The organism is Streptomyces sp. NPDC021622, from assembly GCF_040640795.1.
Lineage (GTDB): Bacteria > Actinomycetota > Actinomycetes > Streptomycetales > Streptomycetaceae > Streptomyces.
In genome coordinates, this window is record NZ_JBFACK010000016.1 from 1 (window position 1) to 115,343 (window position 115,343).

89 protein-coding genes and 6 pseudogenes (1 of these 95 running past the window's edge) are annotated in these 115,343 nt (G+C 69.8%); 55 read left to right on the plus strand and 40 right to left on the minus strand.

What is annotated here, in order from left to right:
- A partial coding sequence (locus tag AB0G47_RS28655) for a MarR family transcriptional regulator (RefSeq protein ID WP_360775754.1) occupies positions 1-240 on the plus strand: 240 nt, incomplete at its 5' end.
- 4 nt (positions 241-244) lie between these two features.
- Here the strand turns inward: AB0G47_RS28655 and AB0G47_RS28660 are convergent.
- The 3 genes and pseudogenes from AB0G47_RS28660 to AB0G47_RS28670 form a co-directional block, all read right to left on the minus strand.
- Positions 245-451: pseudogene (locus AB0G47_RS28660) on the minus strand (NUDIX hydrolase); the annotation flags it as partial.
- 17 nt (positions 452-468) lie between these two features.
- Positions 469-948: a DUF1801 domain-containing protein gene (locus tag AB0G47_RS28665; RefSeq protein ID WP_360775756.1), complete on the minus strand. Its 480-nt coding sequence runs from the start codon at positions 946-948 to the stop codon at positions 469-471.
- Between the two features lie 119 nt (positions 949-1,067).
- A complete protein-coding gene (locus AB0G47_RS28670; protein WP_360776253.1) occupies positions 1,068-1,523 on the minus strand; it encodes a carboxymuconolactone decarboxylase family protein in 456 nt (151 codons plus the stop codon).
- A 177-nt stretch (positions 1,524-1,700) separates the two neighbouring features.
- On the opposite strand from AB0G47_RS28670, the gene AB0G47_RS28675 reads away from it, so the two are divergent.
- A complete protein-coding gene (locus AB0G47_RS28675) occupies positions 1,701-4,145 on the plus strand; it encodes a tetratricopeptide repeat protein (protein ID WP_360775759.1) in 2,445 nt (814 codons plus the stop codon).
- A 123-nt stretch (positions 4,146-4,268) separates the two neighbouring features.
- Here AB0G47_RS28675 and AB0G47_RS28680 read toward each other — a convergent pair whose 3' ends face one another.
- A complete protein-coding gene (locus AB0G47_RS28680; RefSeq protein ID WP_360776256.1) occupies positions 4,269-5,633 on the minus strand; it encodes a hypothetical protein in 1,365 nt (454 codons plus the stop codon).
- Positions 5,634-6,020: 387 nt separating this feature from the next.
- On the opposite strand from AB0G47_RS28680, the gene AB0G47_RS28685 reads away from it, so the two are divergent.
- Positions 6,021-6,617, plus strand: coding sequence for a TetR/AcrR family transcriptional regulator (locus AB0G47_RS28685; protein WP_360775762.1), 597 nt, complete (start codon positions 6,021-6,023; stop codon positions 6,615-6,617).
- 5 nt (positions 6,618-6,622) lie between these two features.
- Here the strand turns inward: AB0G47_RS28685 and AB0G47_RS28690 are convergent, their stop codons facing one another.
- Complete coding sequence (locus AB0G47_RS28690) at positions 6,623-8,668, minus strand: discoidin domain-containing protein (protein WP_360775764.1); 2,046 nt, start codon at positions 8,666-8,668, stop codon at positions 6,623-6,625.
- Between the two features lie 168 nt (positions 8,669-8,836).
- Positions 8,837-9,265: a YjbQ family protein gene (locus AB0G47_RS28695; RefSeq protein ID WP_360775767.1), complete on the minus strand. Its 429-nt coding sequence runs from the start codon at positions 9,263-9,265 to the stop codon at positions 8,837-8,839.
- A gap of 101 nt (positions 9,266-9,366) precedes the next feature.
- Here AB0G47_RS28695 and AB0G47_RS28700 point away from each other — a divergent pair, with 101 nt between their 5' ends.
- The 6 genes from AB0G47_RS28700 to AB0G47_RS28725 all read left to right on the plus strand — a co-directional run bounded on the left by AB0G47_RS28700 (position 9,367) and on the right by AB0G47_RS28725 (position 14,747).
- Positions 9,367-9,450 carry a putative leader peptide gene (locus AB0G47_RS28700; protein WP_353962314.1) on the plus strand — a complete coding sequence of 28 codons (84 nt, stop codon included), beginning with the start codon at positions 9,367-9,369 and terminating at the stop codon, positions 9,448-9,450.
- A gap of 161 nt (positions 9,451-9,611) precedes the next feature.
- Positions 9,612-10,499 carry an ABC transporter permease gene (locus AB0G47_RS28705; protein ID WP_360775769.1) on the plus strand — a complete coding sequence of 296 codons (888 nt, stop codon included), beginning with the start codon at positions 9,612-9,614 and terminating at the stop codon, positions 10,497-10,499.
- Complete coding sequence (locus AB0G47_RS28710) at positions 10,472-11,266, plus strand: ABC transporter ATP-binding protein (protein WP_360775772.1); 795 nt, start codon at positions 10,472-10,474, stop codon at positions 11,264-11,266. The genes AB0G47_RS28705 and AB0G47_RS28710 overlap by 28 nt, the downstream gene beginning before the upstream one ends.
- A gap of 62 nt (positions 11,267-11,328) precedes the next feature.
- Positions 11,329-12,372, plus strand: a complete 1,044-nt coding sequence (locus tag AB0G47_RS28715) for an ABC transporter substrate-binding protein (RefSeq protein WP_360775775.1) — start codon at positions 11,329-11,331, stop codon at positions 12,370-12,372.
- A 2-nt stretch (positions 12,373-12,374) separates the two neighbouring features.
- Positions 12,375-13,583, plus strand: a complete 1,209-nt coding sequence (locus tag AB0G47_RS28720) for an LLM class flavin-dependent oxidoreductase (protein ID WP_360775777.1) — start codon at positions 12,375-12,377, stop codon at positions 13,581-13,583.
- A 54-nt stretch (positions 13,584-13,637) separates the two neighbouring features.
- A complete protein-coding gene (locus tag AB0G47_RS28725) occupies positions 13,638-14,747 on the plus strand; it encodes an NAD(P)-binding domain-containing protein (protein ID WP_360775780.1) in 1,110 nt (369 codons plus the stop codon).
- 76 nt (positions 14,748-14,823) lie between these two features.
- Here the strand turns inward: AB0G47_RS28725 and AB0G47_RS28730 are convergent, their stop codons facing one another.
- The 3 genes from AB0G47_RS28730 to AB0G47_RS28740 all read right to left on the minus strand — a co-directional run bounded on the left by AB0G47_RS28730 (position 14,824) and on the right by AB0G47_RS28740 (position 18,360).
- A complete protein-coding gene (locus AB0G47_RS28730) occupies positions 14,824-15,522 on the minus strand; it encodes an antibiotic biosynthesis monooxygenase (RefSeq protein ID WP_360775783.1) in 699 nt (232 codons plus the stop codon).
- Positions 15,523-15,656: 134 nt separating this feature from the next.
- Positions 15,657-16,481: an endolytic transglycosylase MltG gene (mltG, locus tag AB0G47_RS28735; protein ID WP_360776261.1), complete on the minus strand. Its 825-nt coding sequence runs from the start codon at positions 16,479-16,481 to the stop codon at positions 15,657-15,659.
- A 46-nt stretch (positions 16,482-16,527) separates the two neighbouring features.
- Positions 16,528-18,360 carry an ABC transporter ATP-binding protein gene (locus tag AB0G47_RS28740; protein ID WP_360775786.1) on the minus strand — a complete coding sequence of 611 codons (1,833 nt, stop codon included), beginning with the start codon at positions 18,358-18,360 and terminating at the stop codon, positions 16,528-16,530.
- Positions 18,361-18,499: 139 nt separating this feature from the next.
- On the opposite strand from AB0G47_RS28740, the gene AB0G47_RS28745 reads away from it, so the two are divergent.
- Complete coding sequence (locus AB0G47_RS28745; protein ID WP_135335070.1) at positions 18,500-18,943, plus strand: MarR family transcriptional regulator; 444 nt, start codon at positions 18,500-18,502, stop codon at positions 18,941-18,943.
- A gap of 30 nt (positions 18,944-18,973) precedes the next feature.
- On the plus strand, positions 18,974-21,892 hold the full coding sequence (locus AB0G47_RS28750) for an FAD-binding and (Fe-S)-binding domain-containing protein (protein ID WP_360775789.1): 2,919 nt from the start codon (positions 18,974-18,976) through the stop codon (positions 21,890-21,892).
- A gap of 33 nt (positions 21,893-21,925) precedes the next feature.
- Here the strand turns inward: AB0G47_RS28750 and AB0G47_RS28755 are convergent, their stop codons facing one another.
- The gene (locus AB0G47_RS28755; RefSeq protein ID WP_360775792.1) at positions 21,926-24,142 is read right to left on the minus strand and encodes an MMPL family transporter; all 2,217 of its coding nucleotides are present in this window, start codon (positions 24,140-24,142) and stop codon (positions 21,926-21,928) included.
- 268 nt (positions 24,143-24,410) lie between these two features.
- On the opposite strand from AB0G47_RS28755, the gene AB0G47_RS28760 reads away from it, so the two are divergent.
- The 3 genes from AB0G47_RS28760 to AB0G47_RS28770 all read left to right on the plus strand — a co-directional run bounded on the left by AB0G47_RS28760 (position 24,411) and on the right by AB0G47_RS28770 (position 27,957).
- On the plus strand, positions 24,411-25,595 hold the full coding sequence (locus AB0G47_RS28760; RefSeq protein WP_360775795.1) for a histidine kinase: 1,185 nt from the start codon (positions 24,411-24,413) through the stop codon (positions 25,593-25,595).
- A complete protein-coding gene (locus AB0G47_RS28765) occupies positions 25,592-26,314 on the plus strand; it encodes a response regulator transcription factor (protein ID WP_360775798.1) in 723 nt (240 codons plus the stop codon). Before AB0G47_RS28760 ends, AB0G47_RS28765 begins: the two co-directional genes overlap by 4 nt.
- Positions 26,315-26,505: 191 nt before the next feature.
- Positions 26,506-27,957, plus strand: coding sequence for a Gfo/Idh/MocA family oxidoreductase (locus AB0G47_RS28770; RefSeq protein WP_360775800.1), 1,452 nt, complete (start codon positions 26,506-26,508; stop codon positions 27,955-27,957).
- Positions 27,958-27,972: 15 nt separating this feature from the next.
- On the opposite strand, the gene AB0G47_RS28775 is transcribed toward AB0G47_RS28770, so the two are convergent.
- The gene (locus AB0G47_RS28775; RefSeq protein ID WP_360775803.1) at positions 27,973-29,592 is read right to left on the minus strand and encodes a peptide-N4-asparagine amidase; all 1,620 of its coding nucleotides are present in this window, start codon (positions 29,590-29,592) and stop codon (positions 27,973-27,975) included.
- A gap of 77 nt (positions 29,593-29,669) precedes the next feature.
- Positions 29,670-30,425 carry a L,D-transpeptidase family protein gene (locus AB0G47_RS28780; RefSeq protein WP_360775806.1) on the minus strand — a complete coding sequence of 252 codons (756 nt, stop codon included), beginning with the start codon at positions 30,423-30,425 and terminating at the stop codon, positions 29,670-29,672.
- Between the two features lie 263 nt (positions 30,426-30,688).
- Between AB0G47_RS28780 and AB0G47_RS28785 the strand changes: the two genes are divergently transcribed.
- From AB0G47_RS28785 to AB0G47_RS28800, 4 genes are all read left to right on the plus strand, one after another.
- Positions 30,689-32,482, plus strand: coding sequence for an ABC transporter ATP-binding protein (locus tag AB0G47_RS28785; RefSeq protein ID WP_360775809.1), 1,794 nt, complete (start codon positions 30,689-30,691; stop codon positions 32,480-32,482).
- On the plus strand, positions 32,479-34,260 hold the full coding sequence (locus AB0G47_RS28790; RefSeq protein WP_360775812.1) for an ABC transporter ATP-binding protein: 1,782 nt from the start codon (positions 32,479-32,481) through the stop codon (positions 34,258-34,260). The genes AB0G47_RS28785 and AB0G47_RS28790 overlap by 4 nt, the downstream gene beginning before the upstream one ends.
- 115 nt (positions 34,261-34,375) lie before the next feature.
- A complete protein-coding gene (locus tag AB0G47_RS28795; RefSeq protein WP_360775815.1) occupies positions 34,376-35,515 on the plus strand; it encodes an FAD-dependent monooxygenase in 1,140 nt (379 codons plus the stop codon).
- Between the two features lie 135 nt (positions 35,516-35,650).
- Positions 35,651-36,625, plus strand: a complete 975-nt coding sequence (locus tag AB0G47_RS28800; protein ID WP_360775817.1) for an AraC family transcriptional regulator — start codon at positions 35,651-35,653, stop codon at positions 36,623-36,625.
- A 61-nt stretch (positions 36,626-36,686) separates the two neighbouring features.
- Here AB0G47_RS28800 and AB0G47_RS28805 read toward each other — a convergent pair whose 3' ends face one another.
- The 3 genes from AB0G47_RS28805 to AB0G47_RS28815 all read right to left on the minus strand — a co-directional run bounded on the left by AB0G47_RS28805 (position 36,687) and on the right by AB0G47_RS28815 (position 39,483).
- Entirely contained in the window at positions 36,687-37,451 is a 765-nt protein-coding gene (locus AB0G47_RS28805) for an SDR family oxidoreductase (protein WP_360775820.1), read from the minus strand.
- Positions 37,452-37,632: 181 nt separating this feature from the next.
- On the minus strand, positions 37,633-38,508 hold the full coding sequence (locus tag AB0G47_RS28810) for an AraC family transcriptional regulator (protein ID WP_360775823.1): 876 nt from the start codon (positions 38,506-38,508) through the stop codon (positions 37,633-37,635).
- A gap of 180 nt (positions 38,509-38,688) precedes the next feature.
- Entirely contained in the window at positions 38,689-39,483 is a 795-nt protein-coding gene (locus AB0G47_RS28815) for a metal-dependent hydrolase (protein ID WP_360775826.1), read from the minus strand.
- A gap of 121 nt (positions 39,484-39,604) precedes the next feature.
- Between AB0G47_RS28815 and AB0G47_RS28820 the strand changes: the two genes are divergently transcribed.
- The 3 genes from AB0G47_RS28820 to AB0G47_RS28830 are packed head-to-tail and all read left to right on the plus strand — an operon-like array spanning position 39,605 to position 43,567.
- Positions 39,605-42,118 (plus strand): DUF3516 domain-containing protein, encoded by a 2,514-nt coding sequence (locus AB0G47_RS28820; RefSeq protein WP_360775829.1) that lies wholly within the window; start codon positions 39,605-39,607, stop codon positions 42,116-42,118.
- A 40-nt stretch (positions 42,119-42,158) separates the two neighbouring features.
- Positions 42,159-43,073: an acyl-CoA thioesterase II gene (locus AB0G47_RS28825; protein ID WP_266873995.1), complete on the plus strand. Its 915-nt coding sequence runs from the start codon at positions 42,159-42,161 to the stop codon at positions 43,071-43,073.
- On the plus strand, positions 43,070-43,567 hold the full coding sequence (locus AB0G47_RS28830) for a tetratricopeptide repeat protein (RefSeq protein WP_360775833.1): 498 nt from the start codon (positions 43,070-43,072) through the stop codon (positions 43,565-43,567). The genes AB0G47_RS28825 and AB0G47_RS28830 overlap by 4 nt, the downstream gene beginning before the upstream one ends.
- A 43-nt stretch (positions 43,568-43,610) precedes the next feature.
- Here the strand turns inward: AB0G47_RS28830 and AB0G47_RS28835 are convergent, their stop codons facing one another.
- Together AB0G47_RS28835 and AB0G47_RS28840 are read right to left on the minus strand one after the other, a co-directional pair.
- Positions 43,611-44,561, minus strand: a complete 951-nt coding sequence (locus AB0G47_RS28835; RefSeq protein ID WP_360775836.1) for a DUF6397 family protein — start codon at positions 44,559-44,561, stop codon at positions 43,611-43,613.
- Positions 44,562-44,671: 110 nt separating this feature from the next.
- Positions 44,672-45,088 carry a roadblock/LC7 domain-containing protein gene (locus AB0G47_RS28840; RefSeq protein ID WP_135331019.1) on the minus strand — a complete coding sequence of 139 codons (417 nt, stop codon included), beginning with the start codon at positions 45,086-45,088 and terminating at the stop codon, positions 44,672-44,674.
- Positions 45,089-45,181: 93 nt separating this feature from the next.
- On the opposite strand from AB0G47_RS28840, the gene AB0G47_RS28845 reads away from it, so the two are divergent.
- Positions 45,182-45,610, plus strand: a complete 429-nt coding sequence (locus tag AB0G47_RS28845) for a PPOX class F420-dependent oxidoreductase (protein ID WP_360775840.1) — start codon at positions 45,182-45,184, stop codon at positions 45,608-45,610.
- 4 nt (positions 45,611-45,614) lie between these two features.
- On the opposite strand, the gene AB0G47_RS28850 is transcribed toward AB0G47_RS28845, so the two are convergent.
- The 5 genes from AB0G47_RS28850 to AB0G47_RS28870 form a co-directional block, all read right to left on the minus strand.
- A complete protein-coding gene (locus AB0G47_RS28850) occupies positions 45,615-46,220 on the minus strand; it encodes an ATP/GTP-binding protein (RefSeq protein ID WP_360775843.1) in 606 nt (201 codons plus the stop codon).
- Positions 46,201-46,614, minus strand: a complete 414-nt coding sequence (locus AB0G47_RS28855) for a DUF742 domain-containing protein (RefSeq protein WP_360775846.1) — start codon at positions 46,612-46,614, stop codon at positions 46,201-46,203. Before AB0G47_RS28855 ends, AB0G47_RS28850 begins: the two co-directional genes overlap by 20 nt.
- A 19-nt stretch (positions 46,615-46,633) precedes the next feature.
- On the minus strand, positions 46,634-47,068 hold the full coding sequence (locus AB0G47_RS28860; RefSeq protein ID WP_360775849.1) for a roadblock/LC7 domain-containing protein: 435 nt from the start codon (positions 47,066-47,068) through the stop codon (positions 46,634-46,636).
- On the minus strand, positions 47,065-49,632 hold the full coding sequence (locus AB0G47_RS28865; RefSeq protein WP_360775852.1) for a nitrate- and nitrite sensing domain-containing protein: 2,568 nt from the start codon (positions 49,630-49,632) through the stop codon (positions 47,065-47,067). Before AB0G47_RS28865 ends, AB0G47_RS28860 begins: the two co-directional genes overlap by 4 nt.
- 66 nt (positions 49,633-49,698) lie before the next feature.
- Positions 49,699-50,472 (minus strand): MHYT domain-containing protein, encoded by a 774-nt coding sequence (locus AB0G47_RS28870; protein ID WP_360775855.1) that lies wholly within the window; start codon positions 50,470-50,472, stop codon positions 49,699-49,701.
- A gap of 151 nt (positions 50,473-50,623) precedes the next feature.
- On the opposite strand from AB0G47_RS28870, the gene AB0G47_RS28875 reads away from it, so the two are divergent.
- From AB0G47_RS28875 to AB0G47_RS28885, 3 genes are all read left to right on the plus strand, one after another.
- A complete protein-coding gene (locus tag AB0G47_RS28875) occupies positions 50,624-51,223 on the plus strand; it encodes a class I SAM-dependent methyltransferase (RefSeq protein WP_360775858.1) in 600 nt (199 codons plus the stop codon).
- Between the two features lie 44 nt (positions 51,224-51,267).
- Positions 51,268-52,122, plus strand: coding sequence for an aminoglycoside 3-N-acetyltransferase (gene aac(3) / locus AB0G47_RS28880; RefSeq protein WP_360775861.1), 855 nt, complete (start codon positions 51,268-51,270; stop codon positions 52,120-52,122).
- 103 nt (positions 52,123-52,225) lie between these two features.
- Positions 52,226-53,452: a cytochrome P450 gene (locus tag AB0G47_RS28885; protein ID WP_360775863.1), complete on the plus strand. Its 1,227-nt coding sequence runs from the start codon at positions 52,226-52,228 to the stop codon at positions 53,450-53,452.
- A gap of 24 nt (positions 53,453-53,476) precedes the next feature.
- Here AB0G47_RS28885 and AB0G47_RS28890 read toward each other — a convergent pair whose 3' ends face one another.
- Entirely contained in the window at positions 53,477-54,226 is a 750-nt protein-coding gene (locus tag AB0G47_RS28890) for an alpha/beta hydrolase (protein ID WP_360775865.1), read from the minus strand.
- A gap of 102 nt (positions 54,227-54,328) precedes the next feature.
- On the opposite strand from AB0G47_RS28890, the gene AB0G47_RS28895 reads away from it, so the two are divergent.
- Positions 54,329-54,850, plus strand: coding sequence for a PadR family transcriptional regulator (locus AB0G47_RS28895; RefSeq protein WP_360775868.1), 522 nt, complete (start codon positions 54,329-54,331; stop codon positions 54,848-54,850).
- On the opposite strand, the gene AB0G47_RS28900 is transcribed toward AB0G47_RS28895, so the two are convergent.
- Complete coding sequence (locus AB0G47_RS28900; RefSeq protein WP_360775871.1) at positions 54,839-55,744, minus strand: oxygenase MpaB family protein; 906 nt, start codon at positions 55,742-55,744, stop codon at positions 54,839-54,841. The two genes, AB0G47_RS28895 and AB0G47_RS28900, sit on opposite strands and share 12 nt — an antisense overlap.
- A gap of 102 nt (positions 55,745-55,846) precedes the next feature.
- On the opposite strand from AB0G47_RS28900, the gene AB0G47_RS28905 reads away from it, so the two are divergent.
- Positions 55,847-56,125, plus strand: a complete 279-nt coding sequence (locus AB0G47_RS28905; protein WP_360775874.1) for a hypothetical protein — start codon at positions 55,847-55,849, stop codon at positions 56,123-56,125.
- On the opposite strand, the gene AB0G47_RS28910 is transcribed toward AB0G47_RS28905, so the two are convergent.
- Positions 56,049-56,525, minus strand: a complete 477-nt coding sequence (locus tag AB0G47_RS28910; protein WP_360775877.1) for a zf-TFIIB domain-containing protein — start codon at positions 56,523-56,525, stop codon at positions 56,049-56,051. The two genes, AB0G47_RS28905 and AB0G47_RS28910, sit on opposite strands and share 77 nt — an antisense overlap.
- 70 nt (positions 56,526-56,595) lie before the next feature.
- Here AB0G47_RS28910 and AB0G47_RS28915 point away from each other — a divergent pair, with 70 nt between their 5' ends.
- A complete protein-coding gene (locus tag AB0G47_RS28915) occupies positions 56,596-57,462 on the plus strand; it encodes a hypothetical protein (protein WP_360775880.1) in 867 nt (288 codons plus the stop codon).
- A 34-nt stretch (positions 57,463-57,496) separates the two neighbouring features.
- Here the strand turns inward: AB0G47_RS28915 and AB0G47_RS28920 are convergent, their stop codons facing one another.
- The 3 genes from AB0G47_RS28920 to AB0G47_RS28930 form a co-directional block, all read right to left on the minus strand.
- On the minus strand, positions 57,497-60,916 hold the full coding sequence (locus AB0G47_RS28920; protein ID WP_360775882.1) for a hypothetical protein: 3,420 nt from the start codon (positions 60,914-60,916) through the stop codon (positions 57,497-57,499).
- A gap of 195 nt (positions 60,917-61,111) precedes the next feature.
- Positions 61,112-61,294: a hypothetical protein gene (locus AB0G47_RS28925; protein ID WP_190080005.1), complete on the minus strand. Its 183-nt coding sequence runs from the start codon at positions 61,292-61,294 to the stop codon at positions 61,112-61,114.
- 178 nt (positions 61,295-61,472) lie between these two features.
- A complete protein-coding gene (locus AB0G47_RS28930) occupies positions 61,473-62,528 on the minus strand; it encodes an acyl-CoA desaturase (protein ID WP_360775886.1) in 1,056 nt (351 codons plus the stop codon).
- A 248-nt stretch (positions 62,529-62,776) separates the two neighbouring features.
- On the opposite strand from AB0G47_RS28930, the gene AB0G47_RS28935 reads away from it, so the two are divergent.
- From AB0G47_RS28935 to AB0G47_RS28945, 3 genes are all read left to right on the plus strand, one after another.
- Entirely contained in the window at positions 62,777-65,647 is a 2,871-nt protein-coding gene (locus AB0G47_RS28935; RefSeq protein WP_360775888.1) for a DEAD/DEAH box helicase, read from the plus strand.
- Positions 65,644-66,966: an SWF or SNF family helicase gene (locus tag AB0G47_RS28940; RefSeq protein ID WP_360775891.1), complete on the plus strand. Its 1,323-nt coding sequence runs from the start codon at positions 65,644-65,646 to the stop codon at positions 66,964-66,966. Before AB0G47_RS28935 ends, AB0G47_RS28940 begins: the two co-directional genes overlap by 4 nt.
- 459 nt (positions 66,967-67,425) lie before the next feature.
- The gene (locus tag AB0G47_RS28945; RefSeq protein WP_360775894.1) at positions 67,426-68,778 is read left to right on the plus strand and encodes an esterase-like activity of phytase family protein; all 1,353 of its coding nucleotides are present in this window, start codon (positions 67,426-67,428) and stop codon (positions 68,776-68,778) included.
- A 26-nt stretch (positions 68,779-68,804) separates the two neighbouring features.
- Here the strand turns inward: AB0G47_RS28945 and AB0G47_RS28950 are convergent, their stop codons facing one another.
- Complete coding sequence (locus AB0G47_RS28950; protein ID WP_360775897.1) at positions 68,805-69,074, minus strand: hypothetical protein; 270 nt, start codon at positions 69,072-69,074, stop codon at positions 68,805-68,807.
- A gap of 312 nt (positions 69,075-69,386) precedes the next feature.
- Entirely contained in the window at positions 69,387-70,553 is a 1,167-nt protein-coding gene (gene xylA / locus AB0G47_RS28955) for a xylose isomerase (RefSeq protein ID WP_360775900.1), read from the minus strand.
- A 192-nt stretch (positions 70,554-70,745) separates the two neighbouring features.
- On the opposite strand from xylA, the gene xylB reads away from it, so the two are divergent.
- The 10 genes and pseudogenes from xylB to AB0G47_RS29005 all read left to right on the plus strand — a co-directional run bounded on the left by xylB (position 70,746) and on the right by AB0G47_RS29005 (position 82,124).
- Positions 70,746-72,200 carry a xylulokinase gene (xylB, locus tag AB0G47_RS28960; RefSeq protein WP_360775903.1) on the plus strand — a complete coding sequence of 485 codons (1,455 nt, stop codon included), beginning with the start codon at positions 70,746-70,748 and terminating at the stop codon, positions 72,198-72,200.
- Between the two features lie 37 nt (positions 72,201-72,237).
- Positions 72,238-73,437, plus strand: a complete 1,200-nt coding sequence (locus AB0G47_RS28965; RefSeq protein WP_360775906.1) for an ROK family transcriptional regulator — start codon at positions 72,238-72,240, stop codon at positions 73,435-73,437.
- 113 nt (positions 73,438-73,550) lie between these two features.
- On the plus strand, positions 73,551-74,231 hold the full coding sequence (locus tag AB0G47_RS28970) for a class I SAM-dependent methyltransferase (RefSeq protein WP_360775909.1): 681 nt from the start codon (positions 73,551-73,553) through the stop codon (positions 74,229-74,231).
- A gap of 184 nt (positions 74,232-74,415) precedes the next feature.
- Positions 74,416-75,819 carry a tetratricopeptide repeat protein gene (locus tag AB0G47_RS28975; RefSeq protein WP_360775912.1) on the plus strand — a complete coding sequence of 468 codons (1,404 nt, stop codon included), beginning with the start codon at positions 74,416-74,418 and terminating at the stop codon, positions 75,817-75,819.
- A 373-nt stretch (positions 75,820-76,192) separates the two neighbouring features.
- A pseudogene (locus tag AB0G47_RS28980) lies at positions 76,193-76,345 on the plus strand (acetamidase); the annotation flags it as partial.
- Between the two features lie 48 nt (positions 76,346-76,393).
- The gene (locus tag AB0G47_RS28985) at positions 76,394-76,993 is read left to right on the plus strand and encodes an N-acetylmuramoyl-L-alanine amidase (protein WP_360775914.1); all 600 of its coding nucleotides are present in this window, start codon (positions 76,394-76,396) and stop codon (positions 76,991-76,993) included.
- A gap of 87 nt (positions 76,994-77,080) precedes the next feature.
- Entirely contained in the window at positions 77,081-78,337 is a 1,257-nt protein-coding gene (locus AB0G47_RS28990; protein WP_360775917.1) for a GAF domain-containing protein, read from the plus strand.
- Between the two features lie 100 nt (positions 78,338-78,437).
- Positions 78,438-79,961, plus strand: coding sequence for an aldehyde dehydrogenase family protein (locus AB0G47_RS28995; protein ID WP_360775920.1), 1,524 nt, complete (start codon positions 78,438-78,440; stop codon positions 79,959-79,961).
- Positions 79,962-80,896: 935 nt separating this feature from the next.
- Positions 80,897-81,025 carry a hypothetical protein gene (locus AB0G47_RS29000; RefSeq protein WP_360775923.1) on the plus strand — a complete coding sequence of 43 codons (129 nt, stop codon included), beginning with the start codon at positions 80,897-80,899 and terminating at the stop codon, positions 81,023-81,025.
- A gap of 110 nt (positions 81,026-81,135) precedes the next feature.
- Positions 81,136-82,124: pseudogene (locus tag AB0G47_RS29005) on the plus strand (NAD-dependent epimerase/dehydratase family protein).
- Between the two features lie 47 nt (positions 82,125-82,171).
- Here the strand turns inward: AB0G47_RS29005 and AB0G47_RS29010 are convergent.
- Positions 82,172-82,789, minus strand: a complete 618-nt coding sequence (locus tag AB0G47_RS29010; RefSeq protein ID WP_360776264.1) for an HAD family phosphatase — start codon at positions 82,787-82,789, stop codon at positions 82,172-82,174.
- 270 nt (positions 82,790-83,059) lie between these two features.
- Here AB0G47_RS29010 and AB0G47_RS29015 point away from each other — a divergent pair, with 270 nt between their 5' ends.
- Both AB0G47_RS29015 and AB0G47_RS29020 read left to right on the plus strand, forming a co-directional pair.
- Positions 83,060-83,344, plus strand: a complete 285-nt coding sequence (locus AB0G47_RS29015) for a hypothetical protein (protein WP_360775926.1) — start codon at positions 83,060-83,062, stop codon at positions 83,342-83,344.
- Between the two features lie 485 nt (positions 83,345-83,829).
- On the plus strand, positions 83,830-84,141 hold the full coding sequence (locus tag AB0G47_RS29020; protein WP_360775929.1) for a hypothetical protein: 312 nt from the start codon (positions 83,830-83,832) through the stop codon (positions 84,139-84,141).
- 124 nt (positions 84,142-84,265) lie between these two features.
- On the opposite strand, the gene AB0G47_RS29025 is transcribed toward AB0G47_RS29020, so the two are convergent.
- Positions 84,266-85,504: an FAD-dependent monooxygenase gene (locus AB0G47_RS29025; protein ID WP_360775932.1), complete on the minus strand. Its 1,239-nt coding sequence runs from the start codon at positions 85,502-85,504 to the stop codon at positions 84,266-84,268.
- Positions 85,505-85,599: 95 nt separating this feature from the next.
- On the opposite strand from AB0G47_RS29025, the gene AB0G47_RS29030 reads away from it, so the two are divergent.
- The 4 genes and pseudogenes from AB0G47_RS29030 (at position 85,600) to AB0G47_RS29045 (ending at position 88,908) form a co-directional block, all read left to right on the plus strand.
- Entirely contained in the window at positions 85,600-86,616 is a 1,017-nt protein-coding gene (locus AB0G47_RS29030) for a WYL domain-containing protein (protein WP_360775935.1), read from the plus strand.
- Positions 86,617-86,823: 207 nt separating this feature from the next.
- Positions 86,824-87,681, plus strand: a pseudogene (locus tag AB0G47_RS29035) (IS5 family transposase).
- A 93-nt stretch (positions 87,682-87,774) separates the two neighbouring features.
- A complete protein-coding gene (locus tag AB0G47_RS29040) occupies positions 87,775-87,969 on the plus strand; it encodes a hypothetical protein (RefSeq protein ID WP_360775938.1) in 195 nt (64 codons plus the stop codon).
- A gap of 147 nt (positions 87,970-88,116) precedes the next feature.
- Positions 88,117-88,908, plus strand: coding sequence for an arginase family protein (locus AB0G47_RS29045; protein WP_360775941.1), 792 nt, complete (start codon positions 88,117-88,119; stop codon positions 88,906-88,908).
- A 65-nt stretch (positions 88,909-88,973) separates the two neighbouring features.
- Here the strand turns inward: AB0G47_RS29045 and AB0G47_RS29050 are convergent, their stop codons facing one another.
- Both AB0G47_RS29050 and AB0G47_RS29055 read right to left on the minus strand, forming a co-directional pair.
- Positions 88,974-89,378: a hypothetical protein gene (locus AB0G47_RS29050; protein WP_360775944.1), complete on the minus strand. Its 405-nt coding sequence runs from the start codon at positions 89,376-89,378 to the stop codon at positions 88,974-88,976.
- Positions 89,375-90,012, minus strand: a pseudogene (locus tag AB0G47_RS29055) (IS5/IS1182 family transposase); the annotation flags it as partial. The gene AB0G47_RS29050 and the pseudogene AB0G47_RS29055, both read right to left, overlap by 4 nt.
- 66 nt (positions 90,013-90,078) lie before the next feature.
- Between AB0G47_RS29055 and AB0G47_RS29060 the strand changes: the two are divergent.
- The 3 genes from AB0G47_RS29060 to AB0G47_RS29070 all read left to right on the plus strand — a co-directional run bounded on the left by AB0G47_RS29060 (position 90,079) and on the right by AB0G47_RS29070 (position 91,259).
- The gene (locus AB0G47_RS29060; RefSeq protein WP_360775947.1) at positions 90,079-90,594 is read left to right on the plus strand and encodes a tetratricopeptide repeat protein; all 516 of its coding nucleotides are present in this window, start codon (positions 90,079-90,081) and stop codon (positions 90,592-90,594) included.
- 165 nt (positions 90,595-90,759) lie between these two features.
- Positions 90,760-91,071, plus strand: coding sequence for a hypothetical protein (locus tag AB0G47_RS29065; RefSeq protein ID WP_360775950.1), 312 nt, complete (start codon positions 90,760-90,762; stop codon positions 91,069-91,071).
- Positions 91,068-91,259: a hypothetical protein gene (locus AB0G47_RS29070; RefSeq protein WP_360775953.1), complete on the plus strand. Its 192-nt coding sequence runs from the start codon at positions 91,068-91,070 to the stop codon at positions 91,257-91,259. Before AB0G47_RS29065 ends, AB0G47_RS29070 begins: the two co-directional genes overlap by 4 nt.
- Positions 91,260-93,816: 2,557 nt before the next feature.
- On the opposite strand, the gene AB0G47_RS29075 is transcribed toward AB0G47_RS29070, so the two are convergent.
- Entirely contained in the window at positions 93,817-93,990 is a 174-nt protein-coding gene (locus AB0G47_RS29075; protein WP_360775956.1) for a hypothetical protein, read from the minus strand.
- A gap of 260 nt (positions 93,991-94,250) precedes the next feature.
- Between AB0G47_RS29075 and AB0G47_RS29080 the strand changes: the two are divergent.
- Positions 94,251-94,389, plus strand: a pseudogene (locus AB0G47_RS29080) (IS110 family transposase); the annotation flags it as partial.
- Between the two features lie 9 nt (positions 94,390-94,398).
- Here AB0G47_RS29080 and AB0G47_RS29085 read toward each other — a convergent pair.
- From AB0G47_RS29085 to AB0G47_RS29095, 3 genes are read right to left on the minus strand one after another with little or no spacing between them, the layout of a single operon-like run.
- Positions 94,399-97,128: a TerD family protein gene (locus AB0G47_RS29085; protein WP_360775959.1), complete on the minus strand. Its 2,730-nt coding sequence runs from the start codon at positions 97,126-97,128 to the stop codon at positions 94,399-94,401.
- Positions 97,118-99,187, minus strand: a complete 2,070-nt coding sequence (locus AB0G47_RS29090; protein ID WP_360775962.1) for a DEAD/DEAH box helicase family protein — start codon at positions 99,185-99,187, stop codon at positions 97,118-97,120. The genes AB0G47_RS29085 and AB0G47_RS29090 overlap by 11 nt, the downstream gene beginning before the upstream one ends.
- On the minus strand, positions 99,184-99,606 hold the full coding sequence (locus AB0G47_RS29095; RefSeq protein WP_360775965.1) for a hypothetical protein: 423 nt from the start codon (positions 99,604-99,606) through the stop codon (positions 99,184-99,186). Before AB0G47_RS29095 ends, AB0G47_RS29090 begins: the two co-directional genes overlap by 4 nt.
- Positions 99,607-100,243: 637 nt before the next feature.
- Between AB0G47_RS29095 and AB0G47_RS29100 the strand changes: the two genes are divergently transcribed.
- The 4 genes from AB0G47_RS29100 to AB0G47_RS29115 all read left to right on the plus strand — a co-directional run bounded on the left by AB0G47_RS29100 (position 100,244) and on the right by AB0G47_RS29115 (position 106,729).
- Complete coding sequence (locus AB0G47_RS29100) at positions 100,244-100,675, plus strand: hypothetical protein (protein ID WP_360775968.1); 432 nt, start codon at positions 100,244-100,246, stop codon at positions 100,673-100,675.
- 6 nt (positions 100,676-100,681) lie between these two features.
- Entirely contained in the window at positions 100,682-104,557 is a 3,876-nt protein-coding gene (locus tag AB0G47_RS29105) for an AAA domain-containing protein (RefSeq protein WP_360775971.1), read from the plus strand.
- Between the two features lie 55 nt (positions 104,558-104,612).
- On the plus strand, positions 104,613-106,094 hold the full coding sequence (locus AB0G47_RS29110) for a hypothetical protein (protein WP_360775973.1): 1,482 nt from the start codon (positions 104,613-104,615) through the stop codon (positions 106,092-106,094).
- A 116-nt stretch (positions 106,095-106,210) separates the two neighbouring features.
- The gene (locus AB0G47_RS29115) at positions 106,211-106,729 is read left to right on the plus strand and encodes a hypothetical protein (RefSeq protein WP_360775976.1); all 519 of its coding nucleotides are present in this window, start codon (positions 106,211-106,213) and stop codon (positions 106,727-106,729) included.
- Positions 106,730-107,031: 302 nt separating this feature from the next.
- Here AB0G47_RS29115 and AB0G47_RS29120 read toward each other — a convergent pair whose 3' ends face one another.
- The gene (locus tag AB0G47_RS29120; protein WP_360775979.1) at positions 107,032-109,881 is read right to left on the minus strand and encodes a hypothetical protein; all 2,850 of its coding nucleotides are present in this window, start codon (positions 109,879-109,881) and stop codon (positions 107,032-107,034) included.
- Between the two features lie 1,153 nt (positions 109,882-111,034).
- On the minus strand, positions 111,035-115,343 hold the 3' portion of the coding sequence (locus AB0G47_RS29125) for a NaeI family type II restriction endonuclease (RefSeq protein WP_360775982.1). The gene runs 116 nt beyond the window's last position; the window shows 4,309 of its 4,425 coding nt (coding positions 117-4,425); its start codon lies beyond the right edge, outside the window — the gene reads right to left on this strand; it ends in the stop codon at positions 111,035-111,037.

The following is a 115,343-nucleotide window of genomic DNA, read 5'->3' on the forward strand; positions in this document are numbered from 1 at the left end:
TCGAACATGACCGGCATCATCGACCGCCTGGAGAAGCGCGGCCTGGTCCGCCGGGAGCCCAGCCCCTCCGACCGACGCGTCAAGAACGTCGTCCTCACCACGGAGGGCGAACGCGCCACGGACGCGATCCGCGCCAAGATGCAGGCCACGCAGGAGGGCCTGGACCGCCTCAGCGCCCAGGAGCGCGACACCCTCCACACCCTGCTGGAGCGAGTCTTCCTCACGCAGCCCGCCGCCTGACCCCTCAGTGCTGGATCAGGCCACCGACCGGGACGGAAGCGACGTGGCCGGTCACCGGAGCGGTCTGCGCCAGGGCGAGACCGATGTCGACCAGCGATGACCGGCGCAGGAGAGCGACGTCGGGGATCGGCGTCCACACCGACTCGGCGGTTTCGCCGCTGGGCTCGGGCCGGAGTCGGCCGCCGGTGATGCGGACCTCGTAGAAGATGCCGCTACCACCGGCCCGCCTCAGCTCACCGCCCTCTTCACGAGCGACCCGATCCTCGCCTCGTCCTGGGCCGTCAGTTCCTTCAGTGCGAAGGAGGCCGGCCACATGGTGCCGTCGTCGAGGTTCGCCTTGTCGCTGAAGCCGAACGTCGCGTACCTCGCGTTGAACTTCTGCGCGCTCTGGAAGAAGCAGACGACCTTGCCGTCCTTGGCGTAGGCGGGCATCCCGTACCAGAGCTTCGGCGCCAGGTCCGGCACGGCCGCCCTGATCACCGCGTGGATGCGTTCGGCCATGACCCGGTCCGATTCCTGCATCTCGGCGATCTTCGCGAGCACGGCGGCCTCGTCCTCCGCCGCCTTGTCGGCGCGCGATGCGCGGCGCGCGGACGCCTTCAGTTCCTGGGCGCGCGCCTTCATCGCGCCGCGTTCCTCATCCGTGAATCCGTCGAACTTCTCGGCGGTCGCGGTGGTGCCGGTGGCGGGGCTCTGGGTGGACTTCATGGCGGGTTCCTTACGGTGCGTGGCTGCTGGGTGAGGTGCGGGGGCAGGCCCGGGAGGAGCCGCCGTGGCGGCGGCTTCTCCCGATGGACCGTCGGGGCGAGCCGATGTGCCGGGCGCCGTCAGCCCCACGCGCCGGCGATCTGGCGGGTCGCGGCGTTGAGCCGGTTGAAGAGGTTGGTCACGCCGATCATGAGGACCAGCGCCGCCAGCTGCTGCTCGTCGAAGTGCGTGGCGGCCGCGTCCCACACCTCGTCGTTCACCGCGTCGGGACGGTCGGCGAGCCGCGTCGCGGCCTCGGCGAGAGCGAGTGCGGCCCGCTCGGGCTCGGTGAAGTAGGGAGCCTCGCGCCAGGCGGCGACCGTGGCGAGGCGCTCGTCGCTCACGCCGGCCTTGCGTGCCGTCTTCGCGCCGCCGTCGACGCAGGCGCTGCAGCCGTTGATCTGGCTGACCCGCAGGTGCACCAGCTCCAGGGTCTGTCCGTCCACCCCTGCGGAGTGCACGGCCTTGAAGAGCGTCTGGATGGGCTGCATCGCGTCGGGCAGGACGACGGCGGGGTTCTTCATACGGGACTGCATCATGATCTGCTCCTCGTTCCGGTCGGTGCCCCGTTCCCTCGGGGCGTGGCTCCATATCAGCCGCATCCGCTCGCCACGACCACGGCGATGGGACACCGTGGGACACGTGAAACAGCCTTGAGCTGCGACGACTTGGCCAGGTAAGTTCCTGCCGAAACGGGACACGGGGGGCACTTGATGGATGGTCCGCAGCGGGCGACGAAGGCAGACCCACAGAACGAGCTGGCCGCCCGGCTGCGGCTGCTCCAGGAACTCTCCGGGCTCGGCGTACGGGCCCTGGCACGGGACACCGACCTCAGCTCGTCGTCCCTTTCGCGCTACCTCGGCGGCCAGACCGTCCCGCCCTGGCCCGCGGTGATCGCGCTATGCCGGCTCGTCAAGCGCGACCCCCGTCCCCTTCGCCCCCTGTGGGAGCGGGCATCCAACCCCCTCCCCGCTCCCCCGAAGTCCAGCCGCCAGGGCCGGCCGAGGCCCCGCAACGATCTGCCGCGCGACGTGCCCGACTTCACCGGCCGCGAGGCCCAACTCGCCACCGTGCTCGCCGCGGTGGACAGCCACCGGGTGGTCGCGATCGACGGCATGGCCGGTGTCGGCAAGACCTGTCTCGCGATGCACGCCGCGCACCGGCTCGCCGCCGATTACCCGGACGCCCAGCTCTATGTGGACCTGCACGGCTTCACCGAGGGCCGCGAGCCGCTCGACCCCGACTCCGCGCTGCGGATGCTGCTCGGCGCGCTCGACGTCCCGTCCGAGAAGGTCCCGCGGGAGGGCGTCGAACAGCTCGCCGCCTGCTGGCGCTCCGAGCTGGCCGACCGGCGGGTCGTCGTGGTCATCGACAACGCGGCCGATGCCGATCAGGTCCGCCCGCTGCTGCCCGGCGCCGGTACGTCCGTCGCCCTGATCACCAGCCGCAACCGGCTCATCGGCCTCGACGAGGTGCCCCCGGTCTCCCTCGACGTGCTGAGCCCGCAGGAGAGCGCCGAGCTCCTCGCCCGTGCCAGCGGCGACCCGAGCGGTCCCGACGGACGGCTCGGCCGCGACCCGGAGGCCGCCGCCGAGGTGCTGCGGCTGTGCGGTCATCTGCCGCTCGCCCTGCGCCTCGCCGCGGCCCGGCTGCGGCACCGGCCGGGCTGGACGGTGGGCATCCTCGTCGAGCGGATGGCCGAGGGAGCGAGCGAGTTCGACACCGCGTTCGCCATGTCCGTACGGCAGTTGGACCGCTCCCAGGCCCGCCTGTTCCGTCTCCTCGGCCTGCTGCCCGGGGGTTCCTTCGACGCGTACCTGGCGGCGGCGCTCGCGGACGTGCCGCTGCAGGGCGCGCGGGCGATGCTTGAGGACCTGGTCGACGCGCACCTCGTACAGGAGTCGACGGCCGGCCGCTACCGGCTGCACGACCTGGTACACCAGCACGCGCGCCGGGCCGGCGCGGAGCAGGATTCACCGGCCGAGCGGGAGCGGGCCCTTGGCCGCTTCCTCGACTACTACGTGCACGCGGCGGCCGCCGCCGACGCCGCGATGCCGTTCCTGTCCCCCGGCCGACCGCCCTCCGCGGGCCAACCCCCGGCAGCCCTCCCGAACTTCGCGGACAAGAACGCGGCGTTCGCCTGGCTCGTCGCCGAGTACGAGAACCTGGTGGGCGCCTTCGAGACGGCGGCCGCCGTCGGGGCCGACGCGCACGTCTGCGAGCTGCCGCGCTTCCTGCGGGCGTACTTCGCGCGGCGCTGCGGCACCACACATCTCAACGTGCTCTTCGAACGCTCACTGGCCGCCGCCGAGCGCCTGGGTGATCCACTCCAACTGGCCGACGCGCACAGCGACTTGGGCTTCGCGCGCTACAACGCGGGCCGGATGACGGAGGCCGCCGCCGCGTACGAGGCGGCACAGCCGCGGCTCTCCCAGGCAGGGGACTGGGCGTCGGAGGCCGAACTGGCCATGCGCCGCGGCTATTTGAAGTGGGACGAAGGGCATGTGCAGGAGCCGCTCGAACTCTTCAAACAGGCAGGGAAGTTGTACGAGCAGGCCGGCTGCCCGGCGGGCGAGGCCCAGGCGGCCGCGTCGGAGGCCTGGGCGATGCTGCAACTGGGACACCGCGAGGAGGCGGCGCAGCGGGCCAGGGAGGTGCTCGGCATGCCCCACACCGACCCCGCGTGGCCGCCCGCGCTGACGGCTCGGATCACCCTCGGCGTGGCCATCGCCCACCAGGAACCGGACGAGGCGGCGGACCACCTGCGTCAGGCGCTGGCGCTGGCGCGCGAGGACGGGCACCTGCACAACGAGGCGTGGTGCCTCAACTGCCTGGGTGTGGCACTGCGGCGGATGGGCCGCTACGAGGAGGCGCTGGCCAGCCACCGGGAAGCGTTCGCGCTCCTTGACGAGCTCTTCGAGGAGCACTGGAAGGTCCGCTTCCTGAACGGCTACGCCGAGACCTGCCGCCTCGCGGGCCTGCCCGATGAGGCCCTGCGCCTGCACCGGCAGGCGCTGGAGCTCGCCCCGGTCCTTGGGTACGGGCACGAGGCGACGCTGGCCCACGAGGGCATCGCGACCGTGCTCGACGAGACGGATCCGGCGGCGGCCGCGGAACACCGCGCGGCGGCCCAGACAGCGCTGGTCACTCGGGAGTAGGCAACTCCCTGAAGAGCGCCGCGAGTTCGCTGCAATCCGCCGTGAACCCCGACCTCATCCTCGAATCCGGCCCGGCCGCGGACTGCAGCGGGGATCAGGAGTAGGCGCCGACGGACTCCTCGGTCAGCTGCCGGTGCCGTTGGGGACTTGGTCACGCGCCGCGGGGCTCACATGGATGCGCAGGTCGCCGAAGCGGTGGGACGACCAGCCTTGGGCGTACCCCGGTGGCTCGTCCTCCGCCGCGGCGAGCGCGGCCGTCGGCGTGTGCTGTGCGGTCCGCTGGATGTCCGCGCCGGTGGTGCTGGCGTTGTGGCCGTGCGTCTGGGCGGAGGCACACCCGGCGTAGAAGGCGATGGGCAGGGCCTCGGACCCGGACACCACGCACGGCGGCCGCACACCGAGACGGTGGAGTTCGGATGCCGTGCCGGCCCAGTCGCGGCGCGAGGCGGTGGAGCCGTCCACGGCGTCCTTCAACACCGCGTACTGCACGGCCAGATGCCCGGCCATGGCGAGCGCCACCAGCGTCACGGCCACCGGCCGCCATGCGCGGCGCGTGGTGGTGACCAGGTGGATGAGGGCGTCGGCGACCGGGATGGCGAGCAGCGCGTAGAAGGGCAGCAGGAAGCGCGGCGCGGCGTATCCGATCATGAACAGGTACGGGATGCTCGCCGTCGTGGCGCAGGCCAGCGGCAACAGTGTGCGCGCGGTACGCCGGGACCTGACGGCCACCACAAGGCCGAGTGCGGCGAGCAGCGGCAGGGCGAACCACCACGCGATCAGCTCCGGGGCCGGAATCGAGCCGGTGCACGGCCGGCACAGCGTCTGGCCGCGCAGACTGCGCAGCTGATCGCCGATGGCGATGTTCCAGCCGAGACCGCCCTGGATCCGGGACGCGTCGGCGAGCCGCGCGCCCAGACCGCCGAAACTGACGTACGCCTCGACGATCCACCCGACGGCGCCGGTCGCAAGACCCGCGACGAGCACAGCCAGCGATCGTGGCCGCCACCAGCGGCGGAGGCAGACCAGCAGAGCGAGCAGGGGGAGGGTCACCCAGACGGCGTCGGTGGGCCGCATCCACGCCAGCAGCGCCGCGCTCGCTCCCAGGCCCCACAGCGCGGCCCGGTCGGAGCGGTCCGCCTGGGCCCGCAGGAGGCAGCCGACGCCCGTCAGGGCGCCGATCGCGACCCAGTAGTTGGGCATGACCTCCGGGCCGTAGAAGACGGTCACCCAGAGCGTCGCGAACAGGGCGCCGGCCAGGGCAAGCACTCGTACGGGAAACAGCCCGCGCCAGGCGCGCAGCGCAAGGAACAGGCCGAGCCCGGACAGCAGGGCGAGATAGACCCGCAGGAGTTCGGTGGACGACGACCACGAGGCGACCGGCGCGACGAGCAGGGAGATCCCGCGGGCACGGGGCGCGCTGAAGAACGCCGCCGGGGCGTGGCCGCTGACCTGGCTGACGTACACCGCCTCGTCCCAGCCGAGGCCCATCCCGGGCCGTACGAGGGCCAGTTGGGCCAGCACGAAGCCGACCGCCACGGCCGCCGGCAAGCCACGCCCTCCGGTACGTCGCGTGCGTCGCGAAGTGCGGACGGCCGACATCGGGCCCTGGCGCTCCGCTTCGACGAGCCGGACGTTCAAGGTGTTGACCATCGCCTGCCTTTCACCCGTCCACACCTGAGGGTTCCTCCGCTCCGTAGGACGCAGACCAAAGGAACGTAAATCAGTAAAAACGTGGACAAATTACCCCGAGCCGCTCAGGAGCGCAGGGTGGAGGCGTCTATCCGGAGCAGCCCGCGAGCTTGATGCCTCGTCAGCTCAGGAAGCCCGTGCCCCCCCCTGCGACGTATGCTTGCGCCGGTCAGGGGAGGAGGGGCCATGGGGCGAATGCCGTCGGCGCAGCGGCGCAGGCAACTGGTCGAGGCCGCGATCCGGGTGATGGCCCGCGACGGCGTCGCGAAGACCACGACACGGTCCGTCGTGGCGGAGGCGGGCGTCTCGCTGAGCGTCTTCCACTACTGCTTCGACTCCAAGCAGGAGTTGCTCGAAGCGGTGATGGACACCATCTCCGAGCACTCCGAGTCGGACGTCCTCACCACGCTCGTCCGCCGACCCACCCTGCGCGAGACGATCCGCGCCGGGCTCCAGGCGTACTGGGACCATGTCCTTGCCAATCCCGGCGAGCACATGCTGACGTACGAGCTCACCCAGTACGCCCTGCGGGAGCCCGGCTACGAGCATCTCGCCCGGCGGCAGTACGAGCGCTACGTCGCGGCCCACACCAAGGTGATCCGCCAGCTCCCCGCGGTCCTCGGCGTGGAGCTGGCGGTGCCCGAACCCGCGGCCGCCAGGTATCTGGCCGCGCTGACCGACGGGCTCACCCTGAACTTCCTCGTCCTTGGCGACGAGGAGAAGGCGGGCGACGTACTGGACGTCGTGGCGGACCAGATCCTGACGCTCATACGGCGGGAGTAACCAGGTCAGCGGCTGTAGACCGCTGCCTCATTGACGGAATAGCCGTACTTGGTGGCCCGCGTCACGCCGTGGATGCGGACGTAGCGCGCCTGCACCGGGCTGAACACCGCGTTGTCCAGGCCTCCGTCCGCGCTGTCCGTGGACCACACGGTCCGCCACGAGGTCCCGTCGCCCGAGACCTCGATCCGGTAGCCCCGCGCGTAGGCCTTCTCCCAGTCGAGGGAGACCTTGCCGACCGTGCGGGAGCCGCCCAGATCGAGCCGCAGCCACTGGTCGTCCGACCAGCCGCTCGCCCATCGCGTGCCGGTGTCGCCGTCCACGGCCTTCCCGGCGGCGTAGCTGGTGAACGGGTTCCACTCCGTGTCGCTGGCGCTCGCCGCGGCGTCGGCGGCGAGGTTGGCTGCGGGCTTGTGGCCCTCGGTCGCCTTCCAGGTACGGAGGTAGGACTCCGCGCCGCCGAGCAGGTCCTGCACCGTGTCCTTGCCGCCGCTGAGCCGCATCTGCTCGAGCCAGTCGGGCACCATGCCGACATGGGCCGCACCGTCGGTGTTGAAGTCCCAGGTGCGGTCGCCGGTGCGCTGCCGGTCGACGACGGAGCCCCCGTCGGCGGTGCGGAAGGGGTACTTGACCGCGTTCGGGGCACCGGGTCCTTCCGGTCCCGGCCAGCCGCCGACGCCGTTCATGTCGGTGCCGTAGCCGAGCCCGACGCCGTACTTCTCGCGCAGCGGCTTGGCCCCCGCGGACTCCTTGGCGAAGCTGTCGGCGCCGGTCATGTACGAGGACTTGAAGCCGCCGAGACGGTAGAGCCGCTCCAGCCAGCCGTCGTCCATCCAGCTGTGGCTGGAGAGCGCGCCGGGGTAGTCCGCCGACTCCAGCATGTCCAGGGCGCGGTCGGCCGCCTTGACGCTCATGTGGTCGACCTCGAGCATCATGTTGCGTTTCATCATCCCCTTGACCGCGTACTCGCCCAGGCGGGTAAGACCGCGGGTGTTGCACTGCGCGTCGCCGTCGTACGTGGGGATCTTGGCGCCGGCGGGGAGCAGCTTGGCCACCTCGGCCGGGGCGGCCGCATTGCCGGTGGGGTTGTCGTGCTGCGGACCGCTGCACTTCTCCGTACGCCAGAAGGTGCCGGTGGAGAGGAACTGGCCGATGTTCACGGCCGTTCCGATGGTGCCCGAGTCCATCCGCACCCCGCAGAGCGCGTTGTCGAACTTGTGGCATAGGAACATGCTGCGCACACCCAGCTTGTGCAGCTCGTCCAGACCGCTGTCGATGTCGGCCTGGCTGCACTGGGGTACGCCGAGGATCTGCTTGCAGCCGAAGGGCTCCGAGGTCTCGACGCCGAGCACCACGGCCAGCTTGCCGTCCGCGGCGACCTGGCGGGCCTGGCTGGAGTCGGTGACGATACGGAAGAAGCCCTTGCCCTTTCCGCCGTAGATCTTGTCGATGTAGTCCTGCATCTCGTAGGTCTTACGGGCCTCGAGGCGGATGGCGTCCATCTCGTTGCAGCCACGGTCCCTGACGTAGATCGAGCACAACAGGCCGTTGGACACCAGGTCGTTGACCAGGATCCGCTGGCCGCCGCGCCAGGCGCGCTCCAGCCATGCGTAGTAATTCTGCTGGTGGCTGAGGGAGTTGTGGGCCGGCCAGTCCTTGAACGTCGGCCAGCCCACCGGGTCGTGGTGGCCGTCCGCACCGCCGGTGACGTTCTCGAAGAGAGCGAGCGCGCCGTCGGGATAGTGCTCGGGGCAGTCCTTGAGGGCATCGGCGACGCCCTCGGTGGAGAACGCCTTGCCGCAGATGATGCGGCCGCCGAAGCCCTCGTTGGACATCAGGTGATTGTGCCCGTCGACGAAACCGCGGACCCGGCCCTTGCTGTCCGTGCCGCGGAAGGGTTCGCCGGTGACGTTGATCTGCGAATCGGCGGCGGGCCGCGCCGTGGGCTCCCACCAGGGGGTGTCGGCACCCTCGGCCGGTGGGGAGCCGACGGTGAAGGCCAGCAGGAGGGCGACGACAGCGGCAAAGAGTCCGCGTCTGCGCAGGAGGGTCATCCGGGGCTACCTTCGCTGTCCGGGATGGGCGCGCGCTAACTTACTCGCGCGTAGGTCCCGTCGAGAATGGCGCGGCCCTGACAACCAGTCAATAGTCCGGGACAGATGACCTATTTGACACGTCGTCAGCCTCGTCGGTGGTCAGAGCCTTGGCCCCGTTTGCCCCCTTCAGGAACCCCCAAGAAAGCTCAGCCGCACCTGACGGTCGGGGTTGTCCCGGTTCGTATCCACCAGGCACACCGACTGCCACGTGCCCAGCTCCAGCCGGCCCCCCAGCACCGGCAACGTCGCATGCGGCGCCACCAGCGCCGGAAGGACGTGGTCGCGGCCATGGCCGGGGCTGCCGTGGCGGTGCTGCCAGCGGTCGTCGGCCGGGAGCAGGGTGTGCAGGGCGGCCAGGAGGTCGCTGTCGCTGCCCGCACCCGTTTCCAGGATCGCGATGCCGGCGGTCGCGTGGGGGACGAAGAGGTTGAGGAGGCCGTCGCGGCCGGCCGCCGCCACGCGCAGGAAGCGCTCACAGTCGCCGGTGAGGTCGAAGACCTTCTCGGCCGAGCCGGTGGTGATGTTCAGGACATGGGTGGTGAAAGCGTCGGACATGAGGCCATCCTCCCGCACGCTGCTCCCATTCACTGATACGCGGCGTCCGCCTTTCGAGACGGCGTTGACCGTACGTGGACGATCTCGCTACGTTCTGCGGCATGTTGCGTTCAGCTCTGCTCACCACGCGCGGTCACATCGACCTGCTGCGGGTGGCTTCTGCTGCGTGTCGTCCCGGCTGCTGACGTCCCCTCAGCCCGCTTTTCCTTCTTCGCGCTTCTCTGCCGCGCCTGCCTTCGCCGCCCGCTCTGCCCTGCCGCTTGCGCGCTGTTGAATTCACCGTCCCTCGCGTAGGCCTTTCGGGTACCGGGTATCGGGCAGCCCTCCCTCCTGCCGTGGAGCACCCATGAGCATCAGTCATGCCCCGCCGGATTCACCACCAGACATTTCGGAAATATCCAAGTCCGCCGAGGGCACACCGCCGACCGGGCCGGAACTCGTCCCCATCATCCCCTCGTCCACCCGGCGCACCCGCGTCCCCCGCTGGCTGCGCCGCACCTCCGGCCCGCTCGCGCTGCTCGCCCTGTGGCAACTCCTCAGCTCCACAGGGGTGTTGACCAAGGACGTCCTCGCCTCGCCCGGGACCATCGCCGGCGTCGCCCGCGACCTCATCGCTGACGGGTCGCTGACCTCCGCCATGGGGGTGTCCCTGCAGCGCGTCGCGATCGGGCTGCTGCTCGGCGCCGTCGTGGGGACCTCGCTCGCACTCGTCTCGGGGCTCTTCCGCATCGGTGAGGATCTCGTCGACGCCAGTGTGCAGATGCTGCGCACCGTGCCGTTCGTCGGGCTCATCCCGCTGTTCATCATCTGGTTCGGCATCGGCGAGGCGCCCAAGGTCGCCATCATCACGCTGGGCGTGTCGTTCCCGCTGTATCTGAATGTGTACGCCGGGATTCGCGGGGTCGACTCGCAGCTCATCGAGGCCGGGGAGTCGCTGGGGCTCTCGCGGTGGGGGCTCGTGCGGCACGTGATCCTGCCGGGCGCGCTGCCCGGGGCGATGACGGGGCTGCGGTACTCGCTCGGCATCGCCTGGCTCGCCCTCGTCTTCGCCGAGCAGATCAACGCGGACTCGGGCATCGGCTTCCTGATGGTCCAGGCGCGTGACTTCCTGCGGACCGACGTGATCGTGGTCTGCCTGATCGTCTACGCCTTCCTCGGCCTCGTCGCCGACTTCATCGTCCGCACCCTCGAAAGGCTGCTGCTGCAATGGCGACCGACGTTCACCGGCCGGTGACCCCCACCACCGGCAAGGCCCCGACCGCCCCCGCCGCCCAGCCGACTTCGGCCGTACGGGTCGCAGGTCTTACCCGCTCCTTCGACGGGCGCGCCGTCATCGATCAGCTCGAACTCGACGTCAAGCCGGGTGAGTTCGTGGCGCTGCTCGGGCGCAGCGGCTGCGGCAAGTCGACCCTGCTGCGCATTCTTGCCGGGCTCGACCGGGACATCCAGGGGACGGTCCTCGTGCCGCGCCGCAAGGCCGTCGCGTTCCAGGCGCCGCGCCTCATGCCGTGGAAGCGCGTGTGGCGCAACGTACTGCTCGGCCTCAAGGGAAAGCCCCAACGGGGCCTGGCCGAACGGGCATTGGAGGAGGTCGGCCTCAAGCACCGTACGAACGCCTGGCCCAAGACGCTCTCCGGCGGCGAGGCCCAGCGTGCGTCGCTGGCCCGTGCCCTTGTGCGCGAGCCCGATCTGCTGCTGCTCGACGAGCCGTTCGGCGCGCTCGACGCCCTCACCCGCATCAAGGCGCAGCGGCTCGTCGACGAGCTGTGGCAGCGGCGCGGGTGCGCCGTGCTCCTTGTCACGCACGACGTCGAGGAAGCGGTGCTCCTCGCCGACCGGGTGCTCGTCATGGACGAGGGGGTCATCGCGTACGAGACACAGATCGATCTGGACCGGCCGCGCGGCATCTCCGATCCCCGCTTCGCCGAGCTGCGCGCCGAGCTGCTTCGGCGCCTGGGCGTCGACGCGCCCGCCCACGCGGAACCCGCCGCCGCGGCGTGAACCACCGGCCGCTCCCCTCCCCCGTGAACAGCACGAACACACCGAACGGACGCACACCCACCATGCGACGACACCATGCCGCCCCCGCCCTGCTCCTCCCCCTGGCCCTGCTGCTCGCCGCCTGCTCCGGCACCTCGTCCGCCGGCACATCGGCGGGCGGCGCGGGCGGCGGCACCGACGGGAAGGGCTCGCTCACCCTCAACGTCGGTGACCAGAAGGGTGGTTCGGAGGCCGTGCTGCGCGCGGCCGGGGAGCTCGACGACCTGAAGTACAAGATCCGCTGGTCGACCTTCACCTCCGGACCACCGCTCCTGGAGGCCGTCAACGCCAAGGCCGTCGACATCGGTGCCGTCGGCAACACGCCGCCGGTCTTCGCGGCGGGCGCCGGCTCGAAGATATCCGTGGTGGCCGCCACTCACGGCACGGCGGCGGGTGAGGCGATCCTCGTCCCGAACGACTCGCCCCTGAAGAAGCCGCAGGATCTCAAGGGCAAGTCCGTGGCCGTGGCGCAGGGGTCGTCTGCGCACTTCCAGTTGATCGCGTCCCTGAAGGAGGCGGGGCTCGCCTTCAAGGACGTCAAGGTCAAATATCTGCAGCCGGCCGACGCGCTGGCCGCGTTCACCAGCGGCAAGGTGGACGCGTGGGCCGTCTGGGACCCGTACACCTCGCAGGTCCTGCAAGGGAAGAAGGGCCGCGTCCTCACCGACGGCGACGGGGTGGTGAACGGCCTCAACTTCCAGGTGGCCGCGCCCGGCGCGCTGGGGGACAAGAAGAAGTCCGCGGCCATCGCCGACTACCTGAAGCGGCTGCGCAAGGCGCAGGACTGGGTCCACGACCACCCGGAGGCGTGGGCGAAGGTCTGGGCGAAGGACACCGGTCTTCCGTACGAGGTCGCGCTCGACGCGGTCAAGCGCAGCAACGGCACCCGGGTCCCGGTGGCCGTGGACAAGAACGCGATCGCCTCCGAGCAGGACATCGCGGACACCTTCACCGATCTGAAGCTGATTCCGCGCCGCATCGACTTCGGCGACTTCGTCGACACCCGTTTCAACGGCGACCTGCCGCCCTCCACCAGCAAGCCGCGCACCTACGGCAAGGAGTCCTGACCATGACCGTCCACCTCAACTGGTTCCTGCCGACCGGCGGCGACGGGCGCACCCTCGTCGACCGGCACGCCTACACCGACGGCGGCGTCAAGCGCTCCCGCGTCACTCCGGTCAGCGGGGTGCGGGCCCCCGACATCGACTATCTGATCCAGATCGCCAAGGCGGCCGAGCAGTTGGGCTTCGAGGCGGTGCTCACCCCCACCGGAACGTGGTGCGAGGACGCCTGGCTAACGACGGTCGCACTCGCCCAGCACACGGAACGGCTGAAGTTCCTGGTGGCGTTCCGGCCCGGTGTCATCTCCCCCGTGCTCGCCGCGCAGATGGCGGCCACGTATCAGCGCATCACTCGGGGACGGCTGCTCCTGAACGTCGTCACCGGCGGCGACTCCACCGAGCAGCGGCGCTTCGGCGATCATCTCGACCACGATCGCCGGTACGCCCGTACCGATGAGTTCCTCTCGGTCGTCCGGGGAGTCTGGAGCGGCCGGCCCTTCGACTTCACCGGCGAGCACTACCAGGTGGAGGGCGGCCTCACCGCGCTGCCGCCGGACCCGCTGCCGGAGATCTTCTTCGGTGGTTCGTCGGCGGCGGCCGGTCCTGTCGCGGCGCGGCACACGGATGTGTACCTGACGTGGGGCGAGCCGCCGGAGCAGGTCAAGCAGAAGATCGACTGGATTGCCGGGCTCGCCGAGGAGCAGGGGCGCACGGTCCGTTTCGGGATCCGGCTGCACACGATCTCCCGCGACTCCGCCGCCGAGGCATGGGCCACGGCGAACCGGATGCTCGACGACCTCGACCCGGACACCGTCGCCGCCGCCCAGCAGGCGCTCGGCCGCAGCGAGTCCGTGGGCCAGCAGCGGATGCTCGCGCTGCACGGCGGTTCCCGCGACGACCTGGAGATCTCGCCCAATCTGTGGGCCGGGGTCGGCCTCGTGCGGGGCGGCGCGGGCACGGCCCTGGTGGGCAGTCACGCGGATGTCGCCGACCGGATCGAGGAGTACCACTCCCTCGGCATCGAGCACTTCGTCCTGTCGGGCTATCCGCACCTGGAGGAGGCGTACTGGTTCGGGGAGGGCGTGATCCCCGAACTTGCGGCGCGCGGGCTGCTGCCGCGCATTCCGGCCTCGCAGCTGGCCGGGGTTCCCGCGGTGAACGGACGTCCGGCGTCCGCTCCGGGTGGCGCGCCGCTGCTGGTGGCCGGAGGCCGCTGACCTGCGGGTGCGGCGCGCGGGAAGATCCCGGGCCCCGATGGAGTTAGTAGAAACGTGAACGACATTGGGGCACGGGACGCGGCCGCACAGCAAGCGGCACAAGAGGTGGACGTGGTCGTCATAGGCGCCGGGCAGGCGGGTCTGTCCAGCGCCCATCATCTGCGCAGGGTCGGCTTCGAGCCGGACCGGGACTTCGTCGTCCTGGACCACTCGCCCCGGCCCGGCGGCGCATGGCAGTTCCGCTGGCCGTCGCTCACGTACGGGAAAGTGCACGGCATGCACGCGCTGCCCGGCATGGAACTGACGGACGCCGACCCCGAGCGCCCCTCGTCGGACGTCATCCGCGAGTACTTCGACGCCTATGAGCGGCGCTTCGACCTGCGGGTGCGCCGCCCCGTCGACGTACACAAGGTGCGCGAGGGTGACGGTGCGCGGCTGCTCGTCGAGACCTCGGCCGGGAGCTGGGCGACGCGGGCGCTGATCAACGCCACGGGCACGTGGGACCGGCCGTTCTGGCCGCGCTATCCGGGCCAGGACACCTTCCGCGGGCGGCAGTTGCACACGGCCGTGTATCCGGGGCCCGAGTCCTTCAAGGGGCAGCGGGTGATCGTCGTGGGCGGCGGGGCGTCAGGCACCCAGCATCTGATGGAGATCGCGCCGTACGCCGCCGAGACCACCTGGGTCACACGGCGGGAGCCCGTCTTCCGCGAGGGACCGTTCGACGAGAACTGGGGGCGCTCGGCCGTCGCCATGGTCGAGGAGCGGGTGCGGCAGGGGCTCGCGCCGCAGAGCGTGGTGTCGGTGACCGGACTGCCCGTCAACGACGCCATCCGGCGGGCGCGGGCCGACGGGGTGCTCGACCGGCTGCCGATGTTCGACCGCATCACGCCGAGCGGCGTCGAGTGGGACGACGGGCGGCGGGTCGATGCCGACGTGATCCTCTGGGCCACCGGATTCCGCGCGGCGATCGAGCACTTGGCGCCGCTGCGGCTGCGCGAGGCCGGGGGCGGCATCCGCCTCGAAGGCACTCGGGCGGTCGCCGACCCCCGCGTCCACCTGGTGGGGTATGGGCCTTCGGCCAGCACCATCGGCGCGAATCGCGCGGGGCGTGCGGCCGTACGGGACATCCGGCGGCTCCTTGACGGGGTGCCGGTCGCGGTGTGATGCGCCGCGTCGGCGGTGCGGCACCACACCATGCGGCACCACCGCGCGGCACCACCGCTGGACATCACCCCTCGGCTCAGGGCGCGGGGATGTTCTCCAGGCGCTTGTACGGGAAGTAGCGCTGCACGCCGAGCCGGGCTCCGCCCGGGGTGACGCCGTCCAGGGCGCCGACCATGGTGCGCAGTTCGCTCGAACCCTCGCCCGCGGCGAAGCGCTCCCAGGCCGGCATGTCCTCCCACTCCGCGTAGTTGAGCACCCGCCGTCCGTCCTTGCTCGCATGGAAGTGCGCCCCCAGCAGTCCGGCGGGACGGATCCGCTCCAGCATCTCGATGACCGCGTCGCTCAGGGCGCGCTGGCTCTGCGGCCCCTCGGTCTCGAATGTGGGGGTGACGAGCACACCCGGGCGTCGGTCCGCACCCTCCTGCGGTACGTAGCTGCGGTGCAGCGCATAGCGCACGACGCCGGGGCGTTCGATGCCGGGCACGGCCTCGTCGACCCTGCCGATGGCTGCGGGGCGCCGCGTGCGCACCCACTCGCGATGGGCGTCGTCGTCCGTCCACTGCGCGTAGTTGAGGACTTCGCGGCCGTCCTCGCCCAGGAACGTGGTGAGCGAGAGCATCGCGTCCGGGCGCTCCTGGCGTTCCCACTCCCCGATCACGAGGTCGGCGGCGCGGCTCTGGACGTCCGGGGACGGCACGATCCAGGAGCTGACGAGGATGGTGCCGGCGTCCGCGCGGCGGACGTCGGGGAAAGCGGTCGCTATCGGTGCGGGCATGGTTGCGTCCTCCTGAGCCTTGTGGCGCGGTCGACACAGAGCCTCGTACCTGAAGCGAGGTTGAGGTCAAGCGGGGGAATCACCCTCGGGAGGGCGATCCCCTGGGGCACCTGGCCGGCGGACTAGCCGGTGGACTAACTGGCGGACTTCTTGTTCTGGTTGAACTCCGCCACGTTCCTCTGCTGCTCCTCGAAGCTCGACGTGAAGCGGGTGTCTCCCGGCTTCACCGTCACGAAGTACAGCCAGTCGCCCTGTGGCGGGCTCGTCGCCGCACGCACGGCCTCCTCGCCGGGGTTGCCGATCGGGGTGGGCGGCAGACCCATGCGCGTGTACGTGTTGTACGGGCTGTTGATCTTCGTGTCGCTGTCGCGGGTGTCCAGCGTCGACCGGTTCAGGGCGTAGTTGACCGTCGAGTCCATCTGCAGGGGCATGCCCTGGTCGAGGCGGTTGTAGATGACCCGGGCCACCTTGCCCATGTCCGCCTTGGAGCCGGCCTCGGCCTCGATCAGGCTCGCGATGGTGACGGTCTGGTAGATGTTCACCGCGCTCCGGTCGGCACCCGCCGTGACCTTGCCGCCGTTGAACCTCTTGGTCGCCGTGTTCACCATGTACGACAGGACGGACTCCGGAGTCGACCGGGAACTGATCGGATAGGTCGCCGGGAAGAGATACCCCTCGGGGTTGCCGCGCGCGTCACCGGGGAGCTTGAGGCCGGCCTTCGGCAGAGCCTTCTTCGTGGTGCCGGACGGCACCCCCAGGGCCTTGTCGATCGCGCCGTACACCTGGCCCGAGCGCCATCCCTCGGGGATGGTCAGCGACTCGGGCTGCGGTTTGTCGTCCGGGAGGAGAAGCGGCACCGCCACGGCGGTGGCGGCCACGACGGCTCCGGTCACGATCAGGGCGATCCGGCCCCGACGCGTCAGTCGAATCGCGCCCCGGCGCGGAGTCTTGGTCTGCAGCATGCGGGCACGGTATCCCGCAGATACGGACATTCAGCGCATATCTTTATGTCGCTGGCTCCAGTTGGGCGTCTCTGCGGACCAGGGCGGCGTAACGGCCGTCCCGCTCCAGGAGCTCCTCGTGGCTGCCGCGCTCGGCGGTCCTGCCCGCGTCGAGGACGACGATCTGGTCGGCGCCGCGGACCGTCGAGAGCCGGTGGGCGATGGTGAGCGTCGTGCGATCGGCGGACAGCGCGTCGATGGCTTCCTGCACGGCGTGCTCGGTGTGGGTGTCCAGGGCGCTGGTGGCCTCGTCCAGGATGAGCACGGGCGGGTCGCGCAGGATCGTACGGGCGATGGCGAGGCGCTGTTTCTCGCCTCCGGAGAAGCGGTGGCCCCGCTCGCCGACGACGGTGTCGTACGCATCGGGCAGAGACGCGATGTGGTCGTGGATCTGGGCGGCGCGGGCGGCCGTGATCAGCTCCTCGTCGGTGGCGTCGGGCTTGGCGAAGCGCAGGTTCTCGGCGACCGAGGCGTGGAAGAGGTACGTCTCCTGGGAGACGACGCCGACCGCGCGGGCCAGCGTGTCGAAGTCCAGGTCGCGTACGTCGACGCCGTCGATGGTGACGCGGCCGCCCGTCACGTCGTACAGCCGTGGCACGAGATAGCTGAGCGTCGACTTCCCGGAGCCGGTGGGGCCGACGACGGCCAGGCTGCCGCCCGCGGGGACGGTGATGTCGATGCCGTCGAGGATCGGACGGCTCCGGCCCTCTTCCGTGTCGCCGTCCGCGTCGTAGCGGAACTCGACGCCCTCGAAGCGGACCTCGCCCTTGATCTTGTCGAGGCGCACGGGGCGCTCCGGCTCGGTGATGTCGATGGGCAGGTCCAGATACTCGAAGATGCGCTGGAAGAGCGCGAGCGAGGTCTGGATCTGTACGCCGGTGGAGAGCAGGCTCACGGTGGGCCGGAACAGGCCCTGCTGGAGCGAGACGAAGGCGACGAGCGTGCCGATCGAGACCGTCGGGCCGCCGAGCTGGAAGGCGAGGCCCGCGGTCCAGTAGATGACGGCGGGCATGGCGGCCATGACGATCGTGATGACGGCCATGCGCCAGCGCCCCGCCATGTTCGACCGGACCTCGAGGTCGACCAGCTGCTCGGATTCGTCGGCGAAGGACTTGGTGAGCGAGTCGGCGCGGCCCATGGTGCGGCCGAGCAGGATGCCGCTGACGGAGAGCGACTCGGTGACCGTGGCAGCCATCGCGGCCATCTGCTTCTGGCGCTGCGTGGCGATCTTCTTGCGCTCACGGCCGACCCGGCGGCTTATCCACACGAACACGGGCAGCAGGAGCAGCGAGACGACGGTGAGGCGCCAGTCGAGGGCGAGCATCGCGACGATGGTGGCGACGACGCTGGTGAGGTTCGAGACCAGGGACGTGGCGGTGGAGGTGACCGTCGCCTGCATGCCGCCGATGTCGCTGGCGATGCGGGACTGGACCTCACCGGTGCGGGTCCTGGTGAAGAAGGCGAGCGACATGCTCTGCAACCGGCCGTAGACCGCCGTGCGCAGGTCGTGCATGACGCGCTGGCCGACCGTCGTGCTGATCAGTGTCTGCAGGACGCCGAAGACGCTGGTGACGACCGCGCTGAGGATCATGCCGAGGGCGAGCAGGCTCAGCAGGCCCGTCCGTCCCTGCGGGATGGCGGTGTCGAGGATTTCCTTCAGCAGGAAGGGGGTGGCGACCGATACCAGGGAGGCGGCGCCGACCAGGAGGCCGACGATCGCGAGGCGGCCGCGATAGGGGCGGAAGAGGCGCAGGATGCGGCGGATCTGCCGCGGCTGCTCCTCTTGGCCCGGGACCAAGGGCGGCTGCGGTGTCCACCGGGGTTCGTCGTGACGCATGGGCTCCTACGGGAGGTGAGGCGGCCGTCGGCTCGTGGGCCGCCCATGACGGACGGCCCACGAGCCGACGATGACTGATGGAGCATAGCTCACTGTTACCTATACTCACAATGCACAAGGTCCTGATAATGTTCCCCGCATGAACACCCCGGACGCCGACGGCCTGCTCGCCGAACAGCTGCTGCGGCTGACCCGCAGGCTGCACCGCATCCAGAAGCGCCATCTGGTGCCGATCGGCATCACCCCCGCCCAGTCCCGTCTGCTGCGCACCCTCGCGCACTGCGAGACGCCGCCCCGCATGGCCGACCTCGCCCAGCGCCTCGAAGTGGTCCCGCGCGCGGTGACGAGCCTGGTGGACGGCCTGGAGGCGAGTGATCTGGTCCGTCGCGTGCCCGATCCCACCAACCGCCGGGTGATCCGCATCGAGCTCACCGACGCCGGGCGCGGTGCGCTCAGGGAGCTGCGCAGCGCGCGCCGGGCCGCCGCAGAGGACATCCTGGCTCCATTGGACGCCGAGCAGCGCACCCAGCTCGGCGGCCTGCTGAACGCGCTGTTCGATGTGCCGGACGTCCGCCGCCGCTGAAATCGTCTCTCACACCGCCGAGGAGAGCCCATGCCGCTGCTGGAGCCGAAGCCGCAGGCCCTGCGCCCCACGTCGCGCGCGGAGGGCCCGGCCCCCGACCGAGTGCCGGACCGGCGGTCCACGGGCACTCCGGAGCCGCTGCGCTCGGAGCTTTCCGCGCTGCTCGGCCCCGACAAGGTCCTGACGGGCATCTCCGACCTGGTGCGGTACGCGTCCGACGCGAGCCCCTACCGCTTCGTGCCGCAAGTGGTGGTCGTCGCCGAGGACATCGACGACGTCTCCGCCGTCCTGTCGTACGCGCACGGCAGGAGCCGCGAGGTCGTCTTCCGCGCGGCGGGCACCTCGCTCAACGGCCAGGCCCAGGGCGAGGACATCCTGGTCGACGTACGCGAACACTGGGCGGGCGTCGAGGTCATCGGCGACGCAGAGCGGGTGCGGCTCGGCCCGGGGACGACGGTCGTGCGGGCCAACGCCACGCTCGCCCGGCACGGACGCGTGCTCGGCCCGGACCCGGCGAGCGCGATCGCCTGCACGATCGGCGGGGTCGTCGCGAACAACGCCTCCGGGATGACGGCGGGCACCACTCGCAACTCGTACCGCACGGTCGCATCGCTCACCTTCGTCCTGCCGACGGGCACGGTCGTCGACACGGCGGAGCCGGACGCCGACGAGCAGTTGGCGCACGCCGAACCCGCCCTCTGCGAGGGCCTGTTGGCGATCAAGCGCGAGATCGAGGCCGACCCGGAGCTCACCGCCCGCATCCGCGCCAAGTACGAGATCAAGAACACGAACGGCTACCGCCTGGACGCCTTCCTGGACGGCGCCACGCCCGTGGAGATCCTGCGGGGTCTGATGGTGGGCTCCGAGGGCACCTTCGGATTCATCTCCGAGGTCGTCTTCGACACGCTCCCGCTGGACCGCCGGGTGACCACGGGCCTGCTCTTCTTCCCGTCCCTGCCGGCGGCGGCCGCGGCGGTCCCGCTGTTCAACGAGGCGGGCGCGCTGGCCGTCGAGCTGATGGACGGCAACACGCTGCGTGCGTCGACCCGTGTCGCGGGGGTGCCCGCCGACTGGGGGCGGCTGCCGAAGTCGACGGCGGCGCTCCTGGTGGAGTTCCGCGCACCGGACGAGGCGCGTCAGGAGGCGTACGAAGCTGCGGCCGCCCAGGTCGTCGAGGGGCTCGAACTGGTCGCGCCGGTCGCCTCGGTGACGAACGCGTTCACTCGCGACGCGAAGACGATCGGGGGCTACTGGAAGGCGCGCAAGGCCTTCGTCACGGCGGTCGGCGGATCGCGCCCCTCCGGGACGACGCTGATCACCGAGGACTTCGCGGTGCCGCCGTCCCGACTCGCCGACGCCTGCGAGGCCCTCCTCGACCTCCAGACGCGGCACGGCTTCGACGCGGCCGTCGCGGGCCACGCCGCGCACGGCAATCTGCACTTTCTGCTCGCCTTCGACGCGGGAAAGCCGTCGGACGTGGAGCGCTATGCCGCCTTCATGGACGACTTCTGCCGGCTGACCGTCGAGCGCTTCGACGGTTCGCTGAAGGCCGAGCACGCGACGGGGCGCAACATCGCGCCCTTCCTCGAGCTCGAATGGGGCGCCAAGGCAACGGAGTTGATGTGGCGCACGAAGCAGGTCATCGACCCGGACGGGGTGCTGGCGCCGCGCATCGTCCTGGACCGCGACCCGAAGGCGCATCTCCGAGGGCTGAAGACGATCCCCAAGGTGGAGCTGATCGCTGACCCGTGCATCGAGTGCGGCTTCTGCGAACCGACCTGCCCCAGCGAGGACTTGACCACGACACCGCGCCAACGGATCGTGTTGCGCCGCGAGATGATGCGCCAGGCGGCAGGATCACCGGTCGAGGACAGCCTGGTCGACGCGTACGGCTATGACGCCGTGGACACCTGCGCCGGGGACTCGACCTGCAAGCTCGCCTGCCCGGTCGGCATCGACACCGGCGCCCTGATGAAGGACTTCCGGCACGCGCGGCACTCCCCGCGCGAGGAGCGGGCCGCAGCGCTCGCCGCCAAGAACTTCAAGGCGGTCGAGGCCTCGGCCCGTCTTGCCGTGTCCGCCGCCGACCGGATCAGCGACCGGCTCCTGACCACGGTGACCCGCGCCGCGCGCAAGGCCGTACGCCCCGATCTGATCCCTGAGTGGCTGCCGGAAATCCCCGGAGCGGCCGCCCGCAGGCTGCCGTACACCGCACGCGTGGGCGCGAGCGCCGTCTACTACCCGGCATGCGTCAACCGCATCTTCGGCAGCCCCGGCGACCGCTCGCTGCCCGAGGCGCTGGTCGCCCTCTCCACGCGCGCGGGCAGGCCGGTCTGGATTCCGGACGATGTCGCCGGGACGTGCTGCGCGACGATCTGGCACTCCAAGGGGTACGACGCGGGCAACACCGTCATGGCCAACCGCATCGTCGAGGCCGCCTGGGGCTGGACGGCGGGCGGCAGGCTGCCGCTGGTCGTGGACGCCTCGTCCTGCACGCTCGGCATCGCGCACGAGGTCGTGCCCCATCTCACCGACGACAACCGGCAGTTGCACCAGGAGCTGACCGTCGTCGACTCCCTCGTCTGGGCCGCCGACGAGCTGCTCCCCCACCTGACCGTGTACCGCACCGTCGACTCCGCCGTCCTGCACCCCACCTGTTCCATGAGCCACCTCGGCGACGAGGCACAGCTGCGGACCTTGGCCGAGGCCTGCGCGGACGAAGTGGTCGTCCCGGACGACGCCGGGTGCTGCGCCTTCGCGGGCGACCACGGCATGCTGCACAAGGAACTGACGGAGTCGGCGACCCGCAAGGAGGCGGCGGAGGTCACGGCGCGGGACTTCGACGCGCACCTCTCGGCGAACCGCATGTGCGAGGTCGGCATGGACCATGCGACGGGCCGTCACTACTACTCCGTACTCCTGGAGTTGGAGCGCGCGACCCGCCCGTGATGTCACCTGGGGCTGCCGGTCAGTCGTGACCGGTCAGTGCACGGCTTCGCGATCGTGGTGCGGCCGGGAAGCGATGGGCTCGGCGTGCCGGCGGCCGTGGACGCGCCCCGGGCGGACCGGCCACCAGGTGCTGCGTCCGAGGATCGCGGCGAGCGCGGGCACCAGGACGATGGAGAGGACGAAGGCGGAGAGCATGATGCCCAGCGCCGTCGCGAAGCCGATCTGCTGGGTGCCGGGGTTGGAGTTGACGCCGAGGCTGCCGAAGGACGCGGCGAGGACGACGCCCGCCGTGGCGATGGCGGGCGCGGTGTGGCGCACCGCGCGGGCGACGGCGGCGCGGGCCGGTCCCGGGTGTTCCATCTCCTCTCGGATGCGGTCGCTGATCAGGATGTTGTAGTCGGTGCCGAGGGCGACGACGAAGAGGAAAAGGACCAGCGGCAGAACGAAGTTGACGCCCGGCTTGTCGAGAAGGTGCTGGAAGACGAGGGCGGACGCGCCGAGGGTCGCGGCGAAGCCGAGGCCGACGGCGATCATGAGGATGGCCGGGGCGAGCAGACTGCGGAGCAGGACGAGCAGGATGAGGGCGATCAGCGCGGCGGCGACCGGGAACACGATCCTCAGGTCGTGGTCGACGGCGGTGGAGATGTCGGCGAAGATCGCGGCCGTGCCGCCGACATGGGCTTCGGTTCCGGCAGGGGTGTGGTCGGCGACGGTGTCGCGGACGGGTCCGGAGACGAGGTCGCGGGCCTGCTGACTCTGGGTGTCGGCGGTCAGATAGAGGTCGATACGGGCGGCCGTGCGGTCGCCGTTGAGGGTGGTCTTGCCGACCTGGCCGACGCCCTTGACCTCGGCGAGGGCCTTGGGCAGGGCGCCGATTCCTCCGGCGGTGAGGGTGCGGCCCTCCTTGGCGGTGACGTAGACGGTGGTCGGGTCGGACACTCCGGCTGGCAGCGTTCGGGAGATCTCGGCGGCGGTGGTCGCGGCCGGCGTTTCGTGCTCACCGGTCGTCTGCCCGAAGTCCATCCGGATGCCGACCAGTCCGGCCGCGAGCGCTCCGAGCAGGGCGACGGAGGCAAGGACCAGGGTGAACGGGCGGCGGGCGACGAGATCGCCGACGCGGGCGGCCGCGCCGGGCCGGGGCTCGCGCTTGAGGGAGCGTGAGGGCCAGAACATCTTGCGCCCGGTGACCGCGAGCAGCGCGGGCATCAGCGTGAGGCTGGCAAGAAGCATGACGAGCACCGAGACGGCGATCGCCGGACCGAGCACCCGGAACTGCCCGAAGGTCGCGATGCCCAGCGTCGCGAAGGCGGCCACGATGGTAAGGGCCGCCGAGGTGATCGCGGTGCCGACGCGGGCGCTGACCTCGCCCGATATGGCCCGCGCGGGCGCGTCGGGGTGGGCCCGCAGCTGTTCGCGGAAGCGGAAGAGGAGGAAGAGGAAGTAGTCGACGCCGATGCCGATCAGGACGACGCTGATCATGCTCGGGGTGGAGGGGTCGAGCTTGATGCCGGTGAGCATCGCGGCGCCGACGACCGCGCCCGCCGCCGCGCCGCCGATGATGACGACGGCGAGCAGCGGAACGAAGGCGGCGAGCACGCTGCGGAACACCAGGATGTTGATCAGCACGATCAGGCCGACCATCAGGATGCCGACGACCTTCTCCGTGGTCTCCTCGGCCTCGCCGGTGTCGACGAGGTCCGCAAGACCGCCGGTGAATCCGGTGCGCATCCCGGCCTCGGCGAACTCGTCCTTCGCCTCGTCGCGGAAGGCGCGGTAGAGGTCGTGCAGGCCGGGGTCCGTCGAGTTGCCCGTCAGCTGTACGGAGAGCAGCTCGAATTCGCGGTCGGGCGCGACCATGGCGGGGCTGACCTCGGGCGTCTGGGAGTGGTCCTCGGTCAGGAAGGAGGGGGTGTCCTCCTTCGGCTCGGGCATGTCGACCCGCTGGCGGCCCAGCTTCTCCGCGACGGCGCCGATGCGGCGGTGGTCGGGGCCGGTGAGGGGCTTGCCGTCCTCGCGGGCGACGAGGACGGTCACCGCGTTGGCGTCGGGCTGCACCCCGAACCGCTCCTCGGCGATCTTCAGCGCGGCGGCCGAGTCGTACTTCGCGGGCAGGAAGTCGCCGCTCTGGGTCTCGGTGACGCGGTAGACGAACGCCTGGCTGAGCAGGGTCAGGAACATGCCGATCACCGCCCAGAGGGCGATGACCTTCCATGGATTGCGGGTGGAGAACCCGGTCAGGGCGCGGATCACGTTGTCCTCCGGCAGTGGGTGGAGCGCCGGGTTCTCCCGGCCTGTGACCAGCTCATCAGCGCGGATCCGGCGAATCGTCCGAGCGCGGGACGAGAAGCGGACTGGGAGCAAGGGCCGTACGAGGCCCCCGACCAGGACCGTGGTCCCAGACCGAGGATCGGACCGGAGGAGGGGGGCGGATCCGGGGGCCGATGCCAGAATGGATCAAGACATGACAGTCGTGACGTACCGGCAGCGGCCGGCGCGGGCGGCTGGGGGGAGGACCAGAATGTCGACGACGCGCCCTGCCGGCGGGGGCTCCGGGCCTTCGGGGGCTCCGCCGAGCGGCGAGACGCTGCCATGGACGCGCAACGACGGCCTTGTCGCGGTCGGGGCCGCGGCTCTGGACCTGGTCGGCTTCACGCTCAGCAGCCATGGCGACCTCGGGTACGTCCCTGCGGCCGGGTTCGCGCTCCTTGTGGTGTCCGCCCTGCCGCTCCTGGCCCGCCGCCGCGCCCCGCTGTCGGCACTCGCGGCCGTCCTGCTGGTGAACCTGGTGCTGAACCTGACCGTTCCGGTCTCGCAGCACTTCAACATCACCGTCGTGGTCGCCCTCTACACGGTCGTGCGGTTCCGGGGCCCGGTCGTGACGGCGGCGGCGACGCCGGTGGCCGTGGCGATGCCGCTGGTGAGGCAGGCGCCGCCGCCGACCGTCGTGGACGTGCTGGCCAACGCGGCCACCGGAGTGCTCGTGCTCATCGGTGCGGCCGTGATGAACCACTGGCAGCGGGACATCGAGGCCAAGCGCCGGCTGCTCGCCGACCGTGCGGTGACCGACGAACGGCGACGCATCGCCAGGGAGTTGCACGACATCGTGGCGCACCACATCACCACCATGCAGCTGATGGCCGGGGGCGCCCGTGCGAACCTCGCCGGTGACCCGGAGGTGGTCAGGGACGCGCTGGTCACCCTGGAAGGGTCCGGGCGGATGGCCCTGCGCGAGATGCGGCAGCTCCTTGACGTGCTGCGCGCCGGGGACGAGTCGCAGGACGTGCCGACCGCCCCGCAGCCCGGAGTCGGGGACCTGGAGCGGATCGTGGCCGAGTCGTGCCGGGCCGGGCTGCCGACCGCGCTCGAGGTACGGGGTGATGAGCGGCCGCTGCCGCCGAGCGTGGGCCTGACCGTGTTCCGGATCGTGCAGGAGGCGCTGACCAACGCGCGCAAGTACGCGGGCGAGGCGCGGGCGACCGTACAACTGACGTACGAGCCGGACGGGTTGGCCGTAGAGGTGTCGGACGACGGCGCGGGCAGCGGCTTCGGGGGCTCCGCGTCGGGGTCCGGTTACGGGCTTGTGGGGATGCGGGAGCGGGTCGCGCTGTACGGCGGGACGCTGGAGACCGGTCCGCGGGACGAGGGCGGGTTCCGGGTGTCGGCCCGGCTGCCCCTGAAGGCCGAGGAGGGGGTGCTGCGATGAGCGATGCGACGGGGGACGCGGCAAGTGAGTCGGCGGACGGCGCAGTGACTGGACGGACGATCAGGGTGCTGATCGCGGACGACCAGCCGCTGGTGCGGCGCGGCCTCGCGCTGATCCTTTCGCCCGATCCGGCCTTCGAGGTGGTCGGTGAGGCGGGCGACGGCGCGGAGGCGGTGGCCCTCGCGCACCGGCTGCGGCCAGACGTCGTCGTGATGGACATCCGGATGCCGGTCCTCGACGGAGTCGGCGCGACCGCCCTGCTCGCCCGGGAGCTGCCCGGGTGCCGGGTGCTCGCGCTGAGCACCTTCGACATGGACGAGTACGTGGTGGCGGCGCTGCGCGCGGGAGCCTACGGCTTTCTGCCCAAGGACATCTCCCCGGAGGAACTGGTCGCGGCTGTACGCGTGGTGCACACCGGGGAGGCGGCGGTCGCGCCCCGGCTGCTGACCCGGCTGATCTCCACGTACGTCAGGACCCCGCGCCGCCCGGAGCCGCCCTCCGTGAGCGTGAACGACCTGACTCCGCGCGAGTCGGAGGTGTGGCGGCTGATGGCCACGGGGCTCGACAACGCGGAGATCGCGGACACGATGGACATCAGCGTGTCGACCGTGAAGAACCACATCACCAGCGTCTTCGGGAAGCTCGGCGTCCGCGACCGGGCCCAGGCGGTGATCGCCGCGTACGAGACGGGTCTTGTCTCGGTGGGCGGCCAGGGGTAGCGGCCAGGGGTAGCAGGGAGCGGCGCTGCGAAACAGCTGTTTCAGGCCTGCCGCGACGACGAGTCCATGCACTGGGCGACAGAAGTCCAACTCTCTGGCCACTTCCGTCCCTTGCGCCTCCGCCGCACCCCCATCAGGGTGGCTTCCGCCCCAGTGGTAGAGACCAGCCGCCCATCGCTACGGAGGTCCCGATGCACGACGAGAACGCGACACCGGCCCCTGACGAGTCCGCCGAGGGCCACACGTCCTCCGACGGCCACTCCCGCCGCACCGTGCTGCGCACCGCAGGACTCGCCGGTGCCGGGCTCGGGCTCGGCGCCTTCACCGGCGGCACCGCCCAGGCCGACACCCCGCAGGGTGCGACCGCAGCGGCCGCCGAGGCGCCGGCCCGCCAGGGCGAGACCATGGTCGGCGTGCCCTTCGAGCGGCGCTCCACGGTGCGGGTCGGCATCGTCGGGCTCGGCAACCGCGGCGGCAGCATGATCGACCTCTTCCTCGCGATCCCGGGGGTGAAGGTCGTCGCGCTGTGCGACCCGGTCAAGGACAAGACCGCGAAGGCCGCGAAGAAGGTCACCGACGCGGGCCAGCCCGCCCCGGCGACGTACACGAAGGGCGATCACGACTTCGAGAACCTCTGCAAGCGCGGCGACATCGACTTCGTGTACGTCGCGACGCCCTGGGACTGGCACTTCGACATGGCCAAGTCGGCGATGCTGAACGGCAAGCACGTCGGCGTGGAGTGTCCGATCGCGCTGCAGCTCGACCAGTTGTGGGAACTCGTCGATCTCTCCGAGCGCACGCGCAGACACTGCATGCAGCTGGAGAACTGCTGCTACGGCAAGAACGAGATGCGTGTCCTGCGGATGGCTCACGCGGGCAAGTTCGGTGATCTGCTGCACGGTGCGGGCGCGTACAACCACGATCTGCGCGGCCTGATGTTCGACCCGGACTACTACGAGGGCCCGTGGCGGCGCCTGTGGCACACACGGCTGCGCGGCGACCTCTACCCCAACCACGGCTTCGGCCCGGTCTCCAACTACATGGACATCAACCGCGGCGACCGCGTCACCCACATCTCCAGCTTCGGCACGCCCGCCCTCGGTCTCGCCGAGTACCGCAAGGCCAACATGCCGGCGGGCGACCCGAGCTGGAAGGAGACGTACATCGAGAGCGACCGCACCATCAGCCTCGTCCAGACGGCGAAGGGGCGGGTGATCCGTCTGGAGCACGACGTGTCGACCCCCCACCCCTACAGCCGCATCAACAGCCTCGGCGGCACGAAGGGCGTCTTCGAGGACTACCCCTCGCGCATCTACATCGAGCCGGACCACACGAACGACGAGTGGGGCGACTTCGCCAAGTACGCCGACGAGTTCGACCACTGGCTGTGGAAGGAGCACTCCAACCCGCCGGGCGGGCACGGCGGCATGGACTACATCATGATCTTCCGTCTGATGCAGACCATGCAGCTCGGCCTGGTGCCCGACTTCGACGTCTACGACGCCGCCACCTGGACGTCCCCCGTGCCGCTGAGCCACCTCTCCATCAAGGCGAAGGGTGCGCCGCAGGCGATCCCCGACTTCACTCGCGGGCTGTGGAAGAAGGCGCGTCCGGGAGTGGACTCGGAGAAGCCGCAGGCGTAAGGGACACCGACCCGTTCAGCAGCGCAGCCGGTCCTCCGTCAGCGTCCCCTGCACGGTGGCAAGCGTGCGGTCGTGGCAGGGGCCGTCCCCGTAAACGCGGTAGCGCTCGCGGGAGGTGCCGACGGCGTGCCGGTCCTCGCGCGGGACGTTGGCGGTGTACGTCGCGTCGCCCTCGTAGCGGTCGTCGACCACCGACCGTCCGGTGCTGCGGCCGTCGTGCGCGGTGACCGTCTGCGTCCGGTCGCCGAGCGCGATCGCGGTGCGCAGCCGGTCACCGGCGCCGAGCGTCGTCGTGCCGTCCATCGTGTACGTACGGTCGGTGCGCACCGCACGGCCGTTGATGGTGACCGTCTCGCGGTCCGTCCAGGTGGATGCGAGCGCGTCCGTGGACTCGCCCTCGGTCCAGCGGTGCACGGAGGTGTTGCCGAGCGCGCGGGTGACGGTGGTCTCGACGCGGCCGTGGGAGGTGTCGACGTACCCCGAGACGCTGAGCTTGTGGCTGCCGAGGGTGTCGAGGCGGTGCTCCGGCGAACCGGGGGTGTACGTCGCCTTGTTGGCGAGCTCGCCCGCCCGGTGTCCGGTCAGCTTCCCGGTGACCCGCTCGCTCTTCTCGTCCTGCCAGACCAGGATGTTGGTCGGCGTGTGCCAGCCGGTCGTCGCCTCAGGCCTGCCCGCGACGGAGACCTCCACCTGGTGCGCGCGGCCGTCGTTGAGCAGCCCTGCGAACGGCGTCAGGTCGTACTCGATGGGCTTGATGTCGAAGGCGCGGGGCCCTGGAATCACGTACCACAGGAAGGGGTTGGACCAGCCGCCCGTCCACACGGTGGGGAACGGCGTGGCGATTCCGGCGAGTTGACCGTCCACGGTGACCTGCACCTCGCGGTAGGGGCCGTCATCGGCCTTGCAGGAGTACGGCGCGGCGTCGGGCACCGTCAGATACCAGTACTCCTCGCAGCCGCCGCCCGAGCCGGTCGCGTAGACCTCGGCGACGATGCGTTCGCTGTTGCGCGGGGTGGTGACGGTGGTGGCGTCGCCGAGGGGCAGGACGCGGTCGGGCGGTGCCTGCTTCGTGGTGTGCTTCTCCGGCTCGTAGAACCTCAGCGTGGCCTTGACGTCGATGATGCCGGTGTACGTCTCGTTGACGACGTTCCCGATGAGCATCTCGACCTGCTGGTCGCGGCTCAGCGTCTCGCGATAGCGCGTGACGTCCTTCTCCACTGACCAGGTGATGCCGTCCACGGACGGCTCCGGAGTGGACGTGCGGAAGACCTCGACACCGCCGATGCGGAGATAGCCGAGGCGGTCGTACTGCCTGCCCTTGACCTTGCCGTCGAGGCGGAGGACCACCTTGCCCCAGTCGCCCTTGCCGCATTTCTCGGGCGGGGCGTAGTCGCCCTTGTAGGGCGTGAAGTCCTTGAACTGGGCCTCGGCCACGGTCACTTCGCACGACTTCGTGCGCGGCTTCTCGATGGGCGGAGCCGCCGTGACCGGGTCGTGCCAGTCGTTGCCGAATTCCGGCGGGGGCGTGTCGGCCGATGCCGGGCCCGCGCTGTCGGCCGATGCCGGGCCCGCGCTGAGGAGTGTGCTCGCCGCGAGGGTGACCCCGACGAGCATGGACATGACGCGTCTTCTCATGGGGGATTTCTACGCCCGGGGGGCCTGGCGGAGCTAGCCCTTCAGGTTCGTCATGTCAGCCCTTCGCCTTCGCCGCGTCAGCCCTTCAGATTCGCCTTGTCGCCCATGACCACGACCGGGTGCCGCTTCGGATCGAGGTTCTTCAGGAGGTACTCCATGCCCGGCTTCGACAGGCTCACGCACCCTGACGTACCGCTGCCGTGGTCCATGTGCAGCCAGATGCTGCCGCCCTTGGCCTGGCCCTGGGGGCGGTTCGGGTCGTTGGGCGGGGTGCCCTTGGCGCGGTTGTAGTCGATGGCGATCACGTAGTCGAAGTCGTGCCAGTGCGTCTTGGGCCAGTAGTGCGGGGCTTGCATCGACGCGCTCTGCGTGTACGGGAACTTGGCACCCGGATCGGCGAGCACACCGCCCGCGTCGGTGAGCGTGAAGACACCCACCGGGCTGCGCTTGTCGTTCTCGCGGTGGTCGGTGGTCCAGCCCTTCTTGCCGTTGTGGGCGGGCCAGCTGCGGGTCTTGTCCCAGGTGCCGTCGGACTTCGTGTACAGGACGACGGTGGACTTCGCCGAGTCCTCGCCCTGTCCGTAGACGGCGACGACCTGTTCCGCGTTCGCGGGGATCTTGTCCTGGAGGCGGTCGCCGACGTCGGGTATGCGCTTGAGGTCCTCGGTCGCCGGCCCCTTCGCTCCCTTCGCCTGGCCCGCGCCCGCGTCGTCCTTCTTCGCCGCGTCCTTCGTCCCGTCCTTTGCCCCGTCGTCCGAACTTCCGCAGGACGTCAGAAGTACACCGCAGGCCGCGACCGCGACCGCCGCTCGCACCGCACCGGCTATACGCATCCGTCCATGGTCGCACCCGGCACAGGGAACCCGTCCCGAGCCCCTGGCCCGCCGGGAGAACGGGCCGAATCTTTACTCCCCGGCAGAAAACCGTTTGCCTCGGCCCACCGTACGAGGCGAACCTTTCACGGCCTGTTACCGCCGACTCACCGCCGCACTACCGCTGGCATACCCCTGCCATACCGCCGCCCGCACACGGCCGTCCGTTCACGCCGGCTCTCTCCGCCGAACCGACGGTCCCCCGCTCCTAGCTCTGGGACGTCATGCAGATTCGCGATCTTCCGTACGCCGACCCGGGCATGCCGGATGCCCGTTCTGGCCCGCGCTTCCTGCTCTGGCTCGGGCGGCACCAGCTCGGCGGGCAACTCAAGTCGCTCGCCTGGGGGCTGCTGCACTTCGGCTCCATCGCGGTGCTCCCGTACCTGGTCGGCGTGGCCGTGCAGGCCGTGGTCGACCGCTCCGGGAGCAGGCTCGCCCTTGCGGGCGGGCTGATGCTGCTGTGCGGGCTCGCCATCGCCGTGGGCGACACCATGCTGCACCGCACGGCGGTCACCAACTGGATCACCGCGGCCGCCCGTGTCCAGCAACTGCTGGCCCGCAAGACCGCCCAGCTTGGCTCGGCGCTCACGCGACGCGTCGCCGCCGGTGAGGTGGTCGCGGTGTCCACCGGTGACGTCGAGAAGATCGGCTGGTTCGTGGAGGCGGCCTCGCGGTTCCTGGCGGCCGCGCTCACGGTCGTCCTCGTCTGTGCCGGGCTCGTCGTGTACCAGCCCGCGCTCGGCGTGTTCGTCGCGGTGGGGGTGCCCGTGCTCGCGCTCGCCGTCCTGCCGCTGCTGCCGCGCGCCACCCGGCGCGCCGACCACCAGCGCGAGAAGGCCGGGCGTGCGACCGAACTGGCGTCGGACACCGTGGCCGGCCTGCGCGTGCTGCGCGGCATCGGCGGCGAGGAGCTGTTCCTCGACCGCTACCGCCGTGCCTCGCAGGAAGTGCGTACGGCCGCCGTGCGCAGTGCCCGGATGTGGGCGACCATCTCGGCGGTCCAGGTGCTGCTTCCGGGGCTGCTGCTCGTCGTGGTCGTCTGGCAGGGCGTGAGCCTGGCCCGCGAAGGGCGGATCACCATCGGTGAACTGGTCACCGTCTACAGCGCGATCACGATGCTCACCTATCCCCTGCGGCACTTCGAGGAGATCGCGATGGCCTACAGCTTCTCGCGCCCCTCTGCCAAGCGCGCGGCCCGCGTGCTCGCCCTGGAGCGGGTGACGCACCCCGGCGGTCCTGACGAGGACGTGGAAACGCCCTCCGGTGATCTCTATGACCCGGCGACCGGGCTGCTCGCTCCCGCGGGCGTCCTCACCGCCGTCGTGTGCGGTGACCCGGACGAGGCGGGGCGGCTCGCGGAACGGCTCGGCGGGCACGCGGCGTTCGACGGTGCGGAGAAGCTGCCGTCGGTGCTGCTCGGCGGGGTGGAACTCGACGCGGTGCCACTGGCCGCCGCCCGCACCGCCGTCCTCGTCCAGGACAAGGACCCGGTGCTGCTCTCCGGTACCCTCCGCGGGCTCCTCGACGTCCCCGCTTCGGGAGCGGTGAGCGCCGACGATGCCCTGACGGCCGCGCAGTGCGCCGACGTCCTTGACGCCCTTGCGCAGGCCTCGGTGGACGAGGCCCCGCTGGACGCGCATGTCACGGAGCGCGGACGTTCCCTGTCCGGCGGGCAGCGGCAACGGCTCGCGCTGGCCCGCTCGTTGGTCACCGACGCGGGCGTCCTCGTCCTCGACGAGCCGACGTCCGCCGTCGACTCGCACACCGAGGCGCGGGTCGCCGACGGCATCAGGGACCTGCGCCGGGGACGCACGACCGTGGTCCTGACCTCGTCGCCGCTGATCCTCGACCGGGCCGAGCGCGTCGTCTTCCTGTACGAGGGCGAGGTCGTGGCGGTGGGCGAGCACCGCGAGCTGGTGCACAGCGAGCCCCGCTACCGCGCGGTCGTCACGCGCGAGACGGACGACAAGCTGAGCCCGGCGATCATCACCAACTACGACATCGAGGAGACGGCATGATCGGCCTGGCGCCACCGGAGTACGACCCGGCGGCACCGACGACCGCGGAGACCCTGCCCGTCGGCGCGCCGGCGACCGTGGGAGCGTACGTCCGCGAGCTGCTGCGGCGGCACCGCGGGGCGTTCGTCGCCCTCGTCACCGTCAACACCCTGGCCGTGATCGCCTCGTTGGTCGGCCCCTACGTACTCGGCGATCTCGTCGAGAGCGTCTCGGACGGCGCACGCGATCTCCATCTGGAGCGCACCATCGGCCTGTTCACCGTGGCCCTGGTCGTCCAGGCCTTCTTCGTCCACCAGGTGCGGCTGCGCGGCGCCATGCTCGGTGAACGGATGCTGGCCGATCTGCGCGAGGACTTCCTCGTGCGGTCGGTCGGGCTGCCGCCCGGTGTGCTCGAACGGGCCGGAACCGGTGACCTGCTGTCGCGGATCACCACGGACATCGACCGCCTGGCGAACGCCATGCGGGAGGCGGTGCCGCAGCTCGCGATCGGTGTGGTGTGGATCGTGCTGCTGATCGCGGGGCTCACCGTGACCGCGCCGCCGCTTGCACCCGCCGTTCTGGTCGCGGTGCCGCTGCTGGTGGTGGGCTGCCGCTGGTACTTCAAGCGGGCGCCGTCCGCCTACCGTTCGGAGGCCGCCGGGTACGCCGCCGTCGCCGCCGCGCTCGCCGAGACCATCGACGCGGGCCGGACCGTGGAGGCGCACCGGCTCGGGGAGCGCCGGGTCGAGCTGTCGGAACGCCGCATCAAGGAGTGGACCGCGTGGGAACGGCACACGCTCTACCTGCGCTCCGTCCTCTTCCCGGTCATCACCTTCACGCACACCATCGTGCTGTGCTCGGTGCTGATGATCGGCGGCGCGTTCACCCTGCAGGGCTGGATCAGCGTCGGCCAGCTGGCCACGGGCGCACTGATCGCGCAGATGCTCGTCGATCCGCTGGGGATCATCCTGCGCTGGTACGACGAACTGCAGGTCGCCCAGGTGTCGTTGGCCCGGCTCGTCGGCGTACGCGACATCGAGCCGGACGCGGGCGACTCCTCGGTGGCTCCGGACGGACGTGACGTGCTCGCGGACGACGTGCACTTCGGCTACCGGGCGGGCGTCGACGTGCTGCGGCAGGTGTCGCTCGCCGTCGAGCCGGGCTCGCGCGTCGCCCTGGTCGGCCCGTCCGGCGCGGGCAAGTCCACGCTGGGCAGGCTGCTCGCCGGGATCTACGCGCCGCGCGACGGCCGAGTCACCCTGGGCGGCGCCGAGTTGTCGGACATGCCCGCGGAAGCGGTGCGCGCGCATGTGGCCCTGGTCAACCAGGAGCACCACGTCTTCGTGGGCTCCCTGCGCGACAACCTCCTGCTCGCCAGGACCGGGGCGCGGGACGCCGAACTGTGGGCCGCGCTCGGTGCGGTCGACGCGGACGGCTGGGCGCGAGCCCTTGACGAGGACCTGGACACCGAGGTCGGCTCGGGCGGCTTCGCGCTGACCCCGGCGCAGGCCCAGCAGATCGCACTGGCCCGGCTGGTTCTCGCCGATCCGCACACCCTGGTCCTCGACGAGGCGACCTCCCTCCTCGACCCGCGCGCGGCACGCCACTTGGAGCGCTCCTTGGCCCGCGTCCTGGACGGCCGCACGGTCGTCGCGATCGCGCACCGGCTGCACACGGCGCACGACGCGGACGTCATCGCGGTGGTCGAGAACGGGCGGATCAGTGAACTGGGCAGCCATGACGAGCTGGTGACAGCGGACGGGGCGTACGCGGCGCTGTGGAGGTCTTGGCACGGGTGAGGCGACAACCATCCACTGCCAGCTGCCGGCAGTGGATGGTTGTCGCCGGATGTGGACAAGGCGGGGCGCCGACGGACCTTACGGTTTCGGGGAAATCGGCGCTCTGGAGGCGTACATGGACAGCAATCGCGGTACGCGGACGGCCTTGATCGTGGGTGCGGGTGTCGCGGGTCTGACAGCGGGCATTGCCCTGGCGCGCAGGGGGTGGCGGGTCGACATCGCCGAAGTCGGCCCGTCGGGGGCGACTTCTGGCTGGGGGCTGTGTCTGACCGGACCCTCATTGCGGGCGCTGGACGAGCTGGGTCTCGCGGACGCATGTCTGGTCGAGGGCTACGGCATGAGCGTGATCACGCATGTGGACGGGCAGGGCGAGCCCGCGGGCCAGGTCAGGTTGGAGCGCCTGATCGGTGCCGAGCGGCCGGCGTTGGTCGGCATCGCGCGACCCGTCCTGCACCGCATCCTGCACGCGGAAGCCGAGCGGTGCGGCGTCGTGGTGCACCACTCGCTGAGTGTCGAGGCGGTGGCTCAGGAAGGGGACATGGTCCACGTGGTGTTGTCGGACGGGGCGGTTCGGCAGGTCACGTTGTTGGTCGGCGCGGACGGGATCCGCTCGTCGACGCGGAGTCTGCTGGGCCTGGGACTTGAGACCACGCCCGAGCCCGAGTATCACGGGCAGATGGTCTGGCGGGCTCTGGTGCCCCGCCCCTTGTGGGCCACCGGGATCCATCAGTTCGCCGGGACCGTCCACACGGCCGGCCTCGTGCCCATCTCGGGCAGCCAGGCGTACGTGTTCCTGACGGAGAACGACGGGGAGCGCGGCGCCCTGGCCGAGTCCGAACTCTCCCCTCGGCTGCGGCAGCTCCTTGAAGACTTTCCGGGCCGGGTGGAGGAGATCCGCCCTCTGGTGTCCGTGTCGGATTCGGTGGTGCGCCGCCCGGTGCAGACCTCCTTCCTGGAAGGCGCCTGGAACCGCGGCAACTGCGTCGTCATCGGTGACGCCGCGCACGCGCCCGCACCACAGATGGCCAGCGGCGCGGCCCTGGCCATCGAGGACGGACTCGTGCTGGCCCAGGAACTCGGGGACCGCCAGTCGGTCGAAGCCGGGCTCGCCGCGTTCGCCGACCGGCGCACGCGGCGGTGCCGAACGCTCGTCGACACCTCGGTGGCGATCGTCGGCCTGGAGCAGGCGGGGCGCCACCGCGAGGCATGGCCACTGGTCGACGCCTGTCACCGGCTCATGGCCGAGTCGGTCTGACCCTCCGGCCCGAAGTGCTGTGCGGTGGCCTCAAGCAGGTGACGACACACCATGGCTGACACACTGAAACCCAGCCCGGGCTGCCCGCCACGCGCGCCCGGACCACCGGGCCCGCGTCCCGACGGAGGGAACGCCGTGCCGGAGCCGCTGCGCGACTACCTCATCACCAGATCCCAGAACCCCGTCGATCTGCTCAATGCCGCCACCCGGCTGTTCGGCGGCTCGGTCACCACATCGCCCCTGGACGGACTGCGCGGCGGAGACCACGAACTGCGCGGTGTGGCCGCTCGCGACTTCGCGGTCGGCTGCTTCACCTCGCCGCTCGACGTACGCGTCGCCTCGGTCGAGGACCGCAGCTCCTACTTCGTCAACATCGGTGTGTCCGGCGCGATCTCGGCATCCCGCGGCAGTCAGCAGGCAACCCTCGACAAGGCGACGGCGGGAGTCGTCAACCCCGGAGACACCCAGGAACTCCGACCGCTGCCGTGCAGTCGGACGCGGTTTGTGGGGCTGCGGATCGATACCGCCCTGATCGACCAGGAATTCACCGCGCTGACCGGGCACCCGCCGGTGTCCACCGTGCGCTTCGACTTCGCCCTCGACCTGGCCAAGGCCAAGGGCCGGGCCGTGCGACTCCTCGTCCGTTCCCTCCTGGAGCAACTGGACTCCGGGGACCCGCTGTTCCGGCGCGCGGAACTGCAGCGCAGCCAGCTGCGGTCCATCGTCACCGCTCTGCTCCTGGCCCAGCCTCACTCACACACGGGCGAGCTGCGCGACGGTCCTTCGCCGGTCCACCCGCGCTCCTTGCGGGCAGCCCTCGCCTTCATCGAGGCGAACCTCACCGAACGCATCCGCCTCGCCGACATCGCTCGCGCCGCCGGCTGCAGTCCCCGGACCATCAGCCTCGCGTTCCGCGACCGGCTCGGCCTGTCCCCCATGTCGTACGTACGCAATCTGAGGCTCGACCGGATTCGTGCGGACCTCCTCGCCTCCACCGACCCGGTCGGCACCGTCGCCTACCGGTGGGGCGTCTCCCACCTGGGCCGCTTCGCCGGCGAGTATCGCCACCGCTTTCACGAGCTGCCCTCGCACACCGCAGCCCGCAGGTGACCGCGGAGCCTGCGGACCTCCCCGCGGGCCGCATGTGGGCGGGCCCGCGGGGAGCCCGCGGTCAGCGGGTGGTGTAGCCGCCGTTGAGGAAGAGCGTCTGGCCGTTGGCCCACCAGCCGTCCGTGAGGAGATGGCGGACCCAGGGGACGATGTCCTCGATCTTGGTGAGATCGCCGTTCATGGCCGACGCCTTGTGGTACGCCACGGAGTCGTCGTCCTCGGCGGGATAGAAGAACGAGGTGTCCATCGGGCCCGGAGCGATGTTGTTGACCGAGATGTTGCGGCCGAACAGCTCCTTGGACAGCGCCCGCGCGAAGTGCTCCACCGGCGCCTTGCTGCCCGCGTAGGAGGAGTACAGCCCGGTGTACGCGGCGAGCAGCGAGGTCACGATCGTGATGATCTTCCCGCCGTCCTCGATGCGCCGTGCGGCCTCGCGCATCACGAAGAACGCGGCCTTGGAGTTGACCGCGAACATCTGGTCGTACTCCTCCTCCGTGATCTCGGTGAGCGGCTTCTTCAGCACCATGCCTGCGGTGTTGACGCTGTAGTCCAGCTTTCCGAACCGGCTGACGACCTCGTCGAAGACCCGCTCCACCTCGGCGACCCTGGTCAGATCGCCCTGGATCGCGAACGCCCGGCCAGGGCCCGCGTTGATCTCGGCGACCACGTCCTCGGCCTTGGCGCGCGACGATTCGCTGTTGTAGTGCACGGCCACCGATGCGCCCTCGGTGCCCAGGGTCCTACTGATCAGCCCGCCGAGATTGCGGGACGCCCCGCCGACGAATGCGACCTTTCCACTGAGGTTCTTGTCCGGGTTCTGCACCATGACAGCCTCCTGCGATGTGTGTGAGGACAGCTCATGGCCCGGTGATCCGTGCTCATGAACTGGGCTCCACACTCGCCGCAGAGACGTGCGCCGATCTTGAACGATCGGAGCACGCGTGGAACAAACCGCTCACCGCATCGGGGCGGGTGCAGGCTGTTCCTTGAGGGCGCGCCCTCGGGTCTCAGACCGTGCCACGGCTGTCGCGCAGGATGCGCGGGGTGGCCCCGCCGTGGCGGCGCATCATCCGCGTGAGGTGGCTCTGGTCGGCGAACCCCGTCTCCGTCGCGATGTCCGCGATCGCCCTGTCGGTGTGCAGCAACTCCTTTCGGGCCCTCTCCAGACGCTGCTGCAGCACGTACTGGTGCGGGGACTCGCCCGTCGATACCCGGAACACCCGGGTGAAGTGGGAGGCGCTGACGCCGGCCACCGCGGCCAGATCCGCGAGCGTGACGCGCTCGGCGAGGTTCGCGTGGATGTAGTCGATGACCTCGGCCAGTCTTCTGGGCGGCAGGCCGCCCTCGCGGACCGGGGCCTGCCCGCCGTCGGTGGCCAGGCGCAGCACCGTGGCGGCTGCCGCCTGCACCAAGGACTGCGCGTACAGGGAGTCCGCGGGACCCGGCCCCGCGTACTCCGCGGCCAGTCTCTCGAGGAGCAGCTTCAGAAGCGGGTCGGTGAAGTGGAATCGGGGCACGATCTCCAGCGGGCCGGCGGCACCGCTCTCCGCCGCCATCTTCTCCAGCCACACCGGGTCGATGCCGAGCAGCAACAGCTCGACGTCGTCCTGCCAGCGCGGCCGTGAGGCCCACCCGGCCGGATTGACCAGTGCCTCCCCGGCGTGGAATCTCTCCCGGCGCGCCGTGCCATCCGCCGACCAGCGCAGATTCGCCGAGCATCCGGTGTGCACCACCAGGACGTGCACCGGTGGGCCGACCGGCAGCAGCGCCACGTCCGACACGCCCGCCGCGCGCTCCATCGACCGCTCCACCACCGCATGGCCTAGCTCGGGCCCGCTCCCGTGGAGACACCGCAGATGAGGCTTGATGTGCGAAACACCCATCACGCCATTGTCCGGCCGGACGCTCCGAGCCACAGCTCGCCGCGAGACCCGCTGCCTCACGCCGCCCGCCGGTCCAAGCAGTCCGCGCGGAGCGGGGCCCTGGCGGCCATGTTCGTACGGTCTGCGCCCACTCCGGCAGCCAAGCTCGCGCCCGCGGCCGAGCCCGGGCCGACGCCGTCGTCAGATGAAGTTGAGCGCGGCCGCGCCGCCCACGCCCCCGAGCAGCATGAACACCGGCATCAGCACCTTCAGCTCGATCCAGCTGCCCGCCCGGAACCGCATCATCTTGGGCGGCCCGATCGGGTACCAGCGCTTGCGGCCGATGGGAATGGGCCACAGGATCGGGCAGCCGGAGACCGTGAGGGCGTCGCCGATGTCGTGCACCAGCGCACCGAGCACGATCGGCAGACCCAGCCACACATACTCCTGGCCCGGCGCGGTGAACAGCCAGTCCGCACCGTTGCCCGGCTTGTCCAGCACTCCGGCGAGGATCCAGGCACTGGTCGCGGCAAGGAGCCACACCAGCACATCGCTGCTGGATCCACGGGCGGCGCGCCACAGCAGGCCCTCGATGGCGAGCACCATGTGCACGAAGAGGATCGCGAGAACCGCCCAGCGCCCGCCGAAGATTGCCAGGGCCGAGGTGCCGGCACCGATCAGCACGGCCCACAGCCAGGTGTGCGTGAGGGTGCGGTGCCCGCCCGCGCGGCGCGGGTCGCCCTGCTTCCGGGTCGCCTTGTACACGGCGGCCGACAGCTTGTCGACGATCTCGCACAGGCCCTTGGAGACCGGACCGAAGGCTCGCGAAATGGTCGCCGACTTGTGGTCGAGGTCCGGTGCGAGCGCCGCCCCGGCGCAGATCAGGGCCCCGACGAGGAGAACCGGCCAGGGCATCGTGTGCCCCGCGGCCGCCGCGGCCGCGCCGACGCCGAGCCAGGCCGCCGCCCCCGACAGTGAGTGTGCCGGTCCCATCATTGCTGTTCCCCGCCCCATTTCCGTTGTGCTGACGCCCCGTTGGCGACACAGCGTAGCGTTCGTGATCTTCGTGCGGACCTCCGGTTCCCTGATCGAGTGCGAAGGAGGGCAAGATGGGGGTGTGACCCTTATTGATCAGCTGCCGCCGGATGCCGACCCCGATGCCCTCTTCGAAGCCTTCTCCACGTGGGCCGAGGACCAGGGGATCACTCTCTATCCGGCTCAGGAGGAGGCGCTGATCGAGGTGGTCTCCGGAGCCAACGTGATCTTGTCGACCCCTACCGGCTCGGGAAAGAGCCTGGTCGCGGCGGGCGCGCACTTCACGGCACTGGCCCAGGACAAGGTCACCTTCTACACGGCTCCGATCAAGGCGCTGGTGTCGGAGAAGTTCTTCGACCTCTGCAAGCTCTTCGGCACCGAGAACGTCGGCATGCTGACCGGCGACGCGTCCGTGAACTCCGACGCGCCCGTCATCTGCTGCACGGCCGAAGTCCTCGCGTCGATCGCCCTGCGCGACGGCAAGGACGCCGACATCGGCCAGGTCGTGATGGACGAGTTCCACTTCTACGCGGAGGCGGACCGCGGCTGGGCCTGGCAGATCCCGATCCTGGAACTGCCGCAGGCGCAGTTCATCCTGATGTCCGCGACGCTCGGCGACGTCTCGATGTTCGAGAAGGACCTCACGCGTCGCACGGGACGCCCCACCTCCGTGGTCCGCTCGGCGACGCGCCCCGTGCCGCTCTCGTACGAGTACCGGCTGACGCCGATCACGGAGACGCTCACCGAGCTCCTGGAGACCAAGCAGGCGCCGGTCTACATCGTGCACTTCACTCAGGCGCAGGCCGTCGAGCGCGCGCAGTCGCTGATGAGCATCAACATGTGCACCCGTGAGGAGAAGGACCGGATCGCCGATCTCATCGGCAGCTTCCGCTTCACCACCAAGTTCGGCCGCAACCTCTCGCGCTATGTCCGCCACGGGATCGGCGTGCACCACGCGGGCATGCTCCCCAAGTACCGACGGCTCGTGGAGAAGCTGGCGCAGGCCGGCCTCCTGAAGGTCATCTGCGGCACGGACACGCTGGGCGTCGGCGTCAACGTCCCGATCCGCACGGTGCTGTTCACCGCGCTGACCAAGTACGACGGCACGCGCGTACGCACGCTGCGCGCGCGGGAGTTCCATCAGATCGCCGGGCGTGCCGGGCGCGCGGGCTTCGACACCGCGGGCCTGGTGGTCGCGCAGGCTCCCGAGCACGTCATCGAGAACGAGAAGGCGCTCAACAAGGCGGGCGACGACCCGAAGAAGCGCCGCAAGGTCGTGCGCAAGAAGGCCCCCGAGGGCTTCGTGGGGTGGACCGAGAACAGCTTCGAGAAGCTGATCGCCTCCGAGCCGGAGCCGCTGACGTCCCGCTTCCGCGTCACGCACACCATGCTCCTCGCGGTGATCGCCAGGCCGGGCAACGCCTTCGAGGCGATGCGCCGCCTCCTCGAGGACAACCACGAGCCGCGCAAGCAGCAGCTGCGGCACATCCGCAGGGCGATCGCCATCTACCGTTCGCTGCTCGCCGGCGGCGTCGTCGAGAAGCTCGACGATCCGGACGCCACGGGCCGCATCGTGCGCCTGACGGTGGATCTGCAGCAGGACTTCGCCCTGAACCAGCCGCTGTCGACGTTCGCCCTGGCCGCGTTCGACCTGCTGGACAAGGAGTCCCCGTCGTACGCCCTTGACATGGTGTCCGTCGTCGAGTCCACCCTCGACGACCCGCGCCAGATCCTGGCCGCCCAGCAGAACAAGGCGCGCGGCGAGGCCGTGGCCCTGATGAAGGCGGACGGCGTCGAGTACGAGGACCGCATGGAGCGGCTCCAGGACATCACGTACCCGAAGCCCCTGGAGGAGCTCCTCTTCCACGCGTACAACACCTACCGGACGAGCCACCCGTGGGTCGGCGACCACCCGCTCTCCCCGAAGTCCGTCATCCGTGACATGTACGAACGGGCGCTGTCCTTCACCGAGTTCACGTCCTTCTACGAACTGGCCCGCACCGAAGGCATCGTCCTTCGCTACCTCGCGAGCGCGTACAAGGCCCTTGAGCACACGATCCCGGACGATCTGAAGTCCGAGGACCTGGAGGATCTGATCGCCTGGCTGGGCGAGATGGTCCGCCAGGTCGACTCCAGCCTCCTCGACGAGTGGGAGCAGCTTGCCAACCCCGAGGTGATGACGGCCGAGGAGGCCCAGGAGAAGGCCGACCAGGTCAAGCCGGTCACGGCCAACGCCCGCGCCTTCCGCGTCCTGGTGCGCAACGCGCTGTTCCGCAGGGTCGAACTGGCCGCCCTCGACCACGTCGAGGAGCTGGGCGATCTCGACGGCGAATCCGGCTGGGACGCGGACGCCTGGGGCGAGGCCATGGACAAGTACTGGGACGAGTACGAAGATCTCGGCACCGGCCCCGACGCGCGCGGCCCCAAGCTGCTGCTCATCGAGGAGGATCCCGAGCACGGTCTGTGGCGCGTCCGGCAGACGTTCGCCGACCCGAACGGCGACCATGACTGGGGCATCAGCGCGGAAGTCGATCTCGCAGCGTCCGACGAGGAGGGCCGTGCCGTCGTCCGGGTCACCGACGTCGGCCAGCTCTGACCACCCCGAGCACCCCTCAGACAGGAGTCGAGGAACCGTCATGAACAATCCCGCCGACCGGCTCGTCGATCTGCTGGACCTGGAGCAGATCGAGGTCAACATCTTCCGTGGCCGCAGCCCGCAGGAGTCTCTGCAGCGGGTGTTCGGCGGGCAGGTCGCCGGGCAGGCCCTGGTGGCCGCGGGGCGCACCACCGAGGGCGAGCGTCCGGTGCACTCGCTGCACGCGTACTTCCTGCGGCCGGGCCGCCCGGGGGTGCCGATCGTGTACCAGGTCGAGCGGGTGCGGGACGGGCGCTCCTTCACCACGCGCCGCGTCACCGCGATCCAGCAGGGTCGCACCATCTTCAATCTCACCGCTTCCTTCCATCAGCCCGAGGAGGGCGCTTTCGAGCACCAGCTGCCGCCGCGCATCTCGGCTCCGGACCCGGAGTCGCTGCCGACGGTCGTCGAAGAGATCAAGGAACATCTGGGCGCGCTTCCGGAGCAGTTGGAGCGCATGGCCAGGCGTCAGCCCTTCGACATCCGCTATGTGGACCGGCTGCGCTGGACCTCCGAGGAAATCAAGGGCGCCGAGCCGCGCAGCGCCGTGTGGATGCGGGCGGTCGGCCCGCTGGGCGACGATCCGCTCGTCCACACCTGCGCGCTGACGTACGCGAGCGACATGACGCTCCTGGACGCCGTCCGCATCCCGGTGGAGCCCCTGTGGGGCCCGCGTGGTTTCGACATGGCCTCGCTCGACCACGCCATGTGGTTCCACCGGCCCTTCCGTGCCGACGAGTGGTTCCTGTACGACCAGGAGTCCCCCATCGCTACGGGAGGACGCGGTCTCGCGCGCGGGCGCATCTACGACATCGAGGGCAACCTCCTCGTCTCGGTCGTGCAGGAAGGCCTCTTCCGGCCGTACGGCGAACGGCACATGGACGGCCGTCCGTCGTCTGAAGGGACGCAGTCGTGAGCGGGAATCGGCAGAAGCTGCTTGCCGAAGCCGTGCGGCTGCGCGAGGACGGCCGCCGCGAGGAGGCTCGGCAGCAACTGCTCGCCCTGTGCGAGCAGTTCCCGCAGGACCCGGAGGTCGCCTACCAGACCGCCTGGGTGCACGACACGCTCGGTCTGGAAGCCGAGGCGGTTGCGCACTACGTCCGCGCGGTCGAGCAGCAGGGCCTGTCAGCCGATGACCGGCGGGGAGCCCTCCTCGGCCTGGGCAGCACGTACCGCATCCTCGGCCGGTATCCCGAAGCCGTCACGACCCTGAGCGACGCGGCGGCGGAATTCCCCGACGACGGCGCGCTCAAGACGTTTCTGGCCATGGCGCTCTACAACACCGGCCGGAACCACGAGGCCATGGAAATCCTGCTGACCTTGCTCGCCACCACGAGCAAGGACCCGGACATCTCCAACTACCGGCCCGCGATCGAGCACTACGCCATGGACCTCGACGCGACGATGTAGCGAGACCGCCCGCAGGTCAGCTCTCCCTCTCCTGCCGGCCCGGTCAGCCGCCTCTGCGCCGCAGCCATTTCAGCAGGCCGCGTGGCTCTGGCCCCCGTTCCTCGGATGCGTCGTCGGGCTGCTCGGCCTGCGGCGCCACGCGCTCCGGTTGAGGGTCCGGCGTGGGACCCGGTGCGGGGCGTTGTGCGGGGCGTGGTGCAGGGCGCTCCCTGCGGGCCTGGGAGAGGCCGATGGTGAGGTTCGCCCGCAGCCAGCGGATCTCGTCGGGATCGTCGGCGGTCGTGATCTTCTGGATGATCCGTGCCGTGGGCGAGTCGGCCGGGCCGCGGGTAAAGGGGTCGGGCATGAGCCTGTTCAGATAGGCCCGTTCGTACGGATCCTTGATGAGCTCGGCGATCTGCACCGGATCCAGCAGTGAGGCCACCGCCGCTGCACGCTCCCAGGGATCGTCGGACTGGCGCAGCAGCGATCCCGCGTGACGGCCCCGCCAGTTGCGCGCCCGTACATCCACTCCCGCTTCCAGTTGGGCACGGATCGCTGCGGGCGCCCGCCCCGTGAGCAGGGCGGCGTTGACTTCGGACTCGGCGAACTGGCGCAAATCTTCGGCGAGATAGAGCCAGACGACCGCTCGGTAGCGGTTAACGTAAAACTTCACCGGGGTCACGAAGCCGGCGCGGCTGAGGCGGGTGAAGCGGGTCGTGGTGATGCCCATGAGCGACGCGCCCTCCGTGGTCCCCACGGTTCTGATGCGCTCCATCCACGTCTCGGGAAAGCCCTCCGTGGCACGGACGCGCTCGATCTCCTCGCCCGTGACGCGGCGCGGCCCGCCCACCATGTCGCTGCTGGTGCGGATGCGCCCCAGCATCACGGCGAGCTCGAACTCCCCGCGTTTCAGTCCCAGTTCCCGCGCGGCGCGGCTGGTCGCGACCGATGTCGGTGCGGCGGCCTCCGTGGCGGCCGCGCTGACGGATTGTGTGATCGTGTCACCTGTCATGGTGGTTCTCCCCCGTGAAGCGTCTTCGCTCTCGGGAAAAACCGTAGCGCGATCACCGCGATTCCCGCTGGGCCTGTGGATAACTCTGAGCGCGTCAGCGTTTGTGCAGGTCAGAGGTCCACGACAGGTGTTCGCTCCGGCTGCCGGGCGCCCACGCCGAGATGCTCGCCGACCCGGTTGACGAGCAGGGTCATCTCGTACGCGACCTGACCGATGTCGGCCTCGGCGGAGCTGAGAACGCACAGACAACTGCCGTCGCCCGCCGCCGTGACGAAGAGCACCGCGTCATCGAACTCGATCATCGTCTGGCGCACGCTGCCCGCGTGGAAGTGCCGCCCCGATCCCTTGGCCAGGCTGTGCAGACCCGACGAGACGGCGGCCAGGTGCTCCGCGTCCTCCCTCGCCAGATCCGAACTCGCACCCGTCACCAGGCCGTCGTTGGACAGCACCAGCGCATGCCGTACGGGTTCCATTCTCTTGGTCAGATCGTCGAGCAACCAGCCGAGCCCGGTGTTCTGCTGCCCCATGTTCCCGTCTCCCCGCGTCCTGCTCCCCCTGGCTGGAGGAACTGACCTGCCAGCCTTCCCCACCATCGGCGCCCCGGCAAGCATGATGAGGACATGGCACAGAAGATGACCGACGACCAGTGGCGGGCTTTCGTCTCGCACGGCACCCGCACCGGCAAGCTGTCGACCGTCTGGGCGGACGGCAGCCCGCACATCGCACCGATCTGGTTCCTGTTGGACGGGGACCATCTGGTGTTCAACACCGGGGCTGACACGGTCAAGGGACGGAATCTGGCGCGGGACGGGCGCATCGCCCTCTGCGTGGACGACGACCGGCCGCCGTTCGCGTTCGTGGTGCTGCAGGCGCGCGCCGAACTGAGCCACGATCTCGACGCGGTGCGGCACTGGGCGGCGCGGATCGGCGCCCGCTACATGGGCGAGGACCGCGCCGAGGAGTTCGGCGCGCGCAACGGCGTGCCCGGTGAACTCCTCGTCCGCGCGAAGGTCGACAAGGTGGTCGCGCTCGGCGACGTCTCCGACTGACGCGTCAGCCCACCGTGTCGAGCAGCCGGGCGGTATGCATCCGCCCGGCGTACTCGACCAGACGTATCAGCACCTCCTTTCCGGAGTCGCGGTCCCGTGCGTCGCACAGGACCACAGGGGTTCCGCGGTTGAGGTCCAGGGCCCGGGACACTTCATGCGCACCGTACGTACGCGCGTTCGCGAAGCAATTGACGGCCACCACGAACGGGATCTGCCGATGCTCGAAGTAGTCGACGGCGGGGAAGCAGTCCTCGAGCCGTCGGGTGTCCGCGAGGACGACGGCGCCGAGCGCGCCCTGTGACAACTCATCCCACAGGAACCAGAAGCGGTCCTGGCCGGGCGTGCCGAAGAGGTAGAGCGACAGGCCCGACCTGATGGTGATGCGGCCGAAGTCCATGGCGACGGTCGTCGTGGTCTTGCGGTCGACGCCGCCGGTGTCGTCCACCGTCTGGCCCGCCTCGCTGAGCAGTTCCTCGGTGCGCAGCGGGCGGATCTCGCTGACCGCGCCGACCAGGGTGGTCTTGCCCACCCCGAAGCCGCCGGCGACCAGAATCTTCAGCGCCATGGCGGTCGTGTCCCCGCCCGTGGCGTCAGAGCGCTCGGAGCCCATCGATCACCTCTCGCAGAATCTTTTCGTCGGGTAGCTGTGCGGGCGGCACGGGTCGGCTCACCTTCACGCAGCCCATCTCCAGCAGGTCGCCGAGCAGTACCCGGACCACGCCCACGGGAAGGTCGGCGCCGGCCGCCAGTTCGGCGACCGACTGGGTCTCGGTGCGGCACAGTTCGATGAGCGCCCGGTGTTCGGGCCCGAGCGAGGTGTCGTCGCCGGGGCCCGGCGCGTTGTCGTCCAGCGTGACGAGCGCGATCAGGTCGAAGCGCACTCCCGCGGGACCGGGTCGGGTCCGCCCGCCGGTCATCGCATAGGGGCGGACCAAGGGTCCGGCCTCGTTGTCGTACCACTGGCTGCCCGCGTCGCGCGGGGTGGCTCCGCTGTCGTCGGTCATCTGCGTCGACCGCCCTGTCTCATCGGACGGCCGGTGGCTGCGCGGCGAACCGCGGCGGCGTGTAGAGGTGCTCGCCCACCCGCTTGACCAGGCGTGCCATCTCGTAGGCGACCAGGCCGATGTCGGCGGTGACGGAGCTGAGTACGGCGAGGCAGGAGCCGTCGCCCGCCGCCGCGACGAACAGGAAGCCGTCGTCCATCTCGACCATGGTCTGGCGCACTCCCCCGGCTCCGAAGTGCCGGCCCGCCCCCTTGGCCAGGCTGTGGAATCCCGAGGCGACCGCGGCGAGGTGCTCGGCGTCCTCGCGGGTCAGGGCGGTGGACGCGCCGACGGCGAGCCCGTCGTTGGACAGCACCACGGCATGCCGTACCTCGCCGACGCGCAGGACCAAGTCGTCCAGCAGCCAGTCGAGTTCGCCGGACCGCCCGGCGCTGATGCTCTGGTCCTGGATCATGCGTGGTCTCCTTCGGTGCTGTCGGCCGGTTCGGACCCTGAGGTGTCGGGGACCGCGCCGACGATGCCCGGGCGGCGGCCACCGCCGCGGGCCCATCCGTCGCGGTAGGCGGCCATGCGGTCCCGCACCTCTTCGGGGCTGCGTTCGGCGTCCTCATGGCTTCCCGCGGCCAAGGGCGCTTCTTCGGGGCGCTGTTCGCGCAGTTGGGGGGCGAGGCTTGCCTGGCGTACGCGGCGCGGGAGGTCGTCCGAGGCTTCCTGGTCTCCGGCGGTGTCCGGTTCTGGTGGCTTGTGCAGCCGCAGTGCGGTGACGCCAGGGGGTGTGGGAGTCGTCGCCGGGGCTTCGGCCGATGGGGCGAGTGCGGGGCGTGCGGCGCCTGCGGGGACGGAGTTGCCGTTCATGGGCGCCGCCGCACCCGGCACGCGCGCGTGCTCGTGCTCGTGCTGGTCACGTTCGCGTTCCATGGTGTGGGTCTGGGGGCTCTCTGCTGTGCTGCTCTGGAGCAGGGCGGTGGGCAGCAGGACGACGGCGGTGGTGCCGCCGTAGGGGGACGTACGGAGATGCACCTTGATCCCGTGCCGGGAGGCGAGCCTGCTGACCACGAAGAGCCCGAGCTGGTCGCTGTCGAACAGATCGAGCGCTTCGGACTGCTCGATGCGGCGGTTGGCCTCGGCGAGGGTCTCACCGCCCATGCCCAGGCCACGGTCCTCGATCTCCACGGCGTAGCCGTTGCCGACCGGTTCGCCGGTGACCCGCACCTTGGTGTGCGGTGGTGAGAACTGGGCGGCGTTCTCGACGATTTCAGCCAGCAGGTGGGTGAGGTCGGCGACGGCCGTACCGATGACCGAGGCGCCGGGGAGTTGTCGTACCTCCACGCGCGCGTAGTCCTCAACTTCGGAGACGGCGGCCCGCACGACGTTCGTCAGGGAGACGGGCATGCGCCAGGCGCGTCCCGGTGCGGCTCCGGAGAGGATGATCAGGCTCTCCGCGTGCCGCCGCATCCGAGTGGTGAGGTGGTCGAGCCGGAAGAGGTCGCTGAGCTCGTTCGGGTCGTCGGCCCTGCGCTCCATGCTGTCGAGGAGGCTGAGCTGACGGTGGACGAGGACCTGGCTCCTGCGGGCGAGGTTGACGAAGACCCCTGAGATGCCGCTGGCCAGTTCCGCACGCTCGATGGCGGCACGCAGGGCGGCCCGGTGCACGGTGCCGAGCGCTTCGTAGACCTGTCCCGTCTCGTCCTCCGCCGGCGGCCCCGGTGGTGCTTCGGCACGGACGTCGATCTCCTCGCCGGCCCGCAGCCTCCGCATGGCCTGCGGAAGTTTGCGGCGGGCGATCTCCAGTGCGCCGTTGCGCAGGCTCACCAGCTCGACCACCAGGCCGCGTCCGATGCGTACGGAGATGACCAGCGAGGCGGCGACGGCCGCGAGCCCCAGGAGCACGGCGGCGCCCGCCGCGGTGAGCACTCCGCGGGTGAACGGGTCGGCGCGGTCTGCGGCACTGCGGCCCGCGCCCGCCTCGATCGCGCGGAACTCGTCCCGCACCGCGGCGTGAGCGGTGTCCCACTTGCCGGCAGGAGCCGCGTCGGCCGCCGCACGGCCCGGCCTTGCGACGAGCACCTTGTCCTCGACGGCCCGCACATCGGCGTACGCGCTCCCCTCCACGAGGTCGTGCCACGCCGCCCGTTCGGGTCCGCGCAGGTCCGCAACGGCCGATTCCGTCAGGGTCCGCCGTGTCTCGACGGCCCCGGTGAACTGACGAAGTCGCTCGCCGTCGAGCGAGCCGGCGAGCCGGGCGCTGGACAGCACCACGTGTTCGCGTGCCAGCATCTCGCCCGCCCTGGAGAATTCGAGTAACACCCGTGCTTCGGAGCCGAGTTCGGCGTCCTGGATGCCGGTGAGCGCGCCGCCGACTCCGAAGGCGGCCGAAATGGTCTTCGTGTACTGCCCGTACGTCGCGTCCCAGCCGGTGCCCCGGTCGAGCACTTCGGTGCGCAGCGTGCTCAACCCTTCCGCTCCGGAGACGAACGTTTCGAGCCGGGCGGCCACACCGGTGGGCAGGTCGGCGCCATCGGCGACCGTCCGTTGATCGCCACGGCGCAGTTTCGCCACCGCGCGGTCGGTCCGTGCGGCCTGCGTCTTGAGGTCGGCGGCACGGTCGGGAGCGGGTTCCGTCGCGTAACGCACGGCGGCCACCCGCTCGGCCTGCAGTGCGGCGACGGCCGCGTCGACCGGGCCGCGCACCTCCGTGTCGACGCGCTGCAACTGCCGCAGGCGCGCCACGTCCTGGGCCGTGCTGACCGTCGCGTACCCCCACAGGGCGAGCAGCGACACGACGGGCACCATCAGGAGGCACACGATCTTGGCTCGTACGGTGCGGGGGCGCGGCCACCAGCGTCCCTTGCGGGCAGCGGAGTTGGGGGGTGGTCCGGTCTCCAAGGGGGCTTCCGTGTCAGGGTGTTCGTCGGCGGGCGGTCCCGCGTGCGCGCGGCGGCCGCGCGCCGGTGCTGCCACGGGCCCCGGCGGCACGGTGCCGTCGGCGGTTTCGGGGGTCCTACGGGGTGTACGCATGGCCTCCTCGCTCGGAGAGATGTCGGGGCGTGTGCCCGCCCGGCCGTGACCGGTCCAGGTGCGCCGCTATCGAGCGGCGCTCTCCACCGGCCGCTGGGCCGACACGGAGGCCTCGCGCTCCCCTGCGGTCGGGGACAGCGCGACAAACGCCGAGGTCAGGAAGAGATAGGACCCGAGGCCGACGGCGAGGGGGAAGATGAACTGCATCGTCGTGGCCCCGGGCAGCGCCCCGCCCGACTCGCTGACCCGCACACTCACCGCCATCATTCCGGTGTAGTGCATGCTGCTCACCGCACCGCCCATGACCAGGGACGCGACGGCGACCGCGAGGGGCGACTTGATGTTCAGTGCCGCCCAAAGGGCCGCGGTCGCGGCGACGACGGCGATGACTACGGAGAGGCCGACCAGCACCGGGTCGTAGCTCACATCGCCGTGCAGCCGCAGGGCGGCCATGCCCAGGTAGTGCATGCTGGCGACGCCGAGCCCAGTGGTGAGTCCGCCGAGTGCCAGCGCACTCCCTCGGTCACGGCCGTAGCCGACGGCGAAGACGCCACCTCCCACGACGGCCATGGCAACGATCAGGCTCAGGATGGTCAGGGGGACGTTGTAGTGGATCTCCGTGCCGCTGACTCCGAAGCCGAGCATCGCCACGAAGTGCATCGTCCAGATGCCGGTGCCGATGGCGGAGGCCGCGGTGATCAGCCAGTTGCGCCGTGACCTGCCCGTGGCGGCGAGGGCACGGACGGTGCAGCGCAACCCGAGGGCGGCGCCGATGCAGGCCATCGCGTACGACAGCACGGGGGTCAGCCAACCGAAGGTGGCGTGGTCCAGGTGTCCCATGGCCCCGGGACGCTAGTCCTGGCGGGGGCGCACAACGGGGGCGCAGTTCGAAAGGTGCTGGAATATGACAGAGAGAGGCTCCTGAACGATCGCGTCACGCTCGAACGTGTGCCCCCGACGCACATGCGCGTCGTTGAGCAATCATGTCCGCATGAGCGATGACCACACACGCGTCCGTGACTTCTTCGCCGCCCGTGCGGCCGACTGGGACAGCAGGTTCCCCGACGACGGACCCGCCTACCGGGCCGCGGCCGGCGAGCTCGGGTTGCGGCCGGGCGCCCGTGTCCTGGACGCCGGGTGCGGCACCGGACGGGCCCTGCCCGCGCTCAGGGACGTCGTGGGACCCTCAGGAGTCGTCCTCGGCATCGACCTGACCCCCGCCATGCTGGAGGCCGCTGTACGGGCGGGCAGGGACCGCGACGGGCAGCTCCTGCTCGCTGACGTGACCCGGCTCCCGTTGCACAGCGGGAGTCTTGACGCGGTGTTCGGCGCAGGTCTGATCTCCCATCTTCCGGATCCGGCGCGGAACTTGCGGGAGTTGAGCCGTGTCGTCCGCCCAGGAGGGCTCCTCGCGCTCTTCCACCCCATCGGCCGTGCGGCACTCGCCGCACGGCAGGGCCGCCAGATCACCCCGGACGACCTGCGCGCCGAGGCCAACCTCCGCCCGCTGCTCGCCACTTCGGGCTGGCAGATGACGTCGTACATCGACGAGGACGCACGGTTCCTGGCACTGGCGGTGCGACAGGGCTGACCCGGGGCGGCCGCCGGCCGGGCCCTGCGTATACCGTCTGCTGCATGGACGAAGAGGCCCTGCTCAAGCGCTCCGACGGACCCGTCACCCGCAGTCGGCTCATCCATGACCTGACTGCGCTCGGCCTCACCGACGGCGACATCGTCATGTTCCACACACAGATGTCCGCTGTCGGTTACGTGGCCGGCGGCGCCCAGACGCTCATCGGTGCCCTCCGCGATGTCGTCGGCGAGCCGGGCACCCTGATGGTGACCTGCGGCTGGAACGACGCACTGCCCTACAGCTTCAGCGACTGGCCGCGAGCCTGGCAGGACGCCCTGCGGGCCGAACATCCCGCGTACGATCCCCGGTTCAGCGAAGCGGATCACAACTACGGGCGGCTGCCGGAAGCTCTCCGCAGGTGGCCAGGGGCTGTGCGAAGCCGTCATCCCGATGCCTGTTTCGCCGCGCTCGGCGCATCGGCGACCGCGCTGATGGCCGACCACCCCTGGGACGATCCGCACGGCCCGGGCAGCCCGTTGGCCCGGCTCGTCACCTTGGGCGGCCGGGTTCTCCTGCTGGGCGCCCCGCTGGACTCCCTCACGGTCCTGCACCATGCCGAGGCACTCGCCGAGGCTCCCGGAAAGCGATTCGTCGACTACGAGCAGCCGATCCTTGTGGACGGCGAACGGGTCTGGCGGCGCTTCCACGACATCGACTCGTCGGCGGGCGCCTTCGACTACTCCTCCGCTGTCCCCCAGGGGCAGGACCCCTTCGATGCCATCGCCCAGGACATGCTCGGCGCCGGAATCGGCATCACGGGGCGGGTCGGCGCGGCCGCATGCCACCTCTTCGAAGCCGGTGAGGTCGTGAACTTCGGGATCGGCTGGATCGAGGAAAGGCTGGGCCACAGGGCCTGACACCGACCGCGTCTCCGGCCCGGCCGGTGTCAGAGCCGTGACAGTCGCGTGTCTGCTCCGTCGGCGAGTGTTGCCGCAACAACCCGCCACGGAAGGAAATCCGATGAAGCAGACGGCTCCCGTCCCGCACGGCCTCCCCATGGAGCGCGATGCGGGGCCCTTCGACCCGCCGAGCCAGATCACCGCGCTGCGCGAGGCCCGTCCCGTCAGCCCTCTGATCTTCCCCGACGGTCACGAGGGCTGGCTCGTCACCGGCTACGACGCGGTCCGCCGGCTCATGGCCGACACCCGGTTCAGCTCCCGCCAGGACATCGGCCCCGTCCACGTGCCCTACGAGGTCCCCGGCATGCCCGCCGTGACAGAACCGTCCCCGCAGATCCCGGGCGTCTTCATCGCCATGGACGCGCCGGACCACACCCGGCTGCGGCGCAAGCTCACCGGCGCCTTCACCGTCAAACGCATGAAGCAGCTCGAAGAGAGCATCGTCGACATCGCCGAGCAGCAACTGGACGAGCTGGCGCGCCTTGCCCCTCCGGTCGATCTGGTCAAGGAGTTCGCGCTGCCGGTGCCGTCCCTGGTGATCTGCGAACTGCTCGGCGTCCCCTACGAGGACAGGGAGACCTTCCAGACCAACTCCGCCAAGTTCATGGAGAGGGACATCGGGCTCGAAGACAAGATGGCCGCATACACCGGCCTGACCACGTATCTGGCCGAACTGGTCACGCGCAAGCGCGCCGAACCCGGCGAAGACATCCTGTCCGACCTGGCCCGCCACGACGACCTCACCATCGAGGAGCTGACCGGCGCCGCCTTCCTGCTGCTGCTCGCGGGGCACGAGACCACCGCCAACATGCTGGGCCTTGGCACCTTCGCACTCTTGGAGCACCCCGAGCAGCTCGCCGAACTGCGCGCCAACCCGGAGCTGATGCCGGGCGCGGTCGAGGAACTGATGCGCTACCTGTCCGTTGCCGACATCTTCTATCGCTATGCCACGGAGGACATCGAACTCGGCGGCGAGACAATCCGCGAGGGATCGACGGTCGTCGTCTCGCTGCTGGCCGCCAACCGCGACCCCCTGCGCTTCGACGACGCCGGCACGCTGGACATCCACCGCCAGGCCCGCGGTCACACGTCCTTCGGCCACGGCATCCACCAGTGCCTCGGCCAGCAGCTGGCCCGCATCGAGATGCGCGCAGGTTTCGAGGGACTGCTGCGTCGCTTCCCGACCCTCAGGCTCGCCGTCCCCGCCGGTGAGGTGAAGCTCAGGAGCGACATGAACATCTACGGAGTGCACGAACTGCCGGTCACCTGGACGGAAACGGCCCGGTAGCGGCGCAGGCAACTTGCTGGTCAGTCACCCGGCGACGGCCGACACAAAGGCATCCGGATCGTCGAACATGACGTTGTGCCCGGCCTCCGGAACGGTGATCACTCGCACTCCGGAGGCGGCCAGCTCGTCCCGGCCGTCCAATTCGCCGCTCAGCCCGCCCTGCACGAAGACCCGCTCCACGGACAGATCCATCAGCATCCTGCGCATCGTGGGCCGCGTCCCCCTCACGAGCCCCGTCGCACTGCGGTGCAGGGCGCGCGGGTCGGCGAGCCGCATGGTCGCCGCCCACGTGGAGCCGACCTTGTCCAGCACGCGCGCGTAGCCGTCGGTGACGAACTCATCCTCTCCGTAGGAGGCGATTCCGCTGCTGCCCGCCGTCGCGACGGGGTTGGGATCGAGATTGGCTTCGGTGAGCACGAGCCGTGACACAAGGTCCCCGCGCCGGTGCGCGAGCACGATGGCCACGGCGCCGCCCATGCTGTGCGCGACGATCTCCGCTCCCGAGATCGCCGCATCGTCCAACACCGCGGCCAGGGCGTCCGCGTGGTTCTCCAGGGTGTAGCCGTAGTCCGCCGGGCGGTCGCTGATTCCGTGGCCCGGCAGGTCGACGAAGAGTGATCGGCGTCCGGCCAGTTCGGGCCTGGCGGCGATGTGCGCGTGGTAGACGCTCGATGCCGCGCCCAGCCCGTGCACGTACACCCGGGCAGGGCCTTCGCCGTCAGCTTCCGTCCAGCGGACACAGCTCCCCTGTGCGTCGAACCTTGTCTCGCGCATCGCCACTCCCCCGCTCTGGTACATCCCGACCACCAGGACAATACATCGACAACGATGTATTGCGTCGACGGGGTACAGCGGCCGTACGGCACAATGCACCGCATGCTCGAACTGGCCATCATCGGATTCCTCTACGACGCGCCACTGCACGGCTATGAGCTGCGCAAACGCATCACAGCGCTGGCGGGGCACGTGCGCCCGGTCGCGGAGAGCACGCTGTACCCCGCCATCAAGCGGCTCGAGAAGGCCGGCCTCCTCGCCCGCGAGACTCAGCCCGGATCAGGGGCGGCTCCCCGGCACGTCCTGAGTCTCACCGCGGAAGGGCGGCGCGAGCTGCGCCGCAGACTCGCGGAGCCTGGGCAGGCGGACATCACCGACGAGAACCGCTGGTTCACCGTCCTCGCCTTCCTCCGGCATCTGGACGACAGGGCGGCACAGGCCGCGGTCCTGCGGCGCCGGCTGGCCTTCCTGGAGGAGCCCGCCAGCTTCTTCTACGACGGCGACCGCCCGCTGCGCGCCGAAGAACTGGACGACCCGTTCCGGCGCGGCATCCTCACCATCGCCCGGGCGACGAGCCGGGCCGAACTCAACTGGCTGCGGGCGACGCTGGATTCACTCCGCTGAAGCGGCGGGGGCCGCATCGCCGTGCGGCACCGGGCAGCCCCGCACCCCCGGCACCGGAAACGTGCCGAGCTCGCCCACCCGATAGCCGTTGGGGTACCCCTTGATCTCCCAGTTCTGCCGGGCGTAGTGCGGTGCGGTGCGCGGCGGCATCAGGCGCACGGCGCGGCCGCGCAGCCGGACAGCACCCCTGACCAGTTTGCGGGCGGCGGCACCCGGCGGTTCGTAGCGGAAGGCTCGCAGCAGGGGCTCGTCGAGCAGGGCGAGGGTCGAGGCCCGCAACAAGGGCGCCAGGGCGCGCGGATACCAGGAGGCCATGAGGTCGAGGGTCGCGTCGGAGACCCTGCGCGCGCCCTCGTCCCACGCGAAGTGGGCCTCTTCGTAGGCATCGAGACAGCGCTCGAAGTCTTCGTAGGACTCCGGGATCTCCTGGATCCCCATGTGCCGCCCCAGGGTGCGGTAGTAGACGGAGGCGGCGACCGTCTCGTGGCGTGAAAGCCGGCGCCATCCGTAGGTGTCGATCCAGCGCTTGGGCATCACCACGAAGGTGCTCAGCACGTACCGCATGTCTTCATTGCTGATGTCGTAGCTGCGGTGCATCTGGTTGATGCGGCGGATCGCGTCGCGGCCCTCGTCCGTGCCGAAGCCGTGCTCGACGACGGCGTCGAGCAGCAGGGACGTGTCGTCGTACCGCTTCTGCGTACGGTCCGTCAGTTCAGCGGTCTCGGCGAGGAGTCGGCCGATGCTGGGAACGGCGTAGGTGCGGTAGAGCGCCAGCTCGAGAGCGCGGGTGAAGTCCCAGGGAAACTCGTACACCGCGGTGAGGCGGTAGATCTTCAGAGCGTCCTTCTCCGGGTCGAGACCCCGGATCTCCTTGAGCCGCTCATAGCGCTTCACCGCGCGGTCCCCCTTCAGTCGACGGAACTCCAACTCTACTTTGGGGTACGTAAGATGGATGATCAACGGCGCCGGCCAGCGCCCGGGGGGAAGGTGGCTCGCATGTTCGACAAGTTGCGCAAGTTGTGGCGCACGGACGAAACCGTGCACGCCGAGAAGGAGCGTGCCCACAACCTCTTCGAGGCGGCCGCGGTCTACGTGGCGGCCTGCGCGGAGGACGACCAGGACCAGATGGACGAGGCCACCGGCTGGGTGTCGCCGGAAGCCCTGTCCTTCGGTGTCAGCGAGCTGGCGTGCCGCGCGGTCATCGCCCTCGCCCGGGAGCGCGACGAGTCGCCGAAGGACGTGGCGCGTACGCTCCTCGGCCTGCCTGCCGCCTGACGTCCGCGTGCGTGGGGTCGGGGCAGGCCAGCGCCTCACTGGCGGGGTTGCCCGTCTCGGCCGCATGCGCGAGCCGTTCCCGTACGTCGCGCGGCGTGCGGGGGCGGTAGCCGGGGCCCCAACCGCAGCAGTCCTGCCGGAAGCGCAGCCCGGCGGTCAGGACAGCGCTCAGGGCGCGCCATGCCGCCGTGTCACGTCGCTTGGGCACGGCAAGCGCGGAGCCCGCGTTGAGCAACTGACCGCCGCACTGGGGGCAGATGTCGATGCGCACGCGTCCGTAGTCGGCCGTCTTCTTGAAAGAAGCACGGCATGGCAGACAGACGAAGTGCGAACTGGCTCTGGGCATGACAGCCAGCGTAGGCGTGCGGAACGAGGCCGACGAGTGAATTTTCCTGGTCATCCACCCCTCGACGATCAAGCGGACCAGTGGTTAGGGTGCGCCGACGGATGAAGCGATGGGGAGGCTGGCAATGGCCGGAACGGACGACGCAGTCGCCGCCGAGGACGACGCGCTGTACGTGCTGACCGCGGTGCTGCTGACACCCGCGAAGTTCCCGAGCGTGCTCGGTGACGATTATCCGGAGGCCTGCGCGGCCCTGGGACTGGCTCCGCTGGCCGCCGGGTACGGGCTTGTGCTGGGTCAGGACGGCGCCGGAGCCCGGTGGACGGTCGTCGTCGACGATGTGTCGCTCGTCGCCGTGGCGATCGCGTCGTGGGACTGCGGCATGGAGTACGACCTGTCGCCCGATGAACGCACAGTGGTCGCCGCGCTGCCCGGCTGGCCCCTGGCGGTGGCCGTCGCCGCGCCCGGTGTGCCCGCTCCCCATGACCCCGAACCGGACCCCGAGGACACGGATCTCACGCCGCTCTCGCCCCCGCAGACCGACACCTGGGGACCCGCCCAACGGCGGCTCGGTGCCGACGAGATCGCGTTGCAGTGGGCGGCCTGGCGCGACCAGATCGATGACGCCGACTTCCAGCCGGACGACGCGGATGCGCAGGCCGAGGCACCACAGGACGCCGACAAGGCCCTTTCGGAGGGCGACGACGCGGATGCCGCGGACGGGTCGCTCACCGGCGTGCGCCGGGTCATGGCGGAGGTACGGGCGTATGTGAGCACTCCCCCGCCCCTGGGGCGCGTGCGGTCGTCGTTCGCCTCCGGAGAGGCCCGAACGCTGCGCGCAGACGGACCTGGCTGGTCGCTGGTGGCCAGGACCGACGACATCGCGTTCGTCCTGCTGGACGAGGAGCCCGGCGAGGTGCTGCCCGTGGGGCGGGGGCCCGAACTCCCCGGGCTCCTCGAAGCGCTCGACAAGATGGCCGTGCGCCCCGCCTGATCACTGCTGCTTCGGACCTTCCCCTGGCTCTACGTCAGCGGGGCGGTCCGGGGTCGACGAGCAGCGCCGCCATGGCCGTGTCGTGGTCCTCGTGGTCCCGGAGGGCCGCGAGTTCACCGCGCCAGGTCTCGTCCCACGCTGTTGCGCGGCTCCCGGCGCGGACCAGGTCGAGGGCCAGCGACCCGGACACCGGGGTGCCGCGCTCGCGCAGCAGCCGGACGGCCGCGAGCAGTGCCGCACGCGCGCGTGGGGTGGGCACGTCGACCGAGACGCCCGCGGTGAAGGGCAGCCGTTCGGGGCGTTCCTCGACCAGGGCCAGGAGCTGTTCCCAGCGTTGCGCGTGGTGTTCGCCGTGCCGGATGGCGGCCAGCGCCGCCTTCCATGTCAGCGCGGCCGCCTCGCGATACAGGCCCACGGCCCGCAGCGAGAGAGCCACGGCGTCGGCGACGAGGAGCGAGCGCTCAGAGCCTCGTGAGACCGGCAAGGACTCTCCGATGCCCGCGAGACGACGAAGTGCGTCAGCCCTCAGCTCCGGGTCGCCAGCCGCGTCCACGCGTTCCTGGAGCGTACGCATGGCATCCCTGAGGATGGGCCCGCCTTGCGTACCCAAGGGGAACCACAGCAACTGCTGGGCCGCCGTCTCCCATTCCCATCTGGATCGCTGCCGGTCGGTGATGACGTGGGCCACGGCGCGCATGGCGTCGGTCGATTCCGGTGTGAACCAGGCCGGCAGAGCCCGGCACGCGGCGACGGCGGTCTCCTTGGTGCCCTCCTTCACCAGGCGCGTGAGGAAGGCGGTGTAGGCCACGCCCACGGATTCACTCACGGCTCCCGCGCGCCCTTGGATCACCACTTCCCTGACCGCGGCTTCGTCCGCCGCCTGGGCAAGACGGTCGGCGATGCCGGGACGGTCGATCTCGGCGAGGAGGAAGCGAGCGATGACGGCGCGTACGTCGCGGTGTTGGCCCGGCGCGTCCCAGGCCCGCACCAGAGCCTCGAGCGCCTCGTCACCGGCGAGCATCCCCAGGGCCCGCACGGCCTCTTTGCGGGTGCCCACGGGGGCGTCGGCCGCGCGGGCGACAGGGGCGAGCAGAGCGTTGGCTTCCGGGTCCGGCATGGCTGCCAGGAGCCGGCGGACGGATGCCATGGCGGCACGCCCCCGTACGCCGCTTGTCGCGGCGTGCCGCAGCAGGATCTCCAACAGCGGCTCGATTGCGGGCGCGGCAACGTCGTGCGCCACGCCGGGCACCTCGCCCAGCGCCCCGAGTGCCGCCGCGGCGACGGGCTGGGGTGCCGACTCCGCGAGTGCGGTGAGCAGTTCGGCGTCGCGGAGTTGTGCCGCAGCGTCGGCCCGGGTGCGCAGCGGGGCCAGTTCGTCCGTGGCCACGCGCGCGTGGTGCTCGTCCCAGGAGCGGCGCTGTGCGGGGAGCCAGCGGCCGGTGGGGCCCGGGTGCAGTGCGGCCGACCAGGCGGATGCCCGGGGACGTACCCGGCCGGTGAGTCCGTCCCGGGCAGCGACCAGCACGGAGTCCAGCAGGTCGGTTCGCCGGGTGGCGAGGGTGCGCAGAACGACCGGCACCGCGATGAACGAGGCGTCGAGGCCGATCAGTTCGGCGCTGCGCTGCTCCCGCAGCCGCGCGGGTGCCACCCAGGCTGCCGCCGCGCGGGCCGCGAGGTCCGGGTCGCCGGACTCCAGGGCGATGCGCCGGACCAGGCTGTCGAGATCGGGCAACGCGGTGAGGTGGGGTGCGAGGAGTTCGGCGAGGGCCGTGTGGAGACCGGGGCGCACTCCCGCGGTGGCCGCTGTCGTCGGCCAGAGGGCTCGTGCCGCCGCCTCGTCGATGTCCAGCGGGGCGACGGGTCGGTGCGAGCGGGGGTCGGAGAGGACCTGGCAGAGCAACTCCGTCGCGTAACCGGCCCGGCTCCACTCGCCGGCCGAGGTGGCGCACTGCACGGCGCGGCGCAGCAGCTGCTCGGCCGCGGCCAGCGTGCGCGCGGTCGAGTCCCGGGACTGGACCGTGGTGATCACGGCGTCGCGCAGGACCTGGTCGGGCAGTGCGGCGAGCAGGCGCCGGGAGGTGCCCGCGAGCTGCTGGAGGGCGGCCCTGCGCACCTCTTCCTGGTCGTGCCAGGCTCGCTCGCAGTCGACGGCGATCCGTGCGAACTCGTCCGGGTCGCCCTCCAGTTCCGCACAGGCGAGCAACGCGGGCCAGGCCTGCAGACGGTGGTGGACGCGGTGCTGGTCCGCCATGCGGCGCAGCAACGGCTCCCCCAGGGCGAGTGGGAGCGCGACCGCGAGACGGCTCCGTGTCCATTCCTGGTTCGACGAGGACCAGCGCTCCACCCAGGGGCCGACGATCTCTGCCCGGTCGGTCGGTTGAAGGGCCGTGAGCGTGCCGATGGGGACGCTGCGCGTGGAGCGGCTGCGCCGGGTGCGTTCCTCGACGAGTCGACGTCGGTCCGGGCCGGGCAGCAGCGCCAGCAGGCCGTCCGGTTCGATGTCGTGCCGCCCTGGTCCGCGGTACCGCGGTTGCCTCATGGGGCAGCGGCGGGCCAGGTCCACGAGGTCCGCGGGCGGGAGTTCGCGCAGGGCGCGCCGCGTGGCCGATGGCAAGGCGCCTGCGGAGAGGCGCAGTTCGCGGTGTGCGCCGCTCGCGTCAGGTGGCGCGGCACGCAGGATCGCGAGGACTCGGGCCGGACGGCGCAGCAGGGTGCGTGCCGCTCGTGCCGTCAGGAGGTCGGGCGCCCGTTCCAAGAGCAGCAGCCCTGCCTCCGGGTCGCGTTCCGCGGCCAGGCTCGCGACCGCGCGGCCGCGGCCTGTGAAGCGGTGGTGCTCACGAGAGCCGAGGCTCTGCCATCGGCCCGCCAGGAATTCGGCGATGGCGTACGGGGCGGTGCGAGCCAGTGTGCTGAGCACTCCTGGCGGCGGATCGAGCCGGGGCAGCCATGCGGCGACCGTCCGGGCGGGGCATGCGGGCAGGAGTTGTGCGGCCTCCCGGGCTCCGAATCGTTCGTGGACCTGCGGCAGCAGGCGTGCGGCGAGCGCGCGGCGACGGCTCAGCCGCAGTACCTGGAATGTTTCGTGCCGCGCCTGTTTGATGTCGCTCAACGCGAGCTGCTCCAAGGCCGCTTCCGGCACGGGAAGCCGGATGGCGGCCGAGAGGGCACGGCGGCGCAGAAGGGGGTCGGTCAGGGCGTCGGCGATGGACGTGAGGTCACGCCGGGTGACGGCCAGGAAGAGCGCGGTGTGCCGCTCGTCAGGGGCACCGGCGGCGAGGGCCTCGCGGAGTGTCGCGTACGCCTCTGGGGTGAGCGCTCGGGCGTAGCTTGCCAGGGCGCTCATGCGGGCCGGGAAGGGCAGCGGGTCGAAGTGGGCCTTCAGCCAGGCCGACGTCAGCGGCGCGGGAGCGGGTTGGGGCTGGGACGGCGTCTGCGACGCCTCGTATGTGGCCATCAGCGATCACCGTGGGATCGCTGGACGGCCTCCTCTCGGGAAGTCATGTGCGCCATGATCACTGCCGAACCGCGGGTCGCGCAACGGATTTTCCGCTCGTGGATCCGCCGTGGGCCGATCCACGAGCGGGGAACCCGCCGGTTGCCGCGCGCGGGCCCTGGCCGACCGGCGTGGCACCTTCTCAGCAGCGGCCGGTCAGTGGCCTATCTCCTTGCGTGAGACGCGGCGCAGCCTGCGCCGCTGGGCCGGGTCGAGTGTCAGATACGCCGCGGCCGGGACTCCCAGCACGATCAGGAGGGCGGCCCACCAGGGCAGCCAGATCAACAGGATGATGCCGGCCGCCACACCTCCTGCGGCGATCTTCGCGTTCTTCGACATGTGCGTCGCCTCCTTCGCGGCTGCTGCCGCTCTCTGTCTTGAGAAACGGGATCGCGCCGCCCACAGTTCCAGTCTGCTCCCCTGATAGACCCCTGAGGCGCGACCCTGAGATGACCCTGAGCCGCCTCCGGGATCCGAAGGGCGGCCCACAGGGCAGTTCGAAGATCGGCCGGCGCGCCTATTCGACCCGCAGCGGCTCGCCGACCTCGTACATGTGACGCAGCACCTGTCGGTAGGAATCGACGAACCCCGCCTCCGTGTACGGCATGCCCAGCTCCGCGCAGTGGGCGCGGACCAGCGGCTGGACGCGCCGCAGGCTGGGTCGGGGCATGCTCGGGAAGAGGTGGTGCTCGATCTGGTAGTTGAGTCCGCCCAGGAACCAGTCGGTCAGGAAGCTGCCGCGGATGTTGCGTGAGGTGAGGACCTGGCGGCTGAGGTGGCCCCAGCGCTCGCCGTCGGGATCGGGCATCTCCATGCCCTTGTGGTTGGGCGCGAAGGCAAGACCCAGGTGCAGGCCGAACAGTGCCTGGTGGATGGCGGCGAAGGCGATGGCGTGCCCCACGGGCATGGCGACGAGCAGCAGCGTCACATAGCCGATCAGGTGGGCCACCAGGAGCAGGCCCTCCACGACGCGCTCGCGCGGGCTCTGGCGGCGCAGGTCCTGGAATCCGTAGATCTTCATGGCGACGCCCTGGAGCAGCGTCAGGGGGAAGAACAGCCAGGCCTGGTTGCGGGTGAGCCAGCGCCGGAAGCCGACGCGGACCCTGGCCTGCTTGCTGGTCCAGACGAGGACGTCGGCGGCGACGTCGGGGTCCTTCTCTATGTGGTTGGGATTGGCGTGGTGGCGGTTGTGCTTGTCGTTCCACCAGGCCGAACTCATCCCCAGGAGGAGGTTGCCGTGGATGAGGCCGAGGGCGCGGCTCATCCCGCGGTCGCCGGTGATCTGGGAGTGCCCAGCGTCATGCCCGATGAACGCCGTGCGGGCGCACAGCACCGAGAGCAGTGGCGCGAGGAGCAGCACCCACCAGGAGCCTCCTATCAGGAACATGCCCGCCGCTGTCGCCGCCAGTGCGACCGCGTTGACCGCGATGGTCGAGGCGTACCAGCCGGTGCGGCGGCCAAGGAGACCCTGTTCCTTGACGGTGCGCAGCAGGGGTGCGAAATCGCTTCCGGCGGGCTGCCTTTCGGTGGTGCCTGGCGAACGTTCCGCGACTGCTGCGGCGGCCTGGGGCATGGTGAGGTCTCCGGTCTGTGACTGGATCGGGTGGACTTCACTCAACGTATGAGCCGGTGACCTTGGGCGACCATGGCGCCTTCACCCGTCTTCCGCAGGGGGTCAGCACCGCCCCACAGGGGGGTTAGCTACACCTTCGGAGTGGCGTGATCGGGATCACGTCGCCAGCGCTAACGCAGGCTCGACAGTGTGCTGTACTCTCGGCCGCTCCGGTCTCAGTAGTCAAGTTTGAGGAATGCGCCATCGCTGTGCACAGACTCCCCGCCGCGTCACCTTCCGAGATCTCTGAACTGTCCCGTTGTTCTGTGCTGTTCGTGCCCGCCGACCCGGCGCGCACCGGTCGGGTGGCCTTCTGGCACCCGGACGGCGACGCGCCGCCCGCCGTCGCGGCCGGCACCGCAGAGGAGCTCACCATCGCCGTGCCCGGCGACGACGGCGGGGCACGGCCCGGCGACGTCTCGGCCGTGCTGCTGCCGGTGCGCGCGGCGCTGCCGGTGCTGACCCGCGCGCGTGCCACGGCCGGGGCACATCCGACCGCCGCGTTCTGGGGGACGGCGGGCGTGCTCGCCCTGCAACTGGCCGCACGCGGCCTGCTGTTGCCCGGCCTGACGCCGAGTGACCACGACGCCTGGCGCTCGGGCCCGCTGGGCGCCGACGACCTGCGGCGCCTGCGCGACCTCGCGGCGGCGATGCCTCCGGCCGCACACGCCCTGCCCCTGGACGGCACCGAACCCCTGCGGCTGCCCCAACCGGAGCGGCTGCTGCGGCAGTTCCTCGACGCGGTGGCCGATACGCTGCCGCGCACCCCCGCCGCCGCGGTCGCCGCCGGCGCGCCGGCCTTCGCCGCGCCGCAGCCGCAGCACATCCCCGAGCAGCGGCCCTGGGCCATGGATGTCGCCGCCGGGCACGACGCGGGCGTACGCGTCTCCTTGCGCGTCGAGGTCCCCGGGCTTGTGGCGCAGACCTCCGACGAGAGCAGGTTGCCGTTCCGCGCCGTGCTGCAGATGCACAGCGTCAGCGATCCCTCGCTCGTCGCCGACGCGGCCGAGGTCTGGGCCGGTTCGGCCGCCTCGGGGCAGGCCTTCGGACCGCGCTCCCGGATGGACGCGCTGCTCGCGCTGCGCCGCGCCACGCGCGCGTGGCCGCCGCTCGCGCCGCTGCTCTCGGCCACCGTGCCCGACGCCATCGAGCTCGCCGACGAGGAAGTGACCGCGCTCCTCGGCGAAGGCTCGCGGATGCTCGCCGCCGCGGGTGTCGAGGTGCACTGGCCCAAGGAGCTGGCGCGCAACCTCACCGCCCGCGCGGTCATCGGCCCGCCCGACGACGACTCCAGGGACCCCGACAAGCCGTCGTCGGACACCCCGTCGTATCTCTCCGCCGACGCGCTACTCGCCTTCAACTGGCGGTTCGCGCTGGGCGACAAGGAGTTGTCCCGCGCGGAGCTCGACCAGCTCGCGGAGGCCAACCGTCCGGTGGTGCGCCTGCGTGACCAGTGGGTGCTCATCGACCCCGAAGAGGCACGGCGCGCTCGCGAGGACCAGGACCACAAGGTCACCCCGATCGACGCGCTGAGCGCCGTGCTGACCGGCACCACCGAAGTGGCCGGGCAGCGGGTGGACGTCCAGCCGACCGGCTGGCTGGCGACGCTCCGCGAACGCCTCGCCGATCCGGAGGGCATGGAGCCCGTCGGGCAGCCGGCTGCGCTTGCCGCGAATCTGCGCGACTACCAGCTCCGCGGTCTGAACTGGCTCGCCCGCATGACCTCGTTGGGCCTGGGCGGCTGCCTGGCGGACGACATGGGTCTCGGCAAGACCATCACGCTGATCTCCCTGCATCTGCACCGGCAGACGGACCCCGATTCCGCAGGACCCACCCTGGTGGTCTGTCCGACGTCCCTGATGGGCAACTGGCAGCGCGAGATCGAGAAGTTCGCGCCCGGCACCCCCGTGCGCCGTTTCCACGGAGCCCGGCGCGGCCTGGAGGACCTGGCCGACGGCGAGTTCGTGCTCACCACCTACGGCACCATGCGCCTCGACGCGGACAGCCTGGCCAAGGCTCCGTGGGGCATGGTCGTCGCCGATGAGGCCCAGCACGTCAAGAACCCGTTCTCGGCGACCGCCAAGCAGCTGCGCACCATTGGCGCACGCGCGCGCGTGGCGCTCACCGGCACCCCCGTGGAGAACAATCTCTCCGAGCTGTGGGCGATCCTCGACTGGACGACACCGGGGCTGCTCGGCAAGCTCGGCACGTTCCGCACCCGCTACGCGCAAGCCGTCGAGGGGGGCAAGGACCCGGCCGCCGCCGAGCGGCTCTCGCAGCTCGTACGCCCCTTCCTGCTGCGCCGGCGCAAGTCCGACCCGGGCATCGCGCCCGAGTTGCCGCCCAAGACCGAGACCGACCGGGCCGTCTCCCTCACCACGGAGCAGACCGGTCTGTACGAAGCCGTCGTACGGGAGACCCTGGCGGAGATCGCCGGTGCCGACGGTTTCGCCCGCCGCGGTCTGATCGTCAAGCTGCTCACCGGGCTGAAGCAGATCTGCAACCACCCCGCGCAGTACCTCAAGGAGGACGCCCCGCGGATCGAAGGGCGCTCCGGGAAGCTGGAACTCCTCGACGAGCTGCTCGACACGATTCTCGCCGAGGACGCGGGCGTGCTCGTCTTCACGCAGTACGTGCAGATGGCGCGACTCATCGAGCGGCATCTGGCAGCCCGTGGCGTGCCCTCCCAGTTCCTGCACGGCGGGACGCCCATCGCGGCGCGCGAGGCGATGGTGCAGCGCTTCCAGGACGGTGAAGTGCCGGTCTTCCTGCTGTCGTTGAAGGCCGCGGGCACGGGGCTGAACCTGACGCGGGCCGAGCATGTCGTGCACTACGACCGCTGGTGGAATCCCGCCGTCGAGGCGCAGGCCACGGACCGCGCGTACCGCATCGGGCAGACACAGCCCGTGCAGGTGCACCGTCTGATCGCGGAGGGGACGATCGAGGACCGGATCGCCGAGATGCTGCTGCGCAAGCGGGAGTTGGCGGACGCGGTCCTCGGTGCCGGTGAGGCCGCGCTGACGGAACTCACCGATGCCGAACTGTCGGATCTGGTGGAGCTGCGAGGGGGGACGCGATGAACGACACGTACGACGAGGCGTTCGACGAAACACACGAGGAGTCCGGGCAGGGCGCGCGCCGCCACGAGCGCACCTTCGCCGCGCTGCCGCCCGCGCACGGGCGGGGGTTCGCGCAGAGCTGGTGGGGCCAGGCCTGGCTGAAGGCACTGGAGGACACGGCGCTGGACCTCCAGCAGCTTAAGGCGGGCCGCAGGCTCGCGCGCGCGGGTGCCGTGGGCGCGGTGTCGGTGCGCCCCGGGCGCATCACCGCGGTCGTGCAGGACCCGGACGGCACTGCGCATCGCTCGGACGTGCTGCTGCAGCAGTTGACCGATGCCGAGTGGGACCGCTTCCTGGGCATGACCGTGGAGCGCGCCGGGCACATCGCGGCGCTGCTCGACCGCGAGATGCCACCGCATCTGGTGGAGGACGCGGCGGGCGCGGGCGTCGAACTCCTGCCCGGCATCGGCGATCTGGAGCCCGAGTGCGACTGTGACGCGTGGGACCACTGCGGGCATACGGCCGCGCTCTCCTACCAGATGGCCCGGCTGCTCGATCAGGATCCGTTCGTGCTGCTCCTGATGCGCGGCCGTGCGGAGCGTGAGCTCCTTGACGAGCTGCAAGTACGCAGCGTGGCGCAGGCGGAGGCCGAGGAGGCACCGGAGGAGGAGCAGGAGGAGGCCCAGGAGGGCGTGTACGCCGATGTGGCGTACGCCGAGGGCGCCATCCTCCCTCCGCTGCCGGACCTCCCTCCCCTGCCCTCAGAGCCGGGCCTGCCGCCCTCGCTCGACACGGAGGCGGAGCCCGCGCCGGGCATCGACGTGACGGCGCTCGAGTTCCTGGCGGCGCGGGCGGCCGCGGAGGCACACCGCCTGCTGGCCGAGGCGCTCGCCCCCGGGCACGAACGGCAGCCGGTCGAGGTGGAGTTGACTCCGGGTGAGGACGCCGTGCGGCTGGCCGCCGCGGCGCCGGGCGCGCCGGTGGTGACGCGGCTCGCCTCGGCGTCCGACCGGGGCAAGGAGGGGCTTGCGCTGGCCGTACGGGCCTGGGAGTTCGGCGGACCCGCCGCGCTGTCCGTGCTCGAGGAGGAGTGGACGCCCGGCGCCGAAGCCCTGGCACGCGCGCGTGCCGCCCTCGACGCGGCCTGGGACGAGGACGAGCGGCCGCAGCTGCGGGCCGCCCGCAACCGCTGGACCGTGGTCGGCGGCGACGCCCAACTGCGGCAGGGGGACGACGGCCGCTGGTGGCCCTACCGCAAGGAACGCGGCCGGTGGACCCCGGCGGGCCCGGCCACCCACGACCCGGCGACGGCACTGGCCGTGGTGACCGGCGGCGAGTGACACCCACCGGTGTGGTGCGGGGCGCCAACAGCCCCGCACCACACCGCTGAAGTTCCACGGCACACCGCACGCCCCCTTGGCCGAAACGCATCCGGCGGCGCCCGGCGCGTCCGCGCCGCGTGTGCACGCGCCGGGAACACCGGCGCGCGGACTCGCCCTGATCAGGGATTGAGCGCGGCCATGCCATCCGGGAGCGTGGACCGCACCGGTTCAGGGCATCGGGTCACGGACACGACCCGCCTGAACGCGTCATGGCGATCCACCTGAAGCCTGAAGGGGGGCGACAAGGGCAGCTTGCCCGACCACTGCTGACCGGACGATGGCGGACGGCGGCGCCTCCTGCCCCTCGCGGGAGGCGCCGTCGCCGTGCCCCCTGACGTTTACCTCTCCGCCTCCTTGCGTTCGTGGCGACGGCGAAGTCTGACCGCTGTCACCGAACTCGCGCCCCAGGAGGCACCCATGTCCCCGCACGCCGCCCGTCAGCGTCGCGTCCGCCGTTCCGTCGCCGTGGGTGTGCCGATCGCCGTGATCGCGGCGGCCGTGGTGACCGGAACCGCCACGGGCGCGCAGACCGGCGGCAAGGAGAAGGCGCCTCGGATCACCTCGACCGCGACGCTGGGCGACATCCCGCTGGGCACCTTCAGCAACTCGTTGCTGCCCGGCACGGTGGACGACGACCGGGACGTGCGTCTTGGCGGCATCGGCAGCGACATCTATCCGGCGGGCCGCAAGGGCGAGTTCTGGACGGTCACCGACCGGGGGCCCAACGGCCAGATCAAGGTGGACGGCAAGAAGCGGCGCACCTTTCCCGTCCCCGGTTTCGATCCGGCGATCGTGAAGGTCCGTGCCTCCGGAGACACCGTGAAGGTCGTCGACGCGCTGCCCCTGACGACGTCCTCCGGAAAGCCCGTCACCGGACTGCCCAACCAGGAGGGGCGCGATGAGGCTCCGTACACGTACGACGCCAAGAACCCTCTGACGTACGACCCGAACGGCCTGGACACCGAGGGCATCGTGCGGGCCGACGACGGCAGCTTCTGGCTGGTCGACGAGTACGGCCCCTCGCTCGTCCACGTCTCCGCACGCGGCAAGGTGCTCAAGCGCTATGTGCCGCAGGGTCTGAAGCTGTCCGGGGCCGACTACCCAGTGGCCGAGGCACTGCCCGGCATCCTGCTGAACCGCAAGGTCAACCGCGGCTTCGAAGGGCTCACCCAACTGCCGGGCGGGGACCTGGTGATGGCGGTGCAGAGCCCGCTGTCCCTCCCCGACGAGGACGCCGGCGAGGGCTCGCGGACGACGCGGCTGCTGCGCTTCTCGCCGAAGAAGCAGGCGGTCACCGCCGAGTACGCGTACCGCTTCGACCCGGTGGGGGTCGTCGACCCGGGCGAGGACGACACGTCCGAGCTGAAGATCTCCTCCGTAGTGGCCGTCGGCCGTGACCGGCTCCTCGTAGAGGAACGCACCGACAAGGCCGCGCGGCTGCAGACGGTGAAGCTGGACCGCCGCTCCGACATCCTCGGCGACCGGTGGGACGACGCCGCCACGGAGCCCTCCCTGGAGCAGCTCGACGATCCGGCCGGCTCCGGAGTGCCCGTCCTGAAGAAGCGCCTCGTGGTCGACCTGGGCGCCGTCAAGGGAGTGCCCGACAAGATCGAGGGTGTGGCCCTCGTGAACAGTCGCACCCTCGCTCTGATCAACGACAACGACTTCGGGATGACGGACGGCCCCGAGGCGTTCGACAAGGACGGCCGCCTCGTGGACAGCGGAGTCGAGACCACCGTGATGTACGTGCGGCTGCCGAAGGGCCTCTGAAGGGCTACCGCACGGCTGCGTGCCGCCTAGTTGCCCGCGGCCGACGGAATCAGGGATTCCAGGTCATCCGGATCGGTCGGCAGATCGCTGGGGAAGTCCGACGGCAGACCGCTCGGCAGGTTGGAGGGGACCTCCGTAGGGAGTTCCGATGGGATCTGCGACGGGATGCTCAGCGACGGAGTGGGCTTGCCGCCAGAGCTCTCGCTGCTCTCGGACGGCCCCTTCTTGCCCGGGGATTCATCGCCGCTGGTGGCCACCAGGACCACCGCGACGACGGCTCCCACCGCGATGATCACGGCAAGCAGGATGAACAGCCCGTTGCGCCGCCCCGGAGGTCCTCCGGGCGGTGGCGACGGCGGCCAGGCGCCGCCGTCCGGAGGCAGGCCGCCGCCGCCTCCTTCAGGAGGCCATCCCCCGCCGCCCGGAGGCGGTCCGTACCCGCCTCCAGGCGGACCGAAGCCGCCGTCACTTGGCGGGGGCGCGTCACCCGGCGGAGGAGGAGGCTGCGGCGGTACGGGCGGCATGGCCATACCGTCAAGAGTCGCCTCGCGCCGGTCAAGACGCGACCCCTGTGCAGAAGTTGATGCACCCGAAGTGACGCTTCGGGGTCAGCCGCGCGCCCCCAGGAGGTGGTCCATGGCGAGCTGGTCGAGGCGTTCGAAGGCCATGCCACGGGCCGCGGCGCCCGTGACGTCGAAGTCCTCGAAGGCGCCGCGGTCGGCGAGCAGCCCGCTCAGGCCGTCCTCGGCGGTGGGCAGCGACAGTTCGTCGAGCCGTGCGGCGTGCAGGGCCTCCTGGACCTCCGGGTCGGCGCGGAACGCGGCGGAACGCTCCCGCAGGATCAGGTAGTTGCGCATACACCCTGCAGCCGACTCCCACACGCCCGCGTAGTCCTCCGTGCGCGGCGGCTTGAAGTCGAAGTGCCGCGGACCCTCGTAACCGCCCCTCTCCAGGAGGTCGACCAGCCAGAAGGCGCTCCGTAGATCGCCCGCCCCGAAGCGCAGGTCCTGGTCGTACTTGATGCCGGTCTGGCCGTTGAGGTCGATGTGGAAGAGCTTGCCCGCCCACAGCGCCTGGGCGATGGAGTGCGGGAAGTTGAGGCCGGCCATCTGCTCGTGGCCCACTTCGGGGTTGACCCCGAACAGCTCGGAGCGCTCCAGGCGCTCGATGAAGGCAAGGGCGTGTCCGACGGTCGGCAGCAGGATGTCGCCGCGCGGCTCGTTCGGTTTGGGCTCGATCGCGAAGCGCAGGTCGTAGCCCTGTTCCGTCACATACTCGGCGAGCAGGTCGAATGCCTCCTTCATCCGGTCCAGAGCGTCGCGCACGTCCTTGGCGGCACCGGACTCCGCGCCTTCCCTGCCTCCCCATGCGACGTAGGTGTGTGCGCCGAGCTCCACCGCGAGGTCGATGTTGCGGATCGTCTTGCGCAGGGCGTAGCGGCGCACGTCGCGGTCGTTGGCGGTGAACGCGCCGTCCTTGAAGACGGGGTGCGTGAACAGGTTCGTGGTGGCCATCGGCACGACGAGGCCGGTCGCGTCGAGCGCCTGGCGGAAGCGCTTGATGTGGGACTCGCGCTCGGTGTCCGTGGCCCCGGAGGGGATCAGGTCGTCGTCGTGGAAGGTCACTCCGTAGGCACCCAGTTCGGCCAGGTGCCGTACGGAGTCGGCCGGTTCGAGGGGCGCGCGCGTCGCGTCTCCGAATGGGTCCCTTCCCTGCCAGCCGACGGTCCACAGACCGAAGGTGAACTTGTCCTCAGGAGTGGGCTGGTACGTCATGTGCGGCTCCCTGGATGGCTGATGCGGGCGGCGGGGCGGCCCGGGCGCGGCTGTGCCGTGAGCTGAGATGCGGCCGCCACGACTATTTCGTCATGGCACTTAACAAATTAGTATCCGGAGGCATCCCTGGGAAGGTCGGACGGAGAGAAGTCCGGAAGCACCCGGAAAGAGCCGCGGGAACGGAGACCCCCGATGTCATCAGCACCAGCAGCCGACGGTCCGCTCGTCGTCGGCGTGGACAGCTCCACGCAGTCCACCAAGGTCCTGGTCGTCGACGCCGCGACGGGCAGGGTGGTGGCGAGCGGTCAGGCGCCGCACGGCGTCAGCTCGGGCGCGGCACGCGAGAGCGACCCTGAGGAGTGGTGGAGCGCCCTCAGCGCGGCGCTGCACCAGTGCGGTGACGCGGCACGCGAGGCCGCGGCCGTGTCGGTCGGCGGCCAGCAGCACGGCCTTGTCACCCTCGACGCGAACGGCAGACCGGTACGGCCCGCGCTCCTGTGGAACGACGTGCGCTCGGCGGCGCAGGCCCGCACCCTGGTCGACCGCCTCGGCGGCCCGAAGGCATGGGCCGAGCGCGTCGGCAGTGTGCCGGGGCCCTCCTTCACGGTGACCAAGTGGGCCTGGCTCGGCGAACACGAACCGGAAGCGGCCCGCGCCAGCGCGGCCGTCCGCCTGCCCCACGACTACCTCACCGAACGCCTCACCGGGACCGGCACGACCGACCGGGGCGATGCCTCCGGGACGGGGTGGTGGGCGTCGGCGACGGAGACGTACGACGAGGAGATCCTCGACCTCGTCGGGCTCGACCCTGCTCTGCTGCCGCGCGTCGTCCGCCCCGGGGAGGTCGCAGGCACCGTACGGGGCAGCGGCGAACTGCCCTTCTCCAAGGGCACGCTGGTGGCCCCAGGCACGGGCGACAACGCGGCGGCCGCCCTCGGCCTCGGCCTGCGTCCCGGCACTCCGGTGCTGAGCCTTGGCACTTCGGGCACGGTGTACGCGGTCTCCGGCAACCGCCCCACGGATCCCACCGGGACGGTGGCGGGCTTCGCCGACGCACGCGGCGACTGGCTGCCGCTTACCTGCACCCTCAACTGCACCCTGGCGGTGGACCGCGTGGCAGCGCTCCTGAGCCTGGATCGCGAGGCCGTGGAGGCGGGCGGCGCAGTCACCCTCCTCCCCTACCTGGACGGCGAGCGCACCCCGGATCTGCCGCACGCCTCGGGGCTGCTGCACGGTCTGCGGCACGACACGACTCCGGGACAACTGTTGCAGGCGGCGTACGACGGGGCCGTGCACTCGCTGCTCGGCGCCCTCGACCTGGTCCTGGACGCCGACGCGGACCGCTCGGCCCCGCTGCTGCTCATCGGCGGCGGCGCGCGCGGCAGGGCCTGGCAGGACACCGTGCGGCGGCTCTCCGGGCGGCCTGTTCAGGTGCCCGAGGCCCGGGAGCTCGTCGCGCTCGGGGCCGCAGCGCAGGCCGCGGGCATCCTGACGGGCGAGGATCCGGCGGCGGTCGCGCGCCGCTGGGGCACGGCCGCGGGACCCGTGCTCGATCCTGTGGAGCGGGACGAGTCGGCGCTGGCGCGGATCGCCGGGGTAATCTCCGACGCGGCACCCCTTCTTGAGAAGGCGGCCCATGAGCAGTGAAAGCCATGAGTGACGACGAGCAGGGGCTGACGGGGGCATGACCGCACCACCGCACGGCACGCGGCAGGGTGCGTCCGGCGCCCCGCTCCCGGACACCCAGCAGGGCATGCGCCGCCGGAACCTCTCGCGTGTCCTGCACGCTGTCGCCGCGCAAGGCCCGCTGTCCCGTGCCGCCGTGGCCTCCCGGATCGGCCTGACGCGGGCCGCGGTCTCCACCTTGGTGGACGAGCTGATCCGTTCCGGGCTCCTGGACGAGCTCGGTCCCGAGCGCCCCGGCAGGGTGGGCCGGCCCGGTTCCGCTCTCGCGATCAGCGGGCGCGGTCCGGCCGGCATCGGCGCGGAAGTGGGCGTCGACCATCTCGCGGTGTGCGCGGTCGATCTGCGCGGAGAGGTACGCGCGCGTGCCGTGCGTCAGGGCAGCAACCGGGGGCGCGCGCCCGAGCCCGTCCTCAAGGAACTCGTCGCGCTGGTGCGGCAGGTGAACACCGAGGCGGGCCGGGAAGGGCTGCGTCCTGCGGGGCTCGCCGTCGCCGTGCCCGGTCTGGTCGCCCGCGACACGGGCACGGTCGTCCATGCCCCCAACCTCGACTGGTATGACGTCGACCTCGCCGCGCTGCTCCCGGGCAAGCTGCCGCTGACCGTGGACAACGAGGCGAACTTCGGCGCCCTGGCCGAGCTGTGGCTCGGCGACGAGGTGCCGCAGGACTTTCTCCACGTCTCCGCCGAGATCGGCATCGGTGCCGCGCTGGTCGTCGACGGACGGCTGCTGCGCGGGACGCGCGGCTTCGCGGGCGAGCTGGGACATGTTCCGGTGCGGCCCGATGGCCCGGCGTGTCCGTGCGGCGGTCGTGGCTGTCTTGAGCAGTACGCGGGTGAGGAAGCCGTACTACGGAGCGCGGGCCTTGCACCTGGCGCGGACCGGGTCGGGCTCCTGACCGAGCGTGCCACGCAGGGCGACCAGGACGTGCGCCGCGCGCTGCAGGACGCCGGGACCGCGCTGGGCATCGCGCTCACCGGTGCGGTGAACCTCCTTGACCCCCGGTGCGTGGTCCTCGGCGGGGCGCTCTCCCGGCTCGCGCCGTGGCTGCTGCCGCCTCTGGAGGCCGAGCTGGAGCGCCGCACCGCGGGGACGGGCTGCGGCGTAGCGGTCTCCCGACTTGGCTCCGACGGACCGTTGCTGGGCGCCGCACACTCGGTCGTACGGGCGGTCCTCGACGATCCGGCGGGAGTGTCCTGACGGACCTTCAGCCGGTTCGGCGGCCTGCCTGAAGAGCCTCGCTCCCCCTCTCTCATGATCTGGGCTCTCTCATGATCTGGGGCCGTCACTCCGTGTTGGCTATGGTCCGGGCCATGGGAAGCGGTGACGATGCACTTCTGGCGGAGCAGATGGCCTACTACCGGGCCGGCGCGGCCGAGTACGACCGGCCCTACGCGCAACGGCAGGACCTCCAGGACCTGCTGACGGTCACCGCCGACCTCCCCATCGGCGAGGACGTACTGGAGCTGGCCTGCGGGACGGGCCAGTGGACCACGATGCTCGCCGCGCGGGCGCGTTCGGTGACGGCAGTCGACGCGGCGGCCGAGACCCTGGCCATCGCCCGGTCCCGTGCCGCGTCTCCCCATGTCCGGTTCATCCAGGCCGACATGTTCGGGTGGCAGCCGCCGAGGCGCTACGACACGGTGTTCTTCGGCTTCTGGCTCTCTCACGTTCCGCCGGTGCGGCTGTCCGACTTCTGGAGCACCATCGCTGCCGCGCTCGCGCCGGGCGGCAAAGCGATCTTCATCGACGACGGGCCCGCCGAGGCCGCGCGGGAGGAAATCCTCTCGGAGAGGTTCTCGGAGAGGTCCGCACCGGCCGCCGTGCGGCGTCTCGACGACGGCAGCCGGTACCGCATCGTGAAGGTGTTCCACGACCCCCGGACGCTCACGGATGACCTGACGGCCCTGGGCTGGTCGGCCCACATCCGAACCGTGGCAGGGAAGTTCATCGTCGGCATCGCGGAACCTCGGCCGCCCCACGGCTCAGCGTGAAGCGGCAGTCTTCTCTTGGCGCATTTCCCCGCCCCTTGGCTCGTTCCCTCCCCTTGGCCCGTTCCGTCAGCCTCCTTCCGGTGAAACCGAGCGTCGTCGTGGCATCGCCCGGGCAGAATCGCGAGACTGCGAGCAGCCGACGGGAGCAGGGACAACCATGGAAATGGACCGGCATGGCCACGCCATGAGTGACATCGGCGACGAGGCCGCGCGGCATTACGAGCGGGCGCTCGACGCGCTGTTGTTCTTCCGTGGGGAGGTGGCCGATGAGGCACAGGCGATGGTGACGGCCGCTCCCCGGTCCGCCATGGCGCAGGTATTCGGCGCGTATCTCGGGCTGCTGGGCACCGAGGAGAGGGAAGCCGCAGCGGCGCGGCGGAACTTCAGCGCGTTCCTCGGCGCCGTCGACCTGGCAGGGCTTTCGCCGCGCGAGCGCATGCACGCGGCCGCTGCCGACGCCTGGCTCGACGGGGACATGTTCCGCGCCGGGGAGATCCTCGGCGAGCTCAGCCGCGAGCATCCCCGCGACGCCCTCGCGCTCGCCGTCGGTCACCAGATCGACTTCTTCTCGGGCGACGCGCAGCGGCTGCGCGACCGCATCGGCGGCGCGCTGACCTCGTGGGACTCCGATGACCCGCACTTCGGCCCGCTTCTTGGGATGTACGCCTTCGGGCTCGAGGAGTCGGGGCACTACGGCCACGCCGAGGAGACCGGGCTACGCGCCGTGGAGCGCCATCCGCGTGACGTGTGGGGCATTCACGCGGTCGTCCACACGTACGAGATGCGTGGACGGTTCGCCGATGGGATCCGCTACATGGACGCACGGACGACGGACTGGACCGACGGCAACTTCCTGTCCGTGCACAACTCATGGCACTACGCCCTGTACGCGCTGGAGTCGGGGAGCATCGAACGGGTCCTCGCCGTCTACGACAACACCCTCCACAACGAGGCCTCGGAGGGAATCGCCATGGAACTCCTGGACGCCTCAGCCCTGTTGTGGCGGCTGCTCCTCGTCGGTGCCGATGTCGGGCCGCGCTGGGCGAAGCTCGCCGAGGCCTGGGCCGGGCGGGAGGACGGCGCGTACTACGCCTTCAACGACGTACACGCCGTGATGGCGTACGCGGGGGCCGGCCGGATCGCCGATGCCGAGCGACTCGTGAAGGACCGCGAGCTGTGGCTCGCCCGCACCGAGCCCGCGGCCTCCCCGGCGGTGTCCAACCATGCGATGACGCGCGAGATCGGGCTGCCGGTGTGCCAGGCCCTCATCGCGCACCGCCGGGAGCAGTACACCCGCGTCGTCGAGCTGCTCGCGCCGATCCGGAACCGCCTCAACTTCTTCGGCGGCAGCCACGCGCAGCGGGACGCCGTCCAGCGCACGCTGGTGGAGGCCGCCGTCCGCTCCGGCCGGCACGACGATCTGGCGCGCACCCTGCTCAGCGAGCGGATCAGTCTGCGCCCCATCTGCCCGTACAACTGGCAGGCTCGGGCGCGGCTGGCCGACCGGCTCGGCGATCCGGACCAGGCCGTTGCCGCCCGCACCCGAGCCGAGCAACAGGCCGCCGCCGGGGCCGCAGCTTTGGGGTGAATGGATCCGCAGCCTTGGGGGCCAGGGCTCGCAGCCTTGCGGTGACAGGGCCTGCAGCCTTGGGGCGAGCGGGCCACAAACCATCCTGAGAGGTGTGGCCGCCGCGTGGGCCATCCCCCTCACGGGTGACCGCGATATCCACAATCACGGTGCTGTACACAGATCCAGCTCGCGCCCTTCCGCCCCAACCAGCCAGCGCCGTAACGTAATTGAGGCGAGGCACCACTCGTCCTGGCGACGGGGCGTGCCGGCGTGGATCGGGGGATTCAAGTGTGGGGGGAAACCAATCCAGGACTGCGTCGCGGAGCCATCGGGTTACGTGACGTCCTGTTCCAGAGCATTACGGCGATGGCGCCGGCCGCCGCGGTCGCTCGCGGCGCAGACCGTCGAATCACCGCTCGCCAGCGTCTGCGACACCAACTACACGTGCGTGGCCAAGGTCCGCAAGGAGTGGCTGCCCGCACGCGAGACTCACCGGGGGCTGCATGCGCGGCTGCGAGAGACGGCCGCGTCACTGCCCCATTGACGAGTCCAAAGAGTCCAGCTGTTCCCCCCACCGAGAGGTAGGTCAGCAATGGATCGAGCAAGACGCCTTCTCAGCCGGCGCCGGCTGTTGCAGGGCGCGGCCCTTGCCGCCGTCCCTGCCGCGCTCCTCCCCGCCACCCGAGCGACCGCTCGGCCCCGCGCGGTCGACTACCCCCTCGCCGAGTGGGTTCCGGCGAGCACCTCCAACTACACGGCGGCGAACCGGCCGAGCACCTACCCGGTGGACTTCGTGATCGTCCACGTCACCCAGGAGACCTACGCCGACACCCTGGCCATCTTCCAGAACTCGGCGAAGAAGGTGTCGGCGCACTATGTGGTGCGCTCCGAGGACGGCCACATCGCCCAGTGCGTGCGCGAGCGCAATGTCGCCTGGCACGCCGGCAACTGGAACTACAACACCCGCAGCATCGGCATCGAACACGAAGGGTGGGTCGACCAGCCCGAATATTTCACCGACGCGATGTACGAGCAGTCCGCGCTGCTGACCTCGGACATCTGCGACGCATACGGCATTCCCAAGAACCGCGACCACATCATCGGGCACGTCGAGGTGCCCGGCAGCGACCACACCGATCCGGGACCGTACTGGGACTGGCCGCGCTATATGGACCTGGTGAACTCCGTCTGACGTACGTCGGCTCATGTTCCGGTGCTTGTCGGCGCGGGCTCGCGGGGCGACGATGGCTGCACCGCATCGCCGTCCCGGGAGGCCGACTTGACCGATCCATGGGTGGCTCTGGAGGCCGGTGCCGATCCCGCGGAGAGGGTGCGGGTGCTGCGCCGCGCCCATGAGAGGTTCACCGAGGCGGGGACCGTCGCGCGGCCGGTCCGTTCCGTGGTGGCCGACTCGTGGCGGCGTTCGGCTCGGGCGCGGGTCTGCCCCGAGGACACCGGTGCGGCGGTGGAACTGACCGACGGGGACCTCGGCTCCTATCGGGCGGAGCATCCGCTGGCCGGGGTGATGCCGCTGTTCCGCGAGCTGATGGGCACGTTCGCGATGGACGGTGAGCATCTGCTCGCCGTGTGCGACGCGCACGGCAGGCTGCTCTGGGTCGAGGGGCACTCGGCGACCCGTCAGAAGGCCGGGCGGATGAACTTCGTGCCAGGTGCGCGGTGGGCGGAGTCGGCCATGGGGACGAACGCACCGGGTACGGCGGTGGCCGTGGACCGGCCGGTGCAGGTGTTCGCCGCCGAGCACTTCATCCGGCGGGTCCAGCCGTGGACGTGCGCGGCGGCTCCGGTGCACGATCCGCGCACCGGTCGGCTGCTCGGGGCGGTCGACATCACCGGGGGTGACGGTCTCGCGCATCCGCACAGCCTCGCCTTCGTCCAGGCCGTCGCGCGCGCCGCGGAGTCCCAACTGGCGCTGCTCGCACCGCCGGTGGAGGTGGAAGACGCCGTGGAGCTCACCGCGCTCGGCCGCGATGAAGCCCTGCTGCTGACCGGGGGCCGCAAGGTCCGGCTGAGCCGCAGGCACAGCGAGATCCTCGTCCTGCTCGCCCGCCATCCGGAGGGGCTCACCGGTGACGAGTTGCTGTGCGCGCTGTACGAGGACGAGTCGGTGACACCGGTGACGCTGCGCGCCGAACTGGCCCGGCTGCGCCCCGTCATCGGGCCGGAGCTGCTGAGGTCGCGCCCGTACCGGCTCGCGGTGCCGGTCGAGTCCGACATCGATGCCGTCGAGCGTCGGCTCGGGGCGGGGGCGGTCACCGCGGCCGCCTCCGCGTACGCGGGGCCGCTGCTTCCCGGCTCGCAGGCGCCTGCCGTGGCCAGGCTTCGGCGCAGGCTCGCCGACCAGCTGCGCGCGGCGCTCATCGCGCGCCGCGACCCCGACCTCCTGTCCGACTGGGCGCACGCCCCGTGGGGCGAGGACGACCTGGCGGTGTGGCGCGCGCTGGCCCAGGTGCGGGCGACCCCGCCGGTGCTCGCCCGCCTCGACGATCTGAACGCGGAGCTGGCGACCGGGACGTAACGGGCGACGAGGTGCGCAACGTACATGCAACGTCCGCGCTCCTAGCCTCCGGGCGAGAGCTGCCCAACGGCGGGCAGCCTTCCCCGGGAGGCCAGCCAAGATGACCCGTTACACAGCGCCCGGCACCGAGGGCGCACTCGTCTCCTACCAGGCCCGCTACGACCACTTCATCGGCGGTGAGTACGTACCGCCCGCCCGCGGCCAGTACTTCGAGAACCCGAGCCCGGTCAACGGACAGCCCTTCACCGAGATCGCCCGCGGTACGGCCGAAGACGTGGAACGCGCGCTGGACGCGGCGCACGCCGCCGCCCCCGCCTGGGGCCGCACCTCCACCACCGAACGCGCGGACGTCCTGCGGAAGATCGCCGACCGCATGGAAGCCAACCTCGAGCAGCTCGCCGTGGCCGAGAGCTGGGAGAACGGCAAGCCGGTCCGCGAGACCCTGGCCGCCGACATCCCGCTCGCCATCGACCACTTCCGCTACTTCGCGGGCGTCATGCGCGCGCAGGAGGGGTCGCTGAGCGAGATCGACGAGGACACCGTCGCGTACCACTACCACGAGCCGCTCGGCGTCGTCGCGCAGATCATCCCGTGGAACTTCCCCATCCTGATGGCGACTTGGAAGCTCGCCCCCGCGCTCGCCGCGGGCAACGCGGTCGTTCTCAAGCCCGCCGAGCAGACCCCTGCCTCCATCCACTACTGGCTGAGCCTGGTCGCCGACCTGCTCCCGCCGGGCGTCGTCAACATCGTCAACGGCTTCGGCATCGAGGCGGGCAAGCCCCTGGCATCCAGCGCGCGCGTCGCGAAGGTCGCCTTCACCGGTGAGACCACGACGGGCCGGCTGATCATGCAGTACGCCTCGGAGAACATCAAGCCGGTGACGCTGGAGCTCGGCGGCAAATCGCCGAACATCTTCTTCGACGACGTGTGGGCGGCCAACGACGAATTCCGCGACAAGGCACTCGAGGGCTTCACGATGTTCGCCCTCAACAACGGCGAGGTCTGCACCTGCCCGTCACGCGCGCTCGTCCAGCGCGGCCACTACAGCGAGTTCATGGAAGCGGCGATCGCCCGCACCGAACAGATCGTCGCGGGCCACCCGCTGGACACGGACACGATGATCGGCGCCCAGGCCTCCAACGACCAGCTGGAGAAGATCCTCTCCTACCTGGACATCGGCCAGCAGGAGGGCGCCAAGGTTCTGACGGGCGGTCAGCGCATCACGTACGACGGAGAGTTGGCAGGTGGCTACTACGTCCAGCCGACGATCTTCGAGGGCGACAACCGCATGCGGATCTTCCAGGAGGAGATCTTCGGCCCGGTCGTCTCGGTCGCGTCGTTCAACGACTTCGACGACGCGATCAAGACCGCCAACGACACGCTGTACGGCCTGGGCGCGGGCGTATGGACCCGCGACATGAACACCGCCTACCGCGCGGGCCGCGCGATCCAGGCCGGCCGGGTCTGGACGAACTGCTATCACGCGTATCCCGCGCACGCGGCGTTCGGCGGCTACAAGCAGTCCGGGATCGGGCGCGAGACGCACAAGATGATGCTGGAGCACTACCAGCAGACCAAGAACATTTTTTGTAGCTATTCCCCCAAGAAGCTTGGGTTCTTCTAGAACCATCAAGTTGGGCGCCTGGAGCAAATATTGCCCTTCAGGCGCCCTCACCTGATCAGCCCCTTCCGGCCAACGAGTGAGAACTCTATGTAACCAATCTCTTTGAAACGATGGCGCTCCCGGACCAGTCACGGTCCACATTGGGCACTCACCGACGTCGAAGCGTTGCAACAGGAGTTCGCGCCTACTGGAAGACATCGACGGACCGCAGAATCGGTGAACATCCCTCGGCTGGCGCTGGGAGTCGTGAGCAGATGAGCCTTTAGACGTCGCTTCTCTTGGTGCTCGTGGGTAGTTGAATATCTCATGGGTGGACTGGTCGAAAGGTTGCCGCCGCGCGGGCATCAATCGCACCCACCTCGGGGATGCCGCGCCTTCGGTAGGGCGAGGTCCTGGACGGCGGGGTCGAGCTCCTTCCTGAGGTCCGCCGCCCCCGGGGCGCTGCCGACGTTGACCGGAGGACCGGACAGTGGCCGGTTCTGTTGTCCCGGGGCGCCGTGGCCGGATCTCCCCCTGCCGTCCTCTCGGGCCGCCCTGCCAGGGTGTGGCCTTCGTCTTCGAGCCGAGAGGAACGACCACCATGAGTGAGAGCCCCGCGCACTCCGCCCGCAGCCCGAAGAGGTGCCCGGACCCGGATCCGAACCTGCTCCCCCAGGAAGTGGCCCGGGAGCTGCACGTCTGCATGGGCCTCAACTCCTGCGCGGGCTCGACGCGTCGGGCCAGGTCCCCATGGCGGGCATGGGCACGTGCGCGACCGTCTTCCACGTCTGCCACGGCAAAGGTGCCTGCCGGGGCCAGGGCGGCTGCGGCTACGCGGGCACGGACTACGAGCAGTTCCACCCAGGCGAGCAGGACTGTCGCTACAACGGCAGCTGTGCCAGCCCGATCAACGAGAGCCGGGGCTTCTCGGCCGGCCCACTGAAGGGCAAGAGCGTATGGAAGCAGCTCGCCAGCTCTTCGAGGGGCGGATGTACGCGGCGGGCAAGGCGTTCGGCCCGGCCCCGGGCGAGGGCATCGAGGATGATCGGATGCCGCACTACGACTACATGTCGCAGCCGCAGTGAGCGAGGCACGGCTGGGCCTGCCGCACCTCGGCCTCGGGGTCGGGCTGCGGACGCAGCACCTCCCGTACATCCGCCGGCATCGGCCGGACGTCGGCTTCTTGGGTGTCAGGATGGAGATCTTGGTTCTGGGCGGAACGGCGTGGGTGGGCCGGGAGCTGTCCCGACAGCCGATTGAGCGCGGTCATCGGGTGACGTGCCTGGCTCGCGGCGGAAGCGGAGAAGTCTCGGGCGGAGCGACGCTGGTGGCCGCCGACCGGCGTGATCCTTCGGCGTATGCACCCCTGCTCAAGCGCGAATGGGATGCGGTCATCGAGGTGTCATGGCAGCCAGGGGTCGTTCGTGAGGCGCTTGACGCACTGGGCGACCGAGCCAGGCACTGGGCTTATGTCTCCTCCGTCAGCGACTATGCCCCCCCATGCCACGCTGGCCGCAGATGAGTCCGCGGCCCTGCTTGCTCCGACCGAACGGAGCGAGGTCGACCGCGCGTTGTACGGCGAGGCGAAGGTAGCCTGCGGACGGGCGTCGACGGCCATTGTGGGCGACCGCCTTCTCATCGCACACGCCGGCCTGATCGGCGGCCCGGGGGATCACAGCGGACGCTCCGGCTACTGGGTGGCCCGTGCCGCACGCGACCCGCAAGGGCCGATGCTGGTTCCCGACGCACCGGCCATGCCGACACAGGCGATCGACGTACGGGACCTCCCCGCCTGGCTCCTCGACGCAGCGGAGACGGGGACCATCGGCACATACGATGCTGTCGGTCCGGTCGTTGCGTTCGGAGAGTGGATCGAGCTGCCCCGCGCCGTCGGCGGGCACACCGGCCCGGTGATCACCGCCGACTCGGCATGGCTGCTCACGAACGGCGTGGCCGAGTACATTGGGAGCCGAGTCACTGCCGATGTGGCTGGTCGAACCGGGCTGGGAAGGGTTTTCCGCCCGGGACGGGTCTGCGGCGCGCGCCGTAGGGCTGCGTCATCGGCCCGGGGCGGAGCTGCTGGCCGACACGCTGCTCTGGGAACGCGAGCAGGGTCTGAACCGGGCAAGACGTGCCGGCCTCGGCGCTCAGCGCGAGCGCGAGTTGCTCGACGCTCTCGGCTGACGGCTGGTCTCCTGCTGGGCCCGCCCGTGCGCACGACGATAAGTGGGTCAGCGGACCGTGCCATCTCCCAGTCTCCTGGCCCAGTCTCGCAATTCGGGGGCGGCCAGGCTGGTGCCCAGCCAGTCGTGGTCGAGGTCGGCTCGTGGAAGGGATGGTACGACTGCGACGTAGAGCCCGGCAGCGCGTGCCGATGCGATGCCTGTGCCCGAGTCCTCGAAGGCGACGGAGCGTTTGGGAGTCGTACCGAGTGCCTCGCACGCAGTGAGGTAGAGCTCGGGTGCAGGCTTGGGAGAGCGCACTTCGTCGGCGGCGAACGAGTGGGTGAAGTAGTCGGCGAGACCGGCCGACCACAGTGCCGCATCCAGCAGTTCCCGGGGGCTGTTGCTGGCTACGGCGATGGGTACGGCCGCCCGGCAGGCGCGCACCAGTTCCGCCGCCCCGGGGAGGGCCGCGGCGCCTCGGGACAGCTCCTTGCGGACTCTTTCGAGGAGTTCGGCGGCGAGTTCGGCACCGGCGCCGGGGCGCCCGAGGTAGTGGGCCATGGCCTCTCCGGCGGCTTCCACGGTGCGGCCGATCACCAGGGCTTTCTGTTCGGGACCGAAGGGATGGCCGTGCGCCGCGAAGATAGCCGTTTCCGCAACGGGGATCGTGCTCCAGGCCGTCAGGCCTTCGCCGAGCCGCCGAGCGCAGACAGGCGTTGTCGGTACTCCCCGTCGTCGATCTCACCGCGTGCCTACCATTCAGCGAGCAGCCGTTCCGGTGCCGTCGGGCCGGCGGGCGGGGGCCGGCAGAACACCTTGAACCTTCACTACCCAGGTGAAGCGAGCTCGAGCAGCCCCGCCTCCGTCCGGGCCGTTCCAGGCACGGAGTGCGCCGATGCATAGGCTTACATCACCGAAATTGGTTCTGGGCAGGGAGTGGCAATGCTGAGAGCGGTGTTCGTGCGAACCTTGAAGCCGGGCGTGACCTATGAGCAGTTCAAGGACGCGTGGTGGCCCGAGGGCACCGACAAGTACCCGGTCCCGGTAGACATCGCGCGCAACACGGCCGATGACCGGCAGGTGGTCACGATTCTCCATCTGGACATGTCCCTGGCCGAGTTCGGGGAACGGCGTGCTTCGCTGACCCGTCCTGACGCGCTTGAGCGGCTTGCCGAACTCGTGGAGAGTACCGATCTGGTGGGGGTATTCGAGGATGTCTGCGAAGAGCCGGCTGCGTGACGTCGTCCTCCTGCCCGGGTGGGAAAGTGAGGCGCCATGCCCGTCCGGTTCCCCTGACCGCCGCCGCCCGCAAGCGGTTGAAGCTGGCGGCCTGGGGTCACAAGACCGAGTACCAGCTGCGGATACGGGCATAGGTCGTACTGCACGTGGCACGCAGGCGTTCCAACGTGCGGATCTCCCCGGAGACTTGACACCGTGCGCCGCGGGCAGGGCTGCCCAGGTTCGAAGACGGACGTGACGGGCTGGGGCGTCTCGCTCATGCCGCCGCCCGCCACGGTTGCGTGGCGGGCGGCGGTCGAGGATGCGGCGAAGGGGGCAACAGGAAACTTCGCCAACGGCCAGAACTGCTCCGGGTGGCTCTGCTGCACTGGGCGCATGGGAGCGCGATTGACGCCGTATGAGGTCATTCTGCGGCGGCTGACCCGGCTGTGCCGTGCCGGGGAGTCCGGGAGTAAGCGGGCTGCCGAGCAGCTGCAGGCGGCCGCGTGAATATCACCGAACCCCTCAACGACCTCCGGGCCCGGCATGACGAGGCCACCGCTCGGGCTGGCGAACTGCGTGACCAGATCGAGCAGTTCACCGCCCCCCTCGCCGAGACCGAGGCACGTCTCGCGGACCTGGCCACCACCCGGAAGGTCGTCGCGGAACTCGCACGGAACGGGACCGAACCTGAACCGCCCGAGTTGGCCACCACCTGCCAGCACATCCTGAACGCCTTCTCTCAGCACCCGGCCAGGTACTCCGCGTCCGTGAACTGCACGAACTGCTGGGCATGCCCACCGACGCCCCGGCCATGAACGTCACCCGCAGCCGCCTCGGGCGCCTCACCTGCCAAGGCTTCCTCACCCAAGCCTGATGCGGCCTCTACCAGAGACGGACTTAGCGTCCTCTGAGTGCAGGGCACGGGCGTCGCGTGGCCTGTCAGTGACGTAGCCGGGCGGCTGCGGCCAGAATCGGGGTGCTCACGACGGTGGCTGCGGCGCCGAGTGTGGTGTCGGTGGCCAGGATCCACCGGACGGTCTTCATGGCCAGGGTGAGGACTTCGCTGCCGCGCCGGCGCATGCCGGCCTCGAAATGGTCCACGGCGTCGGTGAGGGTGGCGGTGCCGTCGGCGGCGGCGCTGACGTGCGTGAGCAGGCTGGCGGCGTCGCGGATGGCCGCGCCCGCGCCCATTCCGGCGGTGGGCGGTGTGGCGTGGACAGCGTCGCCCAGCGCGGTGATACGACCCGCAGGCCAGGGCGCGAGATCCTCCGCGCGGGTGGAGGCGGCGTTGAAGCGGAATCCGGCCACGCTGTGCGGGTCGGCTTGGGCGATGACCTCGAGTGTGTGCTCGGCCCAGCCCCGCTCGCGGAATCGGCCGAGCAGCGCGGCCTGTAGTTCGCCGCCACGCAGGTCGCGCAGGGAATCGGTGCTGGTGGATTCGGGGAACATGGCGCCCCAGATGTAGGTGGGTCCGGTGGTGACCGACATCCGCAACTCGGGAGCGTCGAGCGCGGTGTTGCCGACCGGGTCAAGGAAGCCGACGTAGAGCGCTGCTCCGCGCGGGCCGACCGCCAGCCCCGATCGTGGCCTCAGTCGCTGCTGCTCGCCGGGGCTGAGGTCTCGCCGGAGGGTGCGGCCGGAGAACCCGATGATGCCCGCCGGGCTGTTGGTCGGGCCTCCCGCCAGGTGGCGGGCGACTACCGAGTGGGTGCCGTCCGCGCCCACCACCAGATCCGCCGAGACCGGCGCCCCGTCGGTGAACAGCACTCGGGGCGCGCCGTGGTCATCGTGGCCGACGCCGGACACGTTGCATCCCAAGTGCAGGCCATCTCCGACGGCTTCGGCCAGCAGCATCCGCAGGGTGATGCGATCGACGTCGATACTTGCACTGTCGCTGAGGTCCGGCCCGTGGCCCAGCAGCCGGCCGCGGCGATCCCAGAACGCGTCGCGCTCGCGCAGTCGCAGCGCCGAGCCCGATGCCAGCAGCCGCTGCATGATCTTCGGTTCCACCAGATCTTTGAGCGCCGACTGCGCCCGCTCATCCAGGGTGATGTGGTATCCGCCCGTCGCCGCCACGTCGGTGTCGCGGTCGAATACCGCCACCTCAATCCCCCGGCGACGCAGCCCCGCCCCCAATGCAAGCCCGCCGATCCCGCCACCAACCACGACCACCCGCATACCCGACGTCCTTTCTACCGCTGCTCGCTGAACAGAACCCACCCTGACACCGGTAATGGACACCGAGTGGCCACTACCCGTGTCAGGGTGGGACGATGGCGAACACCTCACACCGGGCGTTGCGGCTGTTGTCTCTGCTCGGATCAGGACGGCAGTGGTCGCTGCGCGAGCTCGCCACCCGGCTCGGGACCAGCGAACGTACTGTCCGCCGCGACATCGAGACTTTGCGCGCGCTCGACTACCCGATCGCTACCATCCACGGCCCCGACGGCGGCTACCGGCTCGGAGCCGGGCGAACCCTGCCGCCGTTGCTGTTCGACCACGACCAGGCTCTCGCGGTCGCGGTGGCCCTGCAGACCGCGCCAAGCACGATGTTCGGCCTCGGGGACGACGCGGCGCGGGCACTGACGGCTCTGCACCAGGTCATGCCCCCTGCGCTGCGGGCATCCATGGAATCCCTGCGCCTGACTCGGCTGCAGAACTATTGGGAGTTCCCCGCGCCCCCCATCGACCCGGCCGCCCTCACCGCCGTCGGAACCGCGGTACGCCACCGCCACCTCCTCGTCACCGAGACACTGCGTCCCGACGGCACACGCCCCGACCCCAGTGACCCCGACTACCTGCCCGCCCACCGCATTGAGCCACACCACCTGGTCGTCTGGGCCGCCCGGTGGTATCTGGTCGCCTACGACCTCACCGACAATGAATGGCGAGTGCGCCGCGTCGATCGACTGCACCCCCGCCCCACCACGCAGCACTTCGCCGCCCGCGCGCTTCCCCACCCCGACCTCGCCCACTTCGTGATGAGCACCCACGACCGCGGCGACACCCCCGCCGCCTGGCAATGCACCGGCACCGCCCGGCTCAACCTGCCCGCTCACATCGTGGCCCGCTGGGCACCAGGCGGCTCCGTCGTGGAACACCTCGACACCGAGTACTGCCGGCTCACTCTCGGCGCCTGGTCCTGGGCCGGCATCGCCGGCATCCTCGCCACCTTCGACACCGAACTCACCGACCTCCACCCACCCGAACTCGTCCACGCATGCCGCCGGCTCGCACACCGATGGGCCACTATTGCCGGCACCGAGAACCTCAGTCCTTCTCATGGATGACCATCTGTGAGAGTTCCGGGAGAGCCCCGGTGGTGATCGCGTCTTCGCACGTCACCGTTCGCAAAAGTCCTCTCGAAACCGGCGTGTTGTGCGAGGCACTTCTGAGTGGACGTTAAGTCCGACCTTCCTCGGTTCGTGATCGCTCGATCGTGGTACTGATCGCCACGTCGACCGCCTTCTGGGTATGTCCATACCGAGATGCGGGATATGGAGCGAGAGCCGTACCCCAGTGACTTGTCGGACGGGCAGTGGGTGTTGATCGAGCCGATGATTACGGCCTGGAAGCAGGACCGGGTGGCGCGGTCGGCGACCGGGGACCCCGGGGCCTGCGATGCGACCTCCGGGAGGTTGTGAACGCGATCTTCTATCAGAACCGGACGGGCTGCCAGTGGCGCTATCCGCCCCACGACTTCCCGGCCTGGTCGGCGGTGTTTCTACTACTTCGGCCTGTGGCGCGAGGACGGGCTGGGCCAGCGGATCCAGGAACTCCTGCGCTGCCAGGTGCGGGAGAGAGCCCGGCGATTAGAGGACCCGTCCCTCGTGATCATCGACACAGTCCGTCCGCGCGGCCGCCGGTGTTCCGAAGACCACGACGGGACTGGACGCCAACAAGAAGGTGTCGGGCCGCAAACGGGGACTGGCTGTGGATGTGATGGGGCTGATCATCGGCGTCGTCATGCTGGCCGCATCCACCCACGACAACACCGCCGGCACCGCCCTGCTAGACCAGGCCGCCGGACGCTGCGGGATGCGCCTGGAGAAGGCCCTGGTGGACCAGGGCTTCAAGGACCAAGTAGTCATCCATGGCGCGTTGTTGAACATCGACGTCGAAGTCGTCCGCCGCACCCCCGAAGACTAGGGCAAAGGCTTCGTCCCGCAGCCCAAGCGGTGGGTGGTCGAGCAGGTCAACGGCACGTTGATGCTGCACCGGCGCCTGGCCCGCGAGTGCGACCACCGCCCCGACACCTCCACCTCACGCGTCTACTGGGCCTCCATCGCCAACATGACCGGCGCCTCACCACACCAGCCCCCACCTGGCGCGACACCCTCGAGCTGGCCGCGTGAACGTCATTGAGCTCCTGGCAGACTTCCAGACCCAGCACAACCAGACCACGGCCCGGGCCACCGGCGGAGTCGGCCACCGCCTACCACTCCATCGTGAACACCTTCGACGAGCACCCCAGCCGGGCGTTCAGAGCCCGTGAGCTGCACGAACTCCTCGGCAAGCCCACCGACGAGGTGACCGTCAACATCACCCGCAGCCGCCTCGGACGCCTCACCCGCCAAGGCTTCCTCACCCAACCCGGACGAGGCGCTACCAGAAACGGACTTAACGTCCACTCAGGGGGATGAGGACGATCGGCACACGTCGCAGACCCAGGTTGGTACCCCTCTGAGAGGGTGGTTCGTGAGCTGATGTCTGTTTCTTGCTGAGGTTGGGACACCGTCTGCTGGTCGCGAGGGGAGCAGGATCGGGTGAGCGTCTCGTAGTGTCGCTGTATGACGACTGTGCTCTGCGTGCCTCAATGGCAAGGTTCGGCGTCGAGCAAGGCGCCGCAGCTGGTGGCTGGTGCTCGTCGCGCTGCTGGGCTCGTCCCGGCTCAGGCAGTGGTGATCGTGCCGGTACTTGACATCGGTGGGGAGAAGGCCGCTGGGATCCGGGCGCTTGATGTTCTTATAGAGAATCAGCGGTTGACGCAAGAGGCACTGGTTGGGATTGAGGGCCGGGTGATTACTGTTGGCGGTGATTGCGCGGTCGATATCGCGCCGATTGCTGCGGCTCACGCCCGCTACGGTGACCGATTGACGGTGCTGTGGATCGACGCGCATCCGGACGTATACAGCCCGCAGACTCTGCCATCGGGTGCCTTCCACGGCATGGTGGTGCGCGCTCTGCTGGGTGATGGGCCGGCTGGGCTCACGCCTGATCAGCCGCTGGCTCGCGAGCAGGTGATCATTGCCGGGGAGCGAGCGGGTGATGCGTCCGAGCACGAGTACCTCGCGAGGGCTGGACTGCGCAGGCACGGTGTCGAGGACTTGGAGCGGGTGCTCGACGGTTTGCACGGCCCTGTGTACGTGCACGTGGATCTCGACGTGCTGGAGCCCACGGTGTTCGGCTCCACCTGCTACCCCGAGCCGAACGGCGTGCAGCCACAGCGACTGATCGATCTGATCGACAACGTGCCCGACATCGTCGGCGGGGCCATCACCGAGCACGCGCCGTCCAGCGACGATGTCAACGGCCGCGAGGCCGAGGTCATCCGCCGGCTGGGCACGGCGTTGGCAGGCTGATGACTCCACGCGTTGCGGTGATGGTGAGCACGACCGCGGCCTTCCCCATCAGGGAGGTCGGCCGGCTACCGCCTCCTGATGAAGCTACCGGTGTCGGCCTCAGTGAGGATGTCGAGCCTGACGAGGCGTTTCAGCTTGGCGCGGGTGCGTTCGATGTCCTTCGGCAGTGGTTCGTGGTCAAGGGCTTCGCAGACATCACGGGCCCGGAGGGGGCCGGTGGCCTCGTTGAAGACGGCGACGATGCGGGGGTAGTCCGGGTGCTCAGGCAGGTCTGGTGAGGAGGTCCGGTCCGGGATCCGGTCGGCGAGGTTTGTGACGGTCTTCCGGGTGATCGCGAGGTGTTCGAGGTGGGTCTCGGCCTCCTGCAGCCGGTTGTGCAGTTCGGCGATCTGGGCGCGGAGGTCGTCGGCCAGGGCCTGGGCGGCATCCTGCTGGACCTCGAGCGCGTCGAGGAGGAGCTGGATGCTCACGCGGTCACCGCCTGTGGGTCGCGCCAGGTGGGAGTGTTCGTGCCGGTGAGGCGGCGGACCATGACGTGGGCCATGGCCCAGCGGACGCGGGAGGCGGAGGAGGCCGGGCGGTGCTCGTAGTCGCGGACCAGGCGCCGGTGCAGTGTCAGGATCCCGTAGGTCTGCTCGACCCTCCACCGCTGCGGCTGCGGGACGAACCCCTTGTCCCGCGGGTTGCGTTCGACGGTCTCGACGTCGATGCCGAGGAGGGTGCCGTGCATGACGACCTGGTTCTTGAAGCCCTGGTCGACCAGCGCCTTGCGGACGCTTCCTCCGGCGCTCTCGGCGACCTGGTCCAGCAGTGCGATGCCCGCGGCGTTGTCGTGCGTGCTGGCGGCGAGGACGGTCACGGCGATAACCAGGCCCAGCACGTCAACTCCCCGTTTGCGGCCCAGTACCCGTTTCGCCGGATCCCGGCCGGTCGTGGCAGCGGGGCCCCCACAGCCACGTGGACACTCTGCGTGTCCAGCACCACCAGGGTCGGGTCTTCTAACCGGCGGGCCCGCTCACGGACCTGGCAGCGCAGGAGTTCGTGGATGGCCTGGTCGGTCCCGTCGTCCCGCCACGCGGCGAAGTAGTAGTACGTGGCGAGCCGTCGCCGAGCTGTTCGCGTTCGCCGCGGCCAGTCCCGCCGAAGCCCGCCAGCACCTCGGCCCCCACCGTGGCCCACGAGCCCGGCCTTGCCCTGGCCCTCGCACAGGTGGGCCGAGGGCTGGCTGCGGCCGGATACCCGGACCGGGCCATGGCCCCCACGGAGCAAGCGGTGGGGATCTTCTGGCGTCTGACGGCGACCCAGCCGGGCCAGTACGAGACCGGCCTCGCGCTCGCCCTGAACAACCTCGGCATCTTCTCCTGGCAGCTGCGCCGCCTCTCGGACGCCGTGGCCGCGCAGGCGCGGGCCATCGAGTTCACCCGGCGCGGCCTGGCGGCAGGACCGCCCGCCGGGTCGCTGCTCGCCCGCGCGTTCGTGCTCGACGAGTCCGAGCTGGCGCAGTGCCTGGGCAACCTGTCCGTCCTGCTCTGGGCGTCGCGGCGCAGGGAGGAGGCAGTCACCGCGCTGCAGGAGGCGGTCGCGACCGCCCGCCGCCTTGCCGCGGTGGCGCCCGCCGCGCAGGAGTCCGTCCTTGCCGACCTCGCGTCGCGGCTCGTCACCTATCTGGGGCGGCTGCAACGGTGACGGGAGGCCCTCGCCCTGGCCGACGAGGCGGCGGGGATCACCGCACGGCTCGCGGCGGCCGACCCGGTCCGGTACGAGAGCGGCCACGCGAAGGTCCTGCGCCAGTCGGCCCAGGCCCGCCTCGGCGCCGAGGGCAGCCTCGCCGCCGCGCGGCGGGACGCCGACATGTCCGTGGCGATCTACCGGCGCCTGGCGGCCGAGGACCACGCGGAGTACGGCCGGGCCCTCGAAGAGGCCGTGGAGACCCAGGAGTTGGTGCGGTCCGCGGGCAGCGGCGGACCCGTCGCACCGACGGCACGCTGGACCTCGGAGGAGCACTGGGTGAACCTCCTGAACCAGGACGAGGTCTGGCAGGACGTCCAGGACCGCCGCCACCGACTGGACGAGATGCCCCGCCCTACTGTGGCAACGTCCTGCGCTTCATCCGTAAACAGGCCGACCAGCTCATCGAGTTGCTCGCCGACGGGCTCGACGTGACGCCGGAGGCCCTCGGCCTGACCGACCGGGACGACGCGGCGTCCTGGCTGGACCGCCAGCCCCTGATCGTCGCCCTGACCCGGCGCGCCAGGGGCGAGTCGGCCCGGCCCGAAATCTGCCACTGCGGTTACCCGGTGGCCCCGGACTGGCACCACGACCACTGCTATCCGGGCATCATCGTGGACTGACCCGGACGACCCCAGTGGTGCGGTACGACGCCGAACAGACCACTGGGGCCGTTCACCCCTCCAGGCGCGGGCAGGAAGGTACGACACAGGCAGACTTGTTGGTCCGCACATGGGGCTACCAGCGGCAGGCGTGCCTTCTTGCGAGTCGACCAAGATCCGGACCATTCCCGGACCACGATGCCAACCGAGACCCCCACAACGGTCGGTTCCCCAGATCAAACAGGTCGCGCTTCCTGTACCACCAGGAGACGAAGAACGTTCTCTGTTCCTACAGCCCGAAGAAGCTTGGGTTCTTCTAGAGCCTGAAGTCGGTTGCCTGAAGGCACCGTTGTGCTCCAGGCAACCCGACACAATAGCTACCCAATGCAATCAGTCAGGTACTTCTCGTTAGCCTTTGGCGCCCAGAGGAGTTCCACTCGGACCAGTCGCGGACCAAATTGTGCTGGAGAACGTCCCGCCGCGAGCCGCCCGCTCATCAGCACAGCGACCCGTCGAATGCCCGTAGGCAGCGCCCGAAACGTCGACAGAAGGCAGCAGAAATGGCCGGACAGGAAGGACGCCGCGAAGTAGGCCAGCCCCCAAGCTCCCGGCGTGAACAAGGCCGTTGTCAGTGCCGCATGCGATGCTCACCCCGGATATCGGGCGCTGCAGGAGGAGGCCGGATGGCGACGGGGCGTCCCCGGAAGGATCCGCGCGATCCGGTGTTGATCATGCGGGAAGCCGGGCTCGAACCACTGGAGCCCTACCCAGGCAGTGATAAGCCCTGGCGTTGCCGCCATGAAGCGTGTGGGAGAGAAGTAACACCGCGGCTGGGCAACATCGCTGCGGGCAGACAGGGCGGCTGCCGCTACTGCTCAGGCACGGCGCCGATTCCTCCAGAGGAGGCTGTGACGCTGATGCGCTCGGCAGGCTTGGAACCGCTGGAGCCGTATCCCGGGGCGACACCGCCTTGGCGCTGCCGACACGTACCGTGCGGTCGGGAGGTCAATCCGCGCTACTCGTACATCAAGCGCGGAGGGGACCGTGCCGATGGTGCGCGCCGAACACTCCGGTCGATCCCAACCAGGCCGCCGCGCTCATGAGGTCGGCGGGTCTGGAGCCATTGGAGCCCTACCCCGGCACCGACGTCACCTGGCGGTGCCGCTGCACAACCTGCAGCACGATCGGGACGCCCACTCATGGGTCGATCAAGGGCGGACAAGGGGGCTGCGGCCCGTGCGGGCGCAAGAACGCCGGGCGGGGCATCAGCCAGGCATGGTCGCATCGCCGCGAACTGCCCCGCACGGACGGCGACCAGGCCGCAGTCGAGGCCAAGGATTTCGACCTGGCGCCGCTCGAGTCATACCCGGGACCGAGCGGCCTGTGGAGTTGCCGCCACCTCGCGTGCGGCCGAGACGTCCAGATCAGGTTGAGCAACCTCAAGCGCGGCCTTCGGACCTGCCCGTACTGCTCTCCCTCACCGGGTGGCCGACGCCGCTGGCCTGCGGACGAAGCAGAGGCTCTCATGCGCGCCGCCGGCCTGGAACCGCTCGAACCGTACGCGGGGCGTCGTGACATGGCGTGGCGCTGTCGCTGCAACGGCTGCGGGCGCGAGACGTCACCGAGTCTGGGCGGCATTCTGGCGGGTCAGGGAGGCTGCCGGCACTGCGCGGACGTGAAAGCGGCAGCGGGCAGAAGGACCGACCCGGACATCACGGTGGCTGCCATGCGTGCCGCCGGGCTGGAGCCGCTGGAGCCCTACGCCACCTCGGTCACTGCGTGGCGGTGCCGCTGCACGACCTGCGGCAACGAGGTCTCCCCGACCCTCATGAAAATCCGTACTGGTGGCGGATGCAAGTTCTGCGCCACCCACGGCATCGATCTGGCAGGACCGTCGAAGGTCTACGTGATCACCCACCGGGAGTGGCAAGCCGTCAAGATCGGCATCGGTGCCTGCACCGGCTACACCTCGCGCCTCATCCAACACGAACGCCAGGGCTGGCAACTGCATCAGGCCCGTGAATACGCCACCGGCGCGGCTGCCTACGATGTCGAGCAGGCCGTGCTGGGCCGCCTGCGCCAGGCCGGGCTCATTCCCTTCTCACAAGCGACATCATGCCGAATGGCTGGACCGAGACCTGCTCCGCGTCCCGGCGGCCGAAGTCTGGGCCATGGTCGACGAGGAAACCCGGAACGCCACGGAACCCTATGCACCCCGAGTCGGCGACCGACCCCGTACCGCGGTCCTCATCGACGCGGAGGCCGCAGCCGCCGAAATGCGGGCCTGCGGATACGAGCCACTCGTACCGTATCCCGGCCGCACCAACGCGACTTGGCCCTCGCGCTGCCTGACCTGCGGGCACGAGGGGCGTCCGACGTTCAACGCCGTCCGTAACGCGGGCCAGCGCTGTCGCGTCTGCCGGGCGAAGAAGACCCAGGCGAAACGCGCCGCGACAAACGCGCCGAAGGCCGGCGAAACCATGCGCGCGGCCGGACTCGAACCACTGGAACCCTACCCAGGCAGCCATACACCGTGGCGGTGCCGCTGCACCACATGCGGTCGCGAAACCAGCCCCACCTACTCCAACGTCAACAGTGGTTCGAAGGGCTGCCGGTTCTGTGCCCTCAACTCGGCCACCGACGAGCGGGCGTCCGCAGAGGTGCGAGCTGCCGGGTTCGAGTCGCTGGAGCCGTACCCCGGCCGCACCACGGACCATTGGCGCTGCCGCTGTTCCTGTGGAAACGAAGTCACGACACGCCTGTCCTCCATCCGGTCGGGCACCACCGGTTGCAAGAAGTGCCCCCGATCCGGCGGCCGAACCGATCCTGCGGCAGCCGCCGCGGAGGCACGCGCCGCCGGGTTCGAGCCGTTGGAGCCCTATCCGGGGAAGACCACCGACCGGTGGCGCTGCCGTTGCAGGTGCAGCACGGACATCACACTCACCCTGACCAGCATCAGAGGAGGCCGTACCGCGTGCGGCACGTGCTCCTAAGGCCCGACTCGGTAACCATCGGTCACAACGTGCCAAAGGCAAACGCCACACCCAGGCCGTCATGGCGCTCTCCCGCCGCCAGGGTCAACGTTCTCTGGGCTCTCCTGCGCGACAGACGATGCTATGAGCTCACACCACCGATGGCCCGAGCGGCTTGACAAACGGCACTAGGAATCGACGTTGATGCCGTAGTCCGCGGCCAAGCCCGCCAGCCCGGTGTCGTAGCCCTGGCCGACAGCACGCACCTTCCAGCCCGAACCATGTCGATAGACCTCCACAGCGATGGCAACGGTCTCGCGCGAAACGAAGGGAGCTGGCTCGAAGGACCATCTTTCACCGGAGGGTTGGGTGATGGCCGCGCGCCATGCGGAGTGCTGGTCGAAGACAGCCATGGGCTGGGATTCGAGGTCGATGCTGGCGATGACTGCCACGATGTGGATGTCGTCGGGAATCTCGGGCAGCTCCGCGGTGATGATGTCACCGTCGGTGCGGACTCCGTCGTGGTGGGGATGGTTATAGAAGACGAGGTCCTGGTCGCTGCGGACCTTGCCGTGGCGGGTGAGTAGGACGGCGGAGACATCAACGGGCGTACCGGTGGCGGTGACGCGCACCATTACCCGCTCGGATGCGAGATGGGCATTAGCGCCCTTGCCCAGCACGTTCCCGGCCTCGCGCTGGGACTCTGGGGCAGCCTTGACCGCATCCGCGTCGGACGCCTCTGCGGGTCGGCTGGTACCGGTCAGCGCGGCGAGGGTGTCCTGGAAGAGGGGCCAGCCTTGGGCTTCTTTGCCGGGCCAGGGCCAGGCCAGGCGGTGGGCGCCGAACTGTTTAGGTGTAGGCGGATGTCCGAGGGCCTCGTAGAGCTGCACATAGAGCAGGCTTTCCTCGGCCAGGCGGCTGAGCTGCCACTGCCGTTGGGCTTCTTCGGGCTGGTTCATGCGGAGGTCGTTGTCGACGGCGGTGCCGCCGAGCGCGGTGTAGACGCGCTGGGCGAAGACGTGGCCGTCATTCGGCAGTAGGCGAGCCGGACGCTGTTGCTGGGCGGCAGCAGGCTCGCCGATCGCGGTGTACAGGGCGCCAAGGTCACCGCCGGTCCATTGGTTGGCCGCGCTGGTGGCGAATTGGGCGAACTGGATCAAGGTAGGCGGCTTGCCCTTCGCGGCCACGAACCGGTGATGGGCACGGGCAACGTCTTCCAACGCGGCGCGCCACCGCCCCTGCACGTAGGCGTCGAGATACTGCTCCGTCCAGGCACGGCGATGGCGGGTGACGATGTCACGCACCCGCTCGAAGCCTTCGCGGCGGCTGCCGCTGCTGTGACTCATCGTCAGGGTGAAGGAACCGATCTCGGTGTCCACCGGTAGCTCCCTGCGCTCCCGGACGATCTCCTCCTCCGGTCCCAAATGCCGCTCAACAATGCGCAGTTCCTCGAACAGATCCGGCGAGACAGGGCAGCCGGCGGCATGCAGCGCGGCGAGGGGACGGCTGTAGTAGTCGGCCACACCGGACAGAGGGGCGCGGGAGTAGGGGCCTTCGCACACGAACCAGCCAGTCAGCGCGACACCGTGCCAGAACTCCAGGGCGGGGCCGATCGTTTGGGCCATCAGCTGGTGGGGCCGGGGGTTGCTGACGATGGCACCAGGGTGGCGCTGCAGCGTCAACGACTGCCAGAGGCGGTCCACCTGCTCGTTGGCGGAGGCGGGCAGCACCTGCCGGTACAGCTGCTGGGTGATGCCGTGGTCGTCCTGCCAGGCGAAGGACATGAGCTCGTTGTCGACGAGTCCCCATAGTGGCCGCATGCCGGGGCTTTGGACAGCATGCGTGTGGTCGAAGGCTGTCCACCAGTCACGCAGGGCTGCAACACGTTCTTCGACGGGGGAAAGGGAGGTCGGGCCACCGAGGAAGGCCGCGAGCATGGCATGGATTTCGTCCTCAGGGATGCCCGCCTCGGCGGCCATGCCGGCTGCCTGGGCAGACATCCCCACGTACAGGCGCGGCTCGGGCAGCGCGGTGATGACTTCCTCGTCCGGGTGCGGTGGCGCCTGCAGGTAGTCCAGTGCGGTCAGCCAGTCGCCGGCGAAGTAGCCGGAGACCACCGGCTGCAGTGCCCGGGTCAGGACCCGTCTGGCCAGGGCGGTACCGGTCTTGGCTTTCTTGGCGAAGCCAGCAATGAGTGCCTGGGTCTGCTGGATGCGGTGACGGGTGACAAGGTGCAGGGGGTCAGTGGTGGTGAGGGTGTCCAGGAGCCGGAGGCGGGCGCGTTGTTGCCCGCGCCGGTCCAGTTGGTGCCAGCCGCCGCCGAAGCGGAACTCCTCGAGCGCATCCTGGCCCAGGCCCAGCAGGCGGTAGCGTTCTTCGATACCGGACCACTGTTGCTGTTGGTCTTCGACGGTCCCGGCCGGTCCCGTTGCCCGCACCCGGACCGGCTCCAGCAATGTCTCGAACAACGGCACCAGCAGCGCCCACAGCAGTACCGCGTCCGCGCCCTCCACAACGCTGACCCGGGCGGTGTCATCGGTGGCCAGCGTCACCGCGTGGGCGGCGCGTTCGCGCAGCAGATGCGGCAGGTTGACTGCTCCTGCCTTCACGGAGAGCTTCTGCGGCAGGTACCACGCACCGCGTTGCTGTTGCTCCCGCACTCCGAACTTTTCTGCGCACCAGGCCTTCTCCGGCCCGCTGAGCCCAAGCACTTCAACGCTGTCCGCAGCCTGTGGTCCTTTGCCTCTGATCACCGAGGCCACTCGCTGGCCTCTCAGGGCAGCGGCCAGCAGCCGGGCCGCGAGCGCGTCGAGCTCGGCAAAGCGCTGGTGCTGCCCGGCAGCCGCCTCCAAGGCAAGCCCGTCTTCGGGGGATGCGCCGATGACAGGCTGCCACCAGCGCGGCTCGTCACTGGCCACCGGTCAGCCTCCGCATGTACTCGACGAAATGTTCAAACGGCATCGGCGTCGCGGTGTTTTGTGCGTAGACGGCGTAGCGCTGGGCCATCAGCTGCATCTCCCGCTCCGCCCGCCGAGCTTCCACCCGGCCCAGATCGTGCACCACCCGCTGTTCGACACGCCCCTGCTCGTACAGCACGAACGCATCAACCCCGCCTGGGACTGCGCCATCAGAGGCCGCCTCTCCCGTGCCGTCACCGTCCTGCACCTGTTCCAGCGTGGCGGGGTCGATCAGCGGGACGTCGAGCAGCACTGCTGGATCCATGTCGTTGTCCGCGCACATGGCCTCCAGATGGTCCTCCAGGCCGAGTTCGGCATGGCAGACCACGTCCAGGTATTGCTGGTCGACAGCCAGGCCGGGATGCCTCAGTACGCGCACACCACGCCCGATGAACTGGTAGAACTCGCCGAAGCTGCCATAGGGGCGCACCGGCACCACCACGGTGATGAGCGGGAAGTCGTAGCCCTGGCCGAGCATCCGCAGCTGCACGATGCCTTGCAGGTCTCCCGCGTCGGACTCGAAACGCCGCCGGGTGGCTTTGATCGTTGATGCCGACATGCTGTGGTGCAGCGTGCCGCAGGGGATGCCGTGCTCTTCGGCAATCCGGGCGATCTGCTGCGCATGGGCCTCGCCCATCGCCGCAAACAGCGCCCGGGGTTTGACCGGGGCCAGCAGCTTGGCCTGGGCATCCAAACAAGCCCGCGTCACGGTCATCACGTGCCGGATCGATGCCTCGGACTGCGCCGCGATGCGAGCCATCTTCCGCTCGTCTCCCAGGGCGGCCAGCAAGGCATCACGGCCCACGATCTGTTCGCGGTGTCCGTCGGGCCACACCGCTTCGTAGACCGTCGTCGCCACTTCCGGGGCGAACCGGTGCACACGCAGGTTCTTCGCCGAGCCGTCCGCGACGGAGTCCACCAGCCGGTAGCGGTAGACGACATCGGCGTCGATCGGTTTGCCGTCCAGGCGCTGGAAGCAAGCCGACATCAGCAGCGTGCGTGCACCCTCGAAGTGGGCGAAGAGCCGCTGGTAGGAGGCGCTGGCCGCGATGTGCGCCTCGTCCACGACGATGAAGTCGACATCCTCCGGCTCCAGCTTGGCCAGCAGGTCCCCGACCTTGTCACCAGTACCCAGCGCGTGGAAGTTCGTGACCAGCACATCGGCGGCCAGCAGCCGCTGTCTGCTCACCCGGCTGATCTGCCCGTCGTCCCTGTCCAAGACCAGCGTGGCCGGCGGGCGCGCGCCCGGCAGCAGCGGGCCGCCCGCCAGTCCGTACAGAACATTGCCCGGCGTACCCGGATCGAGTGCCTTGGCGAACGTGCCGCGGATGACCGAGCCCGGAGTCACCACCAGCGCCCGCCGCCTGCTGAAGGACAACGCGGCCGCCACTCCCAGTGCGGTCTTGCCGGCCCCGACCGCCATCACCGTGGCCGCATGCCGTCCTCCGGACGCGTAGTAGTTGGCCAGCGCGGCCAGAGCCTCGTCCTGGCACGCCCGCAACGGCTCCCGCGCCACCGAAGCGCGCGCACCGGTGAAGTAGGACCCACCGGCCGTTGGCTGGGCGCCCAGAGGCGGATCGGCCGCCCGCAAGGGATCCCCCGCCATCTCCGGGACCTCGATGCGCGGTACGGCGACCACTAACGGCGCAAGCGCCGCATCCTGGCGCAGCATCGTCTGCAGCTGGGCAACGCAGCGCGCGGTGTCCAGGCGCACCGCATCATAGGAAAACCGCAGCACCGTCAGCCCCGTGGCGGCCAGGTCGTTCTGCCGTAGCCTGTCGTAGGTGAAGGCCCCCCGGTCACTGTGGAAGGTGAACCCGTCCAACTCGACGGCCAGTTGCAGCGACTCGCCTGAGAACAGGTAGTCCAGCCGGTAGGTGCGTTCATTGACCGTCACCGGATGCTGGCTGCGCACGTGCGCCACGATGCCCCGCTCCGCAGCCGGAGTGAGCACCCAGCGCAAGAACGCCTCTTCCAGATAGGAGGCCGAAGGGATCACCTGGTGCAGTCCCGTGCTCATGCAGCCCCGCCAACCGCAGCTTCCTGCACCAACGCACCGGCCTTCTCCGACAGCCGGGCCACCGCGTCCTCGCCCTGTCCGAAGCGGGCCAACCGCCGTGCCACGCCAAGAGCTTCTTCGAGAGCGCCTTCGCGTTCCAGCAGCACAATGAGCCGGGACACGGACGTCACATGCACGAACGACTCCGGGACGGGACCGGTATCGAAGGACACCGCCTGAGGGGCTGCCTCCATCAACTCCAGGTCCAGCAGCACGAACACTTCAAGCAGCTCAAGCCCTTCAGGATAGGAGCGCCGGCCGCTCCACAAGCGGTCAACCGCGCCCTGCAGGACGAAGTGGTAATCCATTGCCCCACCGGGAAGCTCCAGCGCCTCCCAGACCTGGGCGACCAGGTCCGCTCCGCTCGACTCTATGGGCACATGCCGACTGGCCGGCGTTGCCGACGTAGTGCCCTCATCAGTCGGCCACATCGGTGATCCGTACGAGACTTTCGGGCGGACTCGAGCCTCTGGCAGCGCCTCGCGAACAACACCAGGGCTACCGGGGAAATGCATGCCGGGAACGGCCGCCATTCGCTCAAACCACGTCGCCACGTTCCTCGCTCTTCCCGCTTCCGCCGCCTCAGCCGCCAGCTAACTGCCACACCCCTGCTAGGCATCCCCGGTTGGCACGTCTCCCGCGCCCCGCCAAGGCAGTACCACCTCGCGAACCATATGCCCGCCAGCTGAAGCAAGTGGCGATTTCAACGACGATGCCCTGTTCACGGCCTCATGCAAGCCTCTTTAGGCAGCATGCGGGAAGAATCGGCTATCTAACGTGGAACGCTCCTGAGAGGCAGCGAAAGACGCATAGCAGCAGGTCAGATGCAACGAACGGAGCATCGCCACAGGTCAGCGCCCCTGGCAGACGGTCGCCCGCCGGTTGAGACGTATGCGGAGGCAAAGTAGCTTTCGCGTCAACTACCGGCAGATTCCGGAAAGTTCACACCTTCTCAGCTAGCCCGTCAGGTACGTTCCCAAGGCATCTGAGGCGACAGCTGACAGCGCAGGGGGACGCGTGAGCAACGACAGCAAAGGTCTGCCGCGCCTGTTGATCTCCGTGATCGACGATGATCCGTTGCGGGCTCGCAGCGACGCCCGCGAACTGCTGGCCGAGGTGTCGGAGACTGATCCGGTGGCCTCCGTGTGCTTGCCCTCGGCCGGTCCCTCGGTGAGCACCGACAAGGGCGGCGACGTCTCGGAGGTCGTCGGCCTGGTCCTGAGTGCCGGCTCGTTTGGGGCGGCCTGCATCCAGGTATGGCTGGCCAAGGTCCCTCAGCGCACCATCATCGCGACCCGCCCGGACGGAGCCACCCTGCGCATCACGGGCCGCGAGGCGCGTGAGGACGACGAGCGCCTCGAACGGTTCCTGGCCGAGGGTTCCCTGCCGCCAGGCGGGAGCACGGCTCACGGCACGCCGTGCCAGGACGACACCTCCACGGCGGGTTGACCGAGGGTGCGCGACAACGATCGATACGCCCTTCTGATCGGCGTCTCTGCGTACGCCAGCGAGCACTATCACGACCTTCCAGCGGTCCGTGCCGATCTGCACTACATGCAGGCGGTTCTGCAGAGCACGGAGATCGGCCAGTACAACGACTGCGCGATGGTGCCGGACCCGACGCGTGCGGAAATGCTGCACGCCATCGAGTCGTTCCTCGAAGAGCGCCAGCAAAGTGAGAGCGCACTGCTGTACTTCAGCGGGCACGGCGAATTCTGCGAGGCCGACAACCAGCTCTACTTCCTCACCCGCGACAGCGACCCTGCCGATCTTCCCCGTACGGCGGTGTCGGCGGAATTCCTGGAACGGACTCTGCAGTCCTGCCGCGCCGCGTCCAAAATCGTGCTGCTCGACTGCTGCGCAAGCGGTTCCGTCGTCCAGGGCTGGCATGCCAAGGGCCGGGAGAGTTCGGAATCGGACGAGGCGGAGCGCAGCACCCTGTTGCGCCCCACCGGCGTCTACTTCATCACCGCCTCGGACGCGCTGCAGGCCGCCTCCGCCATGGCTCCCGAAGGATCGACGCTCGGTACTTCGCGGTTCACCGGTGAAATCGTCGAAGGACTGCGGAACGGGCGGATCAAGGACAGCGGCTGGATATCTCCGGAGGATCTCTTCGAGTATCTGACCGCGCAGATGGTGCGCAAGGGTGTGCCGGAGGAGCAACGCCCGACCAAGTCCACCATCCGCGCCACCCACACGCTGCACTTCGCCCGGTCCGTGGCCCGCCCGGTCCATTTCCCCGCCCCGCCCCATGAACCGCCCCCGCCATCGGCCGCTCACCTCAAAGCTCGCGAGCGGGTCGCGGCTGACCGTGAGAACGCCAACGACTGGCAGCGCCTGCTGCGCTATTACGCACAGTGCCTGAGCGCCCAGGCCGCAGCGAGCATGCTGCCCGACCGGCGGGCGGGACGGAACTCGCAGTACTTCCTGGTGGATGAGGGACCCGAGACCGTTCAATCCGGTCTGAGCCCAGTACTGTCGGCTCCCAGGAATCTGCCCGGTACGCACGGCTCAGGCGGCACCACGGCGAAGAACGGGGCAGGTCGCGCTGCTGATCAGCACGAATACTGGTACGGGTATCCCGCCATCACGCTCCCTTCCCGCGGCAAGGGCAGCCGGCGCACGGACGTAGCGATCGCCCCGCTGCTGTTCCAACAAATGGAGTTGGGTCCGGACGAGAGCGGCCGCGCGGTGCTCCGCCCAAGCGGCGTTCCTTCGCTGCACACCAAGCTGGTGACCGAGCTTCTCTCCGAGGACGAGGCTGCCCAGCTGCTGGCCCGTTGGCAGCCGACGTGGCAGCACGGCAATGACGCGCAGATGATCAAAGCCGTACGGGAGTTGCTCGACGTCCTGGGACTTCCGGAGCTTGAACCGCTCGACGCCTCCGCCTTGAGTGCGGACTCGGTGAACGAGGCCCTGCGCCCTGGCGCGCACAACGCCGCCGTGATCCTGGCCCCGTCGAGCGTGGAGCGCTTCGCCTCCGACGGCGTTGTGGAGAATCTCCTGGCCATCTCCACCCGCACGGACGAGATCCCGGGTACGGCACTGGACGCTCTTCTGAACGGCGGCGCCCCCGCGTCCACAACGGATCCCGTTCTCGTGGTGTCGGCAGGGCCGTCCAACGAGAGCCAGGAGCAGGTGGTCATTTCGTCGATGACGCGGCCCCTGACCGTGGCCACCGGTCCGCCCGGAACGGGAAAAAGTGAGGTCGTCACCTCGGTGGTGGCCACCTGCGTCGCGGCAGGTGAGTCGGTTCTGGTGGCGTCGACCAACAACGAAGCGGTGAACGTCGTCTCCCAGCGCTGCGACGACATCGCTCCCGGCCTGCTGATGCGTACTGGCAACGTCGACGCCTTGGTCAAGGAAGCCGAGAAGCTCGAACAACTGCTGTCCACACCGCCTGCGCAGCCCGGGCGCGGCTCCGCCACCGTGGCGGGTGAACTGCGCAACCTCCGCTCGCGCGCCGCCGCACTGCGCGACCAGGCCGCACGGCAGGTCGAGGGTGAGGTACGACTGGCCCAGGTGCTGTCGCAGCGCGCCGAGTTGGCCGGAAAGGTCGGGCTTCCGGTGCCGCTCCTGTCACGGTTTTGGCAATCCGGCGACCTCTCGGCGCTGGCCCGCTGGGAATTGAGGGCCCGCCGGGCGGCAGCGGCGGGCGGCTGGTGGGGGCGCTGGCGCCGGTCGCGCGCCATGATGGCGTTCGTTGCGGCTGCTGGTACCGATGCAGCGCTGCAACTGCCGCCCTGGGTGGGGGAACGACCCGTTGCCTCAGACGTTCTCGACGACCTGGCAGATCTGATAGGCCTGGAGCGCCAGGTGCGTAACCTCACACTGGCTCAGCTCGCCTACGACGAGGAGACCGTGCGCCAGGCGCGCTCAGGCTGCGCCACGACACGGGCCCAGCTGTCCGCAGAACTGTGCGAGGCCATATCAGCGGAGGTGCTCGAGCGCGGGCGATCGCTGTTGGACCAACGGCTCCAGACGTTGCGTCAGCGCAAAGGGACCCAGCGAAGCCAGTTCAACCTGCTGCACCACCTGAAAGGGTGGGCGATCACCACCCATGCGGTGCGCCAGCTGAGGCCTGATCCGAAGCTCTTCGACCTGGTCATCATCGACGAGGCCAGTCAGTGCTCCATCGCGGCGGTACTGCCCCTCCTGTTCCGCGCCCGCAGGGCCCTGATCATCGGGGATCCGATGCAGCTGACGCATATCCCCGGCATCTCGCCTGAGCAGGAACGTCAGGCCCGCGTCAGGGCGGGGCTGAGCGCGGCCTGGCTGGAGGACTGGCGACTCGCCTACCACGTCCACTCCTCGTACCACGCCGCCGCGCAGAACGGCGAGAGTGCACTGCTGCTCGACGAGCACTACCGCTGCCACCCGGAAATCGCCGACATCGTCAATGGCCATTGCTACTCCGGTGCGCTGGAGATCATGACCGACGTTCGCCGGCAGGTACCCGCGGTCGATCTCATGGACACCGGGGAAGTGGCCCCTGTACTGGCCTGGGCGAATGTGCCCTCCGGCGAGTCGGCACGCGGCCCAGGAGGAAAGTCCTGGCGCAACCCTTCCGAGGCGACTGCGGCAGCCGACATCGTGCGGGCACTGCTTCACCGTCTGCCCGAGAGCGCAACCGTAGGCGTGGTGACGCCGTTCCGTGCCCAGAAGGACGCCCTGGAGAGCATGATCGGCAGCGACCGGGTCCGGGTGGGAACGGTGCACACCTTCCAGGGCGGTCAGCGCGATGTGATGATCCTCAGCCCGGTAGCCACCGCCAACACCCCGCCACGCACAGCCCACTGGGTGGAAAGCCAGGTCAACCTCTGGAACGTCGCGATCACCCGCGCCAAATCCCAGTTGATCACCGTGGGCAACCACCGTTACTGGCAACAGCAGACGGGGCTCCCGCACCTGCTGTCCTCACGCTCGCTCCTGTGGGACCAAACACAGCGCACCGGTGTGCAGCCAACTCCCATGCCAGAGGCTCGCCTGCGGCAGGACCATCGCCGCAGAGATCTCACCGACACCGTGCAGCAGGTCCTCGCCTCGCGCGATGTTGTCGAGCTGGAACGCGATGCACTGGTCGGTGGACAGCACATCGACCTGCTGTTCACCTCGTCCGAAGGCAACACCGCGGTAGTCGTCGACACCGGCCCCGGGCCGGACCGTGATCCGGCACGACACCTTCGGCTGGTACACGAACGGGCCGGCCTGCTCGTCGGACTTCCTTCTGGCGGCCGGGGTGCGAAGGCCGGTCCTGTCACACACGTGATCCGTATTCCCGCCTGGCGCATCCTTGCCGGCCCGAACGCACTGGCGCCGCTGTTCGACTGAGTGACCGATCGGCCGCCGGTGGTCGACCGGGACATCCGAAGTGGGGAGGGCAGTCGTGGCAAGCACTCCGAAGACTGAAGAGATCCTGAACAGTCTCAGGCAGCAGGTATCCGTAGCGGTTCACTCGACGCGGGAGCTCGTGGGCAAGGTTGACGAGGCTGCAGCCGACAAGGAACGGGAGCGTCGCGAGTCGTTCGAGAAGCGGCAGGAGGAGGGCAAGACCAAGACGGGAGAGACCTACGAGCCTCTGCGGCGCAAACCAGGGCTGCGACCGCTCCCCGGCACGGAGGTCGGCCTGTCCGTGACGTTGACGTTCTGGGACGTCCTGCACCACCTGGGCCGCGGGCTGGCGCTGTCCCAGCGCGGTGCATCACGCGGACTGGCCGAGCACTGGGGCAGTCTGAAGTACTGCCAGGCGCTCAGTGCCCATACCGAGACCCAGCTCGGCCTGTCACAGGAGGGCAACCTGCTCGGCCTGTCCGACGAGGGCAAGCGAATCGCCATGTACTACAAGGCGTTGCAGTCCGAGGAGTTGGGACACGCATTCGCACTGGCCGTCAGCGAACAGATCCTCACCCGCCGCTATCCGGACCACAGCATCTCCTTCGTCCGTGCCGACACCGCCCTACGGGCCGGTTGGACACTGACCAGCCGTGATAAGGCGAAAACAAAGACCGTCGGCTACCCCTACCGTCCGCAATTCTTCGCCGAGGTCTGGAAGCCAGGCGAGTCCTCACGCGTCATCCCCATCGCCTGCAAAGGCAACCACAGCGACCGACAGAAGGCCTACGAACAGCTCGCCTCCGCAGCCGTCCACGCCGACGGAGTACACATCGGAGCCTGGAACGAAACCCCGGCCTTGCTGTTCAGCACGGAGATCGCCCTGACCGACCCGCTCACTGTCCACGTCCTGCATGCCGACGGCCCCGGCGGCTGGCTGCACATCCCCGACGGCACCCCCACCGCCGACATCGGCCTGGACCTAGGCGGCAAGAACCCGGACATCGGCATCCTCAAACCAGGACAAGGCAAGGACCCCGACTCCTCCGAGCCCGGCTGCCAAGTCGGCCCCAAAGACCCCAAGGCCTACGAGTGGTTCCAGCGTGTCCTGGCCCGCGTCGGAGCCGCCGGCCTGACGGCCTTCGCCGGGGACGGCGAATCCACCGCCGCGCTCCTCACCACCCGCCAAGGCAGCGACTTCTTCCAGGGTTTCGCCCACGCCGCCTCCGGCAGCGTCCAGGACCAGGACTACACTCTGCTGGGCGAGAAATTCGAGGGCACGGATCACGTCTTTCGGCTCAACGGCAAACGAGTACAAGCATTCTCCGGCGTCGCCGCCGACGTCCTCGATTCCCTCATCACCAGGCAAGAGCCCAAACGGCAGGCCGATATAGCCGCCTACCGACAGCAGGTCCATGCAAGAAGGGCCAAGGAACATGGGAAATTCTGGGACCACACCTGGGGCGGCGTTGTCTCGATCAGCCGGGACGGCACAGTGCTGGCCATGCGCCAGATTCCACCTTTCCGAGACGAGTAGTGCCTGTACGCGTGCAACCCGCTACCGACCCAATGCGGGCCGGTAGCGGTGATGTCCCTCATCGGACACCGTTGGCGAATTCGGTCGTGGTCGCTAAATGACCTTACGGCGGCGAGATGATGTCCGGAACTGCGTGGGCGCGCGGCCAGGACGAGGCCACCATCCTCGGCTTCGGCAAAGCCACCGACGGCTGCTACACCGAGGAAGCCGGACAGCGCCAGGGCACAGACGAAGGCATCGTCACCGCCCAGATACCCAGCAGCGACAAGGACGAGATCCGCATCGCCGGCGCCACGGTCAAAGCGATCACAGCTGCCTGGAACACACGCGTTGCCGAGGGACACGGCCTGGAGCCCTTCGACCGCGATGACGCCATCACCCTCGGCTTCGACCCAGTCCAAAAGGTGATGTATGTCTGGGCCCAGGACGGCTCGGGCGCCCTGGCCGGCCGCGCCCAGCAAACTCACTTCCAGGACGTCGTCACCAAGACCGCCTGCCCCAGGCTGCTGGCCGAGTACAACGCCAACAAGCGCTGGGATTACACCCACTGGGCCATCGCCGCCTACCAGGGGAACAGCGCATGGCCCCAGCTCTTCACCTCCGGCAACTGCCTGCCCACCGAAAATGGCCCCTGACGTCCGCACCCGCAACACCCACCGCAACGGCTCACTCTTGCCATCATCGACCCACATCAAAGGCGGACAGCCCAACCATGCTGTCTTCGACATACAACGCCGTTCAGGAGACTCCCTCGGTGACGCATCGCCCCGCCCCTCTGCTCTGACATGCGCCCACAGCAGGAACCAGATCGACTCGCGCTCCTTTCTCTCTCGGACAGCCTGCCCTGTTGACGTACGCAGCATCGGACGCGCCATTTCCACGCTGTCGGTGCAGACGTCAAGCTGCGGCCTTGCTAGGCGCTGCCGCCCCCTGCCCTCTACCGGGCACCGTAGGTCAACACAGTGCGCGCCGCGATGGCCTTGTCCTCCTCGTCGGTGAGGGCGAACAGACCCATAAGCGTGCTGGCGGCGGTGACATGGTCGACCTGGTCGATGAGGGCGCCGTAATACTGGGTGAGGGCGGCCCGCAGCGGGGCATCGGTATCAGCTACTGCCTCCCTGCCAGCGCGCAGGCCAGCCAGCACGAACGGGAGCGACGGCACCGAAATCCAGGGTTGGGTAAGGATCTGCCAGCAAAGCACCTGAAGGTTGCGCTCCCGGTGCGAGGGCACCGTGGCCCGATGCAGGCCGGCGTAAGCGTTGCTGAGCCATGTCGAGGCCTCATGCGGCAGAGAGCTAACGATCTGGGAGGCAGCATCCAAAGCAAATGCCGCTGTGGCTTGCGCATTGGACCATGCGCCCGACCGTGACAAAGCCACGGCGACTGCCTTTGCCTGCCAGCCGTCAGCCTGCGCCGCAGCCGCGTAGAGGTCAGCGGCGAACGGGATGTCGACGTAGTAGTTCCGCAGAAGCTCGGCCTTGATGACCAGGTTCTCCTGGGGTGCCATCAGCTCGCTTTGCAGGCAGGCGTCGACGAGAGCCAGCGTGCCAAAGGAGGGCACGTCCTGCGACCGTGCGACAGCGCGCAGGACCCGGTCGTCGCACCACACGATGTGACCGTGTTCCTTGGCATAGTCCAGGGCGGTCAGCCATGCCTTGCCACGGCGACCACTGGGCATTTGCGGGAGGCTGCGCAGCTCCGGTCGTGACACTCGGGGAGCGGATTGCATGATCTCCACCAGCCGCGCGGCGGTGGACCGCAGCTCGGCCAGCTGCTTGGGCGTCGATGTCAGAACAGCGGGATTGGCGCTTCGCTCATCCCAGGCCAGTGTCATGTCAGTCCGCAGCGCGATGGATTCTTTCGCCTGCAGCGCGTCAGCCAGAAGCTGGTCTGTGGTCATCACTGCCTGCGAGTAGCCGATGAGCTGCTCGGACACGCCCTTCTCCAGTAGAGCGAGGGTTGTGGCCGCACTGGTGTCGAGCATGACCCGTCCGGTCCGCGCAGCCTGCACTGCAAGTGTTTCTGCCGGGTCGGAAGGGAGGTCAGCGGCGTACACCACGGGACGTTCCGCAGTACGGCGCATGCAGGTCTCGGCATAGCACCGGCCCGCGGCCATGGCGAGCATTCCTACCGGAAGTTCACCGATTGCAGCCTTCTCCCGGACTTCCCTGGTGCTCTCGTAGTGACGCCGTAGCTCCTCGGCAAGGTTTTCGAGAGGGCTCTCCGGCGTTCCCAACGAGACGGCCCGAAACACAGTGCTGTCCGGGAAGCGCTCCAAGTAGCTCGCTGTAGCCTCGCGAAGTTGTTCGGCTTCCTGTTCAGGCAACGGCTCCGCAGGTTCCACGACACGCCAATGGAGCGCGCCCAGAAGCCGACCGAGAAGTTCCTCGTCCTCCGGCCAACGCTTCATCAGCGTGAGGGCACGACCGATGAACTGCGGGTCCGCAGAGTAACTAGCTCCCAGCCCGACCCACAGCAGTGCTTCATCCCGGTTGCGGGGATCCAGCGGCTCCCCGTGCTCAGCGAGAGTCTGCCAGGCCTGTTCAGCCAGGGCCCGGACGGCATAGCACTTCACCAGAGCCCAGCGGGCATCGGGGTCCAGAGCATCGAGGGCGAGCAGGCTGGTGGCCGCATCCGTGGCGCGGTCCAGCCGCCCGTCGGCCCAGTGGGCCTCGACAAGGAGGGCGTACATGCGGCCCTGCCCCGCCCAGCCGGCCCCGGCCATTCTGAGTGCCGCGTCGGCGCATTCCCGGGCAAGGGGATACTCCCTGGCCTCATGGAACAGCCCTGCGGCCAGAGCCATCAGGCGGGCGTCACGCCAGTGATCAGCTCCGTCTTTCAGGGTCTCGGCCGCCATCACGACGTTCCCACTGCGGTGGTAACGCGCGGCGAGCTTCACCACGATCATTGGGCTTTGGGTGACATTGGCGCGCAGCAGCGCCAACTCGTCTCCGGCACTGCCCCGTAGCGCCCGGGCGAGCAACTCGATCTCAGCGACGAGGTCAGGGAAATCGGCCCTGAGGTGACTCAGGTCGGGCAGATCTGCCCCCGCGGCGGCCAGGCCCGCGGCCGCGGTCAGCTGCTCCCCTTCGCTGTCCGCGGCTTCCCAGACTCGAAGCCACAGTGCCTTCACCTCTGAGGTGGTGGTGTCGTCTGCGAGAGATGACTCCGCGATCACTGCCCTGACGTGGGCCTGCGCAAAGGCGTTCGTCATGTCTGCCAGCAACTGCTCAGCTTCTTGCTGACGGCCTGTCATGGCCGCCACCAAAGCGGTCTGCTCCTGCATCCGGCGGTCGGCCGCCTCCCGCGGCTCGGCCTCACCTTCGGGTTCCGGCTGTGTCAGCTTCCACGCCGTGGCCAGATCCCCGCTGAGCACGGCCGCCTGCACGGCTAGCACGGCCGCTTCAGCGCTGTCCCCGTGCCAGATGCGACGGCCGTTGCGGGCTCGGACCGCCACGGCAAAGGCCTCTTGACCAGCCGCCAGTCTGTTCGAGGTGCGGCTGTGAACGGCGTGCTGCAGCAACACTCCAGCCAGGCTGACAGCGACACCCGTGAACGTCCCCTCCTGGTCCGCAGCCCGCAACTTGGCCAGCGCCTCGGCTGGTCGCCCCGTCTTGATTAGTACCTCGGCTTGAAACTGGGCCTTCATGGCCTGTGCCAGCGCATGATGCGGCTCCCACCGGCCCAACTGCTCGATTCCCTCGGCCCAGTCCTTGTCCAGGCAGGCAAGCAGCCCGCTCAGCAATGGCGACGAGGCGTCATGGTGCGCCGCGAGGTAGTCCCGCACTTCTTGCTCCGTGCCGGATCCCGCCTGCGTCGCCGCACGCGCCACGAAGAAGTCTCGAGGGTATCCGCCCTCTCGAACACACCGCTCGAAAAACACGTGGGAGGCACCCCGTGCGTCGTAGTCGGCAGCAAGCTGTCCGAGCCAGCCCAACGCCTCAGCTGGCGCGTCAGTCAGCCACGCTGGCTCCTGATCGGCCCACTGCTGGATAGCGGAGCCACGCGCTGCCTCCGCCTCAGACAGAATCCCGACCGCTCTCGCTACGGCTGGCCACGCCACGTGAAGGCGCCGCGCTTCCTGAGCCGACCAGGGGCTCAACGTGCGCAGAGCATCACCGAAGTCTGTGCGAGCGTCCAAGCGACTGAGTACGTTCTCACGCAGGTCCTCAACATCTTCCCGAGTCTTTGCCCCCTCTTCCCGCGTGATCTGCCGCCCCCAGTCACCAGTGACAAGCGAGGCCTCCGAAGGTACTGCCGAACGTACGTACTCCTCCATCACGATCTGCAGAACCAGCAGCGCATCCGCCTCGCGCTCCCCAGATTCCCTGCGGGGGATCACATACCTCAGCTGCCGAGCAGCCTCTCCGAGAGAGCGCTCTGTGCACTGCCGCAACTGCTGGGCCGTATCCGCCCGAGACAGCCACACACGCAAAGACTTCGCGGTAACCGGCACTCCGGCCGTCGCCGCTCTCTTGGCGGCGGCGCGTGCCACTCGCCGGTTACGGGTGACTTTCTGGATTCCGCTCATGGCAAACCGGCTGACCATGGGACCCGCCCACTTGGCCAGCACCGCCGGTGAAACCGCATCCACGTGCTCTCCCAACACGACACGCAGGCCGCTCACAGGTCACGAGGGCCTCATTTCGGACCCTACTGCCAGGCACTGACAGTGCCCGCTGCCCATGTGTCGGCTGCCCGGCGCTACCCGGTCTGTCCAACTACGCCCGTCAACTAGCGAACCATCGCGACGCCCTCGATGCGCATTCCGTCTCTGCCAACACCCCGTTGACGCCTTACTAGGGAACATCCAGGAGATCACGAACGACGGCCCTCCCCAGGAGGACGTCCCCAGCTGGCCAGTGGTTGGGGAGACGAGGCCCACATCAGTTGCGGCGGGGTCCGTCTACATGATCACTGCTTACCGCCGGTGGCAGATGTCAAGGAAGCGCCGGCGCCCGGTGCACAGGATCTTCGGACGAGGCCAGAGCCCAAAGTCGGCTGTCCAACTCCACGACTGGCTTGCCGGCTCCAGGCACAGCCGGTGCGACCCTCGCGCTGATGAATTCCCCTTCCCTAGGGGCGGGGAGACCGAGCTGACGGGCAACACGCCGGTGTGAGTCGTAGTCGCCCATGACGATGATTCCCTCGTCTCGAAGCGCTGAGCGGGATCCCCCGCTTCCGCGGACGCGCTTCATGTAGTCCCGCTGCTGCACCACGGTGCGGACGATGTTGCGTCCGATCCGGCGCTGCTGAACGCGTCGGAACAACTCGTTGAGCCTGGCCTGGCCGGAGCTACTCTCGAAGACCGCTTCCCGGTCGGCGTCGGAGATGTGCAGGAGGACGTTCTCGGCGAGCTCGGCGTCGCGCCAGAGCCAGAGGATCTTGTCGCGATGCTCGGCCTTGAGCGTGGTCCTTAGGTCTCGGTTGCCCTTACTGTTGAGCCACTCCTGCTTGACACGCAGCAACCCAACGCTCCACTGGCTCTGGTAGTCGTTCGCCCAGACCAGAAGGCAAAGGTGACCCAGCGTCCCGCGAGGGAGCATCCAACCGCCGAATTGAAGGCTGAACCGGCAGTCGACATCGACGTCGGCGATGCGAAAGTCCATAACCTGACCGTCCTCAAAGCGAAACTCTCGCTGGATCGCGGTGTGCACCAGACTCCCGATGTGCGTCCGCTCCGTCTTGGTGATGTGCTTCAAGTCGTAACGGCCCGTCACCTCGCCGTCCAATACCTCGTCGATGGCGTCCCGCAGCACACGACCCATGCGTGTACCGTCCGGGTCTGCATCCCGCAGTACGCGGTAGGTCGCGAGAAGCTCCTCGTCGTCCACACCCGTACGCGCCAGCCTGTCCAGTACCTCAGTCGCGCTGGTCGGCCGCTGCTCGGGGTTGGTCGCCAGAAGGTCCGTGACCAGTGCTTCGAGTTCGCCAGGCAAACCGGAGGGCAGGTCCGGTCGACGATGCGGGCCGCGGTCAGTATCTGGTTCTTGCGGGGTGAGCGTGGGAGGGAGGGGCGGTGCGCCGGTGACCATGGCGTAGAGCAGACAGCCCAGTGAGTACAGGTCGCTTCGGTGGTCGACAGGGGCGTTCCCGAAGATCTCCTCGTACGACCGGTAGGGAGGCAGGAAAGGGGAAGGGCTGCGGGTTGGTCGTAGCGTACTCAGGTCGGTATGTGGCAGGCGGCGGACACACAGACCTGGATCTGTCACAAGTACCCGACCGTCTTGGCTCAACACCAGCGCTGCGGAGCTGAGGTCCAGGTGAAGCAGGCCGTTGCGATGGAACTCGGCGAGCATGTGCGCAATCTGCTGGCCGACTTCTCTGATCGTGTCGAAGGGCAGAGTGCCGGGTGCACGATTCAGCAGTTGCTCCAGGCTCTCACCGTTGACGGCATCCGTCACAAGGTACGGACGCCTGTCGTGCACCCCGTAGCCGGTGACCCGCACGAACCCTCGAATGTCGAGTGCGGCTAGCCGCTCCGCATCGGCGATGAAGTCTTCCTCTGCGGACGCTGCGCCCGTCATCAGCGCGTTGAACAGCTTGAGAGAGACTTCCCTGCTCTGTTGCTCGTCCGTGGCCTGCCAGGTGGTCGACGTCACTCCAGCGTGCCGCTTCTGGGTCAGCAGGTAGCGTCCGTCGACCAACGTCCCCGACTCGTCGGCGGGAATTCTCAGGCCATGAGGCAGCTTCCTTTCGGTCTCCTCGGAGACCGGTGGCAAGAATTTCCCGCCCGGCCGATCTCCCGCCGCAGTGTCCTCGCCCGGCATCGTGACGGGAAAGTCTCCTGCCGATCCTCGGTCGGCCGTCTGACGTCCGCACTCAGCGGCGAACGCCTCCGCCAGCGCAGCGGCGGAGGGTCTGCGGCTGGGGTCGTTCTCCAGACAACGCCGAAGAGTCCTCACGAGCACCGGTCCGATCACGGAGTTGGGTCCAGGGTCATGTTCCGCGCGGTCGGTCTTCGGGTCGCTCCACTGTCCCGAGAGGAAGGCCAGCAGCAGTGCCCCAACGGCGTACACGTCGCTCTGGGGCGTGAGGAATCCGTCGTTGGCCGCCCCCAGATAGGTCTCACTGAGCGGCAGCACGTCGCGGTGAGGGCTGTCGGCTCCATCGACCGTCGCCGTCGCCCAGCCGACCAGCCGGACGTCGCGGTCCGTCACAAGAACGGCCCGGGGGGAGAGTGAGCCGTGCACAAGCCCCCGTGAGTGGGCGAGGGCAACCGCTTCCGTCAAGCCCAGCCCGATCCGCAAGAAGACCTCCTCTGGGACCGTGCCCCCGTTTTCATCGAGGACGGCGCGCAAGTTTGGTGCGGGCGGTGAGGACGGGGCATCTGCTCGGCGGTGGACGCAGCTCGCCGCAACCCACGGCAACTCCCCTGTGGTGTTCGCCGCCACGCCGAGGAGTGCAGGGACATGCATGCCCTGCATGCGCGTCAGACACTCCGCTTCCGTCCGGACGAGGCCCAGCGCCGCTCCCGGGTCGCGGGCGTGCAGCACGACCGGCACCCGGACCGTGGCAACAGTGCCGTCCTCGTCCTCGGCCAGGTACATCGTCAGGTGCGGCCAGCCCAGGGCACTGCGTGCACGGAGCCGGAACCGACCGAGCCGTAGCGGGTCCTCCGGCAGGAGCTCCACCCAGCCGGGCGGCAGGGGCTCACCGGGCACGTCGTACGCTTGATCACTCGCGGCAACCGCGGAGAGCTTGGGACCGGCGGAATCCGCAATCTCGCCCCCAAGTCTTCCGCTGGGTCGTTCCGGCGCGGGCGCCACCAACCCGGCGTTGACGGACGGGATGCCGAGCCGCGTCAGCGTCTGTTCCCGAAGCCAGCCGAAGGCACGCGCGGAGTCGTCGATGACGGCCGTGCCGTCCGGGTGCCCGACCCACGCCGGGAAGACCGGGGCGCGGCCGATGGCGGCCTCAATCCGTCGCGTCACGGCCTCGGTGGTCCGCAGCAGTTCCCTCGGGGAGACCGCGCTGAGGAGAACGCGCCGGGCGTCGTCCGTGAAATCGAACCGCCGGTGGTGCGGCAGGCGGTCCGCCCCGTCGGCATCGAGCTCGTTCATCAGACCTCCTAGGAACACCTCCACGAGGTGCCCGAGGTCTGTCGGTGATCCAAGGGCGGCCTGCACCAGGCGCATCACAGGCGGCGTGACAGGGGCGACGGCCGCGACGTGGGCCGCGAGCCGATACGCCTCGGTGGACGCGGCCTCCCTGAAGCGGAGTACCGCTTCGCAAGCATCGCCGCCCCGGGCGTCAGCGACGGTCCAGCTGAAGCCGGCCCGGTCGGCGTCCCACAGCGGCACGGTTGATGTGCCACCGGGTGACGCGACGAGCCAGGCCCAGTCGGCGACGGCCGCAGGGGTCGGTGCGAGGACCGGGACCGGTACGGAGTTGAAACGGACGAGGTCCGGCGGCAGGTCCGGGTCAGTGACGTGCCAGGCGCGGGTGGGGCCGCCGCGGCGATGGGTGGTGACCTGCCAGCGCCGCGTGCCGATGCCGGTGCTTGCCCAGAGTCGCGAAGGCAGCGCTTGGACGATCGCGGCAGGACCGCAACTTCCCCAGCGGTCCATCACTTGACGCATCCCGCCGTCCCGCCAGGCTTCGCCCACACCGTCGCTGACGACCAGGACAAGGGTGTTGCCCGTGGGGTCGCACAGAGTCTCCGGCGTCAAGAGCCGACCGCGATTGTGGTAAGGGCTGGTCCGCAAGGACGGAGTGCCGCTCCGCGTGTCAAGTCCGTACACATGCACATCTCGGAAGGCCCCGGCACGTTCCATCAGCGCCCGGACCTCCGCGGCAAGGCGCTGCCAGAGCACCATGGAGACGCCGTCGTCAACCACGAGGGCCAGGGACAGCCAGCGGGTGCGCGCCGCTCTGGTGACGGTCTCGGGCACGCCTGTGTCGGCGATGGCGGCGACGGTCCGTGTGACGTCGAGTTCCTGCTGACCCCGGTCGGGGAAGCGCTGCCGCAGCGGCCGGAGGGACTTGCCGAGCCGGAGCTGCCGGGCGCCGAGGGTACTGCTGTCCGGGGCACTGACTGCAAACGCCGACGGCGGGCCCGCGGGCGCCTGCGCCTCTTGGCTGGGGCTGGGCTGCGCTGAGGCCAGGACGGGATGCGCGGACTGTTTCTTCGTGGACGTCGCGGTGGTCGGCTCTGGTGCGGGCTCTGCGGTCTTAGGCGCCGTCGGCTTGTCGCGGTGCGGCTCGTCGTGCCGCTCCGAGGTCGCAGTGGCCACTCCGGCGGAGCGC

What these genes read in the sequence shown, in the direction of transcription:
- AB0G47_RS28775 (WP_360775803.1), bottom strand. Translation starts at nt 29,592, where the DNA reads ATGAGAAGACGCGTCATGTCCATGCTCGTCGGGGTCACCCTCGCGGCG.
- AB0G47_RS29030 (WP_360775935.1), top strand. Translation starts at nt 85,600, where the DNA reads ATGGCGAACACCTCACACCGGGCGTTGCGGCTGTTGTCTCTGCTCGGA.
- AB0G47_RS28940 (WP_360775891.1), top strand. Translation starts at nt 65,644, where the DNA reads ATGAACGACACGTACGACGAGGCGTTCGACGAAACACACGAGGAGTCC.
- AB0G47_RS28795 (WP_360775815.1), top strand. Translation starts at nt 34,376, where the DNA reads ATGGACAGCAATCGCGGTACGCGGACGGCCTTGATCGTGGGTGCGGGT.
- AB0G47_RS28810 (WP_360775823.1), bottom strand. Translation starts at nt 38,508, where the DNA reads ATGGGTGTTTCGCACATCAAGCCTCATCTGCGGTGTCTCCACGGGAGC.
- AB0G47_RS28690 (WP_360775764.1), bottom strand. Translation starts at nt 8,668, where the DNA reads ATGACCCTCCTGCGCAGACGCGGACTCTTTGCCGCTGTCGTCGCCCTC.
- AB0G47_RS28805 (WP_360775820.1), bottom strand. Translation starts at nt 37,451, where the DNA reads ATGGTGCAGAACCCGGACAAGAACCTCAGTGGAAAGGTCGCATTCGTC.
- AB0G47_RS28920 (WP_360775882.1), bottom strand. Translation starts at nt 60,916, where the DNA reads ATGGCCACATACGAGGCGTCGCAGACGCCGTCCCAGCCCCAACCCGCT.
- AB0G47_RS28905 (WP_360775874.1), top strand. Translation starts at nt 55,847, where the DNA reads ATGTTCGACAAGTTGCGCAAGTTGTGGCGCACGGACGAAACCGTGCAC.
- xylA (WP_360775900.1), bottom strand. Translation starts at nt 70,553, where the DNA reads ATGACGTACCAGCCCACTCCTGAGGACAAGTTCACCTTCGGTCTGTGG.
- AB0G47_RS28890 (WP_360775865.1), bottom strand. Translation starts at nt 54,226, where the DNA reads ATGCGCGAGACAAGGTTCGACGCACAGGGGAGCTGTGTCCGCTGGACG.
- AB0G47_RS28970 (WP_360775909.1), top strand. Translation starts at nt 73,551, where the DNA reads ATGGGAAGCGGTGACGATGCACTTCTGGCGGAGCAGATGGCCTACTAC.
- AB0G47_RS28985 (WP_360775914.1), top strand. Translation starts at nt 76,394, where the DNA reads ATGGATCGAGCAAGACGCCTTCTCAGCCGGCGCCGGCTGTTGCAGGGC.
- AB0G47_RS28870 (WP_360775855.1), bottom strand. Translation starts at nt 50,472, where the DNA reads ATGGGACACCTGGACCACGCCACCTTCGGTTGGCTGACCCCCGTGCTG.
- AB0G47_RS28875 (WP_360775858.1), top strand. Translation starts at nt 50,624, where the DNA reads ATGAGCGATGACCACACACGCGTCCGTGACTTCTTCGCCGCCCGTGCG.
- AB0G47_RS28780 (WP_360775806.1), bottom strand. Translation starts at nt 30,425, where the DNA reads ATGCGTATAGCCGGTGCGGTGCGAGCGGCGGTCGCGGTCGCGGCCTGC.
- AB0G47_RS28670 (WP_360776253.1), bottom strand. Translation starts at nt 1,523, where the DNA reads ATGCAGTCCCGTATGAAGAACCCCGCCGTCGTCCTGCCCGACGCGATG.
- AB0G47_RS28665 (WP_360775756.1), bottom strand. Translation starts at nt 948, where the DNA reads ATGAAGTCCACCCAGAGCCCCGCCACCGGCACCACCGCGACCGCCGAG.
- AB0G47_RS28930 (WP_360775886.1), bottom strand. Translation starts at nt 62,528, where the DNA reads ATGCCCCAGGCCGCCGCAGCAGTCGCGGAACGTTCGCCAGGCACCACC.
- AB0G47_RS28710 (WP_360775772.1), top strand. Translation starts at nt 10,472, where the DNA reads ATGGCGACCGACGTTCACCGGCCGGTGACCCCCACCACCGGCAAGGCC.
- AB0G47_RS28790 (WP_360775812.1), top strand. Translation starts at nt 32,479, where the DNA reads ATGATCGGCCTGGCGCCACCGGAGTACGACCCGGCGGCACCGACGACC.
- AB0G47_RS28850 (WP_360775843.1), bottom strand. Translation starts at nt 46,220, where the DNA reads ATGGGCTCCGAGCGCTCTGACGCCACGGGCGGGGACACGACCGCCATG.
- AB0G47_RS28865 (WP_360775852.1), bottom strand. Translation starts at nt 49,632, where the DNA reads ATGCGTACACCCCGTAGGACCCCCGAAACCGCCGACGGCACCGTGCCG.
- AB0G47_RS28695 (WP_360775767.1), bottom strand. Translation starts at nt 9,265, where the DNA reads ATGTCCGACGCTTTCACCACCCATGTCCTGAACATCACCACCGGCTCG.
- AB0G47_RS28825 (WP_266873995.1), top strand. Translation starts at nt 42,159, where the DNA reads ATGAACAATCCCGCCGACCGGCTCGTCGATCTGCTGGACCTGGAGCAG.
- AB0G47_RS28915 (WP_360775880.1), top strand. Translation starts at nt 56,596, where the DNA reads ATGGCCGGAACGGACGACGCAGTCGCCGCCGAGGACGACGCGCTGTAC.
- AB0G47_RS29000 (WP_360775923.1), top strand. Translation starts at nt 80,897, where the DNA reads ATGGAAGCAGCTCGCCAGCTCTTCGAGGGGCGGATGTACGCGGCGGGC.
- AB0G47_RS28895 (WP_360775868.1), top strand. Translation starts at nt 54,329, where the DNA reads ATGCTCGAACTGGCCATCATCGGATTCCTCTACGACGCGCCACTGCAC.
- AB0G47_RS28965 (WP_360775906.1), top strand. Translation starts at nt 72,238, where the DNA reads ATGACCGCACCACCGCACGGCACGCGGCAGGGTGCGTCCGGCGCCCCG.
- AB0G47_RS28845 (WP_360775840.1), top strand. Translation starts at nt 45,182, where the DNA reads ATGGCACAGAAGATGACCGACGACCAGTGGCGGGCTTTCGTCTCGCAC.
- AB0G47_RS29090 (WP_360775962.1), bottom strand. Translation starts at nt 99,187, where the DNA reads ATGAGCACGGGACTGCACCAGGTGATCCCTTCGGCCTCCTATCTGGAA.
- AB0G47_RS28720 (WP_360775777.1), top strand. Translation starts at nt 12,375, where the DNA reads ATGACCGTCCACCTCAACTGGTTCCTGCCGACCGGCGGCGACGGGCGC.
- AB0G47_RS28685 (WP_360775762.1), top strand. Translation starts at nt 6,021, where the DNA reads ATGGGGCGAATGCCGTCGGCGCAGCGGCGCAGGCAACTGGTCGAGGCC.
- AB0G47_RS28975 (WP_360775912.1), top strand. Translation starts at nt 74,416, where the DNA reads ATGAGTGACATCGGCGACGAGGCCGCGCGGCATTACGAGCGGGCGCTC.
- AB0G47_RS29115 (WP_360775976.1), top strand. Translation starts at nt 106,211, where the DNA reads ATGATGTCCGGAACTGCGTGGGCGCGCGGCCAGGACGAGGCCACCATC.
- AB0G47_RS28765 (WP_360775798.1), top strand. Translation starts at nt 25,592, where the DNA reads ATGAGCGATGCGACGGGGGACGCGGCAAGTGAGTCGGCGGACGGCGCA.
- AB0G47_RS28745 (WP_135335070.1), top strand. Translation starts at nt 18,500, where the DNA reads ATGAACACCCCGGACGCCGACGGCCTGCTCGCCGAACAGCTGCTGCGG.
- AB0G47_RS28995 (WP_360775920.1), top strand. Translation starts at nt 78,438, where the DNA reads ATGACCCGTTACACAGCGCCCGGCACCGAGGGCGCACTCGTCTCCTAC.
- xylB (WP_360775903.1), top strand. Translation starts at nt 70,746, where the DNA reads ATGTCATCAGCACCAGCAGCCGACGGTCCGCTCGTCGTCGGCGTGGAC.
- AB0G47_RS28675 (WP_360775759.1), top strand. Translation starts at nt 1,701, where the DNA reads ATGGATGGTCCGCAGCGGGCGACGAAGGCAGACCCACAGAACGAGCTG.
- AB0G47_RS28715 (WP_360775775.1), top strand. Translation starts at nt 11,329, where the DNA reads ATGCGACGACACCATGCCGCCCCCGCCCTGCTCCTCCCCCTGGCCCTG.
- AB0G47_RS29025 (WP_360775932.1), bottom strand. Translation starts at nt 85,504, where the DNA reads ATGCGGGTGGTCGTGGTTGGTGGCGGGATCGGCGGGCTTGCATTGGGG.
- AB0G47_RS28885 (WP_360775863.1), top strand. Translation starts at nt 52,226, where the DNA reads ATGAAGCAGACGGCTCCCGTCCCGCACGGCCTCCCCATGGAGCGCGAT.
- AB0G47_RS28840 (WP_135331019.1), bottom strand. Translation starts at nt 45,088, where the DNA reads ATGGGGCAGCAGAACACCGGGCTCGGCTGGTTGCTCGACGATCTGACC.
- AB0G47_RS28855 (WP_360775846.1), bottom strand. Translation starts at nt 46,614, where the DNA reads ATGACCGACGACAGCGGAGCCACCCCGCGCGACGCGGGCAGCCAGTGG.
- AB0G47_RS28815 (WP_360775826.1), bottom strand. Translation starts at nt 39,483, where the DNA reads ATGATGGGACCGGCACACTCACTGTCGGGGGCGGCGGCCTGGCTCGGC.
- AB0G47_RS29065 (WP_360775950.1), top strand. Translation starts at nt 90,760, where the DNA reads ATGTCCGTGGCGATCTACCGGCGCCTGGCGGCCGAGGACCACGCGGAG.
- AB0G47_RS28730 (WP_360775783.1), bottom strand. Translation starts at nt 15,522, where the DNA reads ATGCCCGCACCGATAGCGACCGCTTTCCCCGACGTCCGCCGCGCGGAC.
- AB0G47_RS28770 (WP_360775800.1), top strand. Translation starts at nt 26,506, where the DNA reads ATGCACGACGAGAACGCGACACCGGCCCCTGACGAGTCCGCCGAGGGC.
- AB0G47_RS28760 (WP_360775795.1), top strand. Translation starts at nt 24,411, where the DNA reads ATGTCGACGACGCGCCCTGCCGGCGGGGGCTCCGGGCCTTCGGGGGCT.
- AB0G47_RS28945 (WP_360775894.1), top strand. Translation starts at nt 67,426, where the DNA reads ATGTCCCCGCACGCCGCCCGTCAGCGTCGCGTCCGCCGTTCCGTCGCC.
- AB0G47_RS28910 (WP_360775877.1), bottom strand. Translation starts at nt 56,525, where the DNA reads ATGACCAGGAAAATTCACTCGTCGGCCTCGTTCCGCACGCCTACGCTG.
- AB0G47_RS28705 (WP_360775769.1), top strand. Translation starts at nt 9,612, where the DNA reads ATGAGCATCAGTCATGCCCCGCCGGATTCACCACCAGACATTTCGGAA.
- AB0G47_RS28835 (WP_360775836.1), bottom strand. Translation starts at nt 44,561, where the DNA reads ATGACAGGTGACACGATCACACAATCCGTCAGCGCGGCCGCCACGGAG.
- AB0G47_RS28680 (WP_360776256.1), bottom strand. Translation starts at nt 5,633, where the DNA reads ATGGGCCTCGGCTGGGACGAGGCGGTGTACGTCAGCCAGGTCAGCGGC.
- AB0G47_RS28785 (WP_360775809.1), top strand. Translation starts at nt 30,689, where the DNA reads ATGCAGATTCGCGATCTTCCGTACGCCGACCCGGGCATGCCGGATGCC.
- AB0G47_RS28750 (WP_360775789.1), top strand. Translation starts at nt 18,974, where the DNA reads ATGCCGCTGCTGGAGCCGAAGCCGCAGGCCCTGCGCCCCACGTCGCGC.
- AB0G47_RS28860 (WP_360775849.1), bottom strand. Translation starts at nt 47,068, where the DNA reads ATGATCCAGGACCAGAGCATCAGCGCCGGGCGGTCCGGCGAACTCGAC.
- AB0G47_RS28925 (WP_190080005.1), bottom strand. Translation starts at nt 61,294, where the DNA reads ATGTCGAAGAACGCGAAGATCGCCGCAGGAGGTGTGGCGGCCGGCATC.
- AB0G47_RS29045 (WP_360775941.1), top strand. Translation starts at nt 88,117, where the DNA reads ATGACGACTGTGCTCTGCGTGCCTCAATGGCAAGGTTCGGCGTCGAGC.
- AB0G47_RS28700 (WP_353962314.1), top strand. Translation starts at nt 9,367, where the DNA reads ATGTTGCGTTCAGCTCTGCTCACCACGCGCGGTCACATCGACCTGCTG.
- AB0G47_RS28740 (WP_360775786.1), bottom strand. Translation starts at nt 18,360, where the DNA reads ATGCGTCACGACGAACCCCGGTGGACACCGCAGCCGCCCTTGGTCCCG.